The organism is Uliginosibacterium silvisoli, assembly GCF_036017035.1.
Classification (GTDB): domain Bacteria; phylum Pseudomonadota; class Gammaproteobacteria; order Burkholderiales; family Rhodocyclaceae; genus Viridibacterium; species Viridibacterium silvisoli.
The window spans coordinates 459,103-574,445 of the sequence record NZ_JAYXHS010000004.1; the positions used below are offsets into that span (position 1 = coordinate 459,103).

109 protein-coding genes (2 of these 109 only partly in view) are annotated in these 115,343 nt (G+C 61.3%); 67 read left to right on the plus strand and 42 right to left on the minus strand.

The features are described 5' to 3' along the window. The 12 genes from VVD49_RS19900 to ribD form a co-directional block, all read left to right on the plus strand. Positions 1–367 carry the end of a CheR family methyltransferase gene (locus tag VVD49_RS19900; RefSeq protein WP_327600977.1) on the plus strand. The gene continues 542 nt to the left of window position 1, outside the view, so 367 of the gene's 909 nt are visible here — the last part of the coding sequence; its start codon lies off the left edge, out of view; it ends in the stop codon at positions 365–367. 4 nt (positions 368–371) lie between these two features. Beyond that, entirely contained in the window at positions 372–1,667 is a 1,296-nt protein-coding gene (locus VVD49_RS19905) for an EAL domain-containing response regulator (RefSeq protein ID WP_327600978.1), read from the plus strand. Positions 1,668–1,736: 69 nt separating this feature from the next. Then, positions 1,737–5,348 (plus strand): hybrid sensor histidine kinase/response regulator, encoded by a 3,612-nt coding sequence (locus VVD49_RS19910; RefSeq protein WP_327600979.1) that lies wholly within the window; start codon positions 1,737–1,739, stop codon positions 5,346–5,348. 461 nt (positions 5,349–5,809) lie between these two features. After that, positions 5,810–7,444 (plus strand): methyl-accepting chemotaxis protein, encoded by a 1,635-nt coding sequence (locus tag VVD49_RS19915; protein ID WP_327600980.1) that lies wholly within the window; start codon positions 5,810–5,812, stop codon positions 7,442–7,444. 176 nt (positions 7,445–7,620) lie between these two features. Continuing rightward, positions 7,621–9,138, plus strand: a complete 1,518-nt coding sequence (locus VVD49_RS19920; protein ID WP_327600981.1) for a fumarate hydratase — start codon at positions 7,621–7,623, stop codon at positions 9,136–9,138. 218 nt (positions 9,139–9,356) lie between these two features. After that, positions 9,357–9,593 (plus strand): hypothetical protein, encoded by a 237-nt coding sequence (locus tag VVD49_RS19925; protein ID WP_327600982.1) that lies wholly within the window; start codon positions 9,357–9,359, stop codon positions 9,591–9,593. A 171-nt stretch (positions 9,594–9,764) separates the two neighbouring features. After that, the gene (locus VVD49_RS19930) at positions 9,765–10,304 is read left to right on the plus strand and encodes a TRAP transporter small permease subunit (protein ID WP_327600983.1); all 540 of its coding nucleotides are present in this window, start codon (positions 9,765–9,767) and stop codon (positions 10,302–10,304) included. Continuing rightward, entirely contained in the window at positions 10,301–11,791 is a 1,491-nt protein-coding gene (locus VVD49_RS19935; protein WP_327600984.1) for a TRAP transporter large permease, read from the plus strand. The genes VVD49_RS19930 and VVD49_RS19935 overlap by 4 nt, the downstream gene beginning before the upstream one ends. Before the next feature lie 2 nt (positions 11,792–11,793). Beyond that, positions 11,794–12,426: a histidine phosphatase family protein gene (locus tag VVD49_RS19940; protein WP_327600985.1), complete on the plus strand. Its 633-nt coding sequence runs from the start codon at positions 11,794–11,796 to the stop codon at positions 12,424–12,426. A 154-nt stretch (positions 12,427–12,580) separates the two neighbouring features. Beyond that, a complete protein-coding gene (glyA, locus tag VVD49_RS19945; protein WP_327600986.1) occupies positions 12,581–13,831 on the plus strand; it encodes a serine hydroxymethyltransferase in 1,251 nt (416 codons plus the stop codon). Positions 13,832–13,902: 71 nt separating this feature from the next. Then, complete coding sequence (nrdR, locus tag VVD49_RS19950; RefSeq protein ID WP_327600987.1) at positions 13,903–14,391, plus strand: transcriptional regulator NrdR; 489 nt, start codon at positions 13,903–13,905, stop codon at positions 14,389–14,391. Positions 14,392–14,394: 3 nt separating this feature from the next. Continuing rightward, positions 14,395–15,483 (plus strand): bifunctional diaminohydroxyphosphoribosylaminopyrimidine deaminase/5-amino-6-(5-phosphoribosylamino)uracil reductase RibD, encoded by a 1,089-nt coding sequence (ribD, locus tag VVD49_RS19955; protein WP_327600988.1) that lies wholly within the window; start codon positions 14,395–14,397, stop codon positions 15,481–15,483. Between the two features lie 94 nt (positions 15,484–15,577). On the opposite strand, the gene VVD49_RS19960 is transcribed toward ribD, so the two are convergent. Next, positions 15,578–16,324 carry a HesA/MoeB/ThiF family protein gene (locus tag VVD49_RS19960; RefSeq protein WP_327600989.1) on the minus strand — a complete coding sequence of 249 codons (747 nt, stop codon included), beginning with the start codon at positions 16,322–16,324 and terminating at the stop codon, positions 15,578–15,580. Between the two features lie 112 nt (positions 16,325–16,436). Further along, positions 16,437–16,958 (minus strand): AP2 domain-containing protein, encoded by a 522-nt coding sequence (locus VVD49_RS19965; protein ID WP_327600990.1) that lies wholly within the window; start codon positions 16,956–16,958, stop codon positions 16,437–16,439. A 250-nt stretch (positions 16,959–17,208) separates the two neighbouring features. On the opposite strand from VVD49_RS19965, the gene VVD49_RS19970 reads away from it, so the two are divergent. Beyond that, positions 17,209–18,246 (plus strand): VCBS repeat-containing protein, encoded by a 1,038-nt coding sequence (locus VVD49_RS19970; protein ID WP_327600991.1) that lies wholly within the window; start codon positions 17,209–17,211, stop codon positions 18,244–18,246. Here VVD49_RS19970 and VVD49_RS19975 read toward each other — a convergent pair. Then, positions 18,243–19,610, minus strand: coding sequence for a serine/threonine protein kinase (locus VVD49_RS19975; protein WP_327600992.1), 1,368 nt, complete (start codon positions 19,608–19,610; stop codon positions 18,243–18,245). The genes VVD49_RS19970 and VVD49_RS19975 overlap by 4 nt on opposite strands. 201 nt (positions 19,611–19,811) lie before the next feature. Between VVD49_RS19975 and grpE the strand changes: the two genes are divergently transcribed. The 4 genes from grpE to dnaJ all read left to right on the plus strand — a co-directional run bounded on the left by grpE (position 19,812) and on the right by dnaJ (position 24,855). Continuing rightward, positions 19,812–20,378: a nucleotide exchange factor GrpE gene (gene grpE, locus VVD49_RS19980; protein WP_327600993.1), complete on the plus strand. Its 567-nt coding sequence runs from the start codon at positions 19,812–19,814 to the stop codon at positions 20,376–20,378. 115 nt (positions 20,379–20,493) lie between these two features. After that, entirely contained in the window at positions 20,494–22,422 is a 1,929-nt protein-coding gene (dnaK, locus tag VVD49_RS19985) for a molecular chaperone DnaK (RefSeq protein ID WP_327600994.1), read from the plus strand. A 162-nt stretch (positions 22,423–22,584) separates the two neighbouring features. Continuing rightward, a complete protein-coding gene (locus VVD49_RS19990; protein WP_327600995.1) occupies positions 22,585–23,688 on the plus strand; it encodes a fatty acid desaturase family protein in 1,104 nt (367 codons plus the stop codon). 33 nt (positions 23,689–23,721) lie between these two features. Further along, positions 23,722–24,855, plus strand: a complete 1,134-nt coding sequence (gene dnaJ / locus VVD49_RS19995) for a molecular chaperone DnaJ (protein WP_327600996.1) — start codon at positions 23,722–23,724, stop codon at positions 24,853–24,855. Positions 24,856–24,906: 51 nt separating this feature from the next. Here dnaJ and VVD49_RS20000 read toward each other — a convergent pair whose 3' ends face one another. Further along, complete coding sequence (locus VVD49_RS20000; RefSeq protein WP_327600997.1) at positions 24,907–26,028, minus strand: HD-GYP domain-containing protein; 1,122 nt, start codon at positions 26,026–26,028, stop codon at positions 24,907–24,909. 158 nt (positions 26,029–26,186) lie between these two features. Next, positions 26,187–28,016 carry a DNA helicase RecQ gene (gene recQ, locus VVD49_RS20005; protein ID WP_327600998.1) on the minus strand — a complete coding sequence of 610 codons (1,830 nt, stop codon included), beginning with the start codon at positions 28,014–28,016 and terminating at the stop codon, positions 26,187–26,189. Positions 28,017–28,212: 196 nt separating this feature from the next. On the opposite strand from recQ, the gene VVD49_RS20010 reads away from it, so the two are divergent. The 4 genes from VVD49_RS20010 to VVD49_RS20025 are packed head-to-tail and all read left to right on the plus strand — an operon-like array spanning position 28,213 to position 33,320. Next, entirely contained in the window at positions 28,213–29,139 is a 927-nt protein-coding gene (locus VVD49_RS20010; protein WP_327600999.1) for a lysylphosphatidylglycerol synthase transmembrane domain-containing protein, read from the plus strand. Positions 29,140–29,197: 58 nt separating this feature from the next. Continuing rightward, positions 29,198–30,268, plus strand: a complete 1,071-nt coding sequence (locus VVD49_RS20015) for a glycosyltransferase family 2 protein (RefSeq protein ID WP_327601000.1) — start codon at positions 29,198–29,200, stop codon at positions 30,266–30,268. After that, positions 30,265–31,821, plus strand: coding sequence for an ArnT family glycosyltransferase (locus VVD49_RS20020; protein WP_327601001.1), 1,557 nt, complete (start codon positions 30,265–30,267; stop codon positions 31,819–31,821). The genes VVD49_RS20015 and VVD49_RS20020 overlap by 4 nt, the downstream gene beginning before the upstream one ends. Positions 31,822–31,823: 2 nt before the next feature. Continuing rightward, a complete protein-coding gene (locus VVD49_RS20025; protein ID WP_327601002.1) occupies positions 31,824–33,320 on the plus strand; it encodes a glycosyltransferase family 39 protein in 1,497 nt (498 codons plus the stop codon). Here VVD49_RS20025 and VVD49_RS20030 read toward each other — a convergent pair whose 3' ends face one another. The 4 genes from VVD49_RS20030 to VVD49_RS20045 are packed head-to-tail and all read right to left on the minus strand — an operon-like array spanning position 33,321 to position 35,660. Next, the gene (locus VVD49_RS20030; RefSeq protein ID WP_327601003.1) at positions 33,321–33,563 is read right to left on the minus strand and encodes a DUF4212 domain-containing protein; all 243 of its coding nucleotides are present in this window, start codon (positions 33,561–33,563) and stop codon (positions 33,321–33,323) included. It abuts the gene before it with no gap. Positions 33,564–33,588: 25 nt separating this feature from the next. Beyond that, on the minus strand, positions 33,589–34,473 hold the full coding sequence (locus tag VVD49_RS20035) for an alpha/beta hydrolase (RefSeq protein WP_327601004.1): 885 nt from the start codon (positions 34,471–34,473) through the stop codon (positions 33,589–33,591). 31 nt (positions 34,474–34,504) lie between these two features. Continuing rightward, positions 34,505–35,128: a 2-polyprenyl-3-methyl-6-methoxy-1,4-benzoquinone monooxygenase gene (coq7, locus tag VVD49_RS20040; RefSeq protein WP_327601005.1), complete on the minus strand. Its 624-nt coding sequence runs from the start codon at positions 35,126–35,128 to the stop codon at positions 34,505–34,507. Further along, the gene (locus VVD49_RS20045) at positions 35,118–35,660 is read right to left on the minus strand and encodes an RNA pyrophosphohydrolase (RefSeq protein ID WP_327601006.1); all 543 of its coding nucleotides are present in this window, start codon (positions 35,658–35,660) and stop codon (positions 35,118–35,120) included. The genes coq7 and VVD49_RS20045 overlap by 11 nt, the downstream gene beginning before the upstream one ends. Positions 35,661–35,871: 211 nt before the next feature. Here VVD49_RS20045 and VVD49_RS20050 point away from each other — a divergent pair, with 211 nt between their 5' ends. The 3 genes from VVD49_RS20050 (at position 35,872) to VVD49_RS20060 (ending at position 38,814) form a co-directional block, all read left to right on the plus strand. Further along, a complete protein-coding gene (locus VVD49_RS20050; RefSeq protein ID WP_327601007.1) occupies positions 35,872–37,581 on the plus strand; it encodes a proline--tRNA ligase in 1,710 nt (569 codons plus the stop codon). After that, on the plus strand, positions 37,581–38,246 hold the full coding sequence (locus tag VVD49_RS20055) for a lytic transglycosylase domain-containing protein (RefSeq protein WP_327601008.1): 666 nt from the start codon (positions 37,581–37,583) through the stop codon (positions 38,244–38,246). The genes VVD49_RS20050 and VVD49_RS20055 overlap by 1 nt, the downstream gene beginning before the upstream one ends. 163 nt (positions 38,247–38,409) lie before the next feature. Further along, entirely contained in the window at positions 38,410–38,814 is a 405-nt protein-coding gene (locus VVD49_RS20060; RefSeq protein ID WP_327601009.1) for a COG4315 family predicted lipoprotein, read from the plus strand. Positions 38,815–38,891: 77 nt separating this feature from the next. On the opposite strand, the gene dnaB is transcribed toward VVD49_RS20060, so the two are convergent. From dnaB to rpsF, 5 genes are all read right to left on the minus strand, one after another. Beyond that, positions 38,892–40,304 carry a replicative DNA helicase gene (dnaB, locus tag VVD49_RS20065; protein WP_327601010.1) on the minus strand — a complete coding sequence of 471 codons (1,413 nt, stop codon included), beginning with the start codon at positions 40,302–40,304 and terminating at the stop codon, positions 38,892–38,894. Positions 40,305–40,448: 144 nt separating this feature from the next. Continuing rightward, positions 40,449–40,898 carry a 50S ribosomal protein L9 gene (gene rplI, locus VVD49_RS20070; RefSeq protein WP_327601011.1) on the minus strand — a complete coding sequence of 150 codons (450 nt, stop codon included), beginning with the start codon at positions 40,896–40,898 and terminating at the stop codon, positions 40,449–40,451. A gap of 17 nt (positions 40,899–40,915) precedes the next feature. After that, a complete protein-coding gene (gene rpsR, locus VVD49_RS20075; protein WP_327601012.1) occupies positions 40,916–41,188 on the minus strand; it encodes a 30S ribosomal protein S18 in 273 nt (90 codons plus the stop codon). After that, entirely contained in the window at positions 41,188–41,526 is a 339-nt protein-coding gene (priB, locus tag VVD49_RS20080; protein ID WP_327601013.1) for a primosomal replication protein N, read from the minus strand. Before priB ends, rpsR begins: the two co-directional genes overlap by 1 nt. A 33-nt stretch (positions 41,527–41,559) precedes the next feature. Then, complete coding sequence (gene rpsF / locus VVD49_RS20085; RefSeq protein ID WP_327601014.1) at positions 41,560–41,952, minus strand: 30S ribosomal protein S6; 393 nt, start codon at positions 41,950–41,952, stop codon at positions 41,560–41,562. Positions 41,953–42,202: 250 nt separating this feature from the next. Here rpsF and typA point away from each other — a divergent pair, with 250 nt between their 5' ends. Then, on the plus strand, positions 42,203–44,014 hold the full coding sequence (gene typA, locus VVD49_RS20090) for a translational GTPase TypA (protein WP_327601015.1): 1,812 nt from the start codon (positions 42,203–42,205) through the stop codon (positions 44,012–44,014). A 57-nt stretch (positions 44,015–44,071) separates the two neighbouring features. Here typA and VVD49_RS20095 read toward each other — a convergent pair whose 3' ends face one another. Together VVD49_RS20095 and cysS are read right to left on the minus strand one after the other, a co-directional pair. Then, positions 44,072–44,695 (minus strand): ParA family protein, encoded by a 624-nt coding sequence (locus VVD49_RS20095; protein ID WP_327601016.1) that lies wholly within the window; start codon positions 44,693–44,695, stop codon positions 44,072–44,074. Between the two features lie 12 nt (positions 44,696–44,707). Beyond that, complete coding sequence (gene cysS, locus VVD49_RS20100; RefSeq protein ID WP_327601017.1) at positions 44,708–46,087, minus strand: cysteine--tRNA ligase; 1,380 nt, start codon at positions 46,085–46,087, stop codon at positions 44,708–44,710. 279 nt (positions 46,088–46,366) lie between these two features. Here cysS and VVD49_RS20105 point away from each other — a divergent pair, with 279 nt between their 5' ends. From VVD49_RS20105 to VVD49_RS20125, 5 genes are all read left to right on the plus strand, one after another. Further along, a complete protein-coding gene (locus VVD49_RS20105; protein WP_327601018.1) occupies positions 46,367–47,407 on the plus strand; it encodes a nuclear transport factor 2 family protein in 1,041 nt (346 codons plus the stop codon). 97 nt (positions 47,408–47,504) lie between these two features. Continuing rightward, positions 47,505–48,620 carry a L,D-transpeptidase family protein gene (locus tag VVD49_RS20110; protein ID WP_327601019.1) on the plus strand — a complete coding sequence of 372 codons (1,116 nt, stop codon included), beginning with the start codon at positions 47,505–47,507 and terminating at the stop codon, positions 48,618–48,620. Next, positions 48,617–49,237 carry a peptidylprolyl isomerase gene (locus tag VVD49_RS20115; RefSeq protein ID WP_327601020.1) on the plus strand — a complete coding sequence of 207 codons (621 nt, stop codon included), beginning with the start codon at positions 48,617–48,619 and terminating at the stop codon, positions 49,235–49,237. The genes VVD49_RS20110 and VVD49_RS20115 overlap by 4 nt, the downstream gene beginning before the upstream one ends. A gap of 45 nt (positions 49,238–49,282) precedes the next feature. After that, positions 49,283–49,777, plus strand: coding sequence for a peptidylprolyl isomerase (locus VVD49_RS20120; RefSeq protein ID WP_327601021.1), 495 nt, complete (start codon positions 49,283–49,285; stop codon positions 49,775–49,777). 100 nt (positions 49,778–49,877) lie between these two features. Further along, a complete protein-coding gene (locus tag VVD49_RS20125; RefSeq protein WP_327601022.1) occupies positions 49,878–50,597 on the plus strand; it encodes a UDP-2,3-diacylglucosamine diphosphatase in 720 nt (239 codons plus the stop codon). Here VVD49_RS20125 and VVD49_RS20130 read toward each other — a convergent pair. The 5 genes from VVD49_RS20130 to VVD49_RS20150 form a co-directional block, all read right to left on the minus strand. Then, positions 50,588–51,055, minus strand: a complete 468-nt coding sequence (locus tag VVD49_RS20130) for a GNAT family N-acetyltransferase (protein WP_327601023.1) — start codon at positions 51,053–51,055, stop codon at positions 50,588–50,590. The genes VVD49_RS20125 and VVD49_RS20130 overlap by 10 nt on opposite strands. A gap of 13 nt (positions 51,056–51,068) precedes the next feature. Then, a complete protein-coding gene (gene ftsB, locus VVD49_RS20135; protein ID WP_327601024.1) occupies positions 51,069–51,371 on the minus strand; it encodes a cell division protein FtsB in 303 nt (100 codons plus the stop codon). Positions 51,372–51,515: 144 nt separating this feature from the next. Continuing rightward, positions 51,516–52,805 carry a phosphopyruvate hydratase gene (gene eno / locus VVD49_RS20140; RefSeq protein WP_327601025.1) on the minus strand — a complete coding sequence of 430 codons (1,290 nt, stop codon included), beginning with the start codon at positions 52,803–52,805 and terminating at the stop codon, positions 51,516–51,518. Positions 52,806–52,921: 116 nt separating this feature from the next. Then, positions 52,922–53,212 (minus strand): Dabb family protein, encoded by a 291-nt coding sequence (locus VVD49_RS20145; RefSeq protein WP_327601026.1) that lies wholly within the window; start codon positions 53,210–53,212, stop codon positions 52,922–52,924. An 82-nt stretch (positions 53,213–53,294) separates the two neighbouring features. Continuing rightward, positions 53,295–54,971: a CTP synthase gene (locus VVD49_RS20150; protein ID WP_327601027.1), complete on the minus strand. Its 1,677-nt coding sequence runs from the start codon at positions 54,969–54,971 to the stop codon at positions 53,295–53,297. A gap of 222 nt (positions 54,972–55,193) precedes the next feature. On the opposite strand from VVD49_RS20150, the gene VVD49_RS20155 reads away from it, so the two are divergent. From VVD49_RS20155 to VVD49_RS20190, 8 genes are all read left to right on the plus strand, one after another. Beyond that, on the plus strand, positions 55,194–56,669 hold the full coding sequence (locus tag VVD49_RS20155) for an efflux transporter outer membrane subunit (RefSeq protein WP_327601028.1): 1,476 nt from the start codon (positions 55,194–55,196) through the stop codon (positions 56,667–56,669). 24 nt (positions 56,670–56,693) lie between these two features. Beyond that, entirely contained in the window at positions 56,694–58,031 is a 1,338-nt protein-coding gene (locus VVD49_RS20160; protein WP_327601029.1) for an efflux RND transporter periplasmic adaptor subunit, read from the plus strand. A 9-nt stretch (positions 58,032–58,040) separates the two neighbouring features. Further along, positions 58,041–58,760 carry an ABC transporter ATP-binding protein gene (locus VVD49_RS20165; protein ID WP_327601030.1) on the plus strand — a complete coding sequence of 240 codons (720 nt, stop codon included), beginning with the start codon at positions 58,041–58,043 and terminating at the stop codon, positions 58,758–58,760. Continuing rightward, complete coding sequence (locus tag VVD49_RS20170; protein ID WP_327601031.1) at positions 58,760–59,977, plus strand: ABC transporter permease; 1,218 nt, start codon at positions 58,760–58,762, stop codon at positions 59,975–59,977. Before VVD49_RS20165 ends, VVD49_RS20170 begins: the two co-directional genes overlap by 1 nt. Positions 59,978–60,047: 70 nt before the next feature. Then, positions 60,048–60,350 carry a YciI-like protein gene (locus tag VVD49_RS20175; protein WP_327601032.1) on the plus strand — a complete coding sequence of 101 codons (303 nt, stop codon included), beginning with the start codon at positions 60,048–60,050 and terminating at the stop codon, positions 60,348–60,350. A gap of 155 nt (positions 60,351–60,505) precedes the next feature. Next, positions 60,506–60,970, plus strand: a complete 465-nt coding sequence (locus tag VVD49_RS20180) for a nucleotidyltransferase family protein (RefSeq protein WP_327601103.1) — start codon at positions 60,506–60,508, stop codon at positions 60,968–60,970. A gap of 56 nt (positions 60,971–61,026) precedes the next feature. Next, a complete protein-coding gene (locus VVD49_RS20185; protein WP_327601033.1) occupies positions 61,027–61,557 on the plus strand; it encodes a DUF1697 domain-containing protein in 531 nt (176 codons plus the stop codon). 191 nt (positions 61,558–61,748) lie between these two features. Continuing rightward, positions 61,749–62,102, plus strand: coding sequence for a hypothetical protein (locus VVD49_RS20190; RefSeq protein ID WP_327601034.1), 354 nt, complete (start codon positions 61,749–61,751; stop codon positions 62,100–62,102). Between the two features lie 36 nt (positions 62,103–62,138). On the opposite strand, the gene VVD49_RS20195 is transcribed toward VVD49_RS20190, so the two are convergent. The 6 genes from VVD49_RS20195 to VVD49_RS20220 form a co-directional block, all read right to left on the minus strand. Then, the gene (locus tag VVD49_RS20195) at positions 62,139–63,044 is read right to left on the minus strand and encodes an alpha/beta hydrolase (protein ID WP_327601035.1); all 906 of its coding nucleotides are present in this window, start codon (positions 63,042–63,044) and stop codon (positions 62,139–62,141) included. After that, on the minus strand, positions 63,041–63,586 hold the full coding sequence (locus tag VVD49_RS20200) for a lipocalin family protein (protein ID WP_327601036.1): 546 nt from the start codon (positions 63,584–63,586) through the stop codon (positions 63,041–63,043). The genes VVD49_RS20195 and VVD49_RS20200 overlap by 4 nt, the downstream gene beginning before the upstream one ends. A gap of 198 nt (positions 63,587–63,784) precedes the next feature. Beyond that, positions 63,785–64,417, minus strand: coding sequence for a DUF6134 family protein (locus VVD49_RS20205; RefSeq protein WP_327601037.1), 633 nt, complete (start codon positions 64,415–64,417; stop codon positions 63,785–63,787). Next, the gene (locus tag VVD49_RS20210; RefSeq protein ID WP_327601038.1) at positions 64,414–65,217 is read right to left on the minus strand and encodes a DUF1295 domain-containing protein; all 804 of its coding nucleotides are present in this window, start codon (positions 65,215–65,217) and stop codon (positions 64,414–64,416) included. Before VVD49_RS20210 ends, VVD49_RS20205 begins: the two co-directional genes overlap by 4 nt. Then, positions 65,210–65,830 (minus strand): DUF2878 domain-containing protein, encoded by a 621-nt coding sequence (locus VVD49_RS20215; protein WP_327601039.1) that lies wholly within the window; start codon positions 65,828–65,830, stop codon positions 65,210–65,212. The genes VVD49_RS20210 and VVD49_RS20215 overlap by 8 nt, the downstream gene beginning before the upstream one ends. Next, positions 65,827–66,873 (minus strand): SAM-dependent methyltransferase, encoded by a 1,047-nt coding sequence (locus VVD49_RS20220; RefSeq protein WP_327601040.1) that lies wholly within the window; start codon positions 66,871–66,873, stop codon positions 65,827–65,829. Before VVD49_RS20220 ends, VVD49_RS20215 begins: the two co-directional genes overlap by 4 nt. Before the next feature lie 327 nt (positions 66,874–67,200). Here VVD49_RS20220 and urtA point away from each other — a divergent pair, with 327 nt between their 5' ends. From urtA to urtE, 5 genes are all read left to right on the plus strand, one after another. After that, the gene (urtA, locus tag VVD49_RS20225) at positions 67,201–68,472 is read left to right on the plus strand and encodes an urea ABC transporter substrate-binding protein (RefSeq protein WP_416384917.1); all 1,272 of its coding nucleotides are present in this window, start codon (positions 67,201–67,203) and stop codon (positions 68,470–68,472) included. A 157-nt stretch (positions 68,473–68,629) separates the two neighbouring features. Beyond that, the gene (gene urtB, locus VVD49_RS20230) at positions 68,630–70,273 is read left to right on the plus strand and encodes an urea ABC transporter permease subunit UrtB (protein ID WP_327601041.1); all 1,644 of its coding nucleotides are present in this window, start codon (positions 68,630–68,632) and stop codon (positions 70,271–70,273) included. Between the two features lie 27 nt (positions 70,274–70,300). Next, entirely contained in the window at positions 70,301–71,404 is a 1,104-nt protein-coding gene (gene urtC / locus VVD49_RS20235; RefSeq protein WP_327601042.1) for an urea ABC transporter permease subunit UrtC, read from the plus strand. Then, positions 71,401–72,282: an urea ABC transporter ATP-binding protein UrtD gene (gene urtD / locus VVD49_RS20240; RefSeq protein WP_327601043.1), complete on the plus strand. Its 882-nt coding sequence runs from the start codon at positions 71,401–71,403 to the stop codon at positions 72,280–72,282. Before urtC ends, urtD begins: the two co-directional genes overlap by 4 nt. Positions 72,283–72,351: 69 nt before the next feature. Then, positions 72,352–73,044 carry an urea ABC transporter ATP-binding subunit UrtE gene (urtE, locus tag VVD49_RS20245; protein ID WP_327601044.1) on the plus strand — a complete coding sequence of 231 codons (693 nt, stop codon included), beginning with the start codon at positions 72,352–72,354 and terminating at the stop codon, positions 73,042–73,044. A 102-nt stretch (positions 73,045–73,146) separates the two neighbouring features. Here the strand turns inward: urtE and VVD49_RS20250 are convergent, their stop codons facing one another. Beyond that, a complete protein-coding gene (locus tag VVD49_RS20250; protein ID WP_327601045.1) occupies positions 73,147–75,474 on the minus strand; it encodes a methyl-accepting chemotaxis protein in 2,328 nt (775 codons plus the stop codon). Between the two features lie 342 nt (positions 75,475–75,816). Here VVD49_RS20250 and VVD49_RS20255 point away from each other — a divergent pair, with 342 nt between their 5' ends. The 10 genes from VVD49_RS20255 to ureG all read left to right on the plus strand — a co-directional run bounded on the left by VVD49_RS20255 (position 75,817) and on the right by ureG (position 82,699). Beyond that, positions 75,817–76,668 (plus strand): urease accessory protein UreD, encoded by an 852-nt coding sequence (locus VVD49_RS20255; RefSeq protein ID WP_327601046.1) that lies wholly within the window; start codon positions 75,817–75,819, stop codon positions 76,666–76,668. 4 nt (positions 76,669–76,672) lie between these two features. Beyond that, the gene (gene ureA / locus VVD49_RS20260; RefSeq protein ID WP_327601047.1) at positions 76,673–76,975 is read left to right on the plus strand and encodes an urease subunit gamma; all 303 of its coding nucleotides are present in this window, start codon (positions 76,673–76,675) and stop codon (positions 76,973–76,975) included. A 6-nt stretch (positions 76,976–76,981) separates the two neighbouring features. Further along, positions 76,982–77,515, plus strand: a complete 534-nt coding sequence (locus VVD49_RS20265) for a GNAT family N-acetyltransferase (protein ID WP_327601048.1) — start codon at positions 76,982–76,984, stop codon at positions 77,513–77,515. Next, the gene (locus VVD49_RS20270; protein WP_327601049.1) at positions 77,512–78,111 is read left to right on the plus strand and encodes a HupE/UreJ family protein; all 600 of its coding nucleotides are present in this window, start codon (positions 77,512–77,514) and stop codon (positions 78,109–78,111) included. Before VVD49_RS20265 ends, VVD49_RS20270 begins: the two co-directional genes overlap by 4 nt. Before the next feature lie 21 nt (positions 78,112–78,132). Further along, the gene (locus VVD49_RS20275) at positions 78,133–78,438 is read left to right on the plus strand and encodes an urease subunit beta (protein WP_327601050.1); all 306 of its coding nucleotides are present in this window, start codon (positions 78,133–78,135) and stop codon (positions 78,436–78,438) included. A 118-nt stretch (positions 78,439–78,556) separates the two neighbouring features. Continuing rightward, positions 78,557–80,257 (plus strand): urease subunit alpha, encoded by a 1,701-nt coding sequence (gene ureC, locus VVD49_RS20280; protein WP_327601051.1) that lies wholly within the window; start codon positions 78,557–78,559, stop codon positions 80,255–80,257. Between the two features lie 102 nt (positions 80,258–80,359). Further along, complete coding sequence (gene ureE / locus VVD49_RS20285) at positions 80,360–80,860, plus strand: urease accessory protein UreE (RefSeq protein WP_327601052.1); 501 nt, start codon at positions 80,360–80,362, stop codon at positions 80,858–80,860. Continuing rightward, on the plus strand, positions 80,853–81,320 hold the full coding sequence (locus tag VVD49_RS20290) for an OsmC family protein (RefSeq protein WP_327601053.1): 468 nt from the start codon (positions 80,853–80,855) through the stop codon (positions 81,318–81,320). Before ureE ends, VVD49_RS20290 begins: the two co-directional genes overlap by 8 nt. 10 nt (positions 81,321–81,330) lie before the next feature. Next, the gene (locus tag VVD49_RS20295; protein WP_327601054.1) at positions 81,331–82,011 is read left to right on the plus strand and encodes an urease accessory protein UreF; all 681 of its coding nucleotides are present in this window, start codon (positions 81,331–81,333) and stop codon (positions 82,009–82,011) included. 31 nt (positions 82,012–82,042) lie between these two features. Beyond that, positions 82,043–82,699: an urease accessory protein UreG gene (gene ureG / locus VVD49_RS20300; protein WP_327601055.1), complete on the plus strand. Its 657-nt coding sequence runs from the start codon at positions 82,043–82,045 to the stop codon at positions 82,697–82,699. Between the two features lie 95 nt (positions 82,700–82,794). Here ureG and VVD49_RS20305 read toward each other — a convergent pair whose 3' ends face one another. The 5 genes from VVD49_RS20305 to hrpA all read right to left on the minus strand — a co-directional run bounded on the left by VVD49_RS20305 (position 82,795) and on the right by hrpA (position 91,983). After that, positions 82,795–83,007 (minus strand): hypothetical protein, encoded by a 213-nt coding sequence (locus VVD49_RS20305; protein WP_327601056.1) that lies wholly within the window; start codon positions 83,005–83,007, stop codon positions 82,795–82,797. A gap of 256 nt (positions 83,008–83,263) precedes the next feature. Continuing rightward, a complete protein-coding gene (locus VVD49_RS20310) occupies positions 83,264–83,830 on the minus strand; it encodes a hypothetical protein (protein WP_327601057.1) in 567 nt (188 codons plus the stop codon). Positions 83,831–83,841: 11 nt separating this feature from the next. After that, complete coding sequence (gene flgL, locus VVD49_RS20315; RefSeq protein WP_327601058.1) at positions 83,842–85,059, minus strand: flagellar hook-associated protein FlgL; 1,218 nt, start codon at positions 85,057–85,059, stop codon at positions 83,842–83,844. Positions 85,060–85,103: 44 nt separating this feature from the next. Then, entirely contained in the window at positions 85,104–87,152 is a 2,049-nt protein-coding gene (flgK, locus tag VVD49_RS20320) for a flagellar hook-associated protein FlgK (RefSeq protein ID WP_327601059.1), read from the minus strand. A 388-nt stretch (positions 87,153–87,540) separates the two neighbouring features. Further along, entirely contained in the window at positions 87,541–91,983 is a 4,443-nt protein-coding gene (hrpA, locus tag VVD49_RS20325; RefSeq protein WP_327601060.1) for an ATP-dependent RNA helicase HrpA, read from the minus strand. A gap of 220 nt (positions 91,984–92,203) precedes the next feature. Between hrpA and VVD49_RS20330 the strand changes: the two genes are divergently transcribed. Continuing rightward, a complete protein-coding gene (locus VVD49_RS20330; protein ID WP_327601061.1) occupies positions 92,204–93,763 on the plus strand; it encodes an alkaline phosphatase D family protein in 1,560 nt (519 codons plus the stop codon). Between the two features lie 563 nt (positions 93,764–94,326). Then, positions 94,327–95,052: a PEP-CTERM sorting domain-containing protein gene (locus VVD49_RS20335; protein ID WP_327601062.1), complete on the plus strand. Its 726-nt coding sequence runs from the start codon at positions 94,327–94,329 to the stop codon at positions 95,050–95,052. 84 nt (positions 95,053–95,136) lie between these two features. On the opposite strand, the gene recN is transcribed toward VVD49_RS20335, so the two are convergent. After that, a complete protein-coding gene (gene recN / locus VVD49_RS20340; protein ID WP_327601063.1) occupies positions 95,137–96,792 on the minus strand; it encodes a DNA repair protein RecN in 1,656 nt (551 codons plus the stop codon). 122 nt (positions 96,793–96,914) lie between these two features. After that, positions 96,915–97,823 carry an NAD kinase gene (locus VVD49_RS20345; protein ID WP_327601064.1) on the minus strand — a complete coding sequence of 303 codons (909 nt, stop codon included), beginning with the start codon at positions 97,821–97,823 and terminating at the stop codon, positions 96,915–96,917. 148 nt (positions 97,824–97,971) lie between these two features. Here VVD49_RS20345 and hrcA point away from each other — a divergent pair, with 148 nt between their 5' ends. The 3 genes from hrcA to VVD49_RS20360 all read left to right on the plus strand — a co-directional run bounded on the left by hrcA (position 97,972) and on the right by VVD49_RS20360 (position 100,549). Next, a complete protein-coding gene (gene hrcA, locus VVD49_RS20350) occupies positions 97,972–99,000 on the plus strand; it encodes a heat-inducible transcriptional repressor HrcA (protein WP_327601065.1) in 1,029 nt (342 codons plus the stop codon). 80 nt (positions 99,001–99,080) lie between these two features. Next, positions 99,081–100,178: a ferrochelatase gene (hemH, locus tag VVD49_RS20355; protein ID WP_327601066.1), complete on the plus strand. Its 1,098-nt coding sequence runs from the start codon at positions 99,081–99,083 to the stop codon at positions 100,176–100,178. Then, positions 100,178–100,549, plus strand: coding sequence for a phage holin family protein (locus VVD49_RS20360; RefSeq protein WP_327601067.1), 372 nt, complete (start codon positions 100,178–100,180; stop codon positions 100,547–100,549). The genes hemH and VVD49_RS20360 overlap by 1 nt, the downstream gene beginning before the upstream one ends. A gap of 46 nt (positions 100,550–100,595) precedes the next feature. On the opposite strand, the gene pseI is transcribed toward VVD49_RS20360, so the two are convergent. Beyond that, positions 100,596–101,642: a pseudaminic acid synthase gene (pseI, locus tag VVD49_RS20365; RefSeq protein WP_327601068.1), complete on the minus strand. Its 1,047-nt coding sequence runs from the start codon at positions 101,640–101,642 to the stop codon at positions 100,596–100,598. Positions 101,643–101,897: 255 nt separating this feature from the next. On the opposite strand from pseI, the gene VVD49_RS20370 reads away from it, so the two are divergent. The 5 genes from VVD49_RS20370 to VVD49_RS20390 all read left to right on the plus strand — a co-directional run bounded on the left by VVD49_RS20370 (position 101,898) and on the right by VVD49_RS20390 (position 107,204). Continuing rightward, positions 101,898–103,046, plus strand: a complete 1,149-nt coding sequence (locus VVD49_RS20370) for a class I SAM-dependent methyltransferase (RefSeq protein WP_327601069.1) — start codon at positions 101,898–101,900, stop codon at positions 103,044–103,046. Between the two features lie 40 nt (positions 103,047–103,086). Beyond that, positions 103,087–103,554, plus strand: a complete 468-nt coding sequence (locus VVD49_RS20375) for a CopD family protein (RefSeq protein WP_327601070.1) — start codon at positions 103,087–103,089, stop codon at positions 103,552–103,554. 595 nt (positions 103,555–104,149) lie between these two features. Next, on the plus strand, positions 104,150–104,557 hold the full coding sequence (locus VVD49_RS20380; protein WP_327601071.1) for a hypothetical protein: 408 nt from the start codon (positions 104,150–104,152) through the stop codon (positions 104,555–104,557). A gap of 61 nt (positions 104,558–104,618) precedes the next feature. Then, the gene (locus VVD49_RS20385; RefSeq protein WP_327601072.1) at positions 104,619–105,266 is read left to right on the plus strand and encodes a YiaD family glycine zipper/OmpA-like lipoprotein; all 648 of its coding nucleotides are present in this window, start codon (positions 104,619–104,621) and stop codon (positions 105,264–105,266) included. A gap of 177 nt (positions 105,267–105,443) precedes the next feature. Next, complete coding sequence (locus VVD49_RS20390) at positions 105,444–107,204, plus strand: ABC transporter transmembrane domain-containing protein (RefSeq protein ID WP_327601073.1); 1,761 nt, start codon at positions 105,444–105,446, stop codon at positions 107,202–107,204. Positions 107,205–107,225: 21 nt separating this feature from the next. Here VVD49_RS20390 and VVD49_RS20395 read toward each other — a convergent pair whose 3' ends face one another. Further along, complete coding sequence (locus tag VVD49_RS20395; protein WP_327601074.1) at positions 107,226–107,642, minus strand: DUF2177 family protein; 417 nt, start codon at positions 107,640–107,642, stop codon at positions 107,226–107,228. Positions 107,643–107,988: 346 nt separating this feature from the next. On the opposite strand from VVD49_RS20395, the gene VVD49_RS20400 reads away from it, so the two are divergent. Beyond that, positions 107,989–108,591, plus strand: coding sequence for a hypothetical protein (locus VVD49_RS20400; RefSeq protein ID WP_327601075.1), 603 nt, complete (start codon positions 107,989–107,991; stop codon positions 108,589–108,591). 27 nt (positions 108,592–108,618) lie between these two features. Here the strand turns inward: VVD49_RS20400 and VVD49_RS20405 are convergent, their stop codons facing one another. Further along, positions 108,619–110,484: an ABC transporter ATP-binding protein gene (locus VVD49_RS20405; RefSeq protein WP_327601076.1), complete on the minus strand. Its 1,866-nt coding sequence runs from the start codon at positions 110,482–110,484 to the stop codon at positions 108,619–108,621. Between the two features lie 328 nt (positions 110,485–110,812). On the opposite strand from VVD49_RS20405, the gene VVD49_RS20410 reads away from it, so the two are divergent. Both VVD49_RS20410 and VVD49_RS20415 read left to right on the plus strand, forming a co-directional pair. Next, a complete protein-coding gene (locus VVD49_RS20410; protein WP_327601077.1) occupies positions 110,813–111,100 on the plus strand; it encodes a hypothetical protein in 288 nt (95 codons plus the stop codon). After that, the gene (locus VVD49_RS20415; protein ID WP_327601078.1) at positions 111,097–112,077 is read left to right on the plus strand and encodes a CapA family protein; all 981 of its coding nucleotides are present in this window, start codon (positions 111,097–111,099) and stop codon (positions 112,075–112,077) included. The genes VVD49_RS20410 and VVD49_RS20415 overlap by 4 nt, the downstream gene beginning before the upstream one ends. A 36-nt stretch (positions 112,078–112,113) precedes the next feature. Here VVD49_RS20415 and VVD49_RS20420 read toward each other — a convergent pair whose 3' ends face one another. Then, positions 112,114–112,992, minus strand: coding sequence for a class I SAM-dependent methyltransferase (locus tag VVD49_RS20420; protein ID WP_327601079.1), 879 nt, complete (start codon positions 112,990–112,992; stop codon positions 112,114–112,116). 108 nt (positions 112,993–113,100) lie between these two features. Here VVD49_RS20420 and VVD49_RS20425 point away from each other — a divergent pair, with 108 nt between their 5' ends. After that, entirely contained in the window at positions 113,101–113,364 is a 264-nt protein-coding gene (locus VVD49_RS20425) for a hypothetical protein (RefSeq protein WP_327601080.1), read from the plus strand. A 113-nt stretch (positions 113,365–113,477) separates the two neighbouring features. Here VVD49_RS20425 and arfB read toward each other — a convergent pair whose 3' ends face one another. From arfB to VVD49_RS20440, 3 genes are all read right to left on the minus strand, one after another. Further along, the gene (gene arfB / locus VVD49_RS20430; RefSeq protein ID WP_327601105.1) at positions 113,478–113,885 is read right to left on the minus strand and encodes an alternative ribosome rescue aminoacyl-tRNA hydrolase ArfB; all 408 of its coding nucleotides are present in this window, start codon (positions 113,883–113,885) and stop codon (positions 113,478–113,480) included. 7 nt (positions 113,886–113,892) lie between these two features. Further along, a complete protein-coding gene (locus VVD49_RS20435) occupies positions 113,893–114,351 on the minus strand; it encodes a YaiI/YqxD family protein (protein ID WP_327601081.1) in 459 nt (152 codons plus the stop codon). Positions 114,352–114,423: 72 nt separating this feature from the next. Beyond that, positions 114,424–115,343 carry the 3' portion of an HD-GYP domain-containing protein gene (locus tag VVD49_RS20440; protein ID WP_327601082.1) on the minus strand. The gene runs 244 nt beyond the window's last position, so only the last 920 of its 1,164 coding nucleotides appear in the window; the start codon falls outside the window, past its right edge; it ends in the stop codon at positions 114,424–114,426.

The following is a 115,343-nucleotide window of genomic DNA, read 5'->3' on the forward strand; positions in this document are numbered from 1 at the left end:
TGACTTCGAAGGCTCGCTGCTGATCAACCGCAAGCTGCGCGAGCGCGTCAGCTTCTGCCAGCACAACCTGCTCGACTCGCCGCAACACCTCGGCAAGTTCGACGTCATCTTCCTGCGCAATGTGCTCATCTATTTCGATCAGGACATGCGCCAGAAGATCGTCTCGCGCGTGCTTGAGTCGCTGAACCCCGGCGGCTGGTTATACACCGGTCATGCCGACACGCTGATGGACCTGAAGCTCGACCTGGAGACGGTCGCCCCCTCCATTCATCGCAAGCCGCAGCACAAGATCACCCACGCGCCAGTGCCGGCCCGTCACACCGACAATGCCCGTCTGAACGCGGCCGCAGGTCGTCAGGCAGCCTGAGCACATGCTGACGCCGCCCCCCTCCGGCTCGCTTTCGCCACCACATCCATCACTCCTCGAACAGGGCGTGATGGTGGTGGACGACTCGGAGTTGCAGCGCAACCTGCTCATGTCCATCCTCAGGATGCTGGGGATCACCCACATCCACGAGGCCTGCGACGGTGAATCGGCCCTCGCACTGCTAGGCCAGCCTGCCGTTTCGCCAGCCATTATCGTGGTCGATCTCGAGATGCCGGGCATGGATGGCATCGAACTCCTGCAGCTGCTGGCAGAACGAGGCCTGCGGGCCAGTATCCTGGTCGTCAGTGGTGCCGAATCGGCGATTCTCGCCGCGGTAGGCACCATGGCCGAAGCCCTGGGTTTGCAGTTACTCGGCACCCTGCCGAAACCGCTGTCATACCTTGCCGTGTCGAACATGATGACGCGCTTCTACGCCCAGCACCGCCAGTCCCGGCACGCCACACCCGGCCAACGCCCGGGCGCTTCCCCTCCCCCCGATGGCGCTGCGGTCACTGCAGATAGCCTGATTGCCGCGCTGGATGACGGGCGCGTCGTGCCCTATTACCAACCGGTGGTCAGCCTGAAGACCGGCAAGGTACTCGGCTTTGAAGCGCTGGCACGCCTGGTGACGACCACGGGAAAACTGATCCTGCCCGGCAACTTCATCGAGCTGGCCGAGCAGCAAGGCCTTATCGATCGCCTCACGCTTGCCATCGTGGACCACGTCCTCGCCGACCTGGGCACCTGGCATAGTCGCGGCCTCTACCCCAGCGTGTCATTCAACGTGTCGGCGCGCTCGCTCTCGGATCGGGAGTTCGCCAATGAAATCCTGCGCCGCGTCGATGCTGCCGACATTTCGCCACGCTCGCTGGTCATTGAAGTGACGGAAAGCGCCGTGGTCAGCGACCTCGCTTCGGCCATCGGCACGCTGGGCCGTTTGCGCCTGCGCGGCTTCGGCCTGGCCATAGATGATTACGGCAGTGGCTTTTCTTCCATGCAGCAATTGTCGCGGCTGCCGTTTACAACCTTGAAGATTGATCGCACCTTCGTCAGCAACGCCCACCAGAAGTGGAATCTGCAGACGATGCTGCAATCGGCAATCGAGATGGGACACCGGCTGGGACTGGTCACCGTGGCAGAAGGCGTCGAGACCATGGAAGAAATGATGCTGCTCGAATCCCTTGGCTGCCAGTGCGTACAGGGCTTCCTGTTGTCGCCCGCCATGGCAGCTGCCGCGGTACCGGTCTGGTTGCGGCAGGAAAAGGCACGCATCCGCGCACTCTGCGGCGAGGCCATGTAGCACTTCGCAGACGACAAACAGGCAGGAACAGGGAAGCAAGACGGGAACGGGCTGGGGAAACAGGCAGAAATGAACAAACGCATCCGCTTCGGTATTGTCATCACCACCCTGGCCATCATCCTCATGATGGTCTTCTGCGCGCTGGCCCTGCAGTGGATCTCGACCGAATACCGCCGCAACGTCTCAAGCCACCTGCAGAACACGCTCGACAATGTCACCCAGCTCGTCGCCCTGATGCAGCAAGACGAGATGTCGCGTGTCCAGGCAATCGCCGCTCACCCGCACCACGCCTCCCTCGCAGAGCAGGTCATGCAGCACCCTGGCGAGGCGAAGTCCGGCGAGGAGTATGGCCGCTGGATTACGCCGATTTTTCGAAGCCGCGGCTTCGAGGGCTATAGCGTCATTGACTCGTCATTTACCGTGGTTGCCGCCAGTAGCCCGGCTTATGTGGGCAAGCCGGTCGCCACGAAAGAGGCCATCGAAGCACTGAAGATCGCCACCCGCACAGGCATCGCGGTCACACGCCCGATTGCCGCGCCGCGCCCGGTAACCCGCGACGGCATCGAATTGCCCTCCGGCACGGCCTTCCAGCTGGCCTGTGCCCGCATCGACACGGGCACCCGCGCCATCGGCTTCCTCTGTCTGCGCAGCAACCCGCAATTGCGTCTGTTCAAGGTGCTGGAGGCTGGCCGTACGGGCAATACCGGCGAGGCCTATGTCATCGACACCAAGGGCAACATCATTTCGCCCAGTCGCTTCGAAAGCGAGTTGCAGGCCCCCCCGGGAGCCACGCCCGGCTGGAGTGCCTTCGGCCGCTCGGCCAGAGTGCCGCTTTCCCGCGTTGCCCCCATCATCCCCGCCGAGTCCACAAGCCGCCCGCTGACACGCATCGCTGCGAATCTGCTCAAGTCGCGATCCGACAGCACGGGCTACCTCGAGAACTACGCCGACTATCGCGGTCGTGCCGTCATCGGCATGGGACGCTGGCTTCCCAGTACCGACATGGGGCTCATCGTCGAAGAGGATCTGTCCGAATCCTTCAGCTCCTACAACGTCTCTCGCAAGGTCCTGGTGACTTTCACCACGGTCGCAATCGGCCTGATCCTCGGCCTCATTACCCTCGAATTCCGCAGTCACCGCTCGCTCGCCATCAGTGAGCGCCGTCTGCGCGCCTTCAGCGAGAACGTACCGGTCGGGATGCATGTCAGGAACCGCAACGGCATCTACACCCTGACCAATCCGGTCTTCGAATCCACGATCAACCGCACGCGCGACGAGGTCATCGGCAAGCGTGACGAGGACCTCTATCCACCTGATGTCGCGCGTCAACGCATCGCCGAACACCAGGAGGTGATCAGCAGCGGACGCACCATCGTGCGCGTCAATACCGTCAAAATCGACGACAAGGAAACCACCTTTCGCGTCCTGCGCTTCCCGGTATACGGCCACGACGACACGACCATCATCGCCGTCGGCTCGATCGCGGTCGAGATCACGGAGCAGATCGTCGCGCAGCGTGCGCTCGAGGAGCTGGCGCGTACGCTGGAATCCAAGGTCGACGAGCGCACACATCAACTCAGTGAAGCTCGCAAGGAAGCCGAGGCTGCGGCCAGGGCCAAGTCGGAATTCCTCGCCAACATGAGTCACGAGATCCGCACGCCGCTCAATGCCATCATCGGCATCTCGCACCTGACCGCGCGCATCAACGACAACCCACGCCTCAACCATTACCTCGAGCGCATCCGCGCCTCCAGCCAGCATCTGCTGGGCATCGTCAATGACATCCTCGACTTCTCCAAGATCGAAGCCGGCAAGATGGCAACCGAGCAGGACAGCTTCTCGCTCGAGCATCTGCTCGAACATGTCGCCGGCCTGGTGTGGGAGAAGGCCGATGCCAAAGGCCTGGAGCTGATCGTAGCGATCGAACGCGGCGTGCCGCGGCAGCTGATCGGCGATTCCATGCGCATCAGCCAGGTGCTGATCAACTTCATCAACAATGCCGTGAAATTCACCGAGCGCGGCGAAGTCGTGTTGCGCGTGCAGACCGTGTCGATCGCGGGAAACAGCACCCGCTTGCGCTTTGCCGTGGAGGACAGCGGCATCGGCATCGCAACGAAAGACCTGCCCTCGCTATTCAAACCCTTCGGCCAGCTCGATGGCTCGATGGCGCGTCGCTTCGAGGGCACCGGCCTCGGGCTCATCATCAGCAAGAAGCTCGCAGAGCTCATGGGCGGTACGGTGTCCGTCACCAGCGTACTGGGTGAAGGCAGCACCTTCTCGATGGAATTGCCACTGGGCATCGCACCCGAGCCGGAGACGGCCGTGCTGCCGCGCGTCGACCTGCGTAACCGCAAGGCGCTGGTCATCGATGACAACCAGCATGCGCGCGAAATGCTGGTCAGCCTGCTGCGCTCCATGTCGTTTGAGGCCGCCGAGGCCTCGGGCGGGCTCGAGGGGATCGGCATGGTCACCGCCGCCGATCTTTCAGGAACGCCCTATGACGTGGTCTTCATCGACTGGAAGATGCCCGGTCTGAACGGCGCCGACACAGCCGTTCGACTGCGCAAGATGAGCCTGCGCGGCACCATCCCGCAGCTGGTCATGATTGCTCCGCCGGGCGAGATTGCCGGCGTTGAAGACGGCGGCCACGTGGCAGACGCCAGCCTGCCCAAACCCATCTCGCCGTCGGAGTTGATGAACACGCTGATCAGCCTCTTCTCACCTTCCGCGCGACCACGCGACAGCAGCCGCATGCGGCCACTCGGCGACTACACGAATCTGCGTGGCAAACGCGTGCTGCTGGTCGAGGACAACGAGATCAACCAGGAAGTCGCGCAGGACCTGCTGGGGATCGCAGGCATGCACATCACGACGGCCGCCGACGGGCTGGAGGCGATCCAGCGCATCCACCGCGAGCCTTTCGACATCGTGCTGATGGACATGCACATGCCCATCCTCAATGGTCTCGATGCCACGCGCAGAATCCGCTCGCACGAGGGCTTCAGCCGCCTGCCGATTCTCGCGCTGACCGCCAATGCCCTGAGCGGTGATCGCGAGCGCTGCCTTGAGGCCGGGATGAACGACTACATCACCAAGCCGATCGACCCGGAACAGATGTACGCCACCATCGCGCGTTGGCTACCCGCCAACACGACACTCAGTGTTGCACCCAGCGCACAGTTGCAGGTCGCCGCGCCAGAGCCCGCTGCAGATACCGTGCAGGACAATGAGCCCGTCGAGCCGCCGGACAAGCTGAGCGACGACGCATCCATCATCTCAGCACTCACATTGATTCCGGAGCTGGATGTCGACCTCGGACTGGCACGCATGCTCGGCCGCCACGACCTGTATTTGAAGCTCGTCAGACGCGTCACCGCGGAGCGCGCGGATGCGCCCCGACAATTGCAGTCGGCACTGGAACGCGGCAACTACGACGAAGCCGGCCGTATCGTGCATGGCTTGCGCGCGGTCGTCGGCATGCTCGGCTCCACCCAGCTGCAAGGCGTCTGCGCCGAAGTCGAACAGCAGATCGCGCAGAACGAACTGACCGCTGCGGCACTTGATAACTTCGTGAGCCGCTACACGGTGCTGCTCGACGGCCTGCGCGCCGCGCTCGGCGAGCACGACGCCGGTCAGGTCACGCAGCACGCCGGCGCAGAGAGTGCAGGCGCCGATGAATGAGCCGATCACGCCGTCGTCATTCTCCCCAACAGTACGCATGCTCGATCGGCCCATGGACCGCTTCGACATGACATCGTCTTCGGCCGGACAACACCGCACCAACTGCTCGGCGGCCCCCCGCACCCACTGTCGGCAGGTGAAATATTTGATACGCCTACCCTTCAGAAAACGGGCAAAAGTCTCGTTGTTGTCGGATATGGACATCAACGCGCCGGGCACAGGTGCTTGATCGTCTGTCAGGGAAATTCCAGGTGGCCATCGAGCCGCCCGGCAAAAGGTTCCGGGGCCTCGCAGGCATCAACGACTCGACGACGCTCGACGGCAGTAGCGTCACCTCGATCCCGGATATGTCATGACAGCGATCCAGAAAGTCTGGCCCGATACGCGCATGGCCGCAGGCATGAGCCACAACCAAGTAGAAGACACGGTCAGCTGACCAGCACCTCACAGGAGTACCCGCTATGAACTGGTTTCGTCACCTCAAACTGGCACAGAAGCTTCTCGTCGCCTTCCTCACCTGTGCCGTGCTGACCCTCGTCGTCGGCCTGTATGGCATGACGCGTATCACAGACCTTTCCGAGCGTCTGGATTCGACGTATTCGAACAACCTGATGGCCATCCAGATGCTATCGGACATGCAGATCCGTCAGGGTGCCCACAACCGCTCGTATGCACGCCTGCCTTCGATGAAGGATGTCGATTTGCAGAAACAGACAGTCGAGCGCGCCAAGGGCCACGTCGACGCCTTCAACAAGATCTATAAGGACTACCAGGGCACGGTACTCAGTGAAGCCGAAAAGGCACTGATCCAGGATCTCGACAAGGCGATGCCCGTCTATCTCGCCATGAATGACGAAGTTGCCAAACTGGCCAGTGAAAAGAAGTTCGACGATGCGGCTGAACTGAGTAACGGTAAAGCGCGCACCGCTTCAGATGCCGTTGCGAAGGCAATTGAAGATCTGCGCGACGAGAACAGCAAGCAGGCAGCGACCTCCAACGAAGCAGGCAAAGCCAGCTCAGCCACTGCACGCACCATCATGATTTCAACGATCGTCGTAGCGATGGTGCTGGCCGTGGTGCTCGGCCTTGTCGTCACACGCATCATCACCGGCCAGCTCGGTGGCGAACCCGACTATGCGGCCAATGTCGTGCGGCGCGTTGCCGAGGGCGACCTGACGGTGCAGGTGCAATTGAAGAAGAACGACGAGACCAGCCTGCTCGCAGGGATGTCGCAAATGGTCGAGCGCCTCACACAAGTCATCAGCGATGTTCGCGGCGCGGCCGACTCGCTTGCCTCGGCTTCGGACCAGCTCTCTTCGTCTTCGCAACAGCTCAGCCAGAACGCCTCGGAACAAGCCGCCAGCGTCGAAGAGACGAGTGCCTCGATGGAAGAAATGTCATCGACCGTTTCACAGAACACGGAAAACGCCCGCGTCACGGACAGCATTGCGCAGAAGTCCGACAAGGATGCGCGCGAGGGTGGTGAGGCCGTCCGTGAAACGGTAGTCGCCATGAAGCAGATCGCGCAGAAGATCGGCATCATCGACGACATCGCTTATCAAACCAACTTGCTGGCCCTGAACGCCGCGATCGAAGCTGCCCGCGCAGGCGAACACGGCAAGGGTTTCGCGGTGGTCGCTGCAGAAGTCCGCAAGCTGGCCGAACGAAGCCAGGTCGCCGCACAGGAAATCAGCTCGGTGGCATCGAGCAGCGTAGACCTGGCCGAGCGCGCCGGCACCCTGTTCTCCGATCTCGTGCCATCGATCACGCGTACCGCCGACCTGGTGCAGGAAATCGCTGCGGCGTCGAACGAACAGAGTACGGGCCTGGACCAGATCAATATGGCGATCAGTCAGATCACCCAGACGACGCAAGCCAACGCTTCCGCCTCCGAAGAGCTCTCTTCGACGGCTGAGGAGATGAACGCGCAGGCCACCCAGCTGCAGGAGATGATGATGTTCTTCAAGACGGCTTCGGTGCAGGGCATGCGTGGTCACACGAAGGCTGCGAAATCCTTCGCCGCCAGCCCAGCGAAGCCGACTCGGCTCGGCGCACAGTCCGCGCAGATCAACGAGGACGCTTTCGAGAAGTTCTGATCACCAGATGGACCAACCGCCAGAACGGGGAATGGAAGCCCCGTCCGGCGGTATAATCACGGGCTTGAATTACCCTTGAGGCGGAAGCTGCGCGGGTGATTCTGACTATATCGGGCACCCGCTGGCTCATGCGGAATAGCCCGGATTTCTTAGCCCCCGTGTCCCGAGGTAATTCCATGACTTCCATCCGGCAAGACGACCTGATTGAAAGCGTCGCTGGCGCGCTGCAGTACATCAGCTACTACCACCCCGTCGACTACATCACCAACCTGGCACGCGCCTATGAGCTCGAAGAGAGCCCGGCCGCCAAGGATGCGATGGCGCAGATCCTGATCAACTCGCGCATGAGCGCCGAGGGTCATCGCCCGCTGTGCCAGGACACCGGTATCGTCACCGTCTTCCTCAAGGTCGGCATGAATGTGCGCTGGGAAGGCTTCACCGGCTCGCTGGAAGACGCGGTGAACGAAGGCGTGCGTCGCGCCTACAACCATCCGGACAACAAACTGCGCGCCTCTGTGCTGGCCGACCCGGCCGGCAAGCGCAGCAACACCAAGGACAACACGCCCGCCGTCATCAACGTCAGCATCGTGCCTGGCGACAAGGTGGACGTGATCGTCGCGGCCAAGGGCGGTGGCTCGGAAGCCAAGTCCAAGTTCGCGATGCTCAACCCGTCGGACTCCATCGTCGACTGGGTCATCAAGACCGTGCCCACGATGGGCGCAGGCTGGTGCCCGCCGGGCATGCTCGGCATCGGCATCGGCGGCACGGCCGAGAAGGCCATGCTGCTGGCCAAGGAAGCGCTGATGGAGCCGATCGACATCCTCGATCTGATCGCACGCGGCCCGAAGACACGCGCCGAAGAGCTGCGTCTGGAAATCTACGAGAAGGTCAATGCCCTTGGCATCGGCGCGCAAGGCCTCGGCGGCCTGACCACCGTGCTGGACGTGAAGGTCAGCGACTTCCCGACGCACGCGGCCAACCTGCCTGTAGCGATGATTCCGAACTGCGCTGCCACCCGCCACGCGCACTTCGAGCTCGACGGTAGCGGTCCTGTGTTCCTGGATCCGCCTTCGCTCGACGACTGGCCGAAGCTGACCTACGACGCGTCCAAGGGACGCCGCGTCAATCTCGATACAGTGACACGCGAAGAAGTGAATACCTGGAAGCCGGGCGAAGTGCTGCTGCTCAACGGCAAGATGCTCACCGGTCGCGATGCGGCACACAAGCGCATGGTCGACATGCTCAACAAGGGAGAGCAGCTCCCCGTCGATCTGGCAGGCAAGTTCATCTATTACGTCGGCCCTGTCGATCCGGTGCGCGATGAAGTCGTCGGCCCGGCGGGTCCGACCACGGCGACGCGCATGGACAAGTTCACCGAACAGGTCCTGCGCGAAACCGGCCTGCTCGGCATGATCGGCAAGTCCGAGCGCGGCGACGCAGCCATCGACGCCATCAAGAAGCACCAGTCGGTGTACCTGATGGCTGTCGGCGGCGCGGCTTACCTCGTATCGAAAGCCATCAAGGCGGCGCGTGTCGTCGGCTTCGCCGACCTGGGCATGGAAGCCATCTACGAGTTCGAGGTGAAGGACATGCCGGTCACCGTAGCCGTCGACTCCGGCGGTACCTCGGTCCACAAGACCGGGCCAAAGGAATGGCAGGCGAAGATCGGCAAGATTCCGGTCGCCGTGCAGTAAGCACTCCTGGAAGAAAAAAGCCGACCTGCTGGTCGGCTTTTTTGTAGGCCGCGTACGTGTTTTCCGTCTGGCCGGATCACCAATGCATAAGCCCGAAAGCATGTAGCATCGACCCGCGCTTGCAGGGCGGGACCGACAAGGCCCGACATCTACCCTGTGAAGCGATGACACCGGCGCTCATTCGGCGCGTTGAACCTTAACCATGAGAAGGTAACGATATGAAACTTGGACAAAAAGCGAAGGATCAGGTTACTGGCTTTGAGGGCATCATCACCGCATTGGCAGATCACATCACAGGCGAGCGCCGGGCGCTCGTCTCCTCGCAAGCCCTGCAAGACGGCTTCATGCCCGCCTCGCGCTGGTTCGACGTGCGCCGCCTGTCCATCACCAGCACGAGCGTGCTGGTCCTGAAGCCCAGCGAAGCCGTCAAACCGGCCAAGCGCAAGAAAGCCTGATCGGCAGATCGCAAGACCTCTGGCAGCCCTTCCCTGTTCCGGGTGGGGCAGCCAAGGTTCGGGCCCGCCGGTATCATTCTGCCCGCGACAAGCTACGGTACAGATAGAGGTACAGAAGGTCGGCGCCAGCCGTTCCGACTCAGCCTCAGAATTCGAATAATTGGGGGACGTTTGAAAGCACTACTCAGGTTTGCTGGCTGGATAGATCAGCTCAACCGCATCTTCGGCTGGGTCGCCACTGCAGGCGTCCTTGTTTGTTGCCTGGTAAGTACCGGCAATGCCCTCAGCCGTTATGCGTTCTCCCTCAGTTCCAACGCCTGGCTCGAAATCCAGTGGTACATCTTTGCCGGCATCGTGATGCTGGGCGCCGCGGTCACGCTGGCGCGCAACGAGCACGTACGCGTCGACGTACTCTACGGTCGGCTGCCTGCCCGCGGAAAAGCCTGGGCTGACCTGCTTGGCCTGCTCATTTTCCTCATGCCGGCCATGCTGACCCTGTTGTACTTCTCGGCCCCCTACTTCCTGTCTTCATGGAACTCGCAGGAATATTCCAGCAATGAGGGCGGACTCATCATATGGCCCGCGCGCCTGATGCTGCCGCTCGGTTTCCTGCTCGTCTGCCTGCAGGGCGTATCGGAAATCATCAAGCGTATCGGCTACCTGCGTGGCGAATACGAGATGGACACCCATTACGAGAGGCCACTGCAATGACGCTACTCGAATGGATGCCGCCGCTGATGTTCGGCGGCCTGATCCTGTTCATGCTGCTGGGCTTCCCCGTAGCGTTCTCCCTCGCCGCGCTCGGGCTTGCTTCTGGCGTGCTGGCCATCGAGATGGGCTATTTCCCGCCCGAATTCCTGCAAGGCCTGCCGCAGCGCGTATTCGGCATCCTGTCGAACGAGTTGCTGCTGGCCATTCCGTTCTTCACCTTCATGGGCACCATCCTCGAGCGATGCGGCTTGGCGGAGGATCTGCTCGAAGGCACAGGGCAGCTATTCGGCCCCGTGCCAGGCGGTCTCGCCTATGCCGTCATCATCGTCGGCGCGATCCTCGGCGCGATCACCGGCACGGTCGCCGCATCGGTCATCGCCATGGGCATGATCTCGCTGCCCATCATGATCCGTTACGGCTACGACATGCGCGTGGCAACGGGTGTCATCGCGGCCTCCGGCACCATCACGCAATTGATCCCGCCGTCGCTGGTTCTGGTCGTTCTGGCCGACCAGCTGGGTCGCTCGGTGGGTGACATGTATGCCGGTGCGATCGGCCCTTCCATCGTGCAAACCCTGCTGTTCATTGCGTACATCTTCGTCCTGTCTATCGTCCGGCCGCAGTGGGTCCCTGCGCTACCGAAAGAGGTGCGCACGCATACAGGCTGGGCGCTGATCCGTCGCGTGCTGATGGGCATGATCCCGTCCATCGTGCTGATCTTCCTCGTGCTCGGAACCATCTTCACCGGTATGGCGACGCCAACCGAAGCCGGCGCGATGGGCGCAGTGGGCGCCATGGTCATCGCAGCGATCCATCGTCGCCTGACCTGGGACCTGATGCGCCAGGGCATGGAGTCGACGATGCGCATCACCGCGATGGTGATCTTCATCCTCATCGGCTCCACGGTCTTCAGCCTGGTCTTCCAGGGCGTCGACGGCGGACGCTGGATCGAGCATCACCTCAGCAACCTGCCAGGTGGCGTGGTCGGCTTCCTCATCGCGGTGAATGCCTTCATCTTCTTCCTGGCCTTCTTCCTCGATTTCTTCGAGATCGCCTTCATCATCATCCCGCTGCTTGCGCCGGTTGCCAGCGCTCTGGGCATCGACCTCATCTGGTTCGGCGTCCTGCTCTGCGTGAACATGCAGACCTCGTTCATGCACCCGCCTTTCGGCTTCGCGCTGTTCTACCTGCGCGGCATTGCGCCGAAGGAAGTGAAGAGCTCCGACATCTATCTCGGTGCCCTGCCCTGGGTTGGTCTGCAGCTGATCATGGTGGTCATCGTCATCTTCTGGCCGGGGCTGGTCACGAGCTTTGTCGACAAACCCGTTCAGGTCGATCTCGACAAGGTGCAGATCGAAATCCCCGGCGACGCGGAAAGCGCGCCCGAAGAAGTGCCGCCTGCCGAGTTCAGCGCGCCGCCATCCAGTGCATCCGGGCCTGCCTCCTCTGCCAGCGATGACCCACTCGAGAAGGCACTCAGGAACTGAAGATGACGACACGCATCTGCCTGGTACGCCACGGCGAAACGGACTGGAACGTCGCGCGCCGCTTGCAGGGGCACGAAGACATGCCCCTCAACGCCAACGGCCGCGCGCAAGCCGCGGCTCTGGCGGCGGCACTTGCCGGCACACGCTTCGATGCGATCTACAGCTCTGACCTGTCACGCGCCTTCGACACGGCCGAAGCGGTTGCCACACGGCTCGGCATGCCGATCACGCGACTGCCCGCCGCGCGGGAGCGCAATTTCGGCGTGTTTCAGGGCCTGACGCGGCAGGAGGCAGAGCAACGCTTCCCGGAGATGCAGGCACGTGTGGCACGCCGGGAGCCCGACTTCGTTCCACCCCAGGGGGAAAGCCTGCGTCAGTGTTTCGAGCGAGTTGCAGCCATGCTCGGCGAGCTGGCCGACAGGCACGCAGGACAGACCCTGTTGCTGGTTGCCCACGGCGGCGTTCTTGACGCGGCCCGGCGCTTCGTCACCGGCATGCCGCTCGACCAGCCTCGCGATTTCGAGCTCGGCAACGCCGCCCTGAACTGGCTGGCACGCACCGAAGGCATCTGGCATCTCGATGTCTGGGACGACCAGACTCACCTCTCCGGCAGCCTGGACGAACTTCCGATGTGATCCGGCGCGCCCGGGGCGCCCATGAAGCCTGTTCACGCGGGTTTGAGTTTATTTCATGCCTGCCAGAATGGCCTAAGCCCCTGTCGACGCGGTATTATTCGCGCCTGCCATTCTTCATAGCGGTCCCCCAGCGGACCTTCTCGCGGACGATTCCATGTTCTCCAAAGCAAATACCCTCTCCAAGGCCGATCCAGAGCTGTTCTCGGCAGTTACTTCCGAAAACAAGCGCCAGGAAGATCACATCGAGCTGATCGCCTCCGAAAACTACGTCAGCTGCGCCGTCATGGAAGCCCAGGGCTCCCAACTGACCAACAAGTACGCTGAGGGCTATCCCGGCAAGCGTTACTACGGCGGCTGTGAGTATGTGGATATTGCAGAGCAGATCGCTATCGACCGCCTGAAGAAGCTGTTTGGCGCCGAGGCTGCCAACGTCCAGCCGAATTCCGGTTCGCAAGCCAACCAGGCCGTGCTGATGGCCTTCGCCAAGCCTGGCGACACCGTTCTGGGCATGAGCCTGGCGGAAGGCGGTCACCTCACCCACGGCATGGCGCTGAACATGAGCGGCAAGTGGTTCAACGCCATCTCCTACGGTCTGACCGACAAGGAAGAGATCGACTACGAACAGATGGAAGCACTGGCGCGCGAGCACAAGCCACGCATCATCATCGCCGGCGCTTCGGCTTACGCCCTGCGTATCGATTTCGAACGTTTCGCGAAGATTGCCAAGGAAGTCGGCGCGATCTTCTGGGTCGACATGGCCCACTACGCCGGCCTCATCGCTGCGGGCATCTATCCAAACCCGGTGCCATTTGCCGACGTCGTCACCTCGACCACACACAAGACCCTGCGTGGACCACGTGGTGGCGTGATCCTGTCGAAGGCCGAACACGAGAAGGCGCTGAACTCCGCGATCTTCCCAGGCCTGCAAGGTGGTCCGCTGATGCACGTCATCGCGGCGAAGGCCGTGGCCTTCAAGGAAGCGGCAACGCCTGAGTTCCGCCAGTATCAGGAACAAGTCGTTGCCAATGCGCTCGTCATGGCACGTGTGCTGTCCGAACAACGCGGTCTGCGCATCGTTTCGGGTCGTACCGAAAGCCACCTGTTCCTCGTCGATCTGCGCTCGAAGAACATCAACGGCAAGGAAGCTGAAGCGGCCCTCGGCAAGGCCCACATCACGGTCAACAAGAACGCGATTCCGAAGGATCCGGAAAAACCATTCGTGACCTCCGGCATCCGCATCGGCAGCCCGGCCATGACCACGCGTGGCTTCACCGAGATCGAAGCCGAACGTGTCGCTCACCTCATCGCCGACGTGCTCGACGCACCGAACGATGAAGCCGTACTGGCCAAGGTGCGCGAAGAAGTCAGCGCCCTGTGCAAGAAATTCCCGGTATACGGCGCTTAAGCACTATCCTCCGGGGGCGACCTTTCGGTCGCCCCTTTTTTGTATCTGGCGATTTCTGGCGGCACTCACTCATGAAATGTCCGTTTTGCGGCGCACCTTCCACGCAAGTCACCGATACGCGTGAGAACGACGAAGGCGACATCATCCGTCGCCGACGCCGCTGCGGGGAATGCGACAAGCGCTTCACTACGTACGAGCGCATCGAGCTGAAGCTGCCGCAGATCGTCAAGAAGAACGGCAGTCGCACCGAGTTCGACCCCGAAAAGGTACTCGCCAGCATGAAGCTGGCATTGCGCAAACGACCTGTGACCGCCGAGAGCGTGGACGGCGCCATCGAACGCATCGAGAGTCGTTTGCTGGCCATGGGCGAACGAGAAATCCCCTCCGACAAGGTCGGCGAGCTTGTCATGCGCGAACTCAAGCGCCTCGACAAGATTGCCTACATCCGCTTCGCCTCGGTGTACCGCAATTTCGAGGATGCGGAAGAGTTTGCAGAAGTGATCCGCGAACTCGCCCCGCACATCAAGCCCACCAAGCCCAAACCCCGCGGCAAGGTCTGAGTCATGCTGGCGCCAGAAGACTATATGCGCCGTGCGCTCGAGCTTGCCGAGCGTGGTCTGTATACCACCACACCCAATCCGCGCGTCGGCTGCGTCATCGTGGATGAGGCTGGTGAAATCATTGGCGAGGGCTGGACGCAACCGGCTGGCCAGAATCACGCAGAAGTCCAGGCATTGATCGATGCCGTCCAGCGTGGCAAATCGGTCGTGGGCGCCACGGCCTACGTCACGCTTGAGCCCTGCTCCCATTTCGGTCGTACGCCGCCTTGCTGTGATGCGCTTTCAAGCGCCGGCATCAGCCGCGTCGTGGCCGCCATGGAAGACCCCAACCCGCTGGTTTCGGGCAAGGGCTTCGAGCGCCTGGCGGCGGCCGGCATCGCAGTCAGCTCTGGCCTGCTGGAAGAGCCGGCACGCGCACTTAATGAAGGTTTCATATCGCGCATCGTGCGTGGTCGCCCCTTTGTGCGCCTCAAGATCGCAGCCTCGCTGGATGGCAAGACCGCGCTGGCCAATGGCGTCAGCAAATGGATTACGGGCGATGCGGCGCGTGCCGATGCGCACCATTGGCGCGCCCGATCCTGCGCTGTACTGACCGGTAGCGGCACCGTGCTGGCAGACAATCCGTCGATGAATGTGCGCGCCGTCGCAACGCCACGTCAGCCTCGCCGTATCGTGCTCGACAGCCAGCTGAGAACCCCCGCCGACGCGAACATCCTGCGCGGTGGCAACACGCTGATCGTGACGGCCAGCAACAACACGAAACGCCGGCTGGAACTGGAAACTGCGGGCGCAGAAATCCTGCATCTGCCCTCGCAGGCGGGTCACGTAGACATCGAAGCCTTGCTGCCGATTCTCGGCAAGAACACGAATGAATTGCTCGTCGAAGCCGGTGCAGAACTGAACGCTGCTTTCATGCAATCGGGACTGGTCGACGAATACCTGCTCTACCTCGCGCCGACCTTCCTTGGCGATCCGGCGCGCGGCCTCGCAATGCTGCCTGCATTCGGGAAACTGGAAGAGCGCATCGCGCTGCACTTTCAGGCGTTCGAGCAGATTGGCGAAGACCTCCGCGTGCTGGCGCGGCCTGCGTAGGTCGGAAAAGCGAAGCACCTTCCGACATCACTCGCGAATACAGATCAAAACAGGTTTGACGCCTCAACGCCGGAAAGCCCTTCGCTTTTCCGACCTACGATCCGCACACGGCACATTCCGCGTCGCGGCCATACCGCACCGTGCGTAGCTCCATGCCCAAGGCATTGATGAGCAGCAATCTGCCCACCAGTGGCTCGCCGCATCCGGCAATCACTTTCAAGGCTTCGGCCGCCTGCATCGTGCCGACGATGCCCGTGATAGGCGCAAACACGCCCATCACCGCGCAGCGTGTCTCCTCCACATCCTCGCCGTCCGGAAACAGGCAGTGATAGCAAGGATTGTTTGCATCGCGCTTGTCGAACACGCTGAGCTGCCCATCGAAGCGCACGGCAGCGCCTGACACCAGCGGCTTGGCAAATTTGACGCAGGCGCGGTTGATGGCATGCCGCGTGGCGAAGTTATCGGTGCAATCCAGCACCACATCTGCCTCGGCGATATGCGCCTCCAGCAAACCGGCATCGAGCCGCTGCGGCAAGGCCACGGCTACGGTTTCGGGGTTGAGCCGGTTCAGCGTGTCTCGCCCCGATTCAGCCTTGAAGCGGCCAACGGAGTCGTTGCGATGCATGATCTGGCGCTGCAGATTGGTGAGATCGACCGTATCGCCGTCAGCGAGGATGATGGTGCCGACGCCTGCGGAAGCGAGATACATGGCGGCCGGCGAACCGAGGCCGCCTGCGCCGATGATCAGCACGCGGCTCTTGATGATGGCTTCCTGCCCCGCGATATCGAGTTCGGGCAGCAAGATGTGGCGGGAGTAACGCAGCAGCTGGTCGTCGTTCATGCGGCAAGTTTACGCGGGACACCGCTGCACGTGGTTGCAGGCAAATAAAAAAGGGCCGCCTGTCCCCGCACGGGACAAGCAGCCCTCTGGCTCAATCTGCAGTCGTGCCTGCTCAGGCAGCGAGCTTGTGCACGGCCTCGGTACGACGACGTACCGGTTTGCGACGCACAGCACCCGGATCGAAAGCACCATCCAGTCCGCGCAGGGCATCCTTGCGGGCTTTCAGCGCCATCTTGAAGGCGCCTTCTTCACCGTACTTCTTGACGGAGAACTTCACGCGCTTGCGGCGCCCGTCAGGAAGCGGCCAGGAAGCAACCCAGAACCAGCGCTGCTTGTCTTCCGGCAAGTCGCGTGTTTCCGAAGCGCAGTAACGGCACACGCCGACAACGCCCGAACGGTTGTTCTTCTTGACGATATTCGAATACTCACGCATCGAAAACGGCGGGTGATTGGTGATGACTTCGTCGCGGTAGCCCTTCGCCGCTGCGAAGGATTTCTGCTTACCACCATGCACGCCGTCCGAAAAATGCTTGCGGTGGATAACGCCGCGGCGCTGAATGGTTACAAGCCATCCATGCGTCCGACTGACCTCGTTATCTACACGACTAATTCCATAAACACTGCCTCGGCTCACGTCAGTCCTCCAGGAGCTATCAAGGTTATGGCGGCGATAAGTGGTTTTCGACCCGCTCCGTGGAAACTTTAGGGTCATCACTGATCCCTGCGGAATGCATCACGGCGCACCTGACAAGCGGTAAAGGGACCGCTGTGAAGGAGTCCAAACCCCTGTCTGGCATTCAAGACCGGTCATCGGATGCCGGTATGAATCGCATGATTCTTGTTGCTGGCCGGGGTGCGTTCCGCGTCGGCCAATGGAGGTTTACATGCGTATTTCACAGTCCAGTCTCAACCTGCAGGGCCAATCGGCCAGCTATGTCCGCCACTACGTCGAAGAGAGTCTGCAGTTCAGTTTCCAGGCTGCCCAGGCCAGTCCACCCACAGCGGAAACCAGTCAGGTCATCATCAGTGATGCTGCGCGGGACACGCTTGCCGCCGCGCAAAGCTCCAGCGAAGTCACCCCGGAAACAGACAAACAGAACGCAATGGATGCCCGGCTTCAGGTTCTTATCAGCCTCGTCGAGCAACTCACTGGCCACAAGATCAAGCTCTTCGACGTCTCAGAACTAGGCGCGTCAGCGGATGCGGGCCCGGCACAGACGGAGGACGCACCGACATCAGGTGCTGGCGCCCCTCCACAACCGGAATGGTCGCTGCACTTCGAGCGCCGCGAAGTGCGCGAAGAAGCCCAGGCCACCCGCTTCCAGGCTAGCGGCAATGTGAAAACCGCCGATGGACGCGAAATCAGTTTCGACCTCGATCTGGAAATGGCGCGCTTCGCCCGCAGCGAGAGCCTGACGACCGTGGATGCAGGCAATGTGAGGCGCAAGGACCCGCTCGTTCTCAACCTGCAAGGCGGCCCAACCAGCCTGCTCTCAGAACGTCTCGCCTTCGATCTTGACGCCAACCCCGACACGGCGCCGGACATGATTGCGAAGCTCGGCCAGGGCAGCTTCTTCCTCGCTCTGGATCGCAATGGCAACGGCAAGATCGACGACGGCAGTGAGCTGTTCGGTCCCGCAACAGGAGATGGCTTCGGCGAGTTGGCCGCGCTGGATGATGATGGGAATGGCTGGATCGACGAAGCCGATTCGGCATTCACAAAACTGGGCGTGTGGGCGCCGGGTGACAAACTGCAATCACTCGCCAGTACTGGCGTAGGAGCGATCGCGCTGCAGAACGTCGCCACACCTTTCGCCTTGCGGGCAGGTTCGGACGATCACGGTGAGATTCAATCGAGCGGAATTTTCCTGACGGAGGATGGCCGGCCCGGCACCATCCAGCACGTTGACCTGACGGTCTAGTTGTCGACGAGCTGCAGCCCGCCGAAGCCGACCGACGTGATGTCCGTCGGCCGCGTCGAAGTCGCTGCGGTACTCGCGATCACAGCATCGGCTTTTGCAAGGCGACGTGCGACGGTAGAAATGAGGCGCGCACGGAAATGCTCCAGGCACTCTTCCGACGCCAGCGACAACACTGCGGGGGAAATCTCGAGGTAGCGCGCCGCCGTCAGGCTCACAACGGTCGCGTGTTGCAGGTGCTCGACTTCATCGAGATAAGCTGTTTCGCCGAACGACTCTCCCGTCACCAGCTTCGACACGACCCGGCCGCCAATGGAGAGCTCGACATCCCCTTCCAGCAGAATGCAGAAACGCTGGTCGTTGCTACCTTCCTTGATCAATTGCGTCAAAGGCTCGACCTTGCGCCAGACCGCGAAGCGCACCACTTCCCAGATTTCGATATCGTCGAATTCGGTGAAGAACGGCAGTTTGCGCACAGCCGAGAACTTGGTGTTGTCGGGAGTGCGCTCGTTCTCATCGACGATCTTGTAACGCACCGCCGTCAGGTCCTTGGCGAACTCGGCACCATTCTTGTAGCGCGAATACAGGTCCTTCTCGAGCGATTTGCGGATCACCACGTCCATTGCTTCCGGCACGTCCGGATTGAGCTGACTGGCTGACGGTGGATCGGCGTTGATGATCTTGTAAACGAGCTGCGCCGGATTCTTCGCGCGGAACGGCAGGCGACCGGTCAGCAAGTGGAACAGCACGATGCCCAGTGAATACAGATCGGTCTTCTGGTTGAGCGGGTAGCTCTTGATCTGCTCGGGCGACATGTAGGCCGGCGAGCCAACGCCCATGATGAAGGTCGAATCCTGATGACTGTTCTTGGCAATATTCATCGCCAGACCGAAGTCGGTGATCTTCACATTGTCCTGATCGTCGATAAGGATGTTGGCAGGCTTGATGTCACGATGCACGATGCCCTGGCGATAGGCATAGTCCAGCGCCATGCAGCACTTGAACACGATACTCACCGTGCGATGCAGCGGCAGCAGCTTCTCGTAGCTGCAGTACTCCTCGAGCGACTTGCCGCCGAAGTACTCCATGACGATATAGGCCTGATCTTCTTCGATCACGGCCTCGAAAATCTTGATGATATTGGGGTGGTCAAGCTTGCCGGCGAGGCTTTCCTCTGCACGCAGCAACTTGAGCAGGCGACGATTCCACTTCGCCTCGTCCTTCGACTTCTCGCGAAAGGAGATGTGCTTCAGGGCGATGGGCTGCGGATAGAACGGATTTTCTGCCAGATAGACAACAGCCGTAGCGCCGCGTCCGAGCTCGCGGATGATGCGATACTTGCCGATTTTCTCGGGCATTGTTGCCATTGCGTTCTGAAGTGCCAGAAGGAAACGATAAATGGAAGTGCGGAACGCGCACAGCAAGGCGACGACTTGCTCACATACACACCACCGCGATATTAAACCGTACTTCGAAGCCGGAATCGGTAAAAAATTCTCATGCGTAGCCTTGAAATTACTCTGACGGCCCCAACTGTGCGTTCCTGAACACAATTTTGAGGATACTTCATGGACAACGCACAGGATTCAGCCAGCCCCGAACAGCCGACCAATGGCGTGGCACAAGGCGCGACCGATGAGGTCAATGCAGGCGTCGACAATGTCGACACCCTGCCCTCGCTGGAAGATCAGCTCCGTCAGCTCGAACTCAAGGCCACTGAACATCACGACGCCTGGTTGCGCGCCAAGGCCGAAACCGAGAACGTGCGCCGTCGCGCCGCGGACGACGTCAGCAAGGCAGCCAAATTCGCCATCGAACGGTTCGCCAACGAACTGCTGACCGTCAAGGACAGCCTCGAGCAAACTCTTGCCGCTGAAAACGTTTCGCTGGAAACGATCTGCGACGGTGTGGAACTGACCCTGCGTAACCTGGGCAAGGCTTTTGAAAAGAGCGGCCTGCTCGATATCAATCCCGTCGGCGAGAAGTTTGATCCGCACAAGCATCAGGCCATCAGCCAGATCCCTTCCGACCAACCCGCAAACACCGTGGTGCAGGTCTTCCAGAAGGGTTATTCGCTGGAAAGCCGCGTATTGCGCCCGGCACTGGTCGCAGTTTCGAGCGGTACAGCTGGCTAAACCCGGTGATCAGCAAGCAACGCGCTTGAATTCCACCTGGATGTCCCTACTTACGAGTCATGAATAAGAAAGTCCGGTGAAAACCGGGCTGTTTAAAATTTTCAGGAGTTTGAACATGGCAAAAATCATCGGCATCGACCTCGGCACCACCAATAGCTGCGTTTCCATCATGGAAGGCGGCCAACCCAAGGTCATCGAAAACTCGGAAGGCGCACGTACGACCCCGTCCATCGTCGCCTATATGGAAGACGGCGAAGTGCTGGTCGGTGCACCCGCCAAGCGCCAGGCCGTGACCAACGCCAAGAACACGCTGTACGCGGTGAAGCGCCTGATTGGCCGCCGCTTCGAAGAGAAGGAAGTACAGAAGGACATCAACATGATGCCCTACACGATTACCAAGGCCGACAACGGCGACGCCTGGGTGGAAGTGCGCGGCAAGAAAATGGCGCCCCCCCAGATCTCCGCTGACGTGCTGCGCAAGATGAAGAAGACCGCTGAAGACTACCTCGGTGAAGAAGTCACCGAAGCCGTCATCACCGTGCCTGCCTACTTCAACGACAGCCAGCGTCAAGCAACGAAGGATGCAGGTCGCATCGCCGGTCTGGACGTCAAGCGCATTATCAACGAGCCAACGGCTGCAGCCCTCGCCTACGGTCTCGACAAGGTCGGCAAGAAGGACCAGAAAATCGCCGTGTTCGACCTGGGTGGTGGCACGTTCGACATCTCCATCATCGAAATTGCTGACGTCGATGGCGACAAGCAATTCGAAGTGTTGGCTACGAACGGCGACACCTTCCTCGGTGGTGAAGACTTCGACCAGCGCCTGATCGACTACATCGTGGCTGAGTTCAAGAGCCAGCATGGTGTCGACCTCGGCAAGGATGCGATCGCCCTGCAACGTATCAAGGCTGCGGCTGAACGCGCCAAGATCGAACTGTCGAGCGGCCAGCAAACCGAAATCAACGAGCCGTACATCACCATGGTCAATGGCGCACCGTCGCACTTGACGATGAAGATCACCCGCGCAAAGTTCGAGCAACTCGTTGAGCAACTCGTCGATGCAACCATCGAGCCTTGCCGCAAGGCACTCAAGGACGCCGGCCTGAAGGTCACCGACATCGACGACGTCATTCTCGTCGGCGGTCAGACCCGCATGCCGAAGGTGCAGGAAAAGGTGAAGGAATTCTTCGGCAAGGAAGCGCGCAAGGACGTGAATCCTGACGAAGCCGTTGCAGTCGGTGCTGCTGTTCAGGGCGGTGTGCTGCAAGGTGACGTGAAGGACGTGTTGCTGCTCGACGTGTCCCCGCTGACCCTGGGTATCGAAACCCTGGGTGGTGTGATGACGCCGATGATCAAGCGCAACACGACGATCCCGACCAAGCACGCGCAAGTGTTCTCGACGGCCGATGACAACCAGCCTGCCGTGACCATCAAGGTCTACCAGGGTGAGCGTGAAATGGCCGCCGGCAACAAGCTGCTGGGTGAGTTCAACCTCGAAGGCATTCCACCTGCAGCACGTGGCACGCCGCAGATCGAAGTGAGCTTCGACGTGGACGCCAACGGCATCCTGCACGTCAAGGCCATGGACAAGGCAACCGGCAAGGAAAACAAGATCACCATCAAGGCCAGCTCGGGTCTGTCGGAAGACGAGATCCAGAACATGGTGAACGACGCTGCGGCGCATGCCGAAGATGACAAGCGCCAGCGCGAACTCATCGATGCGCGCAACCAGGCCGAAGCGCTGATCCACACGACGCGCAAGGCGCTGACCGACCATGGCGACAAGGTCACTGCGGACGAGAAGGAAAAGATCGAAGCTGCGCTGAAGGAAGCGGAAGAAGCGATCAAGGGCTCGGACAAGGAAGCCATCGAAGCCAAGGCGCAAGCATTGGCCGCGGCCAGCCAGAAGCTGGGTGAAGCCGTGTATGCACAGCAACAGGCCGCAGCCGGCGGCGGCGAGCAAGCAGCAGCCCAAGGTGCTCAGACCGCAGCTGACGACAATGTCGTCGATGCTGAATTCACGGAAGTGAAGGACGCAAAGTAAGGTAGTGCCGTTCCGTACTTACGTACGGAAACGTGTGGCAGTACGTGTCGGTGGGCATCGGGCGGCAACGTCCGGATGCCCACTGCCGTATGATGGCTGGAGGTGAAGACAGGCTCCGATCGGTGCCCATGTCTTTTCGCCCGGCGTTCTGTGGGAGGTTGCATGACCAGCAAGTCCGTTTCAGGTTCAGTGGTGTTTCCACCGCGCGGGGACTTCTTCAACACGCTCAAGGCGCGTGTCGATGCGTACTTCCACGAACATCGCGTCGAGCCGACAGGCAACTGGAAGCTCTATGCCAAGACCCTGCTCGGCTACGGTCTGATCTTCGCTGGCTACATCAGCCTCGTGTGGTTTGTCGATTCACTGTGGGCGGCGCTGCTGGCCGGCTTCGCGCTGGCGCAGGGCTACATCATCGTGGCCTTCAACGTCATGCACGACGGCGCACACGGCAGCTATTCGAAGCGTCGCTGGGTGAACTGGCTGGCCGGCGCGACGATGGACTTCATCGGCAGCAGCCAGATGCTGTGGAAGCAGAAACACAACCAGCTACACCACACCTACCCGAACATCGATGGCAAGGACGACGACATCACCATCGGGCCGCTGATGCGCCTGTCTCCCAACCAGAAGTGGTACCCATGGCACCGCCTGCAGGCGCTGTATGCGCCCGTGCTTTACGCCATGCTGACGATGTACCTCGGCCTGTTCAGCGACTTCCACAAGATCGTGACGAACAAGATCGGCAATACCTCGCTGCAACCGAAAGCAGGATGGGAGCTGCCCTGGTTCTTCACCCACAAGCTGGCCTATTTTGGCTACACGCTGGTGCTGCCGTCATTCTTCCATCCGTTCTGGCAAGTGCTGCTGGCCTTCGTCTGCGTGCATGCCGTGTTCGGCCTGGTGCTGTCGCTGGTCTTCCAGCTGGCGCACACGGTCGAAGGCACGGACTTTCCGCTGCCCGCAGAAGGCAGCAATCGCATGCCGGATGAGTGGGCCGTGCATCAGATGAACACCACGGCAGACTTCGCACCGCGCAACAAGCTGGCGACGTTCTACATGGGTGGTCTCAACTTCCAGGTCGAGCACCACCTGTTCCATCGCATCAGCCACGTTCATTACCCAGCCCTGAGCAGCATCGTGCGCAAGACCTGCGAAGAGTTTGCCGTGCGCTACCTGTGCTTCCCCAGCGTGCGCGCTGCCGTGGCGGCCCACTTCCGCTTGCTGCACTCGCTGGGTCGGCGACCCGCATACGCATCACCTGTTTAAAGAAAAAATCCGGAAAAATTCGAGAAGCTGAGCATGGCAAAACGCGATTACTACGAAGCCCTGGGCATCGCCCGGGACGCGTCCGAAGACGACATCAAGAAGGCCTATCGCAAGATGGCCATGAAGTACCACCCCGACCGCAATCCGGACAGCAAGGATGCGGAGGAGAAGTTCAAGGAAATCAAGGAAGCCTACGAGGTCCTCTCCGACGATCAGAAGCGTGGCGCGTATGACCGCTACGGTCACGCCGGCGTCGACCAGTCGCATGGCCCGGGCGGTGGCGGCCAGGGCTTCGGTGATTTCGGCGACGCCTTCGGCGGCATCTTCGACGAAATTTTTGGCGGTCGTGGTGGTGGCGGCGGAGGTGGCGGGCAACGCGTTTATCGCGGCGCCGACCTGCGCTACAACATGGAGATCTCGCTGGAAGAGGCAGCACGCGGCGTCGAGAAGACGATCCGCATTCCCGTCACGGAATCCTGCGAAACCTGCCATGGCTCGGGCGCCAAACCCGGCACCCAGCCCAAGACCTGCGGGACCTGCGGCGGTGCAGGTCAGGTGCGCATCCAGCAAGGATTCTTCTCGGTGCAGCAGACCTGCCCGAAGTGCCACGGTTCAGGCCGTGTCGTCACCGATCCTTGCGTGAGCTGCCATGGCGCGGGCCGCGTCAAGAAGCAGAAGACCCTGGAAGTGAAGGTGCCGGCAGGTATCGACGAAGGCATGCGCCTGCGTCACGGCGGCTTTGGTGAGGCAGGCGTCAACGGTGGACCGGCGGGCGATCTGTACGTCGAGATCCACATCAAGCGCCACGCCGTGTTCGAGCGCGAAGGCGACGATCTGCATTGCGAAATGCCGATCAGCTTCACGACGGCGGCCTTGGGTGGCGAGATCGACATCCCGACGCTCGACGGCGCAGCCAGCATCAAGATTCCGGCCGAGACACAAACCGGCAAGGTGTTCCGCTTGCGCGGCAAGGGCATCAAGAATCTGCGCAGCCATATGACTGGCGATCTGCATTGCCACGTCGTGGTGGAAACGCCGGTCAAGCTGACCGAGCGCCAGCGCGAACTGCTGCGCGAATTCGACGTGATCAACCGCAGCGAGGGCGATCGCCAGAATCCACGCGCCAAGGGCTGGATGGACAAGGTGCGCGACTTCTTCGCGGGCTGAGTTGTTCCAGGATCGATAGAAAAGGGCCGCAGTCTGCGGCCCTTTTTTCATCTAGTCCTTACGCGGTCGCCATATCTGCTCGAAGTTCACCTGCAACATCATGGGCGGCATCACGCTCACGATCTTGAAGCTGTCTATGGTCGTGTCGCGCTTCACCGGATCCATCTGCTGCAAACCCTTGGCGTTGATCAGCGTCGCCACGACTGGCGTGTTGGCCTGTGGCCCACGTTTGTAGACCACGCCCACTTCTCCGTTCGCAAGCTTGACCAGGCTACCCGGCGGATACATGCCGACCTCCTTGATCAACAAGCCCGGGAAGGGATTCTCCTTGCCCTGCCCCATGCCGACATACATCTGCTTGGCGGCCTCGGCGCTGAGCAGAGGCTTGCGATAGGCACGCTGGCTTAGCATGGCCGCATAGACATCACAGGTATGGATCAGGCTCGCCAGCAGGCTGGGAGACTTGATCTTGCGTGGATAACCCGTGCCCTCCTCGTTCTCGTGATGCTCGAGAATGCTGCGCAACCACTCCTGATCGGTGACGCCTGCCGCCATCAGGATGCGGCAGCCCTCCTCGGGATGCGCATCGATACGGGCGCGTTGCTCGGCCGTGAGCGGCGTTTTCTGATGCGCCAGCAGCTGCTGCAATTCAACGATGGCAATGTTCTGCGTCAAGGCTGCGCAGCACAGCGACATCCGGGAAGCCTCGTCGAAGTCACCACGCCGTGCGACGAGCTCGCCCAGCACCGCGACATGCAGACCATGGGCGATCGGGTAGCGCTTGTACTCCTTGAGCAGGATGGCGGCAATCGCCAGGTCGGGGCTGCGCTCGCACAACTCCATGACCTGCCGCGCGAAGACCTGCAGGCCTGTCGTGAAACTGCCGTCTCTGGGCGGCTCTTTCATGAGCGCGCCAACGCCCACCTGCACGGCCTGCCAGATCGACAGAGGATCGTAGGTCTGGCGCAAGGAATTCGGATCGAAGCCCAGATAGGCCTTGTAGATCTCAGCCGGCACGAACATGCCGCGCTCGAGCAGGCGCTCGATCTGTTCCGTACGCTGGATGACATAGCCTTTGCGCAACAGCAATTGCCCTGACACGTCATAGACGTCCCAAGGCAAAGCCTCATTGAGATGCAGTTGTGCGCTACTCAGGCGATGAAAATCGGCCACCCAGCCTCCTCGCGGGATAAATCCCCACAAGGCTGGTTACGACTGACAGATCGCGTTGGTTAAGGGCCTAAGTCACGAAAGCCGACCCGACAAGCATCAGCACTTACCCTTACAAGACAACGACTTAGCGTTTCATCAGCCATAACCGGATCTCTTGATCAAGCGTGTCTGTGCTGATGCGCTTGCAGGACTTCGAGGAACGCCGTGCCGTAAGCCGCCAACTTGCGATCGCCCACCCCGGAGAGTTCGTACATCGCCTCAAGACTGATTGGCCGCTTGTCGAGCATCTGCTTGAGCGTCGCGTCGCCGAAGATCATGTAGGCCGGTACGTTCTGCTCATCGGCCAGATCGCGTCGGCATTGGCGCAAGGCTGCCCACAAGGTGCGCGCTTCGTCCGACTCGAATTCGATTTCACGCCTTACGCTGGAAGCACCCGTCGGCGCCGTTGCACGTACCTGGCGTGCCATGAAGCTGGTCTCGCCACGCAGCACAGGCCGGCAGCTCTCCTGCAGGATCAGACCACCGTGTTCGTTCACGCCGATCATGCCCAGCGCCACCATCTGGCGCAACAGCGAGTTCCATTGCGCATCCGAAACGGATTTTCCGATGCCGAAGGTCGACAAGTGCTGATGACCGCGCTCGGAAACCTTGGTTGTCTCACGCCCCTGCAATATGTCGATCAGGTGTCCTGCACCATAACGCTGGCCGCTGCGGTAAATCGTCGACAGCATCTGTTGCGCGGGCAGCGCCGCATCGAACATCTGCGGTGGCGTGAGGCACATATCGCAGTTGCCACACGGCGTCGAGGCTTCGCCGAAGTAGCGCAGCAAGACTTCACGGCGACAGGCAGGCGCCTCGCAGTAACCTAGCAGAGCATCCAGCTTGCGGCGCTCGACGCGTTTCACCTCATCCGGCGCGGTAGATTGCTCGATCATCTCGCGGTGCAGGACCATGTCCTGCAGGCCATAGGCCATCCACGCATTTGACGGCAGACCGTCGCGCCCTGCCCGGCCCGTCTCCTGGTAGTACGCCTCAAGACTCTTCGGCAGATCCAGATGCGCGACGAAGCGCACATCAGGCTTGTCGATGCCCATGCCGAAGGCCACGGTTGCCACCATGACGATGCCTTCGCCGCGCACGAACTGTGTCTGGTGGGTCTCGCGCACGCTGGAGTCGAGGCCCGCGTGATACGGCATGGCGCGAATGCCTTCAGTCTTCAGCCAGGTCGCGGTCTCTTCGACCTTCTTGCGCGACAGGCAATACACGATGCCGGAATCGCCATCGTGATTGGTGCGGATGAAACGCAGCAGCTGCTTGCGCGGATTATCCTTCTCAAGCACCGCGTAACGGATGTTCGGCCGGTCGAAGCTGGACAGGAACAGGCGCGCATCATGCAGCGCAAGACGCTCGACGATCTCCTGCCGCGTCGCCGCGTCGGCGGTCGCCGTCAGCGCGATACGTGGCACCTCCGGAAAACGCTCGTGCAGGATGGAGAGCTGGATGTATTCCGGCCGGAAATCGTGCCCCCACTGCGACACGCAATGCGCCTCATCGATCGCGAACAAGGCCAGTCGGGCGCGCGTCATGAGGTTCTGGAAGCGCGGCGTCAGCAGGCGCTCCGGCGCCACGTAAAGCATGTCCAGCTGGCCATTGACGAAGGCTTGTTCGACGTTCGCAGTCTCATCTGCATCCAGCGTCGAATTCAGCAAAGCGGCCCGCACGCCAGCTTGCCGCAGGGCCTGCACCTGATCCTGCATCAAGGCAATCAGGGGAGAAACAACGATGCCGCAACCATCGCGCAGCAAGGCGGGAATCTGGTAGCACAGCGACTTGCCGCCCCCCGTCGGCATCAGGACCAGCGCATCACCGCCGCCGACAAGGTGATCCACCACTGCAGCCTGCTCGCCGCGAAAGGCGGCATAGCCGAAAACGTGACGCAAGGTGTGCTGCGCGGGGGACAGCTCTTCGGAAATTGTTTCGGAAATCATATGGTCGCCATTTTGACAGCTGCGGCAGGCGATTGGGCGACGAAGCCAGGAAGGCTGCGTCAATTGTGAGGGTATCTGGCGCAACGCAACAAAGCGTCGGCCGCACGAGTCGCAAATGTTAAACTCCCGGCCTTTCGCCGCAGCGCCATTGCTGCTTCAACAGGCCTTTCCCACCCTGGCTCGCCACACATTGCCCATGAACGTTTCGCTAAAGAGTTTCCTGCAGCGGACCGTCGCCCTGCTCTGCAGCGCGGCGCTGGTCATCTGGTTCGTGCACAGCGGGAAGGCCGACAATCTCTCGCAGCTCATTGCGCGCGTACAACCCTGGCAACTGGCCGGACTCGTCAGCGCATTCGTGCTCACCTATCTGCTACGCGCGGGCCGCGTCTTCGACGAATTCCGGGTCGATACGCCAGTGACGTTCGCCGGCATCCTCCGTTTGACGCTGATCCACAACGCGATGGTGAACGTCGTACCGTTCCGCGGCGGCGAGGCTGCTTTCCCGATTCTCCTGTCGCGCTGGTTCGGCGTACCCACTACCCGCGCTGTTGCAGCGCTGTTGTGGTTACGCCTGCAGGATGCATTTGTCGTGCTCGCGCTGGCCGCACTGGTCTGGCCGGATCTTCCTCTCTGGTTGCGCATCGTTTGGATGGCCGTGGTCTTGCTGGCGGCTTGGGCAGTGCCGGCTTGGGCGCGCAATCATCCCGAACTGCTACCGGAACATGGCCGCCTGGCCACCCTGTTCATCAAGCTGCGTGCGGCGCTCGCCCAGTCCACGCACAGCTCCGGCCGCGCCTGGTTGTGGACGTTTGCCAACTGGTCGGTCAAGCTCGCGGCACAAGCCTGGATGCTGGCCCTGCTGCTCGGCGTGCCCTTGCAAGCAGGCCTCGCCGGGGCCATGGGCCTTGAACTTGCCGCCGTGCAACCGATCCAGGGCGTAGCCGGATTCGGCACGGCCGAGTTCGGTGGTGCGGCACTTCTACGCGCTCACGGCATAATGCTGGCAGATGGCGTACAAGCCGCGCTGGTGCTACACCTCTTCGTGATTGCCTGTGCCTTGTGCGCAGGTGCTGCAGCCTTCATGTTCCTGCCAGACGCCAACAAGAAACTGGCGAAAGAATAGTCTCCCGGGCTGGCGCAAACGCCGGCCCATGCCAGTCAATACCTGATCGAAAAATGCCATGACCGACTCGTCCGTAGCTTCGCAAACGCTTGTCCTGCCCCCTGTGCCGTCGAACGCCGAGCTGGCCCTGGAGACCCTGCCGGTCCATCGCCTGTCGGTCGTCGTGCCGATGTACAACGAGGCCGAGAGCGTCGCGCCCATGGTCGAGCGCGTGCATGAAGGCCTCTCCAACTACCCATGGCCCTGGGAGCTGGTCATCGTGGACGATGGCAGCTCCGACAGCACGGTCGACGCCCTGCGCGCCGCTGCTGCCGAATATGGCCCGCATGTGCGCGTCGTCGAGCTGATGCGCAACTTCAAACAGACCGCGGCCATGCAGGCCGGTATCGACGCCGCCCGCGGCGACGTGATCGTGACCCTCGATGGCGATCTGCAGAACGACCCTATCGACATCCCGCGCATGGTGGCGCGCCTGCTGCGCGAGAACCTCGACCTCGTTGCCGGCTGGCGCAAGAACCGTCAGGACGGTCTGTGGCTGCGCAAGATCCCGTCGCGCATCGCCAACCGCCTGATCGCCCGCATCACCGGTGTGAAGCTCAACGACTACGGCTGCAGTCTCAAGGCCTTCCGCGGCAGCGTCATCAAGAGCGTGCGCCTCTATGGCGAAATGCACCGCTTCATTCCGGCCTGGCTGGCAACAGTAACCACGCCGCGGCGCATCTCGGAGGAAGTCGTCGAACACCATGCACGCCAGTTCGGCGAATCGAAGTACGGCATCTCGCGTACGTTCCGCGTGATTCTCGACCTGATCTCGGTCTACTTCTTCATGCGCTTCCGCACGCGCCCCGGCCATTTCTTTGGCGGCGCAGGCCTCACCATCGGCAGCATCGGTTCGGCGATCCTGCTCTACATGGCCTTCCTCAAACTCGTGCAGGGACAAACCATCGGCACCCGCCCCTTGCTGATGCTGGGTTTCTTCGCGCTGGTCATGGGCGTGCAGTTCGTGCTCACCGGCGTGCTGGCTGAAACCCTGGCGCGGATCTACTTCGAATCCGGTTCGGCAAAGCAATACGAAGTGCGTGACCCGGATCACTTCGGCAAGGACGAGGCCTGGAAAAAATCCGCATGAAGCGTCTCGACGTCGACCGTCAGCTCGGCTGGCTGCTGTTCCTGATCCCGCTGGCGGCTTTCCTCTTCAACCTCGGCAGCATTCCGTTGTTCGATGTTGACGAAGGTGCGTTCTCGGAAGCCACGCGCGAGATGTTCGTGCGTCACGACTTCCTGTCGACTTGGCTCAATGGCGCGCCACGCTTCGACAAACCCATCCTGATCTACTGGTGCCAGGCGATCTTCGTCTGGCTCTTCGGCCCGAACGAATGGGCGTTCCGCCTGCCCTCTGCGCTCGCCGCTTCAGCCTGGTGCTGGGCTGTCGGCATCTTCGCCGGCGAGCAAGGGGCAAAAACGGGCAATGCCCACCATGCCGCCATCTTCGGCACGACAGTCGCCGCAACCAGCCTGGGCGTAATTTTCATCGGCCGCGCCGCTACCGCCGACGCCTTGCTGAACATGCTGATCGCATTGAGCCTGTTCGACAGCTGGCGCCACCTCGAGTCCGGCAAGCGGGCGCCACTTCTGCGCAGCTACTTGTGGATCGGCCTCGGAGTGCTCACCAAGGGGCCGGTCGCGCTGATGATTCCAGCGGCGACGACGCTGATCTATTGCCTGAGCTTTCGCCGCATGCGCGACTGGACACGCAGCGTGTTCGACCCGACAGGCTGGGTGATCCTGTTGGCCGTGACCGTTCCCTGGTATGCGGCGGCGCTGAGCATTCACGGCCAGGCCTTCATCGACGGCTTCATACTCAAGCACAATGTCGAGCGCTTTTCGGGTTCGCTCGAAGGCCACTCCGGCAGCATCTTCTACTACTTGGCCATCGTGCCTGTGCTGCTGCTACCGTGGCTCACCTGGCTGGTCGCCTCGCTTCTGAAGATCAAGAGCGACATGGGCGACCCGTTGCGTCGTTTCCTGTGGATCTGGGCGATCTTCGTCATCGGCTTCTTCTCGCTGTCCGGCACCAAGCTGCCGCACTACGCGTTGTATGGCTGCACGCCCCTGTTTGTGCTGATCGCGCTCAATCGCGAACTCGTGCGCAATGCCCGTCTTGCGGCCCTGCCCGCGCTGATCGTGCTGTGCGTAGCGCTCACCCTGCCGTCCATCCTTGGCGATGCTTTGCGCAAGGGCTGGATCGAGGACCCGTTCTATGTTCTGCAGATCGGTCGCATTGCGGAAGTGAAGCTGTTCGGCTACCACGGCGTCACCGGCTTGACCCTCGCTGCAGCGGCGATGGCCGTCTTCATCCTTCACAACGATGCCTGGAAGCGCACGAGCTTCGTCGCAGGCCTGACCCTGCTCTCCGTCACGGCAGCCGTCGCACCGTTGATGGGGGAGCTGTTGCAAGGGCCGACCAAACGCGCGGGCATCGCAGCGCGCGCCTACAAGGAGCCGATGGTGCTGTGGAATTTCCATGCCCCCAGCTTCAGCGTCTACCGACAAGGCGTGACCCCTACCGAGCAGGCCCAGCCGGGGCAGATCGCGCTGACCCGCGCCGATCGCCTGCCCGCCGATGCCAAGGTGGACGTACTGCAGCGTGAAGGCGGCGTCATGCTGGTCCGGGTCAAATAAGCATGCAGACCTTCGCGACGCTACGCACACCGCAAACGACCGGCCTTCCCGCGCGCTCCGGTGCCGGCATGCTCCTGATGTGGCTGGGCATCGTCACCTTCTATCGCATCTGGGTACTGCCGCGTCTGGGCATCACGCTATACGTGGACGAGGCGCAATACTGGACCTGGGCGCAGCAACTCGACTGGGGCTATTTTTCGAAACCCCCCGTCGTCGCCTGGCTGATCGCGGCATCGACAGCACTGTTCGGTGACGATCTGGTCGCCGTCAAACTGAGTGCCATCCTGCTCTACCCGGCAACCGCATGGCTGCTGTTCGTACTCGGTCGCCAGCTCTTCGACACGCGTGTCGGCCTGCGCAGCGCAGTCGCATTTTCGCTGCTGCCTTTCGTCTCCGGGCTTGGCTTGTTCGTCTCCACCGATGCGCCCTTGCTGTTCTTCTGGGCGCTCGCCATCCTCGCGCTGGTACGGGCAACGTCGATGGATCGCTGGCGTGACTGGCTGCTGCTGGGCGTCGCACTCGGCTTGGGCGTCATGTCGAAGTACACGATGCTGGCTTTCGGCGCATCGGCCTTGCTCTACCTGCTGCTCTCACCACAACGTCGCGCGCAGCTGGGCAACCCGCGTCTGTGGGCCGCCATCGCCCTGGCCGCCGTCCTGGTCATGCCTAACGTCTTGTGGAATTGGTCGCATGATTTCCCGACCCTGCGCCATACCGCCGACATCACCCACGTCGAGGGCATCAACGACAAGGGCGGCAACGTCGGCGAATTCCTGCTCGCGCAACTGGCCTCGCTGGGCCCCGGCTTTGCGCTGGCCTTTCTGGCGGGACTGGTGGTCGCATGGCAGCAACGTCGTGATGGGCGCATGCAATTGCTGGTGTGCTTCTCGCTGCCCTTGCTGGCCATCGTCTTCCTGCAGGCGCTGCGCTCCGAAGCCAATGGCAACTGGGCCGCACCGGCCTTCGTCACGGCAACCGTGCTGGCCGTTGTCTTTCTGAGCCGCCTCAAGACGCGCTGGTGGATCGTGGTAATCGCACTCAACGCAGGTCTGATGCTGACGGTGTATCACGTGCGCGACATCTACCGCATCGCCGGCAAACCGGTGCCCGCCAGCCTCGACATCCTCAAGCGCGCGCGCGCCTGGGACGTACTGGCTCGCCAGCTGCGCCCTATCTTCGCCGCCCACCCCGACGCCATGCTGCTGACGGAAAATCGCACGCTGATGGCGCACCTGCTCTACGAGCTACGTGACATGCATCTGCAGCACGCCGCCTGGAAGCCACAAGCAATTCCGCAGGATCATTACCAGTTGACCACCCCGCTCGGCCCCGAAGACCTGGGGCGCTCCGCCATCCTGGTAACGCAGAGTGGCTCCGCAGGCGTGATCGAGCGCTTCAGCTCGCACCAGACGCTCGCTCACGTCTCTGTCATTGCAGGGCCGAAGCTGCGTCGTGAAGTGGATGTGATCCTGCTCGAAGGATTCAGGGGCTATCGTTGATCAACGATCTGCCTGGCGATCAAGCCGATTCATGTACCAGGCATAGAATCCGACGATCAGCAGAAAGATGATCAGCGAGCCCTGCGCAGCGAAATAGAAGCCGAGCGGAAAGCCGAGCACATGGAAGGTATTCAGTTCCGGCGCATACAGGCAGGTCGCGAGCGTCACCCCCAGCCATAGCAACAACAGCCCCAGCGTTAAACGCCGCGTCTTGCGCCAGTAGGGGCCGGGATCCTTGGTCACTGCATGCTCGCTATGGCCATCGCTACTACGGCAACCAACGGTTCTGCCGCAACCAGTTCTCGCACAGACGCGTCCAGGCACTCACCGGCCCGGTTGCGAGGCGTATGCCAAAGCCATGCCCTCCATCACGGAAGACATGCAGCTCCGCTTTCACACCTGCCTTGCGCAAGGCAAGGTAATAGCGGATCGAGTTTTCCGGCGGCACGGCCGCATCGTCGTCCGGCAGCAAGATGAAGGTTTCCGGCGTAGCCGCATCGACGCATTCATCGCTCGAGTGGGCCTTGAGCAAGGCAGCATCCGGTTCGGCTCCCAGCAGGTTCTGGCGCGAACCAGCATGCGCAATGACCGCGTCCATCGAGATCACCGGATAGCCCAGGACTACAAAGTCCGGGCGCGCAGACAGCCCGTCAGCGGCATCGACCGGCGCATAGACTGCGCGATCGAATCCCGTCGCAAGCGAGGAGACGACGTGACCTCCGGCCGAGAAGCCCATTGCACCGACACGGGCGACATCGACATCCCACTCCGCAGTATGTTGGCGTACGAGACGCATGGCGCGCTGCGCATCCTGCAGGGGCACGTTACGACCCTCTTCGTGCCCCTCAGCGGGCAAGCGATAGACCAGCACGCAGACCGTCACGCCCAGTCCGGTCAGCCAGCGCGCGACATCCACACCTTCCTTGTCCCACACCACGCGTTGGTAGCCACCGCCCGGCACCAGCAATATCGCCGCACCATTTGGCCGCTCGGGACGAAACACGGCGAGGCGTGGCCGTGAAATACGCGTGATGGCACGGTCAAAAAACGCAGAGGTATCAGGGCTGCGCTCTTCGATCAGCTCGTCGAAAGTCAGCGCAGCCGAGCCCGGCGCTGCGGCCGGCCACAGGGGAATCTCGAAAGCTGGGTTCATGAGGAAAGGCTTTGGGGGAAAAACGGGAAGGTCAGACGCGATGGGCCAGAGTCGTCATGACACGCGAGGCGAAAGTCATGGCCGTACGCACAGCTGCTGGCAGCTCGGCAGCCCCCAGACTGACCGCCGTCGTGGCATGGGCCATTTCATCGGCTTTCATCTGCTCGAGAATCGCTCGTGAGCGTGCATCCTCAGCGGGAATGCGATCAAGGTGGCTGGCGAGATGTGCTTCGACCTGGCGTTCGGTCTCGGCCAGAAAGCCGAGATTCCATTTGTCACCCGCCAATCCAGCCGCGACGCCCATGCCTAGCGCACCGAAATACCATAGCGGATTTAGCAGGCTGGTACGACCGCCAAGCTCCTTGATGCGCTGCGCCGTCCAGGCCAGGTGCTCGGTTTCTTCTTCCGCCGCATGCTCCAGCGAGCGGCGCAGGCCGGCATCACGCGAGGTGATCGCCTGCCCCTGATAGAGCGCCTGCGCACAGATTTCACCGACATGATTTACGCGCATCAGCGCCGCCACTTCACTGCGCTGCGCTTCGCTCAGCTCAGCCTCTGGCAGCTGATCGCCCGGCACCGGCCGCGTCGATTGCGCCGGCGCAGCGAGCGTGCGCAGGATCTTGTCGAACTCGACGATGGCACGATCAAGCGGCATTGCTGCCCGCCGCTGCGTTGTCGAGCTCCGTGTAACTTACGGGGCGCTTGGCAAAGTCGCCATGAAAAAGGATATGCCCGAGCTCGTTCAGCGCATGACGATAGACGCCTCGCTTGAACTCGATGACATTTTCGAGCGGCACCCAGTATTGCGCCCAGCGCCAGGCATCGAATTCGGGATGCCCGCTGGCGCGCAAGTTCAAATCGCAATCGCGGCCGCGCATGCGCAGCAGGAACCAGATCTGTTTCTGGCCACGATAAGTGGTGCGCCACTCGCGCTTGATCCAGTTTTTCGGCACGTCATAACGCAGCCAGTCACGCGTTCTGCCGAGCACCTGTACATGCTCGGGGGATAGGCCGGTCTCTTCGAACAACTCGCGGAACATGGCCTGCTCGGGCGACTCGCCCTGCTTGATGCCACCTTGCGGAAACTGCCAGGAATGTTCGCGAATCCGTTTGCCCCAGAAGACCTCGTTGCGTGCGTTGGCGATGACGATGCCGACATTGGGACGATAACCGTCTCTGTCGAGCATGATGGACACCTTAATACATTGACTGCTGCCGATTGTTCCACAGTTCCGCTGTCGAGGAAACACGGAACTGTGACGGGAATACGGGCGAAATGCCCAGTCGAAATCATCGACTGGCGGAATGGGCGCCCGCCCCGTCGGCGGCGTCAATTTCGCCTACGGCCGATGCGTTACAATCGCCGGTCTACAACACATTGAATCGACTGATCCTCCAATGCGCGCCACCCAGTTTTTCGTCTCCACACTCAAGGATGCCCCCTCCGACGCAGAGATCGTCAGTCACAAGCTGATGATGCGTGCCGGCCTGATCAAGAAGCTCTCCGCCGGTATCTATAACTACATGCCGATGGGCCTGCGCGTGATCCGCAAGATCGAAGGCATCATCCGCGACGAGATGAACCGCGCTGGCGCAGTCGAACTGGCGATGCCGGTCGTGCAACCTGCAGAGCTGTGGCAGGAGACGGGCCGCTTCGACAAGATGGGCGACGAACTGTTGCGCCTGAAAGACCGCCACGGCCGCGACTTCGTGCTGCAGCCCACGGCTGAAGAAGTCGTCACCGACATCGTGCGCCAGGAAATCCGCAGCTATCGCCAGCTGCCGAAGAATCTGTACCAGATCCAGACCAAGTTCCGCGATGAGCGCCGTCCACGTTTCGGCGTGATGCGTGGCCGCGAGTTCACGATGAAGGACGCCTACTCCTTCCACACCAGCTTCGACGACCTGAAGCGCGAATACCAGAACATGTTCGACACCTACTCGCGCATCTTCACGCGACTGGGCTTGGAATTCCGCGCTGTGGCGGCGGACACCGGCGCGATTGGCGGCACAGGCTCGCATGAATTCCACGTGATCGCCGAGACCGGCGAAGACGCGCTCGCCTACTGCCCAGACTCCGATTTCGCAGCCAACGTCGAGCTGGCCGAAGCTTTGGCGCCGACCACGACACGCCTTGCTCCACAAGCCGCGCTGACCAAGGTGCATACGCCGGGCGCCAAAACCATCGACGAGCTAGCTGCCTTCCTCAAGATTCCAGCAGCGCAAACACTCAAGTCTGTGATCGTTGATGGCGATGAAGGCATTCCGGTTTTGCTGCTGCTGCGTGGCGATCATGAGCTGAACGAAGTGAAGGCCGGCAAGCTGGCTGGCGTGCTGTCGCCCTTGCGCTTCTCTACACCCGCAACCATCGAACAAGCCTTCGGCGCAGCGCCCGGCTCGCTCGGCCCTGTCGGCTATAAGGGGCGTGTGTACATCGATCGTTCGGCGGCCGTGTTGTCGGACGTCGTCATCGGCGCCAACGAGAACGACTATCACTTCACCGGTGCGAACATCGGCCGCGACTTCCCCGAGCCTGCTGTTGCCGACATCCGCAACGCCGTCGCTGGCGACCCGTCGCCTGACGGCAAGGGCAAACTCGAAATCTGCCGCGGCATCGAAGTCGGCCACATCTTCCAGCTGCGCACCAGGTACTCCGAAGCCATGGGCTGCAAGTTCATTGGCGAAGACGGCAAGGAGCAGGTCATGGAAATGGGCTGCTATGGCGTCGGTGTTACCCGCATCATGGGCGCCGCCATCGAGCAGAATTTCGACGAGCGCGGCATCATCTGGCCAGACAGCATCGCACCGTTCACAGTCGTGCTGTGCCCGATGGGCTGGAGCCGTTCAGAAGCCGTGCGCGATACCGCTAATAAACTCTATAGCGAGCTGCAGGCGCTGGGCATCGACGTTCTGCTGGATGATCGCGACGAACGCCCCGGCGCCATGTTCGCCGACTGGGAACTGATCGGCGTACCGCACCGGGTGGTGATCGGTGACCGAGGCTTGAAGGAAAATGTGCTTGAATATCAAGGCCGTCGCGATGCCGAAGCGACCAAGGTTCCCGTCAACGAGATTGCCTCGTTCGTAAAATCAAAACTCAGCAATTAATGACGTCTCCGCAAACACTCGCTCGCTTCTCTGCCAAGGCCCTGCTGATCTGCGTCAGCCTGGGCCTTTCGGGCCTCGCTCTGGCTGGTGGCCAACGAGAAGAAGCCTTGGCTGCCAGCGTACAGGCGTCGATGCAGAAGGCGATCAGCGATACCGCTTCACCAGAGCCGATCTTCGCCTCTGAAGATGAAAAGCTCCGCTGGCTGACGGAAATGTCGCCGCGCCTCGTGAAGCGCTTGCCAGACACGCGTGATCGCGTCGAATTCCTCAAGACGGTTTATTACGAAGCCCAGCGTGCGGGTCTCGACCCCCAGCTGGTCTTGGGCCTGATCGAAGTCGAAAGCGCCTTCCGCAAATACGCAGTGTCATCGGTTGGTGCGCGCGGTTTCATGCAAGTCATGCCATTCTGGGTCAAGCAGATTGGCACCAGTGAGCAAAACCTGTTTCATCTGCGTACCAATCTGCGCTATGGCTGCACGATCCTGCGTCACTATCTCGACATCGAGAAAGGCGACCTGTATCGCGCGCTAGGCCGCTACAACGGCAGCCTCGGTCGGCCTGAATACCCGAACATGGTCCGCGCAGCATGGGAAAAGAAATGGGCTTACGAAAAGCCCAAGACTCAGGCTGCTGCGCCGCTGACAACCACCGTCGCCCAGCGCTGAGGCCAGCCTCGGCCGCAGACCTTGCTCTGCTTATGCTTTATCCGCTGCATCACGAGCTGACCAGCTTCGTTTCCAGTACAACGTGATTCCATTCAACGCAATGGAATAAATGCGTGCAGCCCGTGTTCATATCATGTCACTCACAACCGCAGGAGACATGACCATGCAACACCTCGCATTCCGTCGCATTCTCGGCAGCACCCTTCTCGTTGCATCGTTCGCCGTTCTGGCCGCCTGTAGCAGCATGTCATCAGCACCTGCGGCCCCAGCCAAAATTGCAGATGGCGTATTCACCGATAGCAAGGGCATGACGCTGTACACCTTCGACAAGGACACCGTACCAGGCAAGAGTGCCTGCAATGGCCCCTGCGCAACCAACTGGCCACCACTGGCAGTCGCTGACGGCGCCACCGCTTCGGGCGACTGGAGTGTCGTGACTCGTGACGACGGCAAGAAGCAATGGGCTTACAAGGGCAAGCCGGTCTACACCTGGGCCAAGGACATGAAGCCGGGAGACAAGACTGGCGAAGGCATGGCTGGCAACACCTGGCACGTAGCCAAGCCCTAAGCGATCACCAGTAAAAACACAAAGGGCGCCGTGGCGCCCTTTGTCATTTCAAAACCAGCTCTTGTTGCTCGTCGAAATTACTCGCCTCGCTCCATGAAGGAAGAACCTGCGTAATTTTCAAAACGCGTGTACTCCCCCACAAAAGTCATCGGCACCGTACCCGTCGGCCCGTTACGATGTTTGGCGATGATCAATTCCGCCAGGCCTTTATCTTGCGTGTCGGGGTTGTAGATTTCATCGCGGTAAATAAACATGATGATGTCAGCATCCTGCTCCAGCGCACCGGACTCTCGCAAGTCGGAGGCCATTGGCCGTTTATTGGGGCGATTCTCCAGACTCCGATTGAGCTGCGACAAGGCCATGATCGGCACTTTCAACTCCTTCGCCAGCCCCTTTACTGAGCGCGAGATTTCCGACAGCTCGGCTGCACGATTGTCGCTTTGATTGAGCGTCGTCATCAGCTGCAGGTAGTCGATGACAACGAGCCCAAGCTTGCCACCGCACTGGCGGTGCAGACGACGTGTACGGGCGCGCAGATCAGTTGGATTCAGACCTGGCGTTTCGTCAATGTAGATCGGCGCTTCATGCAGGCGCCCGAGCGCGTACGTCAGCTTTTGCCACTCATCGTCATTGAGTTTGCCCGTGCGCAGCTTGTGCTGGTCGAGACGCCCCACGGAAGAGATGAAACGCATCGCCAATTGGGTCGCCGGCATTTCCATCGAAAAAATCGCGACAGGCAAGCCCGCTTCGAGCGCGACGCTTTCAGCGACGTTGAGGGCAAACGAAGTCTTGCCCATACCCGGACGTGCCGCGAGGATGATCATATCCGTCGCGTGCAATCCGGAAGTCTTCGCATCGAGATCTACCAGCCCCGTCGGCACACCCGTCACTGCCGCCTGATCCTCGCGCGAATACAACTCCTGAATGCGTTCGACGACAGTCCCCAGCACCGGCTGGATCGGCGTGAAGCCCTGTGAACTCTTGCTGCCTTCGTCGCGGATATTGAGAATCTTCGATTCAGCCTCATCGAGAATGATGCTGGCATTACGACCACCAGGCGTCAGCGCGCTGCCTGCAATCTCGTCACCGACCGTCACCAGCTTGCGCAGGATTGCGCGCTCACGGACGATTTCCGCATAGCGCCGCGCATTGGCCGCCGACGGCGTGTTGTTGGCAATCTCGCTCAGGTAGGCCAGACCACCGATATGCTGTGATTCGTTGTTCTTGTCGAGCGCTTCGAAGACAGTGACGATATCGGCAGGCTTGCCCTGTTCGATCAGGATCGCAATCTGGCGGAAGATGCGGCGATGTTCGTCACGGTAGAAATCGACCTCGGATGCCAGGTCAGCAACGCGATCCCAGCAGGAGTTATCCAGCAGCAAGCCACCGATGAGCGACTGTTCCGCTTCGATCGAATGTGGCGGCAGCTTCAACGCTGCGAGCTGCGGATCTTGTGGTGCGGATTGCTGTCCGCCACGCGGCTGGGCCATCGCTTTTGCTCCTCGAGGTGAGCCCGAATTTTACAGGCAGCCGCCGGTGTGAACTCGGCACCGAAGGTTTGTTTTTCTGATGCTGCGTTAACAAAAAAGGGGCTGCCGAGGCAGCCCCTTTTTTCAGTCTTCAAGAGACGATGATCAGGCTTCGCTGACGATCGAAACCTTGACCTTGACCGACACGTCGGTATGCAACGAAATTTCCACTTCGTAGTCACCAATGGTCTTCAGCGCGCCGTCCGGCAGACGTACATCAGCCTTGGCAACGGTAAAGCCCTTCTCAACCAACGCCGTAGCAATGTCAGCGGTGCTGACCGAGCCAAACAGGCGGCCATCAACGCGAGCCTTGCTGACGATCTGCACTTCGGTGCCATCGAGCTTGGCAGCCACGTCTTGCGCAGCAGCCAGACGTTGCGCAGCGATCTTTTCCAGCTCGGCACGCTTGGCAGCGAACGCTTCGACATTGTTTGCCGTTGCGCGCTTGGCCTTGCCTTGCGGGATCAGGAAATTACGTGCGTAGCCGTCCTTGACCTTCACGACTTCGCCCAGATTGCCGAGGTTTACAACCTTCTCAAGCAGAATGATTTGCATGGTCTAGTTCCCCCGGATTACTGGTGCAGGTCGGTGTAAGGCATCAGCGCCAGGAAGCGTGCGCGCTTGATGGCGGTAGACAGCTGACGCTGGTAGCCGGTCTTGGTACCGGTGATACGCGCCGGCATGATCTTGCCGTTTTCGGTGATGAAGTCCTTGAGGATTTCAACATCCTTGTAGTCGATCTCTTCAATCTTTTCTGCCGAGAAGCGGCAGAACTTGCGACGCTTGAACAGGCTGCGATTGCCACCACGTTCGTCTTTTTTCTTGGCACCAGGTCTGAAAGCCATTATTTCGTTCCTTCAACATTATTTCGGGCTTCAAGAAGCTCGAATTTCGTTACATGCAATACGGGAGTCTGGTGGCGGGCACTGCGTGCTGCGAGAAAACCCTCCAGCAGCATTTCGACTCCCATCGGCAGCGCAGTGATCTGCGAAGCCAAAGGGCCGATTGCCAGTACACTCATTTCGCAACTCACGTTCCGCTCGACTTCCAGTTCAATCTGGACCGAGGTGTGGCGGATCTTGAAACCCACCACCGGAATTCTTGCCGGCGTCATGCGAAGCGCATCGCGCTCCATCAGGCTTCCGGCAATCGCTACTATGTTGCGAACTCCAGCTTCTCCCAATTCTTTTTCGATTCAGCGATCTCGAACCCGAGATCAGGCTGCAGGCTGCGCGTCAGACGTGCTTTCCTCTGCAGCGGCTGGAGCCGGCGAGGTCAGCGAACGCGACTTCTCTTCCTTCATCATTGGCGAAGGGGTCACAACGGCCTTCTTCGTCTTGATGGTCAGGTGACGCAGCACTGCATCGTTGAACTTGAAGGCGTGCTCCAGCTCATTGAGCGTGTCGCCATCGACTTCGATGTTCATCAGAACGTAGTGGGCTTTGTGTACCTTCTCGATCGGGTATGCCAGTTGGCGGCGGCCCCAGTCTTCCAGACGATGGATCTGACCACCCTTGGCGGTCACGAGACCCTTGTAGCGCTCGATCATGGCGGGCACTTGCTCGCTCTGATCGGGGTGCACGATGAATACGATTTCGTAATGTCGCATGCGAACTCCTTTACGGTTAATTAAAGCCCCCCGGCATGCGACCGGTGGAGCAAGGAAAGCCCGCTACTATAGGACAAAACAGGTGTTTCGGCAAGTCATTCAAGGGCTTGCCATAGCCGTGCAATGCTGTTCAAGCAGATCAGGCCGAACATCTACACTGAAATGACGCGCAAACGCTGCGTCGCAACACCCATGTATGTTAAAGTCGACGGTTGCCCAAACTCCAATTTGCCCCTGAAGATCGATCTCTATGAGCCGCTCCATCCGTAACATCGCCATCATCGCCCACGTCGATCATGGCAAGACCACCCTGGTCGACCAGCTTCTCCGCCAATCCGGCACCTTTGCCGCGCATCAGGCGGTGACCGAACGCGTGATGGACAGCAACGATCTCGAAAAAGAGCGCGGCATCACGATTCTGGCAAAGAACTGCGCCATTCAATATGGCGACACCCACATCAATATCGTAGACACCCCCGGTCACGCTGACTTCGGCGGCGAAGTCGAGCGCGTGCTGTCCATGGTCGACGGCGTGCTGCTGCTGGTCGATGCCGTCGAAGGCCCGATGCCACAGACGCGTTTCGTGACGCGCAAGGCGCTGGCACTGGGCCTCAAGCCCATCGTCATCGTCAACAAGATCGACCGCCCGGGCGCTCGTCCAGACTGGGTCATCAACCAGACTTTCGATCTGTTCGACAAGCTCGGCGCAACTGAAGAGCAACTCGACTTTCCAGTTGTCTACGCTTCGGCACTCAATGGCTTTGCCATGCTGGAAGCCGACAAACCGGGCACGGACATGGTGCCGATCTACGAAGCCATCTTGAAGCACGTCCCACAGCCCGAAGTGAATGCCGACGGTCCGCTGCAAGTGCAGATCTGCTCGCTGGATTATTCGACCTACATCGGTCAGCTCGGCATCGGCCGTATCAAGAGCGGCAGCATCAAGCCTAACCAGGAAGTCATCGTCATGTACGGCGACAAGCAGTTGGGCAAGTCCAAGGTTGGCCAGGTGCTGACCTTCAAGGGCCTCGAGCGCAGCCAGACCGAACAAGCCGTCGCCGGCGACATCATTCTGGTCAGCGGCATCGAACAAGTCGCGATTGGCGTCACGATCTGTTCGCCTGAAGCACCGAACGGCATGACGCCAATCGCCGTCGACGAGCCAACCCTGACTATGAATTTCATGGTGAACAGCTCGCCTCTCGCCGGTCGCGAAGGCAAGTTCGTCACCAGCCGCCAGATCCGTGAGCGCCTCGAAAAGGAATTGCTCAAGAACGTCGCGCTGCGCGTGAACTACACCAACGACGCCGATGTGTTCGAAGTCTCGGGCCGCGGCGAACTGCACCTGACCATCCTGCTGGAAACGATGCGCCGCGAAGGCTTCGAACTGGCGGTCGGCCGCCCACGCGTCGTCTTCAAGGAAATCGATGGCGTGAAGTGCGAACCGTACGAAATGCTGTCGGTAGACGTTGAAGAAGAACACCAGGGCGGTGTGATGGAAGAGCTCGGTCGCCGTCGCGGCGAGCTGCAAGACATGTCTCCGGACGGCAAGGGGCGCGTGCGCCTCGAGTACCGCATCCCCGCTCGCGGCCTGATCGGCTTCCAGGGCGAATTCCTGACGCTGACGCGCGGCACCGGCCTCGCCAGCCACGTGTTCGACGACTACGGCCCAATGGCAGCTGCCATGTCTGAGCGTCGCAACGGCGTGCTGATCAGCCAGGACGACGGCGTTGCTGTCGCCTACGCGATCTGGAAGCTGCAGGATCGCGGCAAGATGTTCGTCTCGCACAACGACCCGGTGTACGAAGGCATCATCATCGGCATCCACTCGCGCGACAACGACCTGGTCGTGAATCCGATCAAGGGCAAGCAGCTCACCAACGTTCGCGCCTCGGGCACCGACGAAGCCGTGCGCCTCGTGCCGCCGATCCAGCTCACGCTGGAGAGTGCGATCGAGTTCATTGCTGACGACGAACTTGTCGAAATCACGCCAAAGTCGATCCGCCTCCGCAAGCGCTACCTCAAGGAACACGAGCGCAAGCGCGCAGCCAAGGCCGAGTAAGCCATGTCACAAAAAAGGCCACCGCAAGGTGGCCTTTTTATTTTCTATGAGTTGCGATCAGACCCACGCCCGGATCGGATCCCACTGCAACAGATCCTTCTCCACGCGATGAGGGGCAACGTCGAACAAGGTCAGACCATGCGCTGCCAGCTGCACATAGTTCTGTGTACTGCGCAGACTGGTGAGGAGCGGCAATCCGGTCGATTCGATGAAGCGATGGAACTGCTCGGCGGAACGGGTGCGCTCGTCGATACGCATCCCGACCACGCCAATTGGCAGGCCACGCGCAGCCTTGGCTTCGGCAAGTTCTTCAAAAAAAGCCTGGCTGGCCATCAGATCGAACATGGAAGCCTGCACTGGCACCAGCACCTGGTCGGCCAGCTTCAGCACTGATTTCAATCGATCGCCATGCATGCCCGCTGGCGTATCCAGCACCGCATGCGTCGTACCTTTTGGTGGCTTGGCGGGCTTTCCCTCCTCGATCTCCCAGGTCACGATCGGCAACGCAGAAGCGGGACGGCACTTGAGCCAGTAGCCCGAAGATTGCTGCCTGTCGACATCGCCGAGCATGACGAGCGAATCCATTCGCGTGTGCGTCAGCAAGCCCGCCAGATTCGTCGCCAGCGTGCTCTTGCCTGAGCCGCCCTTCGGATTTGCTACGAGAAAGACCTTCAAGATCACCCTCCCACAGTATCAAGCCCTACGCCAGGTCGTGCCCCCTGCACCGTCTTCCAGCACTATGCCACGCGCTTTGAGTTCGTCGCGAATACGATCTGACTCCGCAAAATTGCGCGCTTTCTTTGCCTCTTGCCGTTGCAGGATCAAGGCATCGATTTCGGCCGCATCATCGCCACTTGCCTCACCCCCCTGCACGAAACGGGCGGGGTCTTGCGTCAGCAAGCCAATCGTATTCCCAAGCGCCTTCAGCAAACCGGAAAGCTCTGCCGATTTCGTCCGATTCACTTCAGCACGCAACTCATGCAGCACCGCAAATGCCATGGGCGTATTGAAATCGTCGTTCATGACTTCACGGAAGCGTGCCGCATGCGGCTCGTTCCAGTCAATCTGCATCGCCGCAGGTGGCACGTCACGCAGGGCCGTATAGAGCGACAACAGCGATGCGCGCGAATCCAGCAGCAGGTCCCACGTGTAGTTGATTTCCGAGCGGTAGTGTCCGCGCAGCAAGAAGAAACGAACCGTCTCGCCGCCTTGCACCGGGTCCAGCTTGGCGAGGATTTCACGCGTCGTGAAGACATTCCCCAAGGACTTGGACATCTTCTCGTTGTCCATATTGAGGAATGCCGCGTGCATCCAGTAGTTCACGAAAGGCTTGCCGGAAGCACCTTCGCTCTGCGCGATCTCGTTCTCATGGTGCGGGAACTGCAAGTCCCAACCGCCGCCATGGATGTCTATCGTTTCGCCGAGTTCGGCCTTGCTCATCGCCGAGCATTCGATATGCCAACCGGGGCGGCCTTCGCCGTAATGCGAATGCCAGTGCGGCTCATGCGGTTTGGCTGCTTTCCACAGTACGAAATCAAGCGGATCACGCTTGCTACCATCAACCGCAACACGCTCCCCTGCGCGCAAATCATCGATCGACTTGCCAGAAAGCTTGCCGTAGCCCCCGAACTCGCGCACTGCGTAGTACACATCGCCATTGCTGGCGGGATAGGCCTTACCCTTATCAACCAGCCCGCCAATCAACCCCAACATGTTGCCGATGTGCTCGGTAGCGCGGGGTTCGGCCGTAGGGCGCAGCATCATGAGGCGATCGGTATCCTCATGCATTGCCTGCACCATACGTCCGGTCAAAGAGTCAATCGACTCCCCGTTTTTGTTGGCTCGATCAATGATTTTGTCGTCCACATCGGTGATGTTGCGGACGTATTTCACCTGGTAGCCGGTAGTCGACAGCCAGCGATAGACCATGTCGAAGACAGTCAACGTACGGGCATTACCGATATGGAAGAAGTCGTAGACGGTCAGACCACAGACATACATGCGGACCTTGCCAGCTTCGATCGGGGTGAAGTCCTGCTTCTGGCGGGCCAGCGTGTTGTAGATTTTGAGCATATCTATTTTGTTATGGGGCGCGGCAGACGCGGGGCTGCGTCCGGCGCCGGAATGCGACGCGTCCGGCGGAAATTCTCAACGGGAGCCGTGTGAACGATGGAATGTAAAGTAAAATCCGGCGATTCCGAAGTACACACAACACCCCGGAAAACCTCCCGGACAACCTGAACTGACTCTAACACAATGCGCAGACAGATCGCCCGACCAGGCCTTGCCCACGCTGTTACCGCTACCGCCCTTCCCCGTCTGTCAAAACTCATCGCCGTCATGACTTCCGTCATGATGCTGGGCACAACGTCCATAGCGTTTGGCGCCAGCCTGCAGGAAGCACAAAACCTCTTGCGTCAGGGGCAACAAGCGAAGGCGCTGGACGAAGTCAACGAGCTTGTGTCCGCATCACCAAAGGATCGCCAGGCGCGCTTTCTCAAGGGTGTCATCCTTGCGGAAATGAATCGTCTGGATGAGGCCGCAACGGTTTTCACCAAGCTGACCGAAGAGGCGCCCGAACTACCCGAGCCATACAACAATCTTGCCGTGATCTATGCTCAGCAGAAGCAATACGACAAGGCACGTACAGCGCTCGAAATGTCGATCCGCACGCATCCCACCTACGCGACGGCCCATGAAAATCTTGGTGACCTGTACACCCAGATGGCGCGTCAGGCCTACGACCGGGCACTGCAGATCGACTCGTCGAATTCCAATGCGCAGACCAAGCTCAAGATGCTGCGTGAAATCATGAGCGTGGGTGGCCGCACGACCGCACCGACAGCGCGGCCTACGACGGTTGCGAGCGCGGCCTCGTCATCCATAACTGCGCCTGCCCCGACGCCGGCACCGGTCGCGGCTCCTGCGCCAGCACCGACCCCCGCCCCGGCCAAACCGCTGCCAGCGCCAGCACCTGCCCCAACACCTGCGCCTGTAGCAAAACCAACGCCTGCACCTGAAAAGCCGGTTGAAAAACCTGCGGCGAAGGAGGCTCAGCAGGCCGATGTGCAGAAAACGATAGAGGGCTGGGCAGCAGCATGGTCCCGCAAGGACGTCAAAGGCTATCTGGCGGTCTATGCGAAAGACTTCGACGTACCAGGCAATGCTTCACGCAAGAGCTGGGAAGATGAACGCGAATCACGCATCGCCAAACCCGGCAACATCAAGGTTGGTGTGACGGACCTCAAAGTGCAGATCGACGGCGATCAGGCCACTGCACGCTTCCGTCAGCATTACTCCTCCGCGACACTCAACACGACGACCAGCAAGACCCTGGTCCTGGTGCAGCGCGGCAACCGTTGGCTGATTCAGCAAGAACGTGTCGGCCGCTAATGGGACGTTGATGCGGTTTTCAGTCAGTCGTTTTCTGCGTTGCGTCCTTTTCGTCGGCGTATTCGCAAGCAGTTCTGCAGCGGGCCCTGGCAGCATCATGGCCGGGGTCTCTGACGCCGGCGCAGATGCAACCATTTCACTGGTCATGCGCGACATCAATGACAACAAGCTTGATGCCGCGCTCGCCCGCACAGAGAACCTGCTCAAGCTCTACCCCAACTTTCGCCTGGCTCACCTGATTCGCGGCGATCTGCTGACCGCTCGCACAGCGCCTCTGCGCAGTTTCGGCGGCGCCTCCGACGCGCCCGCGGGCCGCATCTCGGATCTGCGTGACGAAGCTATTGCACGCATCCGGGGCTACACCAATCGCCCGCAGCAGGCTGTCGTGCCTCGCTACCTGCTGCAGATGCCCGAAGACCAGAAGTACGCCGTTGTTGTCGATACACAGCGCTCGCGCCTGTACCTGTACCGCAACGACAAAGGGCGCCCGAGCTTCGTGGCCGACTACTACATCACGCAAGGCAAGGAAGGTGCGGAGAAGACACGCGAAGGCGACAACCGCACCCCGGTCGGCGTTTATCACGTCACCTCTCACCTTCCACGCGCGAAACTCGGCGATTTCTATGGTGCGGGCGCTTTCCCCATCAACTATCCCAACGAATGGGATCGCATCAACGGCCGCAACGGTCACGGCATCTGGTTGCATGGCGTTCCGTCGAACACCTACTCGCGCCCGCCCAAAGCATCCGAAGGTTGCGTGGTGCTGACCAACGAAGATCTGACGACGATCTCCAGCTTCTTGCAGATCGGCGTCACGCCCGTGATCATCAGCTCCAGCATGGAGTGGTCATCAATCGATGACTGGCAGGCCGAGCGCAAAGCCCTTAATGCGGAAATGGAAGCTTGGCGCCGTGACTGGGAAAGCCGCGACGTCGAGAAATACCTGCAGCACTATTCGAGCAAATTCCGCTCGAACGATGGTGGTTTCGCTGCATGGGCTGCGCAAAAACGTCGCGTCGCCGACGGCAAGACCTGGGTCAAGGTACAGATGCAGGATCTGAGCATGCTGCGCAACCCCGGCACGCAGGACATGGTCGTCGTCACCTTCGATCAGGATTATCGCAGCAACAATCTCAGTAACGTCTCACGCAAACGCCAGTACTGGATCAAGGAGTCTGGCCAGTGGAAAATCATTTACGAGGGAACAGCATGAGTTTTTTCAAAGCACTTGTCCGTACGATCGGTCTTACCGCATTCGCTTTCAGCCTGGGTATTGCCCAGGCAGCGGACGCGCCCCGTGTGAAGTTCGAAACCACCGTCGGCAACTTCACGCTGGAGCTTTACCCGGAGAAGGCCCCCAAGACCGTGGCCAACTTCCTGAAGTATGTTGAAGACAAGCACTATGACGGCACCATTTTCCACCGCGTGATTCCGGGCTTCATGGCCCAGGGCGGCGGCTTCACCAAGGACATGCAGCAGAAGCCGACACGTGTGGCGGTCGAGAACGAAGCCCGGAATGGACTGCGGAATGTGCCGGGTAGCGTGGCCATGGCGCGCACGCCGGATCCGCACTCCGCGACATCCCAGTTCTTCATCAACTTCAGCGACAACCGCTTCCTCAATTTCACAGCAGAAACAACACAGGGCTGGGGCTATACAGTCTTCGGCAAGGTCGTGGAAGGCATGGATGTCGTGAACAAGATGGCAAGCATCCCGACCGGAGTAGCTGGCGGCATGAGCGACGTCCCTACCACGCCTATCGTCATCACGAGCGCACGCCTCGTTGCGCCGGCAGCGGCACCCGCGGCACCCACCCCGGCCGCCAAGTAATTCTCGTCACCTTTCCGTATTTTCAATCCCTACTGGAGCATCACCATGGTCAAGCTGCAAACCCGCTTCGGCGATATCACTCTCGAACTGTTTCCTGAACAGGCACCCGAGACCGTCAAGAACTTCCTGTCCTACGTCGAATCCGGCCACTATGACGGCACCATTTTCCACCGCGTGATCAGCAACTTCATGATCCAGGGCGGCGGCATGAATGCCGACATGAGCCAGAAGCCTACGCAAGGTCAGATCAAGAACGAAGCCAACAACGGCTTGAAGAACGAGATCGGCACCATCGCCATGGCACGCACTTCCGATCCGCATTCGGCAACGGCGCAGTTCTTCATCAACGTTTCGAACAATGACTTCCTCAACTTCAGCAGCGAGTCCGCGCAAGGCTGGGGTTACTGCGTGTTCGGCAAGGTCGTTGAAGGCATGGATGTGGTGAACCAGATCAAGGCCGTCAAGACGGGCCGTAGCGGTTTCCATCAGGACGTGCCAGCCGAAGCCATCGTCATCGACAAAGCTGAAGTCGTCGGCTGATCGTCGTAACTGTCTCAAGGCATGCCAACGCCGACCTCGTGTCGGCGTTGTTCATCCAGACCCCCGGAAAACTCTGCTGCGTAACTCGACTTCGGCCACTGTGATTCATTTCATCTCCGATCTGCACCTGAACGAAGACGAGCCCGCGACCGCGCAAGCTTTCCTCGACTTTCTCGCCGGGCCGGCGCGCGCCAGCGACGCGCTATGGATCCTTGGTGACCTCTTCAACTACTGGGCTGGCGACGACGAACTCGAGACTCCCTTCAACGCACGGATAGCACAAGCTCTGGCCGCGCTGCGTGCCAATGGGACGAAGATCTATCTGCTGGTCGGCAATCGCGACTTCCTGCTCGGGAAGAGATTTGCCGAGCGTGCCGGCCTGGAGATTGTGGCCGAACCTGCGCGGCTAGACCTCGGCGGACATACCACGTTGTTAGTTCATGGCGACGCGCAATGCACGGACGACATCGCTTACCAGAAATTCCGCAAGAGGGTACGTAGCGCGCTCTGGCAGAAGATATTCCTGACACTGCCGCTCAGCGTACGTCACAAGATTGCACGAGGCCTGCGATCAAAAAGCAAATCCTCCAAACAGGTCAAGGACATGCGCATCATGGACGTCAATGCCGACGCCATTGCCGAGAGCTTTCGTGCGAATGCTGCGGAATGGATGATCCATGGGCACACACACAGGCCAGCCACCCACACGATGCTGGTGGAAGGCGTCGAATGCGTACGTTACGTGCTGCCCGACTGGCACGGCAAGGCCTGCGGACTACTCTGGGATGGAAGCGCCCTGACCCGCTTCGGTCAGGACTGAGAGCGGGCCTGGCCGCTCAAGCACTTCTGATAGTGCAGCACGCCCTGCTCCTCGCGTACCAACACCAGACCGGCCGCCTCGGCCATTTTCATCGATGCCACATTGCCGATTTTTACCTCGGCGCGCACGCTGCCGGTCACTTCACTGAGTGCCGCAATCAACATGCGCGTGCCCACACCCTGACCACGCGCCGAAGGCGCCACGGTCCAGGACAGCTCCGCGACATCGTCCGACGCCGTATCGACACGTATCGAGCCGACAGGCACATCGTCCAGCTCCGCGATCAACAAACGACGAGCTGGATCAGCTAACACCAGATCCAACCAGGCCCAGTGCTCGGCGAGCGGAATTTCATGCGTGCCATGGCTCGCAAGCCGGGTTTGCAGATCATTTCGCCAAGCCAGGAGCAGCTCGGCGTCTTGTAGCGTGGCAGGTCGCAACCGGATGGGGACTTGCATGCGAGGATGATGCTTACTTCTGTGCCGGAGTCGTAGACGATGCAGGCATGTCCGGCGTCTGTACGAAAACTTCGCCAGGTTTGACCAGGCCCAGCTCGAAGCGCGCGCGCTCTTCGATGGCTTCGTAACCGGACTTCAGGTCTTTCACTTCCGCGGCAGCGTTGGCATTGCGCTGCTCAAGCTTCTGATTGGCCTCACGCAGCGACTCGAGCTGCCCGCGCGAATCCTGTACGCGCCACCACCCGCCTTTGCCCATCCACAGCGGATACTGCAGCGCAGCCAGTAAAGCGAGAACGATCAGGATTGGCCAGCGCATAGAGACAGGAAGCGATTAGTGGGTCCGCGGCGATGATACCCGAAAGAAAAACGCGCGAAACCCGACAAGGTGGCGTTACAAGTAAAACGGGCCTGCCCACTGTCGCAGGCAGACCCGTTTCTCACTTTGCAGAATCCGCGCGGATTACTTCAGGCGCAGATTGTAGAAAGCGTCACGACCCGGGTAGATCGCGGTATCGCCGAGGTCTTCTTCGATACGCAGGATCTGGTTGTACTTGGCAACGCGATCCGAACGCGACAGCGAACCGGTCTTGATCTGACCAGCCGACAGACCGACAGCGATGTCAGCGATGGTGCTGTCTTCTGTTTCGCCGGAACGATGCGAAATGACGGAGGTATAGCCTGCGCGCTTGGCCATTTCGACAGCTGCGAAAGTCTCGGTCAGCGTGCCGATCTGGTTCACCTTGATCAGGATAGAGTTGCAGATGCCGCGGTCGATGCCTTCCTTGAGGATCTTGGTGTTGGTAACGAACAGGTCGTCGCCCACCAGCTGGATCTTCTTGCCGAGGCGGTCGGTCAGCAGCTTCCAGCCGTCCCAGTCCTGTTCGGCCATGCCGTCTTCGATGGAGATGATCGGGTACTGGTCAGCCAGCGTGGCCAGGAAGTCGACCTTCTGTGCCGGCGTCAGCGACAGCTTCTCGCCGTGCATTTCGTACTTGCCGTCCTTGAAGTATTCCGAGGCAGCGCAGTCCAGACCCAGCACCACGTCCTTGCCGGCGTCGTAGCCAGCCTTGGTGATGGCTTCCATGATCATGTCGAGCGCTTCCTTGGCGCCGGAGACGTTCGGTGCAAAACCACCTTCGTCGCCCACGGTCGTCGGGTAGCCCTTCTTGTCGACGATCTTCTTCAGCGCGTGGAAAATTTCAGCGCCGCAACGCAGGGCTTCGCGGAAGCTGGTCACGCCGACGGGCAGAATCATGCATTCTTGGAAGTCGAGGCTGTTGTTGGCGTGCGCGCCGCCGTTGATGACGTTCATCATCGGCACAGGCAGTTGCATCTGGCCCGAGCCACCGAAGTAGCGATACAGCGGCAGGCCGGCTTCTTCAGCAGCAGCGCGTGCGGTGGCCATCGACACAGCCAGCAGCGCATTGGCGCCCAGGCGGCCCTTGTTGTCGGTGCCGTCCAGCTCGATCATGGTCTTGTCGATGAAGGCTTGCTCTTCGGCATCCAGGCCGATCAGCGATTCGACGATTTCGGTATTGACGTTTTCGACTGCCTTGAGCACGCCCTTGCCGAGGTAGCGCTTGGCATCGCCGTCACGCAATTCGATGGCTTCGCGGGTACCGGTGGAAGCACCGGACGGCACGGCGGCGCGGCCCATGACACCGGATTCGAGCAGGACATCGGCCTCAACCGTGGGGTTGCCACGGGAGTCGAGTATTTCACGGGCAATAACGTCAACAATCGCACTCATTCTGGTTTCCTTTTTTTCAGTGATCTGACCGATAGCGCCGGGAAAGGGGGCTTCCTGACGCACAACGGGAGAATTTTAACGGTTTTGTATTGCCCCTGCTTGACGCTTGTCGAGTCTTACTCCAGATCACCGAAACCTAACTCGGTAATCCGGTCGGCCATCTCGACAACCCGGGCATGGGCTGGGTGTTCGAAATAGGTGTGCAGGTCTTCGCGGCTCTGAAAAGTCGAGACCAGGAGGTAGTCCCACGCCTTGTCGTCCGCAGTAGTGTTGAAGCCACATTGCCAGTCGCAGATCTCTTCGATCTGACCGGGCAACAGCTGGAAAGCCGCATGAAGAGCCTGCGCCGCTTCACTCTGCGCTGTGACGCCATCCCGCCATTTGAAGAGCACGACGTGCGTAATCATGTCTGCGCCTTATTCATCAATCGGGAAAACGGAGTTATCGGCGTCCTGCGGCAAGGCTCAGCGAGCCCTGCCGCATACGGCCTCAGGCGTTGACCTTGCTCGCGCTCGCTGCGTCTGAAAGACCTGGTTGGCGTTGTGCCAGCGCGGCCTTTACGTAAGCGATGAACAAGGGATGACCCTGGCGCGGATTCGACGTGAACTCCGGGTGGAACTGCACGCCGACAAACCATGGGTGCGCATGTTCGCCGGTCTGCGGCAGCTCCATCATTTCCGGCAGATCTTCGGTCGGCGTACGCGCCGAGATGATCAGGCCAGCAGCTTCCAGCTTCGGTACGTAAGTGTTGTTCACTTCGTAACGATGACGATGGCGTTCGTTGACCTGCTTGCCATAGATGCTCGCGGCCAGCGTGCCTGTCTTGATCGGGCACTTCTGTGCGCCAAGACGCATCGTGCCGCCGAGGTTCGACGACTCGGAACGCTTCTCGACCTTGCCTTCGCGATCCAGCCATTCGGTGATCAGCGCAACGACAGGATGCGGCGTTTCAGGATCGAACTCGGTGCTGTTGGCGCCTTCCAGGCCGGCCACATTGCGCGCGAATTCAATGGTCGCGAGCTGCATGCCGAGACAGATGCCGAGGTAAGGCACCTTGTTCTCACGCGCGTAGCGGATCGCAGCGATCTTGCCTTCGGTACCGCGTACGCCGAAGCCACCCGGTACGAGGATGGCATCCATGTCCTTGAGCGCATCGGTGCCATGGGTCGCGATGTTCTCCGAATCGAGGAAATGGATATTCACGCTGCACTGGGTGTGCAAACCCGCATGCTTGATGGCTTCGATGAGCGACTTGTAGGACTCGGTCAGGTCGACATATTTGCCAACGAAAGCGACCTTGATTTCGTGCTGCGGGTTCTGCAGCGCATGCACGATCTTGTTCCACACCTTCAGATCGGCTGCCTTGGCGAGAATCGCCAGCTTGTGACAGACGATCTCGTCGAGCATCTGTTCGTGCAACATGGCCGGAATCTTGTAGATGGAGTCAGAGTCCATCACTTCGATCACGGCCTCAGGCATGACGTTACAGAACAACGCGATCTTGCCGCGCTCTTCGAGTGGCATCGGACGATCGCAACGGCACAGCAGCACGTCGGGCTGGATACCGATTTCGCGCAGATCCTTCACCGAGTGTTGCGTCGGCTTGGTCTTCAGCTCGCCTGCGGTCGCGATGTAGGGCAACAGCGTAAGGTGGATGAAGCAGGTGTTGTTGCGGCCTTCCTGGATGCCCATCTGGCGGATGGCTTCAAGGAATGGCAGCGACTCGATGTCGCCGACCGTGCCGCCGACTTCGACGATAGCCACGTCTGCGCCTTCACCACCGCGCTTGATCGAGGCCTTGATTTCGTCGGTAATGTGCGGAATGACCTGCACCGTCTTGCCGAGATATTCGCCACGACGTTCCTTGCGGATCACGGTGTCGTAGATCTGGCCGGTGGTGAAGTTGTTGCGCTTGGTCATCTTGGCGCTGGTGAAGCGCTCGTAATGGCCAAGGTCAAGATCGGTCTCGGCGCCGTCTTCGGTCACGAAAACTTCGCCGTGCTGGAACGGACTCATCGTGCCGGGGTCGACATTGATGTAGGGGTCCAGCTTGAGATGGGTAACGCGGATGCCTCGGGATTCGAGAATGGCACCCAGAGACGCGGCCGCAATGCCCTTGCCTAGCGAGGACACGACGCCGCCTGTGACGAATACGTACTTGGTCATGGGAAGTCGACTGGGGGAAATGCGGATGATACCGCAGAGGCAGGGTCTGGCTCAATTGCTGCGTTGCATTGAATCGGCCGGTGGAGGGCTTGCGCGGCGCACGGAAATCGGCGTAACAGCCAGTCGTGGCGCGGATCTTGACGATCGCAACAAACACTTACGAGTAATTACAGAAGCCGGTGTGCAGCGTTTCGCGAAGCTCGGCATACTGCGCTCCATCTCATGAAAACACGCACTCCAAAACCCCGCACCGGGCGTCGCTGGCTGGCTGCATCGCCGCGCTTTGCCTTGTTCCTGCCGACACTGGCCTGCCTCTCGATGGCGGCCTGCACGGTCGGACCGGACTACAAACGCCCCGACGAACCCACGCAGACGGACTGGTACAACAATGCCGGCGCAAAGAACGGCACCGGCAAGGCCGACGCCGCGCATCTGGCGCAATGGTGGAAACAGCTGGGCGATCCGACACTGGACAAGCTCATCGAAACCGCGCTGAGCAATAGCCCGACCATACAGACGGCGCAGGCCCGCTTGCGCGAATCCCGCGCACGGCGAAACCTGCAATCCGTTCAGGACGCGCCGAACGTTTCCGGCGGGCTTTCCGCATCACGGAACGGCACGCGCACCGACACGACGAACACCAGCTCTCACAACTTTTCCGCTTCGCTGGATGCCAGCTGGGAGATCGACATCTTCGGCGGCCAGCGCCGCGCACTCGAAGCCGCAGACGCGTCGCTCGCAGCAACCGCAGCGGATCTGAACGCCACGCGCGTGTCGCTGGCGGCCGAGGTCGCCACCGACTACATCGCCTTGCGCACCGACCAGGTCCGCCTCGCCGTCGCACGCGCCAACCTGATCAGCCGCGACCAGACGACGCAGCTGACGGAGTGGCGCAATCAGGCGCAACTCGTTTCAGGCCTCGAAGTCAATCAGGCGCGCAGCAATGCCGAGCAGACGCGCTCCACTGTGCCGGCCCTCGTGCGTGCCATCGAAGACGACAAGCTGACCCTGGCCTTGCTGCTCGGCCTGTCGCGCACCGAGGTGGAAGCACTGTTGCCCGAGGGCAGCCTGCCCATGCCACCCGCGACGATTGCCGTCGGCATTCCCGCCGACACCTTACGGCAGCGCCCGGACGTCATGGCGGCCGAGCGCCGACTCGCGGCGCAGACCGCGCAGATCGGCGTTGCCGAAGCCGCGCGTTACCCCAGCCTCAAGCTGAGCGGCAGCATCGGTGCCGAAGCCCTGTCTCTCGGCGGCCTGCTGAGTGGCGACATTCTCACCAATAGTCTCGTCGCCGGTCTGGCTGCACCGATCTTCGATGCGGGGCGCATAACGCAGAACATCGAGATCCAGTCCGCCGTTCAGGAGCAGACTCTCATCGCCTACCGCCAGACCGTCAATCAGGCCTTGAACGACGTGGAGAAAGCGCTCAACGCCTGGGTGCGCAGCAGCGAGCGCCTGCAAGTACTGCAGGGCGCCGTGGATGCTGCGCGCGAAGCGGCAAGGCTGGCAACGATCCGCTTCCAGGCCGGCCAGACCGATTTGCTGACCCAGCTCGATACGCAACGCACGCAGCTGACGCAGGAGGAACTGCTGGCGGGTGCGCAGGGTGATCGCGCCAATACGCTCATCCAGCTCTACAAGGCCCTCGGCGGCGGCTGGCAGGCAAACGCCGCGAACACGAATAGCGCTCAATAAGCTGCAAGCCATCCATACACACAAATGACGAACAAGAATCCCGACATCCACACCATCCTCAACCCCGGCACGGGCAAGTCGCGGCGGCGCTGGTTGCGTTGGGCGGTCATTGCCCTCGTCCTGCTGGCCGTCCTCGCAGGCGCTGTGCTGATCTGGGCAAGCCGCTCCAGCGAAGCGCCGAAGTTCAGGACAGCCGCCGTCACACGTGGCGATCTCGCCTCCACGGTCACCGCCACGGGCACGCTGCAGCCAAGAACCAAGGTCGACATCAGCTCGGAGCTCTCCGGCACCATCGCCGAGGTCCTTGCGGACTACAACAGCAAGGTCAAGAAGGGAGAGCCTCTGGCCATCCTCAACACCAGCAAGCTGCAGGACCAGATGGCGCAGACCCGCGCCAATATCCAGAACCTGCGGGCCAAGGTGCTGCAGGCACGCGCAGACGTTGAGCAGGCCCGGGCTGCGCTCGAGCGCCTCGAAAAAGTCGCGCAGCTCTCCAATGGCCAGCTCCCGGCCGGCAGCGAGCTGGATGACGCACGCATCAAGCTGAAGAATACGCAGGCCGCCCTCGCAGCGGGCGAAGCCTCCGTCACGCAGTTCAGCGCCGCGCTGCACATCAACGAAACCGACCTCACCAAGGCCACCATCCGCTCGCCGATTGACGGCACCGTGCTCGTGCGCAGCGTCGACCCCGGCCAGACCGTCGCCGCGTCCCTGTCGGCACCCGTGCTGTTCACCATCGCGCAGGACCTCAAGCAGATGGACCTGAACGTCGCCGTCGCCGAGGCCGATGTCGGCCAGGTGCATGACGGCATGCCCGCAACTTTCACCGTCGACGCCTGGCCGGGCAAGAAATTCAAGGCCAAGGTGCGCCAGGTGCGTTACGGCTCGAAGACGGTCGACAACGTCGTGAGTTACGAGACCATCCTGCAGGTCAATAACGAAGAGCTGACCCTGCGCCCCGGCATGACCGCTTCCGCTGACCTCGAAGTCGCCGAGCGCAACGGCGTGCTCTACGTACCGAACGCTGCGCTGCGTTTCACACCGCCGCAAGACGCATCAGGCGCAGCAGGCAACAAGAGCATCCTCTCCAGTCTGTTCCCTGCTCCACCCAATCTGCGCAACGCGCGCGGCAAGGAAGTCACGCAAGTCGGCCGCAAGGCTAGCGGCGCACCTGGCCGCATCTGGGTGCTGGAGGAAGGCAAGCCGGTCGCGAAGATCGTCACCGTCGGCCTCTCCGATGGCCGTAACACCGAGATCAGCGGCACGGGTGTGACCGAGGGGCTGCAAGTCATCATTCGTGCCGAGAATGGCGCGGGCAAAGGTGGCGCAAGAGCAGGTCAGAGCAGCAGCGCGCCACGCTGAGCCCCGCACATGAGCTACCTAGAATTCCGCGACATCACCAAGACCTACGGCACGGGCACGGCCGCCGTGCAGGCTTTGCGTGGCGTGAACCTCGGCATCGACAAGGGTGAGTTCGTCGCCGTCATGGGCCCCAGCGGCTCGGGCAAGTCGACGGCCATGAACATCCTTGGCTGCCTCGACACGCCCAGCACCGGCGCCTACATTTTTGAAGGCGCGCACGTCGAAACCCTGAGCCGTGACCAGCGCGCGCTATTGCGACGTCACTACCTCGGCTTCGTCTTCCAGGGCTTCAACCTGCTCAATCGCACCTCGGCGCAGGAGAATGTCGAACTGCCCCTGCTCTACCGCGGTGTGTCGCCGAGCGAGCGGCGTCGCATGGCGCTAGAAGCACTGGCCTCGGTCGGCCTCACTGGCTGGGAACACCACACACCAGCCGAGCTTTCCGGTGGCCAGCAGCAACGCGTCGCCATCGCACGCGCCATCGCCACTAACCCGAGCGTGCTGCTCGCTGATGAGCCGACCGGCAATCTCGACTCGGCACGTAGCGTGGAAATCATGCAGCTGCTCACCCAGCTGAACGTAGAGCGCGGCATCACGATATTGATGGTCACGCACGAACCCGACATGGCGGAATATGCGCGACGCGTCGTGCACTTCGTCGACGGACTCGTCGCGCACGACAAGCAGAACGGCAAGGCACACGCTGCCGCTGACGAGGGAGGCCACTGATGCTGTGGAACGCCTTCCTCCTCGCCATCCGCGAGATCCGCCGCAACATCATGCGTGCCTTCCTCACCACGCTCGGCATCGTCATCGGCGTCGCCGCCGTCGTGACCATGGTGACGCTCGGCAATGGCGCCACGCGTTCGATCCAGGAGCAGGTCTCCAGCCTCGGCGTCAATCTGCTCATCATGCGACCCAACCGCAGCTTCGGCGCGGGTACGGGCGGTTCCTCGCCACCTGATTTCAAACTGGCCGACGCCGAAGCCATCGAACGCGAGATAGCCGGTGTGCGCGCCGTCGCACCCAGCGCCCTGCGTGGCGGCAGCGCCGTCTACCTGCAGCAGAACTGGACCACGCAGGCCACCGGTGTCACCAACGACTACTTCACCGTCGCCAACTGGGAGATCGCCGACGGCCGCATCTTCTCCGAGGCCGAACAAGCCGGTGCGCGCGCCGTGTGCATCATCGGCGACACATTGCGCACCAAGCTCTTCGCCGGGCACGACCCCATCGGCCAGAAGATGCGCTTCCGCGCCCTCACCTGCGAAGTCATCGGCACGCTCAAATCCAAAGGTCAGGGTGGCTTCGGCAACGACCAGGACGACGTCATCCTCATGCCGCTCAAGACGCTTCTGCGTCGCGTATGGGGCGCCAGCAGCTCGCAGGAAATCCCGACCATCTACATCTCGGCCAAGGATGGCTACGACACGGATGAAGTGACGCAGGACATCACCGCCCTCATGCGCCAGCGCCGCAACCTGCAGAGCACGCAGAGCGACAACTTCCAGCTCATCGACACCAAGCAGATCGCGCAGACCCTCTCCAGCACCACGCAGATCCTCACCGCCCTGCTCGGCGCAGTTGCCGCAGTGAGCCTGCTCGTCGGCGGCATCGGCATCATGAACATCATGCTGGTGTCGGTGACCGAGAGAACGCGCGAGATCGGTACGCGCCTAGCCATCGGCGCGCTCGAGCGTGAAGTGCTGTGGCAATTCCTCGTCGAAGCCGTCGTGCTCTCATCACTCGGCGGCGCCATCGGCATCGCACTATCGCTGGTCGCCTCCATCGGCCTCTCCAACGTCATGCAACTGCCCTACCAGTTCGACCCGTTCATCAACTTGCTGGCGTTTGGTTTCTCGGCGGGGATTGGGGTCTTGTTCGGCTTCATGCCGGCGAAACGTGCGGCGCGGCTGGATCCGATTGAGGCGTTGAGGCACGAGTAAGTTCTCTGCCCGACTTTTCTGGCAGATAAAGTCCTGCTTGTCGGGACGACCCACCACTGAGAAGCCCTGAATGCATTTCCTTTTGATCTACGAGACAGTTCCCGAGTATGTAGCGCGCAGGGTTGCATTTCGTGCAGAGCATCTCGCTCACGCCCAAGCCGCCGTCAAGCGAGGTGAGTTGCTTCTTGGCGGTGCTGCCGGCGAACCCGTTGATAGTGCCGTTCTCTTGTTCAGCGCGGCTTCGCCGGATATTCCTCAAGCATTTGCCGAAAGTGACCCCTACGTTGTCAATGGCCTGGTCACAAGCTGGCATGTGAAGCCCTGGCATACGGTCGTCGGGCCGACAGCATCGAACCCGGCAAGCGTCGACTGACATCATCCCGACGCCGTCAGCGCTTCCATACCCTGCTCATCCATCACGTGCACCTGTCCGCAACCGAACAACGCCTCATCGACATCGCCCGCCAATCCACATGGTTCATGTCGGCCCTGCATGCCGTACGTGAGTTAGGTCTGAGCTCGTAGTGCATCGGGGCCGGCGCAGTGCGCAATCTCGTCTGGGACGCCCTGCATGGCACACATCGCTCGGCCTTGCCGGATGTCGATGTTGCTTACTTCGACGCATCGGCAATAGCCGACGAGGATGTCCGCTTGCAAACAAGACTGGCGGCGATACAGCCGGACCTGCCATGGGAAGTGACCAACCAGGCACGCGTCCACGAATGGTTCGAGGAATATTTCGGCTATCCGGCCGCGCCCTTGCTGTCGCTCGAAGAGGCGGTCGCGTCTTGGCCCGAGTACGTGACCTGCGTGGGGCTCACGCTGAAAGCGAACGACAACATTGAAGTGATCGCGCCGCATGGGCTGGGCGACCTGTTCGGCATCATCATCCGCCACAACCCGGTGCGGGCCACCGTGGACACCTATCGCCAACGCATTGAAAAGAAGCGTTATTCCGAACGTTGGCCTATGGTGACTGTAGTGCCAGCCTGAGCGGGTTCGTTTCGATCCGGTGCCATGCGGCGTGGCGGCAACAGGAGATCGAACCCATGCAGAAATACATCGCCCTTCTCCGCGCGATCAATGTCGGCGGCCGCATCGTGAAGATGGAGGCCCTGCGCGCGCATTTTGAATCGATCGGCTGCGCCAATGTCGAGACCTATATCGCCAGCGGCAATGTGATTTTCGATGCGGGTACGAGCGCCGAGGAGGCGTTGCGGCGCAAGATCGAGGTGCATCTCGAATCCGCACTCGGCCACGAAGTCTCAACCTTCCTGCGCACGCCTGCCGAGCTAGCTGCGATTGCGGCGTTCAACGACAAGGCGGCAGCTTCTGCCGAGGCGCTGAATGTGGCCTTCCTGCACGCACCTCTGGATGAAAATGAGCTGGAGACGCTCATGAGTCTGCGCACGGACATCGACGATTTCCGCTCGCATGGTCGCGAGGTGTATTGGCTGTGCAAGACGAAGCAGAGCGATTCGAAATTCTCGAACGCGCTGTTCGAACGCAAGCTGCGTATACCGGCGACCTTTCGCGGCATGAATACGGTGCGCAAGCTGGCGGCGCTCTGTCCTGCCTGAGTTTCTTCACCGCTCACGGGAGCCAGGCTTGGCAGCCGGGCCATCGCCAGGATGACGCGCAAGTTTTTCCGGGATCGCACGCAGACAAATGGAAGATGTCGCGCCGCTGCCGTGGCGGACTCGCCAGCGAGAATGCATACTCTGCCCTCGTTCCAATACGCATCCACGCCCGGCCCTTCAAGGACATGATCATGAAAAAGAAGCTTTTTGTATTGATTCTCGGTAGCGCGCTTACCTCGTCGGCGTTTGCCGCCGGTTACGGCTTTCTCAAGGGCAGCCCGATGAGCCGCTACACCAAGGCCGACATGAATCTCTTCACGACGACGCTCTTCAAGGCGCTCGACGAATCGCCGGATGGCGCGGTCAGCAACTGGGGAGATGCCAGCAAGGGCGCCGGCGGCAGCATCGAGATCGTTGCGCGCGAGATCAATAAAAAGGGCTGCCGCACGACTCTCATTACCAACAAGTACAAAACCCAGAAAATGGAGGGCGAGTACCTGTTCTGCAAACAGCAGGGCAAGTGGGTGGGCTCGCCAGCCGAGTGAGCGCAGCCTGACACACCTCACTGGCACGACCGGGCCTTACCGGCTTGCACCAGACTCCAGTTGTACTGCCCGCGCCGTGCTCGCGGGCAGCTTCACAAAGTTACTGACGTCCTGCAACACGGGCGCCAGCCAGCGCAGCGGCCAGGCGAATGCGCCGGCCGTGGTGTAGTGATTGAGGCTGTCGTAGCGCTTCACCTCGACCCCGATATTGTTCTTGCGTAACGCGTCGGCCATGCGCTCGGTGTTGATCTCGGGATCGACGATCTTGTCCTTGCCCGGACCGGGCGCAATCAGCAAGGCGTGCGGCGCTGTCGGTGCGACGTGCGTGATCGGCTGCGAGGACGCAGGCGTGTTCGGCCAGTCGAAGACGGGCTTGGTGTCGGGCGACTGGATCGGCAGGAAGTTGTAGGGGCCGGCGAGACCGACGAAACCGGCCAGCACGCCCGGCGATATCTTCTCCGCCCCCAGCCAGCGCGGGTCATACGCCATCATGGCCGCGTTGTAGGCCCCCGCGCTGTGGCCCATGACGAACACATTCGACGGATCGCCGCCGTACTTCGACACCTCGCGCAGCGTCCAGGCGACTGCCTTGGCCGAGTCCTTGAGGAACTCCGGGTATTCGACTTCGGGATACAGGCGATAGTCCGGCACCACGACCACGATGCCTCGCGCGGCCAGCGGCGCGGCGAGGAAGCGATAGTCGGCCCGATCACCTTCACGCCAGTTGCCTCCGTAGAAGAAGACCACCACCGGCGCAGGTTTGCCGGATGGGTCGGCCTTGTCCGGCGCATAGACATCCAGCTTCATGCGTGGACCGTCACCGTAGGCCACATCCGGGGTGAGCGTGTAGCCGCTGCGGGGGGTCACGCCATTGACGATGGAGATGGATGAGCACGCAGAAGTCATGAGCAACGTGCCGGCCAGAAGTATCCAGCGACTCATTTCTGCGGCGCTCGCTGTAGCGCCTTCTGCAGCAGGCTGACATCGTAGCCCTGCTCACCCACCATCTTCACGAGAAGCTGGTAATCGGCGTCAGGAATGCTCGGCGTGCGCGCCATGATCCACACATAGTCGCGCTTCTCGCGCGCGACGATGGTCTGCGAATAGTCCGGGGAGACATACGAGATACGATAGTCAGCCTTGAAGGGCCAGACATACTGCTGGCCCCAAATGGCATTGCTGGGGTCGAGTACATAGCCGCGTGATTGATACGACTTGGCCTTGCCGTCGAAGCTGTCGGCGTTGAAGGTATAGGTCGTGGTGATGCTGCCGTCCGGTTCGAGCACGTAGTGATCCATCGGATTGTGCGCCCCCTTCTCGAACATTGTCGGGATGGCAGCGATGACGTACCAGCCGCCCATGAAGCGCGGCAGGTCAACCTGCTTTGCGAGCGGCAGCGGCCTGGAGGGCGTCGTCTGGCAGGCGCTGAGAATGCACAGGCAGGTCGTCGCGGCGAGGGAATGTTTCCAGTTTCTCTTGAGCATGGTCTGCTTTCTCAAGCGATGTTTGTCAGCAGCGCTTTCGCACTATTCATTCCTGATGCTGGTCAGCTGGGGCGCCGGAAGACTCTTCATCAGGGCCCACAAGGCAGCCCGTCATCCCGGCGAAGGCCGGGATCCAGATCGGTCGTCTAGTACTGGATCCCGGCCTTCGCCGGGATGACGAACCTGTTGTGTACGTCGCTATTCGAGCTTGTATGTGAGGCGTCTTCCACCGGCCACCGTTGATTGCAGCGCAAGCCAGTCACCATCCGCCCCATACCAAAGGTCTATCGGGCGCTCCGGACCGCTGAGGCGGTAGCGTTTCGCTTTCGTAGCTTGCCCGCGCACCTCGATGCTCTCTTCACCGACAAGTGCAAACGAAACCTTTTCGTACTCACCGGTCTGCGGGTTGAGCAGTTTCGTCTGGCGCAGGATGGCCGGATTCCAGTAGGCAAAAGTCATCACGCAGCCTTCCAGCGTTTCGCTCGCTTTCGTCGCTGTGACTTGCAGCTTGTCGCCCTCGCGCTGCGATTTGACGCTGATCAGCTTTCCGTCGTCGTCAGTGCGCGACGCGATACTCCGCAGGCAATCGCCCTGCCAGCGTTCGGTCGCTTCGTGGCGGTAGCGATAGGCGTTGATGAAGAGCACTTTCACGTCAAAGCTGGCTTCGCTGCGCAGCTCGCGTTGATCGCCTTGCGGCGTCAGCGTGAAGCGCTGCGTGCCGATGGGCTCGTCATTCAGCGCCACGCGGAAATTCCAGCTGCGCGAGGACTGCGCCGCTGCCGACAAAGGCAGCAGCGAGAGCGCTGCAAGGGTGAGCAGGAGCTTGATCACTTGCTTGCCTCACGCGGCGGGCCCGGCACGAAGGCGTTTGTACGCTGGATGTATTCGCGATAGCCGGGGCGGCGCTCGCCGATGTCTTTCTCCAGCAGGCTGACGCCGGAGACCTTCAGCAGGAGCAAGGTGAGGACAACGGGTGAAACGAGTGTCCATGCGCCACCGAAGCCACCCGCCGAGAGTGCGATGAGGAAGAAGCCCCACCAGGTGCAGCTCTCTCCGAAGTAATTCGGGTGCCGTGTGTAACGCCACAGGCCGCGATCCATGACCTGCCCCTTGTTCTCCTGGCGTGCCTTGAACAGCGCCATCTGCGTATCGGCGATGCCTTCGAAGAGGATGCCGAAGGCGGCAAGCGCAATGCCGATTGCATCCAGCCAGCCAAGCGGGTTCTGACTCGCAACGGCAACGAGAAGTGGTGAAGAGATGATCCAGGCCAGCACGGCTTGCAGGGCGAAGACCAGGTAGAGGCTCTTGAAAGCAAAGTCCGGCTGGTTGCGCGCGCGGATCTCCTGATAGCGCCGGTCTTCCTCGCCGCCCCAGCTACGCCAGGTGATGTAGCCCGACAGACGCAACGCCCAGGTTGCGACAAGAGCGAGCACGATGACTGCGCGTGCGCCATCGACGCCGAGGCTGCAGGCATAGGTGAGGCCGGCAGCCAGCATGAAGATGGGCCAGACGCGGTCGACGATGCTCACGTCCTTGCACGCGACGCTGATCGCCCAGGTGACGAGGGCAATCGCGACGATCACGCCAAGGCCACTCAAGGCCGCATCCAGAAGCACGGAGAACTCAGGCATGCGGTCCATCCTGATTCTGCTGCGTCGGCATCACGCCATCGTAACGATCGGACAGCCACATCATGAGCGGCATCAGGCAAGCCCAGCCGATGGCGAGTGCCACCGTGGTGTCGACGCCGCCGGTGAAGGTGGCTGCGCCGAGACGCGCGCCGGCGAGGAACGACAGCGGCCCGGCCACGGCGCCCATCACCGCAGCGAGCAGCCAGCGCCGCTTGAGCCAGCGCATCGTGACGTTGAGGGTGATCGCCAGCAGCGCCCACATGGCGACGATCCATGGCGGCGCGATGCCCGCGACAAGTGTGCCGTGGGTGTAGTCAATGAGGCCCGCAGTGACGAGTGCGCTTTCCCACACGGCGCCGATCAACATCGCAGAGAGAACCAGGCGCATTTCGGGCATGGGTCGCACCGAAATGACGAGATGCCATGCACATGCAACGGAGATCGCAAGAATGCCAAGCCAGGCGAAGTCGTGTGCCGCACCGATCACGCACGCGAACCAGGCGCACTGGAACAGCACGAAGTTGCCAAGCACACGACTCGACGTCGGACCGCGCGCGGACCTCGGCGAGGGCCTCAAGTCGAAGAGCACGGGTGCGAGGACCGGCTCACTCATGGGCGACGTTCAAACAGGTAGTGGCTCACCCACCACTCCTGCCCCTTGTTGTAGCCGAAGAGCTCGGCGACCGACATGAAGAACAGACGCCAGCGTGCCCACCACACAGCGGCCTGCTCCTTGCCGTAGGCCTGTTCCAGCACCGGATACACCGTCTTGCGGCGCTCATCCATGTTGCGCAGCCAGGCATTCGACGTGCGCTCGTAGTGGCGACCATCCCAGCGCCAGCGCTGCACGATGGACAGATCCTCCTGGAAGTTCAAGGCGAGGTCATCGCTCGGCATCATGCCGCCCGAGAAGAAGTGCCGGCTCATCCAGTCACTCGCATCGCGCTCGACAAAGAGGTAAGGCGTCGAACGGTGCACGAAGACATGCATGAAGAACTTGCCGGTCGGCTGCAACCAGCTGCTCACGCGGCGGAACAGATCTGGCCAGTTGCGCATGTGCTCGAACATCTCGACCGAGACGATGCGATCAAAGCGCTCCTCGGTGGCAAATTCATTCATGTCACAGGTAATGACGGTGACGTTGTGAAGACCGCGCAGGCGCGCTTGCGATTCGATGTAGGTCCGTTGCGAATGCGAGTTGGAAACGGCTGTGATGCGGCTGGCAGGATAGTGGTGCGCCATCCACAAGGTCAGCGAGCCCCAGCCACAGCCCAGTTCCAGCACGTCGTGCCCATTAGCAATGCCGGCGCGCTCGCAGGTCATGGCAAGGGCATGCTCCTCGGCGGAGTCGAGGGCATACACGCCCTCAGGGAAATAGCAGCCGCTGTACTTGCGATGCTTGCCGAGCACCTGTGCAAAGAACTCGGCCGGTACTTCGTAATGTTGCTCGTTGGCCTTCTCAGGCAGCAGGGCGGCGGGGGCATCGCGCATTCCCGCGATGAAACTGGCCGCGAGATCAGCCCCCGCATGCACATCCTGAGCCTGTATTTCGGCAAGGCGCTCGCGCAACAACTGACGGATGCCGGCGCGCACCACCGCGTCAGGCAAGACGCCCTGCTCCACCCACTTCATGCCAAGCCTGGTTGCGAGTTCCATGTGCGTGCCCCTGTAGATGTTGATGCGATGTCTATGGGGCACTACGCGGAGCGGGGAATTCTGGATGCGCGCAAGCAAGCTTTGACGACACCAGCGACCCCAGGAGCGGGCCATGCCCGCGACAAAGCCGGTCACGCTCCGGGGCTGGCCGGGACTGAACGCGAGGTGTCGCGGGCATGGCCTGCTCCTGCAACTGGCCGACTACGCATCCCCTACGCAATCCTGCGTATTCCTCGCTCCCGGCTCGCCCCCTACATTTCGGTTCATCCGGCATCGCAGCAAACATTCTGGCCGGAGCCAGCCAACTTTCTATCAGGGGGTCTACACATGCAACGTCGTTCCTTCATCAAAGCCACGGCAATGACCATTGCTCTGGCTACCGCAGGGTTTGCAACCATGACGGCATCTGCTGCCGACACCATCAAGGTGGGCGTGCTGCACTCGCTGTCGGGCACGATGGCCATTTCTGAAACTGTGCTGAAAGACACCGTGTTGATGGCGATCGACGAGATCAATGCCAAGGGCGGTCTGCTCGGCAAGAAGCTCGAGCCAGTCGTGGTCGACCCGGCTTCCAACTGGCCACTGTTCGCTGAAAAGGCGCGCCAGCTGATCTCCAAGGACAAGGTTGCCGTGACCTTCGGCTGCTGGACCTCGGTCTCGCGCAAGTCGGTGCTGCCAGTGTTCGAAGAACTCAACAGCCTGCTGTTCTACCCCGTCCAGTACGAAGGTGAAGAGCTGTCGAAGAACGTGTTCTATACGGGTGCTGCGCCTAACCAGCAAGCCATCCCGGCCGTCGAATACCTGATGAGCAAGGACGGCGGCTCGGCCAAGCGCTTCGTCCTGCTGGGTACCGACTATGTGTATCCACGTACCACCAACAAGATTCTTCGCGCCTTCCTGCACAGCAAGGGCGTCAAGGACGAAGACATCATGGAAGAGTACACACCGTTCGGTCACAGCGATTACCAGACGATCATCGCCAACATCAAGAAGTTCGCTGCAGCCGGCAAGAAGACCGCCGTCGTGTCGACGATCAATGGCGACTCCAACGTGCCTTTCTACAAGGAACTGGGTAACCAGGGCCTGAAGGCGACCGACGTGCCGGTCGTGGCGTTCTCGGTGGGTGAAGAAGAGCTGCGCGGCGTCGATGCCAAGCCTCTCGTCGGTCACCTTGCTGCATGGAACTACTTCATGAGCATCAAGAACCCGACCAATGACGCCTTCATCAAGAAGTGGTCTGCCTACGCCAAGGAACACAAGATCCCTGGCCACGCTGAGAAGCCTCTGACCAACGATCCGATGGAAGCCACCTACATCGGCGTGAACATGTGGGCACAAGCCGTGACCAAGGCCAAGTCGACCGACACCGACAAGGTGATCGCAGCGATGGCCGGCCAGACCTTCAAGGCACCAGGTGGCTTCACCTCCACGATGGACAAGGAAAACCATCACCTGCACAAGCCGGTGTTCATCGGCGAAGTGAAGGCTGACGGTCAGTTCAAGGTCGTGTGGAAGACACCGGGCCCGGTCGTTGCCGATCCGTGGAGCGATTACATCCCGGAAAACAAGGGCAAGAAGAACGTGCCTGAAAAGAAGTAAGCAATCCGTAGCAAGAAGCAAAACTGCCTGTAACACCCCTCTGCTGTGCGGCAGAGGGGGTCAGGAGAGAGATCGAGGGGCTCTCTCCTGATCGGGCGACTGCCCTTGGTCATCCCATTGCGCACAACAGCGCATCACGCTGTCAGCAGACAAAGCCATGACTATCTCAGTACTCAAGTTCCGTACTCGCGCCACACATGCAGCGGTCGGTTTGCTGGTGCTGCTGTTCAGCAGCTTCCTCGCGCCACTCGCCTTCGCCAAGCCCTCGCCAGAACTGATCCTCAAGCTCGCAGCCGGCGACAACGATGCCAAGGTCGACGCACTCAACGCCATCGCTGGCCAAGCTGATCCAGAATACCTGCCCGTTCTCAAGGCACTCGGCGACGAATCACTCAAGGTGGTCGACGGCAAACAGGTACTGATCGTCGACGGCGAGAAAATCACCGACGCCATCACTGGCGCGGAGATCAAGGAGCTACCTGAAACCGCTGAGGACGTGGTCACGAACAACCGCGTGACACTGGCCCTGCAGAACGCCTTCGCGGCGCTCGACCTGACATCCACGGACCGTAACACCCGCTTCGCTGCCGTCAAGAAACTGCAGGACGCGCCCGACGAGGCCATCGTGCCTTTGCTCGACAAGGCGCTGCAGGTCGAGAAAGACCCGAAGATCATCGTCATGCTGCGCCTCACCCAGGCCGCAGCCCAACTGCATAACGCCGACAAGGGCGTGCGCATGGCCGCCATCACCACGCTCGGCGAAAGTGATGACCCGGCCATGAAGCAGCTGTTGGCCGGCTTGCTGGAGAAAGAAGGCGATGCCTTCAAGGAGCCCGACGAGACGGTGCGCGTCGCGGCGCAGAAAGGAATCGAGTCGATCGACCAGCGCCTGAAATACGGCGAGTGGCTGGGCGGCGCATTCACCGGCATCTCGCTCGGCAGCATCCTGCTGCTGGCGGCACTCGGCCTGGCGATTACCTACGGCCTGATGGGCGTCATCAACATGGCGCACGGCGAGCTGATCATGATCGGCGCCTACGCTACCTACATCACGCAGAACATCATCCGCGCGCACTTCCCCGGCCTCATCGAGTTCTACCCGCTGATCGCGTTGCCGATTGCCTTCCTGGCATCGGGCCTGGTTGGCGTGTTGATGGAACGCCTCGTCATCAAGCATCTCTACGGTCGTCCGCTGGAAACGCTGCTCGCCACCTGGGGCATCAGCCTGATCCTGATACAGAGCGTGCGCAGCTTCTTCGGCGCGCAGAACGTGCTCGTCGAAAACCCGCAGTGGCTGTCGGGCGGCGTGCAGGTCATGAGCAACCTGATCCTGCCGTACAACCGTCTCGCCATCATCGCTTTCGCGGCGCTCGTGGTGATGGGCATGACGCTGATCCTGACCCGCACACGTCTCGGCCTGTTCGTGCGCGCCGTGACACAGAACCGCCAGATGGCGAGCTGCGTCGGCGTGGCCACGCCGCGTGTCGACACGGTCGCGTTCGGGCTCGGCGCGGGTATCGCCGGCCTCGCAGGATGCGCGCTGTCGCAAGTCACGAATGTAGGCCCCGATCTGGGTCAGGGCTACATCATCGACTCGTTCATGGTGGTGGTGACAGGTGGCGTCGGTCAGCTCTCCGGCACGATCTACGCCGCGCTGGGGCTTGGCCTCATCAACAAGTTCATCGAAGGCTGGGCCGGTGCCGTGCTCGCCAAGATTGCCGTGCTGGTGTTCATCATCATCTTCATCCAGAAACGTCCGCAGGGTCTGTTCGCAATCAAGGGTCGCTTTGTCGACGCATAACAACCAACGCCAGGCTGACGACAAATCATGAACAAGACACTTACAGAACGCATCTTCGGGCCAAAGGCCTGGATGGGGCTCGCGATCTTCGCAGCCATCACGCTGATCCTCGTGCCCGTCCTCAATCTGGTCGTACCGGAAAGCAGCGCCCTGCACCTCTCGACCTACTGGGTCACGTTGATCGGCAAGATCATGTGCTACGCCATCGTCGCGCTGGCAATGGACCTGGTGTGGGGTTACACCGGCATCCTGTCGCTGGGGCACGGCATCTTCTTCGCCCTCGGCGGTTACGCCATGGGCATGTACCTGATGCGCGCCATCGGCCGCGAAGGCAACTACCAGAGCGACCTGCCCGACTTCATGGTGTTCCTGAACTGGAAGGAGCTGCCCTGGTACTGGGTGGGCACCGAGCACTTCCTGTGGGCGATGCTGCTGGTCGTACTCATCCCCGGCTTGTTGGCGCTGGTGTTCGGTTTCTTCGCCTTCCGCTCGCGCATCAAGGGTGTGTATTTCTCGATCATCACACAGGCGCTGACCTTCGCCACGATGCTGTTGTTCTTCCGCAATGAAACGGGCTTCGGCGGCAACAACGGCTTCACCGACTTCAAGCGCATCCTCGGTTATCACATCACTGCACCATCGACACGCATCGTGCTGTTCGGCCTGACCGCAATCCTCCTCATCGGCTTCCTGCTACTGGCGCGCTACATCGTCACCAGCAAGCTCGGTCGCGTGCTCGCCGCGATCCGCGATGCCGAAACGCGTGTCATGTTCTCCGGCTACAACCCGCTGCCCTACAAGCTGTTCATCTGGGTCGTCTCGGCGGTGATCTGCGCGATTGCCGGCGCGTTGTTCGTACCGCAAGTGGGCATCATCAACCCGAGCGAGATGTCGCCAGCCAACTCCATCGAGATCGCCATCTGGGTCGCGGTGGGTGGTCGCGGCACGCTGATCGGGCCGCTCATCGGAGCCGGTCTCATCAACGGCGTGAAGAGCTGGTTCACCGTTGCCTTCCCCGAATACTGGCTGTACTTCCTCGGCCTGATCTTCGTCCTCGTGACGCTATACATGCCACGCGGCGTGCTGGGTGAAGCACGTGCGCTGTTGCAGAAACGCGGAGAGTGCGCATGAACGCCGCAGTGAAAGACGTAGAGAAAGAAGATGTCACGAACAGCGGCCAGATCAGCGGCAGTGGTTCCGGTGGCACGCAGTCGAGCTCGATCGGGGCGGGTCGCCCGGTCGATACCAGCCAGCTCGACACCACGCACGGCGTCATCCTTTACCTGGATAACATCTGCGTCAGCTTCGATGGCTTCAAGGCCATCAACAACCTGAACCTGAACATCGACAAGGGCGAGTTGCGTTGCGTGATCGGCCCGAACGGCGCCGGCAAGACGACCATGATGGACGTCATCACCGGCAAGACGCGACCGACTTCCGGCACGGCCTTCTTTGGCCAGACCATCGACCTGACCAAACTCAGCGAACCGCAGATCGCCCACGCCGGCATCGGCCGCAAATTCCAGAAACCCACAGTCTTCGAGCAGTTGAGCGTTTACGAAAACCTCGAACTGGCGATGAAGACGGACAAGGGCATCTGGGCCAGCCTGCGCGCCAAGCTGACGGGCGAGCAACGCGACCGCATCAACGAAAACCTCGAGCTGATCCAGCTCAAGGACTCGGCACAGCGCCCATCCGGCCTGCTCTCGCATGGCCAGAAGCAATGGCTCGAGATCGGCATGCTGCTGATGCAGGAGCCGCTGCTTCTGCTGCTCGACGAACCCGCCGCTGGCATGACCGACGCCGAGACCGAACGCAGCGGCGAGCTGTTCCTGTCGCTCGCCGGGCAATACACGCTGGTCGTCGTCGAGCACGACATGGACTTCATCAAGCAGATCTCCGAAGGCCGCAAGGTCACCTGCCTGCACGAAGGCAGCGTGCTGTCGGAAGGCCCGCTGGATCAGGTGCAGAACGATGAGCGTGTGATTGAGGTGTACCTCGGTCGATGAATCGCAATAGGTAGGGTGCGCACTGCGCACCGCATTGATGGTGCGCAGTGCGCACCCTACGGGACGGATATGCTCACAGTCGAAAACCTCAACCAGTACTACGGCGGCAGCCACACACTGCGTGGCGTCTCGCTCTCGCTCAAGCAAGGCGAAGTCACCACCCTGCTCGGCCGCAACGGCGTCGGCAAGACGACCCTGCTCAAGTGCCTGATGGGTCTGCTGCCCGTCGCCAAGGGCTCGGTCTCGTTCGACGGCAAGGACATCACCAAGGCTGCCGCCTACCAGCGCGCTGCGCTCGGCATGGCTTACGTGCCGCAAGGGCGCGAGATTTTCCCGCGCCTGACGGTGGAAGAAAACCTCTTGATGGGCCTCGCCAACGGCAAGGCATCGCGCGGCATCCCCGGCTACATCTACGAGATGTTCCCGGTGCTGAAGGACATGCTCAAGCGTCGTGGCGGCGACCTTTCCGGCGGCCAGCAACAGCAGCTCGCCATTGGCCGCGCGCTGACGATGCGACCGAAGGTGCTGATCCTCGACGAGCCCACCGAGGGCATCCAGCCATCGATCATCAAGGACATCGGCGCGGCGATCCGCAAGCTCGCCGAAGGTGGCGAGATGGCGATCCTGCTGGTCGAGCAGTACTACGATTTCGCGCAGTCACTCGCCGACCAGTACGCCGTCATGGCGCGCGGCGAGATCATCAAGGCAGGTCCCGGCAGCGAGATGGCTGCGGAGAATGTGCAGAGCCTGGTCGCTATCTAGAAAAAAACATCCCGGCGAAAACCAGGATCCAGCACCACGTTCGGAAACTGGATCCCGGCCTTCGCCGGGATGACGGATTCAATTGGTTTCGACCCCTGTCGCCTATACCCGCACGGCCTGTTTGCCTATCTCATGCAATTCAGCGAGTGCCTGAGCAATTTCACTGGTTCCCGCTGCGGCCTGGGAGAGCACGCCGGTGATTTCGTCGGTCGCCGTCGTCTGCTCGCCGATGGCATGCGAGATGCCACCACCCAGCTCGGACACCTTCTGCATGATCTCGCTCATGTCGCTGATCGATTTGAATACCTGCGAGGAGTTCTTCTGAACCTTGTCGATCATGCCGCGGATGTTCGCGGACGACACAGCCGTCGTCTGCGCCAGCGACTTCACTTCGTCCGCCACCACAGCAAAGCCACGACCTTGCTCACCCGCACGTGCCGCCTCGATGGAAGCATTGAGCGCCAGCAGATTCGTGCGATTGGCAATCTCCGAGATGATCCCGAGTATGGTGTTGATTTCCATGGCCTGCTTGTTCAGCACGGTCATCTCGCCGCTGGCAGCGCGGGTCAGATCAACAGCATTGCCGATGACCTTGAGCACCTCTTCGATGCTCTCCGAGATGCCGTGAATGCTGTTGGAGACTTCCTCCATCGCAGCCGAGCCGGTATGCACGCCGTCACTGATCTGCGAGGAACTGTGCGTGACGGCAGCCACTTTCTCTTCCATGGTGGCCATGGTCTCCTTCAGCGTCTGGCGCACGATGGTGCCGTAGAGCGCGCTGGAGAGCTGGATCTTGAGCGTCTCGTAGATGCTGCCATCTTCGTTACCCAGTCCGAATACAGCCACGCCGATCTGGATCTCGTTGAAGTGCAGCGGCACGACGACAAGCGGCACGCCGCCACCTGCACTGGCAAGCACCGTACCGAGATAACCCTTGCAAGCCTGGCGCGGAGCGTTGTCAGCAACTTTTCCGGATGGCCCGAAACCGGCCACGACGCGCAAATGACTGGGCAAACCCTTGCGATTCCAGCCCGCATCGACCTCATACAGCGCGAGCTGGAAGGCAACGATACCGAGCTTGGGCAGTTCGTCCTGCACGATCTTCAGGATGGCCTTCACGTCCTGCACGACCGACAGCTTGGCGCCGATCTGCCCCAACGCACGTTCTTGCGAAATGAGTCGCAGCGATTCCGCGTCGCGCTGGCGACCGGCAATTTCGCTGACCACGACGCGACCTTCTGCCCACAGGGCCTCAGCCCGCGAGCGCAGAACCGGTGTGTTGCGCAGCAACCAGGCGCGCTTGCGCATCATCGAAATGACGATCTGCACATTCTCCGGGCTCATGCGCAAGCGATGCAGAACCACCACGGCTTCGGTCAGCGCCGCCAGCCACGCGCTGCGTTGCCCCGGATGCAGCAAGGCGTTGCCGAAGGTTTCGGGAATCCTTGCCGCCAGCACACGCAAACGCGAGGCAGCCGCTTCGTCGACCGGCAGACCGCCACACAAAGCCTGATACAGGTCCGCAATGCCGGGCACGGCATGTGCGCCGTGTCTCACCGATGCGACAAACGGCGAGGGACAACCGCAGGACTGCGCTACAGCCAGCCGTGCAGGCAGACAGGCTTCAAGCCCTTGCGTACGGCCAGCGCCAATCGCCTCCAGGAACTGGAAAGCGGTGTCGCTCTGTTCGAGGAAGGGCATGGACACGGTCGTGATGGGGGGAATCGCAAAGCGCGCTTCCGCACTGTCGTTGCAACCCGTCACCGCCACGACGTCCGGCACCATGACGCCACGGCGCTGGAACTCTTCGAGCGCACCAATCGCAATGTTGTCATTGACGCAGACAAAGGCATCGAAATCGCGGCCGGGCACGAGCCCTTTTTCGTCGAGGAAGTACTTCACCATGAGCGGCCCCTGGTCCTTGCCCCAGGTGCAATGAGGCGAGATCAGGCGCTCATCTTCCGGCAAGCCGTGGTTGCGCAAGGCCTCCTGGTAAGCCTGGAAGCGCTTGATCGCGCCCTCGTGCGTGGCGGGCCCGCGCACGAAGATGATCCGCTTCTTGTGATGGTGCTGGATCATGTGTTCCATGACATAGCGCAGCGCCGACAGGCTGTCGGTCATCACGGCCGGCAAACCCGGCAACTGGACGGCCAGCGTGACCACCGGTACCTGTCCATAGCCCCGATAGAACTTCGCTGCTGCCTCGTTGGCATCGGGCGAAGCCCAGGTGACGATGCCACCAAAACTGTTGTCCGCCAGCTCATAGATCACGGCGCCCGGATCCTTGCCCGCCGTTCCCCCACGGAAGGTCACCAGATCCAGCCCACGTTTCCGCGCCGCCAGCAAAGCCCCCTGGAAAAGGGACTCGGGCGCTGCGCCCCCCGAAATTTCGCGCGTGAAATACGCGATAGGTTTTCCTCGTGAAGCCAAATCGTCCCCCGTCACATTCTTGTCTTGCACTTGGTGCGTTGAACATCGCCAGCACCGGATGCAGATCGTGGATTCAGAAAATCGCAAGGCTGGATCATGCTGCTCAGCTCGTTTCCTGTAGCAGAATGACCCTGTCAGCTCGTTCAACGGCAGGTCAGGGCTTACCTTTAGGGCGGTACGCAGATCAATTTGATATGCGGTGGCTGATAGTCAATTTCGTTGCACACCAGCACATCTGGTCAGACCGGCATGAGAAAGTCCGGCTGACCGGCTCAACTCGCGCCATAGCCGCACCAACTCGCCATCGCCACGCGGCATAATCGACACACCATGAACGCCCCCTTGCCCCCCCTCCTCACCGAGCACCAACAGAGCTCAGGCTGGCAAGCCTCACTCGAACTGCGTGTCGAGCGCCGAGGCAAGCGCAGCGCCCTCACCCATAACCTGCACAAGGGCCCCTTGCGCGTGCAGAAGGCGCTGCACCCCGAGGGCGACGACGTCTGCCAGATACTCATCCTGCATCCACCCGCCGGGATTGCCGGTGGTGATCAGCTGCGCCTCAGTCTGGATCTTGCACAAGGTGCGCATGCGCAACTGACCACGCCCGGCGCTGGCAAGTGGTACGGCAGCCTCGGCGCAACAGCGACACAGCGCATCCATCTTGATATCGCCGAGAACGCCGTGCTCGAATGGCTGCCGCAGGAAGTCATCGTTTTCGACCGCGCCATCGCCGATACGGAAACAACGGTCACGCTGGCGCCCGGTGCAAAGGCTATCGGCTGGGATCTCGTCTGCCTCGGCCGCACCGCAAGCGGCGAGAGCTTCAAGCAAGGCAGCTACCGCCAGCGCTTCCGCCTGCAACGCCCCGATGGCTCGCCGATCTGGCGCGAGAGCATGCATCTGCAGGGTAGCGATGCGGCCATGTCGTCACAGCTGGGCCTCGCCGATCACACGGTTTTCGGTACGCTCTGGCTGGCAGGCATCAAGCCCGACGCGGCGTTGCTCGAAGCCTTGCGCGGCCTGTCTATCTCGCAGGGCACATGCGGTGTATCCGCCCTGCCCGATGTCACTGCCGTGCGCCTCGTGTCAAACTCGTCCGAAGCCGCGCGCCAATATTTCGAAGCAGTCTGGGCTTTGGCCCGACCCTACATCCTGCAACGCGATGCGGTCCCGCCGCGCATCTGGAGAACATGAAGACATGGAACTGACGCCCCGCGAAAAAGACAAGCTGCTGATCTTCACGGCAGGTCTCGTCGCCGAACGCCGCAAGGCGCGCGGCCTCAAACTCAATTACCCGGAGGCCATTGCCTTCATCAGCGCCGCCATCCTCGAAGGCGCGCGTGACGGTCGCACCGTCGCCGAGCTGATGAACTACGGCACCACGCTGCTCTCGCGTGACGACGTCATGGACGGCATCGCCGAACTGATTCCCGAAATCCAGGTGGAAGCGACCTTCCCCGACGGCACCAAACTCGTAACCGTTCACCATCCCATCATCTGAGCCCTGATGACCCAGATCGTCGAGATTCGTGCTGAAGACTTTGATCGCCGCAGGAGCGATCTGGTCAGCCTGCTCGTCGATTCCGTCGCCCATGGTGCGTCGGTCGGTTTCGTCTTGCCACTTACCAACGATGAAGCGGAAAGATGGGTCGAATCCCTTCGCGCTTCCATTGTGTCCAGACAACGCCTCCTGTGGTTTGCCGAACACGACGGAGGTGTCTGCGGCAGCGTGCAACTCGAACTCTGCACGAAGGCCAATGGCATTAACCGTGCTGAAGTGCAGAAGTTGCTGGTTGCCTCGACATCGCGCCGTCTCGGCATCGGCAGGATGCTGATGCAGGCCGTCGAAACCCGCGCGGCCGGACTCGAGCGTGGCCTAGTCTATCTCGATACGGAAGCAGGCTCTTCCGCTGAGCCTTTCTACCAGTCTCTCGGCTACACCCGCGCCGGCGGCATTCCTGAATACGCCTGCGGCCCTGACGGCACGTGGCGCGCCAATGCCATCTATTACAAGTCACTTTTCCTGAGGAGCCCTACATGAAACTCACACGCCTCACCGCTCTCGCCATCGCTCTGTTCCTGCCCGCGCTTGCCTTCGCCCACACCGGCGCCGACGGTGGCTCGCATCACGGCTCCGCTTTCATCGAAGGCCTCGTCCACCCCTTCACCGGTCTCGACCACCTTGCCGCGATGATTGCCGTCGGTGTGTGGAGCGCGCTGGCCTTCCGCGATTCCGCAAAACGCATGTGGGCCATGCCTGTCGCCTTCGCTTCGCTTCTGCTGGTCGGCGGCCTGCTGGCTTTCGATGGTCTGCAGCTCGCTGGCGTTGAGCCGATGATCGTCGCCTCGCTGCTCGTGCTCGGTGTGATGGTTGCGACGCAGATCAAATTGCCTGCAGCCATCGGCGCAACACTGGTCGGTGCATTCGCGATCTTCCACGGCGTCGCCCACGGCAGCGAGCTGCCGGCACAACAAGCCCTCGCAGCGCTTTCCGGCATGGTGCTTGGCACGATGAGCTTGCACATCACCGGCGTGCTGCTCGGCCGCTTCGTGCTGGCGCGCAATGTGTGGTTGCCGCGCATCGCGGGTGCCTCCGTTGCCGTGCTGGGCGTGAGCCTGCTGAGCGGCGCAATCTGATTCCAGAGACAGGAGCCACACATGACACCCGGCGAGCTTCTCGTAGATGACGGCAACATCGAACTCAATGTCGGTCGACGCACGGCGACCATTGCCGTCGAGAACACCGGCGACCGCCCGATCCAGGTCGGCTCGCACTATCACTTTGCAGAAACCAACGCCGCGCTGAAATTCGATCGCGAAGCCGCGCACGGCATGCGCCTCAATATCGCCAGCGGTACGGCCGTGCGTTTCGAACCCGGTCAGAGCCGCACGGTCGAGCTGGTCGACTATGCGGGCGATCGCAAGGTGTATGGCTTCAGAGGGTTAGTACAGGGCGCGCTTTAGCAATTCGTCATTCCCGCGAGGCTTGATCAAATCGCGGGAATCCACGAGCCCGGAAATTCGTCCCAAACAAGTGGACTCCCGCTTTCGCGGGAATGACGGATAGATTGAGGATTCACTCATGAGCAATATCTCCCGCCGCGCCTACGCGGAAATGTTCGGCCCCACCACCGGCGACCGCGTGCGCCTCGCCGACACCGACCTCATCGTCGAAGTTGAAAAGGACTTCACGCTCTACGGTGAAGAAGTGAAATTCGGCGGCGGCAAGGTCATCCGTGACGGCATGGGCCAGAGCCAGCGCGTCGCCGCGGAAGTCGCCGACACGGTCATCACCAACGCGCTGATCATTGATCACTGGGGCATCGTCAAGGCCGACATCGGCATCAAGGGCGGCTTCATCTCCGGCATCGGCAAAGCCGGTAATCCGGACGTGCAGCCTAACGTCACCATCGCCATCGGCGCTGCGACGGAAGTCATCGCCGGCGAAGGCATGATCATCACCGCTGGCGGCATCGACACGCACATCCACTTCATCTGCCCGCAGCAGATCGAAGAAGCATTAATGAGCGGCGTGACCACCATGATCGGTGGCGGCACCGGCCCCGCCACGGGCACTTACGCCACGACCTGCACGCCGGGTCCATGGCACATCAAGAGCATGCTCAGCGCGGCAGACGCCTTCCCGATGAACCTCGGCTTCCTCGGCAAGGGCAACGTCAGCCTGCCCGACCCACTGCGCGAACAGGTCGATGCCGGCGTGATTGGTTTGAAACTGCATGAGGACTGGGGCACCACGCCCGCCGCCATCGACAACTGCCTGAGCGTCGCCGAAGAGATGGACATCCAGGTCGCCATCCACTCCGACACGCTCAACGAATCCGGCTTCGTCGAAGATACGGCCGCAGCCTTCAAGGGCCGCACCATCCACACCTTCCACACCGAAGGCGCGGGCGGCGGGCACGCGCCGGACATCGTCAAGCTGGCCGGCATGAAGAACGTGCTGCCCTCCTCCACCAATCCGACACGGCCCTACACGGTCAATACCATCGACGAGCATCTGGACATGCTGATGGTCTGCCACCACCTCGACCCGAGCATCGCCGAGGACGTGGCCTTTGCTGAATCGCGCATTCGTCGCGAGACGATTGCCGCCGAAGACATCCTGCACGACATCGGCGCGCTGTCGATGTTCTCATCCGACTCGCAGGCCATGGGCCGCGTCGGCGAAGTCATCATTCGCACCTGGCAGACCGCGCACAAGATGCATCAGCAACGGGGTTCGTTGAAGGAAGACAACGCGCGCAACAACAATTTCCGCGCCAAGCGCTACATCGCGAAATACACCATCAACCCGGCGATTGCCCACGGCATCGGCCACATCGTCGGCTCGGTCGAAGTCGGCAAGCTCGCCGACCTCGTTCTATGGCGCCCGGCTTTCTTCGGCGTGAAGCCCACCACCATCCTCAAGGGCGGCATGATCGCCGCCGCAGCGATGGGTGACGCCAACGCCTCCATCCCGACGCCACAGCCGGTGCACTACCGTCCGATGTTCGGCGCCTTCGCCGGCGGCCTCAAGACTTCACTGACCTTCGTCTCGCAAGCTTCGCTCGACAAGGGCACGCTTACAGGACTTGGCCTGCAGAAACCGCTCGAAGCCGTGAAGAACATTCGCGGCGTGCAGAAGACCGACATGGTGCACAACGGCTGGCACGGAAATATCGAAGTCGATCCGGAGAACTACCAGGTTCGGGCGGATGGTGAATTGCTGACGTGTGAGCCTGCGACAAGTCTTCCGATGGCACAGCGCTACTTCCTGTTCTAACCCCTTGTCGTCATCCCGGCGAAGGCCGGGATCCAGATCGTACCCACGCACTGGATTCCGGCCTTCGCCGGAATGACGATCTGAAAATAGGCTTTGCACTAGATGCTCCTGATCGAAACCCTCTACACCGGCGATGCCAGCGCCACCGAACAACTCATCCTCGACTTCGACGCCCGCACCAAGAGCCGCCTGCGCACCACGCTCGCATCCGGCGAAGAAGTCGGCCTGTTCCTGCCGCGCGGCACGATCCTGCGTGGCGGCGACAAATTGCGGGGCGCCGATGGCCGAATCATCGCCGTCGTCTCGGCCCCCGAAGAGCTGCTCGAAGCACGCAGCAACAACGCCCGCGAACTGACACGTGCGGCGTATCACCTTGGCAATCGCCACGTGGCGGTTGAGGTCGGCAGCGATGCACAATCGGACTGGATCCGCATCCAGGCTGACCACGTGCTGGAGACGATGCTGGTCGGCCTCGGCGCACAGGTGCGCAAGCTCTCGGCTCCGTTCGAACCGGAGGCTGGCGCGTACGCACCGGGCCATCACCACTCCGAGCGTGGTGCTACGGAAGCGAAGATTCATGTGATGGGTGGGGCGCATGGGTGACTATCGCGCACGCATCCTTTGGGAGCGCGCTGCAGACGAGGCCTTCACGGACAAGCGATATAACCGTGCACATAGTTGGCTATTTGACGGAGGCATTGAAGTACCAGCGTCGTCGTCACCTCACGTTGTGCCACTTCCCTTTTCTGACGAGCATGCAGTCGATCCCGAAGAAGCTTTCGTGGCATCGCTATCGAGCTGCCACATGTTGTTCTTTCTCTCGTTGGCTGCCGCACAAGGACATGTTGTCGATACCTACGAGGACAATGCCATCGGTTCGATGTCAAAAAACGAGAATGGGAAGATGTTCATAAGCATCGTGACGCTTCGGCCCCGTGTCCGCTTTGCTGGCGAACGCCCCGACAGTGACGCTGTTGCCACCCTTCATCACGCTGCGCACGAATCATGTTTCATCGCCAACTCCGTGCGTAGCCAGATTCAGTGCCTGCCCGAATTCGATTGAAAATCCTCACGTGAATCCCTCACTCATCCGCCTCCTCCATCTCGCCAGTCCAGCCTTACCCGTCGGCGCCTTCTCCTATTCGCAAGGCTTGGAATGGGCGGTCGAGAGCGGTGCCATTACGACGGAGGCCGCTGCAAAGCAATGGATCAGCGACGCGCTGCATTTCGCACTGGCGCGCTGTGAAGCGCCTGCGCTGATTGCCCTGATGCGAGCGTGGTCGAGCGAGGACAAGGCTGAGATCAAACGCCTCAACGCCGAGTTCATCGCCACGCGCGAGACTTCCGAGATTCGTGCAGAGTCCTTGCAGATGGGCTACTCGCTGGCCCGCCTGCTGCGCGATCTGGATGACATGCCAGCCAGCTATCGCGAAGCACTCAGCGAGATGAACGAAATCGCTTTTCCGACGGCCTGGGCCGCCGCGGCAGCAACATGGCAACTCGATGAACATGACGCCGCCACCAGCTACCTGTGGGCCTGGCTGGAGAATCAGGTGATGGCAGCGGTGAAGCTGGTACCGCTGGGCCAGACTGCGGGCCAGCGCATGCTGGCTGCGCTGGCAGTCGATTTACCGGAACTCGCCAACCACGCCATCAGACGCGCCGAAAACAACGACTGGGAAAACTTCACGCCCGGCATGACGCTGGCGAGCAGCCTGCACGAAACCCAATACACGCGACTGTTCCGGTCTTGAACCGGAACGGCAAATTGAATCAGAGGACACCATGAGCACCACAGAAGCCATCGCAACACCCAAAGCCTCCGTAGCAAGCACCAAAGGCCCGCTGCGCGTCGGCATCGGCGGTCCGGTCGGCTCGGGCAAGACGGCCCTCACGCTGGCGTTGTGCCTCGCGCTGCGCGACAAGTACAACATCGCCGTCGTGACCAACGACATCTACACGGCGGAGGACGCACAGTTCCTCGTGCGCAATGAAGCGCTGGCTCCGGACCGCATTCTCGGCGTGGAAACAGGCGGCTGCCCGCACACGGCGATCCGCGAGGATGCGTCGATCAATCTGGAAGCGGTCGATCGCCTTAATCGCGCGTTTCCGGGGCTGGAGATCATTTTCGTGGAGTCCGGTGGCGACAATCTGGCGGCGACATTCTCACCGGAGTTGTCGGACCTGACGCTGTATGTGATCGACGTATCCGCCGGCGACAAGATTCCGCGGAAGGGCGGGCCTGGCATTACGAAGAGCGATCTGCTGGTGATCAACAAGATCGACCTGGCGCCGCTGGTGGGCGCGTCGCTGGAAGTGATGGATCGTGATGCGAAGAAGATGCGCGGCGCGAAGCCCTTCGTCTTCAGCAACCTGAAAACCGGTCAGGGTCTGGCGGACATCATCGGCTTCATCGAGAAGCAAGGCTTGATGCAGGGCTGATCTGCATCTATCACGACCTGCCTGCAGGGGCCGCCGTGATTTCTGTCGGAAGGCGCTTTGCTTTCCGACCTGCCAATCTACGGGTGCGGCCCGACTCAGTCGTCCAGGTCGTCGTCCGCGTCGACCCAGATGTTCATCTCGTCAGTCGGTTCGATGTTCTCGACGCGCTGACGTTTCATTTCCGTATTGCAAGCCATCAACTGCGCAGCCAGGCCCGGCAACTGCGGCAGCGCTTCGTCGGCCTTGAGGCGGCGCTGAAGCTGGGTGAAGTTGAGTGATTCAGTAGCACGCTGACGACGTTCAAACATGAAAACCTCCCGCTAGTCTCGACAAGAATTCCGGGCCTTGACCTCGACCAATCCGAACGGTCGCGTGCTCACCCTGCTTGACTACACTTCAGCGGATCACGTCCCCCCATGCAAGGCGTGATTTTGGCACTTGGTGATGAATTTCACATTTGTCACTGCAGTACGGCGGGAACGACGTACTTGCAAGCAAAAAACCCATCCCAGGCCCGTAGATACGGGGCCGGATGGCTTCAGGCTCCATCTGGAGAGCAGTCCCTTAGCGGATCGGCTGCAATGAAACGCCGAGCGCCGCCAGCGGTGGCCGCATGTCGACCGGCTTGATTTCGGGGGGCGCTGGCGGGATCAGCACCAGCTCCGCCTCGGCCGTGCGCCGCGGAAAGATCATGCGCGAGTCGATCGACTCGCGGAAGCGCCTGATCTCGTACTTCGCCACGCCCTGCTCTTGCGCATAGGCTGTCGCGCGACGCTCAAGCACCTGGTAGGCCTCACCATCACCACCAAGGTGGAAGTACTGCATGCGCATCGAGTACAACACGCGGTTGTCCGGCATGCGCGTTTCCTTGATCTCCCAGGAGGGAGACAGCGGGTCGACCACGAAATAGACAAGGACCAGCGCGCCTGCAATCAGCATCGCATCGGCGTAGGTGATGCTGTAAGTAGGCGAAAGGTGGAACGAGCCTTCAGGCAGGAAGCTGCCGTTGTATTCGGGATGATCGAACCCGCGCTTCGCCAGCGAGGTCGAGAGTTTCCCATTGGAATCGAGCGCGGCGCAGCCCGACAAGAGACTGACGATGACGAGCGCTGAAGTGCATGCTTTGAACATCGCGGCAATCCTCATGACAGGAAGCTGAACAGGCTCAGGTTGGTCGTCTTGACGAAGGTGTTGCGCGAGGCTTCCAGGAAGGTGTTCTGCAGCTGGAAGTCGGAGATGGCACTCGCGTAATCCACGCCGATCAGGCGCTGCGTGCGGTCTGCATATTGCAGGGAGAGGTCGTCGGCTACGCTGCCGAGAGAGTCCAGCTCGAGTTGATGCGAGCCGGTTTGCGCACGCAGCCGCAGTACGTTCTCCTGTGCGCTGTCTGCGAGGGACATGGTGTCCTGGATGGCCGCGTAATACGCTGGGCCGCTGCCCCCCGTGCGCAGGTTCGTGATGAAGTCCGAAATCATGGTGAAGGCGTCGGTCGTGCCGGCGCTTGGATTCACCGCGAAGCTGTCATTGGTCGCTGGTGCGCCATTCAGCGTGACCTGGATTTCGGCAGTGGCTGGGGCTGGCGGCAGATTGATCGGCGCGCCTGCAGTGTAGGTTCCGCTGGCCATGGCCGCGCCGGTCATAGCCGGGTCCGCTGCGCGATCGAAAACATCGTAAGTCGTCGCCGACGTGAAACGGATGCCGTACTGGCCACCAGCGTAGGTACCCACCACCGTCGAAGACGATACGGTGCCCGTACCGGTATTGCCGATAGAGGGTTGGGCGTTGAAGCTTTGACCCGAGGTGCGGATGCGCATCAGCAACTCGTCGCCACTCAGACTCACCGGAATATTGCGCGAGCTGGAGACATGCACCGTGCGTTGCCCCTGGTCGCCTGCGTAGCTGACGCCCGTGAGCGATCCTGTGAATGGCTGCACGTCTCCCTTGTAGCCCGAGAACATGTACTCGCCGTTTTCATCGGTCGCGTTGGCCATCGACATCAAGCTGTCGAACTGGGCCTGCATGTCAGCCGCAATGGAGTCGCGGTCGGACTGGTTGAGCGTGGCGCTGCCGGCCTGGATGGCCCGTTCATGCACATAAGCGAACAGATCGCTGATGGAACCCAGCCTGCTGTCCAGCGAGCTCAGCTTGTCATTGGCAGTGCCTTGCGCTTCCTTTTGCAATTGCACCTGCTGCGCAGACTGCGAGACTTCCAGCGCGCGCGCGGCAGCGATCGGATCATCACTTGGCGTGACGACCCGCTTACCCGTCGACAACTGGTTCTGCAGCTTGAGCAGATCGGACTGTTGGCGCGTGATGTTGCCAACGTTGGTGTCGTAGATTTGCGCGGTGCTGATTCTCATGACGTGCCTTTCTTGCCTTGCTGCTAACGACTACTGGCTGAAACTTATCGAGCGATCGACAACACTTCGTCGAACAGGCTCTTTGCGATGTTCATGGCGCGGGCCGCCGCCTGGTACGCCTGCTGGTACCGGATCAGGTTCGCCGCCTCTTCGTCGAGGTTCACACCCGAGATGCTTTGCTGACTCGCGATGGCCTGGTCATACAGGCCTTCCTGTGCGGTCACGCCTACCTCTGCATCGCGCGATTTGGTACCCACGTCGCTGACCAGTTGTGAGTACGCGTAACCGTAGCTCGCGCCACCATTGAGCATGGTCTTGGCGTTCTGCAAAGCGCCAAGCGCCAGTGCATTGCGATTGTCCGACGTGCCCAGAGGATTCGTCGTGATGCGGAATACGTCGCCATTCGCCGGGTCGCCACTGATCGTGAAAGACATGGCCGGCGAACCGATTTCGAAGGTCTTGCCCGCACCGTCGATGGCCGGGTCATAGGAGTTGTTGGCCGTCAGCGTGCCTTGCGGGGTGCCAGGGTCGGCAGGGTCCAGCGTATTGACGCCGCTGCGCACATTCAGCGTCACGGCCGCGCCAGCCGCATTGACTGCGGAAAAGGTCTTGGTCGTCGCGTTGTAAGTCACGGTGACCGTGCCGAAGTCCGGCTTGCCATCCACGACGGCAGTGTCGAAGCCGGTCAGCGACACGACCTGACCGCCACCGATCTTTGCCGTACCCGTGTTGCTCGTTTCGGCCGCCAGCGCGAACGGTGCAGCTGCGGCAACCTTGCGCGTGTCCTGGATGGCCATCTGCATGCTCTCCGCCGCCTTGCGCGTCGGCTGGATCAGGAAGGTGTCGCCATCGGTCGGCGTGCTGCCCATGGTCAGTGAAAAACCATAGCGCAGGGTCTTGTCGGCATTAGTCGGGTCGGTCGTCGTGCCATCCGGTGGCGTCGCCCCGGTATAGACCGTCATGCCATCGGAGTTGCGACGCAGCGTGTAGCCGGTGGCCGTGAAGTAGCTCAAGGTGTAGTCCTCGCTCTTCAGGTCTTCGGCCTGTGTGTATGACGCCGTCACCGATACTGCAGCCGTGGACGACAATTGTTTGACGTCCGGCGTCAGATTCTTGAAGTACAGCCCGCCGAGGCTGCCGTCGAGATCCTGCCCCAGCGCGTGCTGGTCGTTCATGTTCTTCGTGATCGTCACGGCCAGCTTGCCCAGCTCGTTCTGCGCCACGTTCAGGGCTTCATCACGGAAGCGGATCAAGCCGCCCATCACGCCGCCGCTGATGAGGTTGTCCGAGATCAGGATGCTGGACGAGCCGACAGTCGAGAAGATCGCCTGCTCTTCGGGATTGGTTGGGGACTGCCCCACCGTCAGGCCATAGGCAGTCTGCCCGACAACCAGGGGCTGGCCGGAGCCGAAGAACAGATTGATCTGGCCGTCGGACTGCGCCGACGCCGTCACGCGCACCTGCTCGTTGATCTTGCTGATCAACTGGTCGCGCAGATCGTGCAGGTCATTCGCCGGCAAGCCAGCACCGCCGCTTTCGGTGATGCCGATGCGGTAGTTCAACTCGGCCACCTGCTTGGCCAGCGAAGTCACCGTCTGGGCGGACTCCGACAGCTGGGCTTTCACGCCACTGCGAATCTCCGTCAGGCGCTGGCTCAACGCATGAAAACGTTCGACCAGCGACTGGCTCGACGACAGCAAGGACTGGCGCGAGGGAATGCTGGACGGATTGGTCGACAGCTCCTGCAGGCCCTTGAAGAAGTTGTCGATGGCTGGCGAGAGACCAACCGTATCGTCGGCCAGCAGATTGTCGATCTGCTTGATCTCGGTGTTGTAGGTCGAGAACTCGGCCTTCGCCGTGCTCGCAGACATCACCTGCGCCGCCTGGAACTGACTGTAGATGCGCTGGACCGCATCCACCTTTGCGCCTTGGCCGAAAAAGCCCGCGCCCGTGAACAGACCTGTCTGTGCTGACTGGATGACGCGCTGGCGGTTGTAGCCATCGGTCGACGAGTTCGCGATGTTATGGCCAGTCGTCGTCAGCCCTGCCTGTGCGGCATTCAGGGCTGTCAGGCTGATACTCATCAGGCTCATGGGGCGAACTCCTCAACTGTCTGGTCAGGAGATAGCAAGACCTTTGCCAGTTGGGCGAGATGCAACAGGGGCGCGGCTTTGGCCGGAGAGGCCCGTGTTTACTGGGCTTGCCGTAAATGGTGAAGCGGCAAGATTTGCCGCCAGAACCGGCAATCGGTGGCCGGTCAAGCCAGGTGGAGATTGAATACGCGGATCGCAGCTCCTGACTATCTGCGTGGGGGGCGAAAGGCTGCCCGGACCTGATTCGCTTCAAAAATATCTGCCTCGGAAGGCCTGAAAAAACGCGGCGAGGGTGCGACTGGCAGGGCGGCTCGCACAAAGCAGCTTGAGCACGGCGAGCGAGCCAACGACGCCCAGCCATGGCCGCAGCCCGTTTTGTCGGGCCACCCTACCGCGGCCGCCCCGCCCAGACTTTCTGCAAGCGCTTCGCGCTGACCGGCACCGGCGTCTTCAGCTCCTGCGCGAACAGACTCACGCGCAACTCCTCGAGTTGCCAGCGGAATTCCTCCAGCTGCGGATCGACGACATTCGCTTTCAGCTTGGCCAGATGCTCACGCTCGAACGGCGTCGCGACCGAGCGCCACTCGCCGATCAACTGCGCATCACGCGCCGGGTCATTGCGCCACTTGTCGACGCGCGTCGCCGCCGCCTTCAGGTAACGCGGGAAATGCGCAATGCGCTCATACGGATTCGCCATCAGGAAATCCTTCGGCATCAAGCGCTCGAGCTGGGCCTGGATATCTGCCGTCAGGTCAGCCGCGTTCTTCAGGCCCACAAGCTTCTTCGTCACGGCCGCATGCTCGGTAAGCAAGCTGCCGACCAGACGCATCAACTCCTGCGCTACCAGCGAGATACGCGGCTTGGCCTCCAGCGTGCGCTTTGCGAACGACTCCGCATCGGTTGGCCACGGCGGCAGCAGACATGTACGCGTCAGCGTGGCTTCGACCAGTTGAGCCTTCAGATCCGCCTCGTTGCCGAAGGGCAGGAACTTCAGCGCGAGATCGCGCAAGCCCGGCAGGCGCTCGATGTTCTTCACCTGATCCTTGAGCGTCAGCGCAAACAGCCGCGCCAGCCCCTTGCGATGCATGCGCGTCGCCTCCTCTTCCGTGTCGAAGGGTCGCAGGCTCACTGAGTTGCCATCGTCATGCAGCGCCGGGAAGCCGATCAGCGTGCGACTGCCGACCTTCACTTCGAGCAGTTCGGGGAGTTCGCCGAAGGACCAGGTGGTGAGCTTTTCAAGCACCGCTGTTTGCGACGATCCCCCCCTCTCCCGGCCCAACGGGCCACCCTCTCCCTCAGGGAGAGGGGACTGCTGAGCGAGCGCCTTGCTTTCAACGCTGGCCCGCACATTGCCGTTCCCTCCCCCCAGGGGGAGGGTGGCGCTTTGCGCCGGGAGAGGGGAAAAGCCGCGTTCAGTCTCAGACTTCGCGGCAGCAGGCTTGATGCTCAACCCCGCCAACTGCGCCCCCAGCGAACCCTCCACCTGCCCTGCCCTGAACGCCGCCAGCACCTGATCCTTGAAGCGCAGGCGCAGATCCATCAGGTTGCGCGACTGCCCCAGCACGCGGCCATGCTCATCGATCACGCGGAAGTTCATGAAGCAATGCGGGTTCAGGTTCTCCGCGCGGAAGCTCTCCAGCGGCAACTTGAGTTGCACACGCTCCTCAACAAATGTCTGCAAGCCACGCAGCAAGGGTTCATCGGTAACGAATTTCTTCTCGTTGAACGCCACCATGAATTCGCGCCCGCTCTCGCTGATCGGCTGCAGACGGTGGCGATGCTTCGGCGGCACCGTCTTCATCAAGCCGACCACCTTCTCTTCCAGCAAGCCGGGCACCAGCCACTCGCAGCGGTTGATTGGCACCTGGTTGAGCATCGCCAGCGGCACGGTCAGCGTGACGCCATCTTCGGGGTCGCGCGGCTCGTGCACGTAAGTCAGCTTGAGCTTCTGCCCAAGCACCGTCAGCGACGCCGGGAAGTTGTCGCTGGTCACGCCGGCCGCCTCGTGGCGCATCAACTGTTCGCGCTCGAGATGCAGCAAGCGCGGCTGCTCACGCTCGGCCTTCTTGCGCCAGACCTCAAAGCTGCGCACATCGGTCACCTCGGCCGGAATCTGCGCGTCGTAGAAAGCCTCGATCAGCGACTTGTCGACCAGCAAGTCCGGGCGACGCATCTTGTGCTCCAGCCGCTCGATCTCCGTCATCAGGCGTTCGTTGTGCTGGAAGAAGGGCATCGCCTTCGCATGTGCATCTTCCAGATCTCCCTCCACCAGCGCCTCGCGGATGAAGATCTCGCGGCACATTGCCGGATCGATATCCGAGTACGCCACCGGACGCCGCGCATACAGCGTGAGCCCGTACAGCACGCCGCGCTCGTAGGCGCGCACCGCGCCATGCTTCTTCTCCCAGTGCGGCTCGTATACCTGCTTCTTCACGAGATGCCCGCCGACTTCCTCGATCCACTCCGGTTCGATACGCGCGATGCAGCGTGCATACAGGCGCGAGGTGTCGATCAACTCGGCCGCCATCAGCCACTTGCCAGCCTTCTTCGCCAGATAAGAACTCGGGTGCGGCCAGAAGCGGATGGCACGCGCGCCGAGATAAGCGCCTGCGTTCTGCCCTACCGTTTCTTCCTGCTTCACGCCGATGTGGCCCAGCAAACCCGTCAACAGCGCCTTGTGGATGGCCTCGTACTGACGCTCGGCTTCATTGGTCTTCGCCTTGCTCGCTGCAGCGGCAAGCGCATGATGTGGGACGTTCTTCGCTCCACCGCCGTCGTTCCCGCGAGTTGTGGATACTGAGCGGGAATCCAGTGTCTTTGCCTCTTGCCCCGAACGACGCTGGGTGCCCGCTCGCTTATCAGAGCTCGCTGAAATGACGGATTTGTCACTCACTTCGGCACGTAACCAGCCATGCTCGGCGCACAGTGAATGCAGCTGCCCATGCACATCGCGCCACTCGCGCATGCGCAACCAGGACAGGAAGTTCTGCTTGCACCAGGCCTTCTGCTTCGACGAGCCCTCGTGCTTCCAGACTTCGTCCGCGACGTTCCACAGATTCACATACCAGAGGAATTCCGAGCGCGCCTCGTTCTTGTCTTCGCCGAACTGCTCCGGCTTGTCGCTGCGCGGCATGCGGAACTTCGCATGCGCCTGATCCGCCGTGCCCGTCTGCTCCGGCGGCCGATCACGCGGGTCTTGCGTCGATAGCGCGGCGGCGATGACCAGCACTTCATCGAGGCAACCGCGATCACGCGCCGCCAGTAGCATGCGGCCGATTTTCGGGTCGAGCGGCAGCTTGGCCAGCTCCTTGCCGATCGGCGTCAGTTCATTGTCGTCATCGACCGCGCCTAGTTCGTTGAGCAACTGGTAGCCGTCGCCAATCGCACGCGGTGTCGGCGCATCGATGAACGGAAACGCTTCCACTGCGCCGAGATGCAGCGACTTCATGCGCAGGATGACGCCAGCCAGCGATGAACGCAGGATCTCCGGCTCGGTGTGCGCGAGGCGCTTGTTGAAATCCTCTTCATCGTAAAGGCGTATGCAGATGCCATCCTGCACGCGGCCGCAACGCCCCGCTCGCTGCTTGGCCGCGCTCTGCGCGATCTTCTCGACCTGCAGCAGCTCGACCTTGTTACGCACGGAATAGCGGTTCATGCGCGCGAGACCGGCATCCACCACGTAGCGGATGCCCGGCACGGTCAACGAAGTCTCGGCAACGTTGGTCGACAGCACGACACGTCGGCCATTCGAGCGGCCAAACACACGCTGCTGCTCCTGCGCGGACTGGCGCGCGAAGAGGGTCAGTATTTCGGTGCCGGGCGCATGGTGCTTGCGCAGTGCTTCCGCCGCTTCACGAATCTCACGCTCGCCCGGCAGGAAGACCAGCACATCGCCCGGGCCTTCACGCTGCAACTCGTCGACAGCATCGACGATGGCCTCGTACAGGTCCTTGTCCTGCCGCCGCGCCGCACGTTGCGCGGCCAGCTCGCGCTCACGCTGAGTCTGTTGCGCCACGAAGCCTGGCCGCACTTCGTCTTCGATGGGCCGATAGCGCACCTCGATCGGATACAAACGCCCCGACACCTCGATCACTGGCGCCGGCTTGCCATTGATGGCGAAGTGATTCGCAAAGCGCTCCGCATCCAGCGTCGCCGACGTCACGATCAGCTTCATGTCACGCCGCTTCTGCAGCAAGGTGCTCAGATAGCCCAACAGGAAATCGATATTGAGGCTGCGCTCATGCGCCTCGTCGATGATCAGCGTGTCATACGCCGACAGCAACGGATCGCCCTGCGTCTCCGCGAGCAGGATGCCGTCGGTCATGAGCTTGATGTAACTCTCAGGCTTCGTCTGGTCGGTGAAGCGGATCTTGTAGCCAACCGTGCTGCCAAGCTCGCTCCCCAGTTCCTCGGCGATACGCGCAGCTGTGGCGCGCGCGGCAATACGGCGCGGCTGCGTGTGGCCGATCAGCCCCGCTTCGCCACGGCCCAGCTCAAGGCATATCTTGGGAATCTGTGTCGTCTTGCCAGAGCCGGTCTCGCCACAGATGATGACTACCTGATGATCACGAATCGCCAGAGCAATCTCGTCGCGCCGCTGATTGACCGGCAAGTCATCCGGAAACGTTGGCTTAGGCAAACCTTCGCGACGCTTGGCGCGCGTCGCAATGCTGCGCTCGAACTTCTCACGCAAACCATCGGGCAAGGCATCGAGGCGTTCGATGGGCGCGGGCAAGGCCCGCAATGCACGACGCAAGGCGGGTCGGTCTTTGGAGAGAAGAAGGTCGAGCAAGGAAGCCACTGAAGATGAACGCAAAGCAAAGCGCGCCATTTTACGTGACAAGTCACGCCAGCCCTTCGCAATGTGCAATAGGACCAATCGACCAAAGCCACGTTGCCGTCCCCTCGCCCTGAGGGAGAGGGTGGCCCGTCAGGGCCGGGAGAGGGGGAAATCGCGGATAAGGACAACCGCAGCCCTTGAGGTCAGCCCTCATCTCGGCGCATCCGCCCACATGCCACAATCCACCACCTGACGCAGCCGCCACAAGACCATGAACCGCCGCGAACTCCTCAAACTCGCCTCCGCTGCAGCCCTCGCACAAAGCCTGCCACGCAGCCTGCTCGGTGCCACATCACTTGCAGACAACCCCTTCGCGCTCGGCATCGCCAGCGGCTCGCCGCGCCACGACGGCGTCGTACTCTGGACCCGCCTGCTCTCGTCCGGAAATGGCTTCGACAACAAACCCATCGCCGTGTATTGGGAAATTGCCGACGACGAGCATTTCAAGCGCATCGTGCAGAAAGGCAGCGCACCCGCCCTGCCCCTGCTCGGCTACTCGGTCCACGTAGAAGTCGAAAACCTGCAGCCAGACCGCTGGTATTTCTACCGCTTCAACGCGCTGGGTAACACCAGTCCGGTCGGCCGCACGCGCACCTTCGCGGCGCCGGGAATCGTCGCCGACAAGATGCGCCTCGCCTACGCCTCCTGCCAGCGCTGGGAGCATGGCTACTACGCAGCCTGGCGCCACATGCAGGCCGAGCAGCTCGACGCAGTCTTCTTCGTCGGCGACTACATCTACGAATATGCAAAGGGTAAGAACGACATACGCTCGCACGACCTCGCCAAGCCGAAGGACATTGCGGGCTATCGCGATCGCTACGCGCTCTACAAGAGCGACCCGAACCTGCAAGGCATGCACGCGCAATGCCCCTGGCTGTTCACCTGGGACGATCACGAGGTCATCAACGACTACGCCGGCCTGAACGGTCCCGGCGTCAGCGGCGACTTCGCAGCCCAGCGCGCGGCGGCGTACCAGGCTTTCTACGAAAACCAGCCGCTACGCGCCAGCGTGCTCACGCGAGCGCTTGACGGTCTCGTCGGCGGACGCAATCAAGGCGCGGAGACACGCATCTATGGCCGCGCAAGCTTCGGCAAGCTCGTCGACTTCCACATCCTCGACACACGCCAGTACCGCACTCCCCAAGCCTGTTCTGACAGCAAGGGCGGCGCCAGCGTGCGCCTCGACACCTGTGCCGAACTCAATGCGCCAGAGCGCAGCATGCTTGGCTTCGAGCAAGAACGCTGGCTCGCGGATGGCCTCAAGAACAGTGCCGAGCGCGCGCCGCGCTGGACAGTCATCGTGCAGGAAACACGCTTCGGCCAGACCATCAACCGCGGCAAGAATCCCACTGTCAGCAACGACGCCTGGGACGGCTACCCCGGCACGCGCCAGCGCATCATCGACACGCTGCAGAGCACGCGCACACCCAACCCTGTTGTCCTCGGTGGCGACGTGCACTCCAACTGGGTCGGACACATCAAGGCCGACTACAACAAGTCCGACAGCGCCAACATCGGCGTCGAATTCACCGGCACCAGCATCAGCTCCAATAGCAGCAACGCCGAGCACATACCCAAGCGCGTCGAACAGAACCCGCACTTCATCTTCGGTGACGGCTACAAACGCGGCTACGGCGTCGTCGAACTCTCACCCAGGCAGCTCACCACCACCTTGCGCGCGGTCAGCGACGTCACGCAGCCCGACTCAGGCATCGAAACCCTCGCGCAATTCGTCGTCGAACACGGCAAACCCGAGCTCCACAGAGCCTAGATCCACACGGGCCGCTCGGATAAGCACAGCGCCTTCCGAGATTGCTCCTGCAAACATGGGCAGGGCTGGTGGTCAAGGTCGCAGCCGGGGGCGCTTTGCTTTCCAAAGCACCACCCCGGACACGTTTGCCAACTCAAGCAGATTCATCTCTCCTGCGCCCCCTCAGCTTTACGACCCGGCTGTCTTTTCCTTACCTGACCGCCTACGCAATGCCTCAATGACGAGAATTTGTATCTATCTGTTACACAACAAATTTCATCAGATAGAACAAAATTGAGACCAGTCACATAAACAATGTCGATGAATTTGACAACATCAACAATCGGTAAAACTTACTCACTATAAAAATCAGTGATATAGCAATATGGCTTGCTAATTGCTTCCAACTCCAGCGGAGTCGACATCAGATTCTTGAGGGAGGGCCACTCGGTGGAGGCACAAGCCGGAGGTCATGAAAGATTCACTATCCGGTCACGGGATTTGACGTTTTCGGATAACCTCATGCGCGGGAACGTGATTTAGTTCCCCGGGTGAAAAAAAATAAACCTATGTGGAGAGTTGACATGATTCATATGAAGAAAATGGTAGCAGCCGTTGCAATCGCTGCTGCTTCGGTTGGCGCGGCACAAGCCGACACGTACGTGTCGAACTTTGAGTTTGGCCTTTTGGCGGATGGAGGCCTGTTGAAGTCGAACGACAACAATCCTTTGTTTATGGAAACCTTGGCGACCGACCCATTTATCTGGACAGGCCCTAGTTCGAACGGCATTCAAGTTTGGGATGACGTTGCAATGGAAGCGAAAGTCCCTGGCAACGCCATTGTGGCTAATCTGCTGAACGGCGGCACTGTCACCAACTCCGTTTACGGCTCGTTCATGGGTCTGGTAAAGAACGCCGGTGTTACAGCAAGTTTCAGTCTGGATACCGCAGTGACGGGTGGCAGCAAGTACTTCTCGCTTGACTCCATTACAACTATTGCTGGCAAGACCAATGGCAATGCGACCGCAGGCCAGAATGCAGTCATTACCCTGTGGAAAGACGGCGTTCAAGTTGGCTCATGGAGTAACACGGTGATTGGCACTGCAACGACCATTGCTGTCGGCGATGCGTGGACCGTCACATCTCTGGCTGGTATTGAAGCGGACACAGTCAAGATCTACTCGATCAAGGGTCAGCAATTCTTTGACAATATTCAGGTAACCGCTGTGCCGGAAGCCAGCACCTACGCCATGCTGCTGGCAGGCCTGGGCATGATCGGTGTAATCGCACGTCGTCGTACCAAGGCCTAAGCAATACACCTTACCGCAAAGCAAAGCGCCCATCCTGCAAAGGATGGGCGCTTTTCATTGGGCTCTACTGAATTGCTTTGACGGCTAGACGCCCAACAACTCCGCTGCATGACTTCGCGTGGTCTCGGTGATGTTCACGCCGCCCAGCATGCGGGCGATTTCCTCGATACGACCGTCCTGGTCGAGATCCACCAAGCGCGAGTAGGTTTGTCCGTCGCGGTTTTCCTTGGCGACTTTCCATTGCCAGTTCGCCTGTGCGGCAACTTGCGGCAAGTGGGTCACGCATAGCACCTGGCGAATGCTGCCGAGCTCGCGCAGGCGACGGCCGACGATTTCTGCGACGCTGCCGCCGATGCCGACATCCACCTCGTCGAAGATAAGGGTGGGCACGGCTTGTGAGGCGCTGGCGATGACCTGGATCGACAGGCCGATACGCGACAGTTCGCCGCCGGATGCAACCTTGGCGAGTGGCCGCAGGGGCTGGCTGGGATTGGCAGCGACCTGGAACTCGATCTTTTCCAGCCCGTGTGCGCTGCCCTCCTCTTCCGCTTGCAGCGCGATCTCGAAGCGGCCGCCTGCCATGGCGAGTTCCTGCATGGCCTCGGTGACGCCTACACTGAGTTTCTTCGCAGCGGCAGCGCGTTTGCTGGAAAGCTGGTCGGCGGATTTGCGGAATGCTGCCTCAGCAACCCGCTCGCGCTCAGCCAGGAGGGCTGGATCACCCATGGCCGTAAGGCTGTCGAGACGGGCTAGGCTCTCGGCGAGGAGGCCTGGCAAGTCTTCCGGCTGGACACGGTACTTGCGCGTCACCTGCATGACGTCGGCAATGCGCTGATCCAGCTGGGCGAGACGTTCGGGGTCGAGGTCGACACGATCCTGATAGCGTTTGAGCGCGTGGCCGGCCTCGTCCATGCGGATGGAGGCTTCGCTCAATAGTTCGGCGATGTCCTTGAGCGCGGGATCAAACTCTGCAAGTTCGAATAGTCGGACGACCAGGCGTTCGGTCTGCGCTGCGAGCGGTTGATCACCCTCGCTGACAGCTTCAAGTGCCGTGCCCACCCCTTCGAGCAGACTGGCCGCATGAGTCAGGCGGGCATGCTCCTGATTGAGGGGCTCCCATTCGCCGGCGCCGAAGTTGAGGCCTTCGAGTTCCTGCACCTGGAAGCTGAGCATCTCCTGCTCGCGCGCCAGCCCGGCTTGCTGTTGCTGTGCCTCTTCGCGTGCCTTGCGCGCAGCAACCAGCTCGCGCCAGAGTCTGCCGACCTCTTTCGCCAGCACACCGAGACCGGCATGATCGTCCAGCAGCGTGCGTTGTGCATCCGGCCGCAGCAAGGCTTGATGCGCATGTTGCCCGTGGATGTCGGCGAGGAACTCGCCCAGCTCGCGCAACTGTGTCGCGGTCGCGGGCATGCCATTGATGTAGGCGCGCGAACGGCCACCGCTGTCGACAACACGACGCACGAGCAGGCCATCGTCTCCTGCCTCGAGATCCTGGCTCGTCAGCCAGGGGCCGACAGGTGAATCGGTGGCGAGCTCGAATTCGGCAGCAAGATCAGCCTTGTCACAACCCGTGCGCACGACGCCGGCATCGGCGCGCTCGCCCAGCAGAAGCGACAAGGCGTCGAGCAGGATGGATTTGCCCGCGCCCGTCTCGCCAGTCAGCGCACCGAAGCCTGTGCGGAAATCAAGTTCGAGACGATCGACGAGGACGAAATCGGAGATGAGTAGGCGACGCAGCATGGAGTGATCGTGAGTTCGAGCAGGCGCTCATTCTAACGTAGCGGGCTGACCCGCAAGACGACACCGGAGCGTTCGCCTCGCTCGGAGGAACTCCAGCATTCAGGAGAAGCCCTTCGGCAGGCTCAGGACAGGCGCGGCGTGGAACTCCAATGCAGCTTTTCACGCAATACGGCGAAGTAGCTGTAGCCCGGTGGATGCAACAGGGTCACGGACTGATCGGAGCGACGCACGCGCACACAATCGCCGCCGTGCGCATCGAACAAGGTCTGGCCGTCGTAGTGGATGCGTGCGTCATGCGGCGCGACAATACGGATGTCCACAACACTATCGTGCGACAGGGCGATGGGGCGGTAGGTCAGGCCGTGTGGCGACAGTGGCACCAGCACCATGCCAGCCAGACGCGGATGCAGGATGGGGCCGTTGGCCGACAGCGCGTAGGCAGTCGAGCCGGTAGGTGTGGCCACGATGACACCGTCCGAGCGCTGCGAGTAGATGTATTCGCCGTCGACGGTGAGTTCGAACTCGATCATGCGGCCGATTTCACCGCGGCTGGCCACAACGTCGTTCAGGGCCAGGGAAGTGAACACCGGTACGCCATCGCGCAAGACTTCGGCCTCGAGCAATGCACGGCGTTCACGCAGATACTGCCCGTCGAGAATTTCGCCCACGCGCTCCAGCATTTCGTCGCGGCCGATATCCGTCAGGAAACCCAGGCGCCCCTGGTTGATTCCCAGCAAAGGCACGGTATTGACGGCCAGCCGACGCGCCGCTGCCAGCAAGGTGCCGTCGCCCCCGAGCACGATCGCGAGATCCGCCTTTTCGGCGATCTGCTCGAACGTCACGGCTCGTGCACCGCCGACGCCGCCGACGACGCGCGAGGTGTCTTCATCAACCAGAACGCTGACGCCACGAGTCTGCAGGAAGGCAGACAGACGCCCGAGCGCTTCGGCCACGCTGGCACTCTGGTACTTGCCGACGAGCGCAACGGTGCGGAAATCGCACGCAGACTCGCTTAATGACTCTTTTTCCATTCCCGGATTTAACCACATGCTTCAGCGCTGTCCACCGCCAAAAGACTGATAATGAAAAGCCCAGCGCATCGACAACCGTCAATCGACCGCGCTGTGCGGCCCCTGCAAACTCACATAAAATCGGCCTACGCTCACCCGGACCCCTCAGATGAACCAGCTTGACCAGCGCGCCCGCATCCTGATGAAGACTCTCGTTGAGCGCTATATCAGCGAGGGCCAGCCCGTCGGGTCGCGTGCGCTGTCGCGCCAGTCCGGGCTGGAGTTGTCGCCCGCGACGATCCGCAACGTCATGGCCGACCTGGAAGAGCTCGGGCTCATCACCAGCCCTCACACCTCGGCGGGGCGCATCCCGACGCCATTGGGCTACAGACTCTTCGTCGACACATTGCTGACGGTCAAACCACTGGAACAGGACGAGGTGCGCGAGCTCAAGAGCCATTTCGTACCGCACGAGCCCAAGCGCGTCATCTCTGCTGCGTCGCAGCTCCTGTCGGAGCTGACGCAGTTCGCCGGCGTCGTCGTCGCGCCGCGCAAAGAGGCCGACAAGGTTCGCCAGATCGAGTTCGTCAGCCTCTCTGAGACGCGCGTACTGCTGATCATCGTGACACTGTCGGGCGATGTGCAGAACCGCATCGTGCATACGCAACGAGCCTATTCGCCTGCCGAACTGGTGACGGCAGCCAACTACCTCAACCACCATTGCGCCGGCCTTGGCTTCAGCGACATGCTCGGGCACCTGCGCGACGACCTCGTTCAACTGCGCGCAGACATGGCCGAATTGATGACCGCGACCATCAACGCCGGCAGCGAAGCCCTCGAAGAGAACACCGGCGCGTACGTGCTGTCTGGCGAGCGCAAGCTGCTCGAGGTGAACGACCTCTCTTCCAATATGGGCCGCATGCGCGAGCTGTTCAGGCTGTTCGAGCAGAAGTCCGGCCTGCTGCAACTGCTTGATCAGTCACACCGCGCCGAGGGCGTGCAGATCTTCATCGGTGGCGAGTCCGGTATCAATTCGCTCGACGAATGCAGTGTCGTGACCGCGCCTTACGAAGTCGATGGCCAGATCGTCGGCACGCTCGGCGTTATCGGCCCGACCCGCATGGCCTATGAGCGCGTCATTCCCATCGTGGACATCACGGCCAAGTTGCTGAGCGGCGCGCTGTCAAATAACGCCTGAACCGAACGCCAGGACGGCTGCCGCCCCGGCATGCCACTGCCGCAAGCCAGCCCCCAAAGATCACAGACTCCCGAACCTCGATGCCCCGCTTCCTCCCCGAACCCAAGCACGACCACAGCACGCCACCCGCCATCGGCATCCTGCTGATCAACCTGGGCACGCCTGCAGCGGCGACCGCCAAGGCGGTGAAGCCCTACCTCAAGCAGTTTCTCTCCGACCCGCGCGTGGTCGAAATTCCACGTGCCGCCTGGTGGCTGATTCTCAACGGCATCATCCTCAATACGCGCCCGAAAGCTTCCGCAGAAAAGTACGCCAAGGTCTGGAACACGGAAGGCTCACCCCTGCGGGTGCATACCGAGAAACAGGCCAAGCTGGTACAGGGATTCTTCTCGCATGCAGGACAAACGCAGGTGTTGGTGGATTACGCCATGCGCTACGGCAAGCCAGGCATCGATGAGGGCTTGCGTCGCCTGAAGGAGCGAGGTTGCACGCGCATCCTGACGCTGCCGCTCTATCCACAATATGCGGCGAGCACCACGGCCAGTACCTTCGATGCCATCGCGGACAGCTTCAGGCGGATGCGCAACCTGCCGGAGCTGCGCATGGTTCGCAGCTTTCACGACGATGCGGGCTACATCCGTGCGCTCGCGGCAAGCGTGCAGAAGCATTGGGAAGTGAACGGCCGCGCCGAGAAACTCGTGATGAGTTTTCACGGCGTCCCGCGCTTCACACGCGACAAGGGCGACCCATATTTCTTTGAATGCCAGGAAACGGCGCGCCTGCTCGTAGAGCAACTGGGACTCAAGCCGGAGCAGTATGTCGTCACCTTCCAGTCACGCTTCGGCAAAGCCGAATGGCTCAAGCCCTACACGCAAGCTACGCTGGAGAAAATGGCCAAGGACGGCGTGAAGACGGTCGACGTCATCTGCCCGGGTTTCGTTGCGGACTGCCTCGAAACGCTCGAGGAAATTGCCATCGAGGTACGCTCGGCCTTCATTGCAAATGGCGGCAAAGCCCTCAACTACATCCCGTGCCTCAATGAACGGCACGATTTCATCAACGCGCTGGTCAACCTGTGCTCTCGTCACATGCAGGACTGGCTCGCCCAACCCGTACCCGATGCGGCGGCACTGAAAGCCATCGCTGCGCGTGCAAACTCCTTAGGAGCCAAGAACTGATGCTGAAACTTCTCGCCCGCTGGGCCCTGAATGCGCTCGCACTGATGGTCCTGCCCGCCCTGATCAGTTCGATCACGGTCGCCGGCTTCGTACCGGCTCTCGTTGCCGCACTGGTGATCGGCCTGCTCAATGCGTTGTTGCGACCGATCCTGCTGATCCTCACCCTGCCGGTGACCATCGTGAGTCTTGGCATCTTCGCGCTGGTGATAAACGGCCTGTTGTTCTGGGCCGCGTCCGGTCTCGTGCCGGGTGTGCACATTGCCGGCTTCTGGGGCGCTTTCTGGGGCGCTATCGTCTACAGCGTGTTGAGCTGGCTGGTCGACATGGCGCTTGGCGATGCGCGCCCGCAAATGCGTATCGGCAGGAACTAAGGCCCCGCACGGCAGTAGCGCCAGCACTTCGCCCGGCCGGGTTGAATCAGGCCAATAACTCCCAGCTCATCGGTGTGCCGCGCTTGATGTCGTGCGCGGCACGGCGCCCGGTGATGTGCTCCTGATGCTTCGGTGGCAAGCCCAGACCCGGGCGGATCGCACGCACATTGTCGGAAGTGAATACCTCCCCCGCCGCGATATCGCGCACGACGTACAGCGAACGGCGGAATACCAGCGATTCGCGCTCGCGTTCGGTTGCACCGAAGCGCACGATGCCCATGGCCTGGCGCGCCCGCTCCGTCTCGTCGACCAGCAGGCGCACCTCGTGTGGCTCCAGCGAAAACGCGCTGTCCACACCACCGTCTTCACGTCGCAAGGTCACGTGCTTCTCGATGACGGTCGCGCCCATCGCCACGGCCGCAACGGCGCAACCGATGCCAAGGGTGTGATCCGACAGGCCGACTTCCACACCGAGCACCTCGCGCATGTAAGGGATGGTGCGCAGATTGCTGTCGGCCGGTGATGCCGGATAGGTACTCGTGCACTTGAGGATGATGAGGTCCTTGCAGCCCGCGCCGCGCGCAGCGTCGACCGCCTCGGCAATTTCCACGAGCGAAGCGAGGCCGGTGGAGATGATCATCGGCTTGCCCATCGATGCCACCTTGCGGATCAAGGGCAGATCGATGTTTTCGAAGCTCGCCACCTTGTAGCAGGGCACATCGAAGCTGGCGAGGAAGTCCACGGCGGTCTTGTCGAAAGGCGTGGAGAAGGCCAGCATGCCACGTTGCTTTGCGCGCTCGAAGATGGGGCCGTGCCAGGCCCAGGGTGTATGGGCTTCCTCGTAGAGGTCGTACAGGGTGCGACCGTTCCACAGGCTCTTCTCGTCCTGGATCAGGAATTCACCGTGCGGGATATTCAGCGTCATCGTGTCCGCGGTATAGGTCTGGATCTTCAGCGCATGCGCACCAGCGTCGGCGATGGCATCGACGATTTCCAGCGCACGATCGAGCGAACCGTTGTGGTTGCCGCTCATCTCGGCGATGAAGAACGGCGCAGCATGCAAGCCGACCGGGCGGCCTCCGATTTCGAACATTACGGACCTCTCAGGGGAACTGATGACACGTCTGGGATGCTTGCATCTTATGCCCGCCCCACGCGCAGGATCGACGGATTTGCCGTCACTTTGCGCGGCTTATTGCGCCACGCGGGCAGGGCCACCATGCAAATCCGGCCTCAAGACCGAACGTGGCGTACACTCGTGCTCTATCCCGCTTCCAGGTTGCCATCTTGATATTCCCCCCTCTTCCCCCTCGCCGCGCCACCACGACCTTCCGCGAAAGGGCATGCCATGAATGAGCAGATCAACGCGAAGGTCAGCTGGACGGAAGCCAACGAGGCGCGCAGCGCCGACTGGCACTCGGAAGGCGGTACGCCGCCGCCCAAGCGCATCGTCGTAGCCGATGACACGATCAGCGCTGACGCGGCCTATCGCCTGGCTTGCGAAGGTACGGCCCTCCTCTGGCGTGGCGACTTCCAGAACGCCCGCCAGCTGCTGCAGGCCATGGCGCGTCGCATCGACCGCAAACCGCCGGCAAAGAAGAAGGAAGGCGAAGTCACTCCGCTGAGTGAAGTATTCAACAAGCATCGTCTGGCGCAGTCGCAACGTGCGCGCACGCTCGGCATGTTGCTACTCCCCTTCGAAGCGGACTTCACGGTGCCGCTGCGCCGCGCGCCGGATGTGCGCCAGGCCTGTCTCGAAGCCTACGGCAAAGTCGAAGCACCTTTCCTTGCATCGTTGCGTGAGTTACTCGGCCTGATCGGGGCGCACGAGTGGCATCGCAAGGGCGTCGAAATTGCAGCGCTGGGTGAGCGCATCCATCCGCACTACGGCGTGTTCGCCCCCACCCGCGCGGAATACATCAAGCTCGTGGCCGAGGCGCCCCTGCCCTCGAAAGAGCTGGCCTTCGACATCGGTACGGGTACGGGTGTACTTGCCGCCGTGCTTGCCAAGCGTGGCGTTGCGCAAGTCGTTGCAACCGACATGGACCCGCGCGCACTGACTTGCGCCAACGAGAATTTCAAACGCCTGCGCGTCAATCGTCAGGCCAATGCGATCCACGCCGATCTCTTCCCGGACGGTCGTGCGCCGCTGATCGTGTGCAACCCGCCCTGGGTACCTGCGCGTCCGAGCTCTCCGCTCGAACACGCGGTCTACGATCCGGATAGCCGCATGCTGCGCGGCTTCCTGAATGGCCTGGCTGCGCACCTGACGCCGCGTGGTGAGGGCTGGCTGATTCTCTCCGATCTGGCAGAGCATCTTGGCCTGCGCTCTCGCGAAGAACTGATGTCCATGGTGGAAGGTGCCGGCCTGCGTGTCATCGATCGCATCGACACGAAACCAACGCACGCCAAGGCGGCGGACAGCAGCGACCCGCTGCACACCGCACGCGCTGCCGAGGTGACATCCCTGTGGCGGCTAGGCGCAATCGCGTCCTGATGCGCACTACCGAGTAGCTGAACCGTATGAGACGAGCGCCATGACCACTTTCGCCATTCTGCTGTGCCTGCACCTGTGTGCCGTGATCTTCTGGGTCGGTGGCATGGCCATCATGCATATCGCTGTGCGTCCATCCGCCGTCGAGATGCTGGAGCCACCGCAGCGCCTGCCGTTCATGGCCGTCACCCTGGGGCGCTTCTTCCTCGGCGTGACGATTTCAATCGTCGTGCTTCTGGTCACGGGCGCGTGGATGATGCATTTCATGGCCAGCGTCGGGCGCTTGCCACATTCAGTCGAAGCCATGGCTGGTCTGGGCATCCTGATGATGGCTATTTTCGGCCATGTACGTTTTGCCGCTTTTCCAAAGCTGCGTCGTGCAATTGCTGCCAAGGCCTGGCCCGAGGCGGGCAAGCAACTCGGCATCATCCGCCAACTGGTGGCGCTCAACCTCACGCTTGGCGTCGTGACGGTGGTCATTGCAATCATTGGACGTACTGCGCTGGTCTGATCTCAGGACTGAAAAATGCTGAGACCCGGGTGTGATCATCCGCCGCGAAATGCCTCGGGCATTTCGTTGCACTGACACACCGTACAAAACTGCTCCGGCACACGCTAGACCCGTGTTCCGGCACGACAGTGCGGGCTCTCAAACAGTTTTCCGGAGATACATCATGAACAGCATTATCTATATCGTCGGTCTCGTCGTCGTCGTGGGCGCCATCCTGTCCTACTTCGGCTTTCGTTGATCCGCCGTCGATTACCTCACGCAAGCCTGCCGCACGCCGAAGCACGCACCTGCTGCTTCGGCCCTCTTCTGATTTCCCGCAGCTGCATTTCCCACACTTGCAAAGTCTTCCAGGGCAATTCCGCTTGCGGTAATTGCACAGCGCGGCGCGCGCCAGGCAACTCCCGCGAGCATGCCTTTTCGTCAGCGCCAACGGCGCTTCCAGACGGATTTCGTGCAGCGCCGGACGGCCATGGGCATGCGCCTTGCGGGTCACAGCATCACGGCAAAGCAGTGCTTTGCGACCTGACTTCCTGCTGCGGCGAAGGGCCTCGTGCCTGAGCGCTGGCAGCAAGCGATTCCTGGAGGAGACATCATCATGAAATGCAAAAGGCATTTTCTGATTCTGACGCTTGCCGCGGCCCCGATGCTCGGCAACGCGGAGGAATGGGTTACGACACAAGGTATTTCGTATCTGTGTGGCGGCGTGGGCGATGAAAGTCTGGCGCAGATGAAGAGCGCCGAAAGCTCAGCCGACGCACAGCTAGTGCTTACCGCGGGTAACGAACGCAGCTATCTCAACGACGTGAAGCTGACCGTGGCCAGCGCCGACAAGCAACATGCCGTGACCTGGCAGGCAGCAGGGCCGGTGTGTCTGCTGAAGCTCCCCCAAGGAAGCTCCACGGTCGACGCCAGCTATGGCGATGAACGTCGCAGCCTGAAGCTGAACAAACCCGCGAAGAGCGGTGTGCGTCAGCCAACTGTCATCAACTTCAACACCAACTGACCTCAGTGTCAGACACATCCTTGCAACAAGAACAGAGGAACAGACCATGAAGAATTCATCCATGAAGAGACAATCCGTTCTCATCGCACTTTCCGGCCTCATCGCATTGTCAGGCTGCGCTGAACTGAGCCCCACAGCCAAGGGCACCGGCATCGGCGCGGGCGTCGGCGCCGCCTCGGGGGCCATCATTGGCAAGACCACCGGCAGCGACAAGGTCGGTCGTGACGCGGCGATCGGCGCAGCGGTCGGGGCTCTCGGCGGCTATGTCTGGTCGTCACGCATGGAGGCGCAGAAGCGTTCGATGGAACAGGCTGCTGCCGGCACGGGCGTGAGCGTCAGCCAGACGGCTGACAACCAGCTCAAGCTCGATATTCCGAGCGACGTATCGTTCGATGTGGGCCGCGCTGATATCCGCAGCAACTTCCGCCCCGTGCTCGACAAATTTGCGGGCACGCTCAAGAGCAATCCCGACACGCAGATCCGGGTGATCGGCCATACCGACAGCACGGGCTCGGATGCGGTGAACAATCCGCTCTCCGTGAATCGCGCAGAAAGCGTGCGTGAGTATCTCGGCGATCACGGTGTCGCGACGTCGCGCATCGGCATTGATGGTCGCGGTGAGCGCGAACCCATCGCCACCAACGACACGGAAGCCGGCCGCGCGAAGAATCGTCGCGTCGAGATTCTGGTTGGCGAGCCGGGCAACTGAGGCCGGTAGCCGCGCCGGGCAGACCTGTCTGTAGCGGACCATCGGGTGCAAGCAGAAATGCTTGCACCCGATTTTTCTGGCGCCTGCGCCACCCCATCCACTTTGGGAGCTGACGGCATTACCCGCATCCGGGTCAGTGGCGTAGCATGCGGCCTTGCTCGCCAATCGGTCCGCACCATGCCTCGATCAACGCCCGCTCCTCACTCTCTGACCTCCAGGTCCATCCTGCTTTCGCTGCTACGGCCTTACCGCATGCGCATGGTCTTGGCGGGTATCGCTCTGGTGGTCGCGGCGGGCGCCATGCTTGGCGTGGGGCAAGGCTTGCGCGCAGTCATCGACCGCGGCTTCGCAGCAGGCGATCCGGCCTGGCTCGACCGCGCCCTGCTCGCCATGTTCGGCGTCATCGCCTTGCTGGCGGCGGCCACATGGATGCGTTTCTACAACGTGTCATGGCTCGGCGAGCGCGTCACGGCAGACTTGCGACGCCGCGTGTTCGATCATCTGCTGAGCCTGCCGCCATCGTGGTTCGAATCGGGCCGCACAGGTGACGTCATTTCGCGCCTCACGTCCGACACCACGCAAATCGAAAGCGTCATCGGGTCTTCCGTGTCGATCGCATTGCGCAACCTGTTGCTGCTCATCGGCGGTCTTGCCATGTTGCTGGCGACGAGCTGGAAACTCACGCTGATGGTGCTGGCAGGCGTGCCGCTGGTGGTGACACCCATCGTGTTCTTCGGCCGCCGCGTGAAGAAGCTCGCGCGCGAGAGCCAGGACCGCGTGGCCGACCTGGGTGCGCATATCGACGAGAGCATCCACGAGATACGCATCGTCCAGGCCTACGGACACGAAGCCGATGACAGGCGCCAGTTCGGCGCTCGCGTCGAACAGGGCTTCGCCACCTCGGTACGCCGCATCCAGGTGCGCTCGGCACTCATCGTTGCGGTGCTGGTGCTGGTGTTCGGCGCGATCTCGTTCATCCTGTGGGTCGGCGGTCATGATGTGCTGGCCGGGCGTCTGTCTGCCGGCAATCTGTCAGCCTTCGTGTTCTATGCCGTCATCGTGGCAGGCTCTGTCGGCGCCTTGTCCGAAGTGTGGGGAGAGCTGCAGCGGGCGGCGGGTGCGACGGAACGGCTGGCGGAAATTCTCGCCACGAAACCGGAGATCAACGTTCCTGCGAATCCCCTGCCCTTGCCCTTACCTCCTCGCGGTGAGGTCAGCTTCGAGGCCGTCAATTTCCATTACCCGACGCGACCCGATACACCGGCACTCGCCGACCTGAGCCTGACAGTGCGACCAGGCGAGACCGTGGCGCTCGTCGGCCCCTCTGGCGCTGGCAAGACCACGGTCTTCCAGCTGCTGCTGCGCTTCTACGACCCGGCAGGCGGCAGCGTGAAAATCGATGGTGTCGAGCTGCGCGATGCCCACCCCGATGCCGTGCGCCAGCGCCTCGCACTCGTGCCGCAGGAGCCGGTCATCTTCGCCATGAGCGTGCTGGAGAACGTGCGCTACGGCAGGCCGGACGCCAGCAGCGAGGCCGTGCACGCTGCCTGCGTTGCTGCGTTCGCAGATGAGTTCATCCGGGCGCTGCCGCAAGGTTATGAAACGGATCTCGGGGAGCGCGGCGTGCGCCTCTCAGGCGGGCAACGACAACGCATTGCGATTGCCCGCGCCATCCTCGCCGATCGGCCCATCCTGCTGCTGGATGAAGCCACCTCCTCGCTCGACGCCGAGAGCGAGCGTGTCGTGCAGGCTGCGCTCGAGCATCTCATGCAAGGCCGTACGACGCTGGTCATCGCCCACCGTCTCGCCACGGTGCAACGCGCCGACCGCATCGTTGTGCTCGAGCATGGCCGCATCATCGAGACGGGCACACATACCGAGCTGGTCGCGGCCGATGGTCTGTACGCGCATCTGGCGCGACTGCAGCTGACGGCCTGAGCGGACAGATCAAAGCGCTGCCTACGAGAACTTGTTCGCGGCCTTCATCGCCAGGAAGCCAGCGAACCCCGAAGCACAAGTGCCATACACCATATCGACAATGCATACCTTGACGCTCCAGTCGCGCAAGGTTGCCAGGTTGGACAGGTCATACACACCGTAGGCAACCAGCCCGACGACGGCACTACGCAACACCGCTTCGCCCAGCGTCGATGGCCTGATATGCAAGGCAAGGAACACCAGCCCGAGCGGATAGCACAGGTAGAACAACGCGGCAGGCAGCCACTTCGGCGTGTCGAGCAACAAGGGGCCGATCTCCTGTTTGTACATGTCGAGCCCCAGCCAGCCCAGCCACACGGCATCGAGGGCAGCCATCACCAGCAACACGACGCCGTAGGCCACGAAGAACGCTTTAGGGGTGAGACGGCTGGATGACATCGCATGACCTCGGAAAATCGGCGGCACAAGCGCCGCGAGCATTGATGACTACGCAGCGAAACGTCGGCGCGGATGCAGGCGCCCCTGCCGCTACGACCAGAGTCACTTGTGCCACACCCTCTTCGCCCCGTCTGCCCTGAAGAAACAAGCCTTTTCAATCAATCACTAAATCACAGTTAAACGTTTACCCCAATTTTCCTTGCAAGCCGCTTTTCCCACAATCCGTCGCGACGCTTCTGGCCGGTGCTACTAAACCCGCCAGGGATCTGGACTCACCCACCAGGCAAAGGAGAGCGTCGCTTTCGCGGGGCAGTCGCCCGCTTTCGCACCTACAAGGAAATCAAGAATGAACAAGACACTCACCCACACCGCTTGCGCACTCCTGCTGGCAAGCTTCGGCCTCGCTGCACAGGCATCTACCAACGCCCAGAACACCGACATCCGCAATGGTGGTTCGATCAACACCGGCCCCGACGCCACGGCTGATTCGCCGATCTTCACGGTCGTGAACCAGGAATCCAGCCGTGCCGAACTCCGCTTTGCCACTTTCACAAGCGGCTCGCATTCGCTGGAAGGCACGGTCAAGCTCATCAAGCTTTCCGGTGGCAAGACCAGCCTCGCGCAGACTTTCTCGGAAACCGGCGGCAACCCGATCAGCCAACTGGCGATTGACGAGAGCGGCTACTTCTACGAGGTTCAACGCAGCACGGGCGACTCCAGCAGCGAGCGTAGCTGCGGCCTGCCTAAGCTCGCGGTCGGCAGCACGGCAAAGATCAAGCTGGTCTATGACGTCAGCAAGGGCACCAGCACCTCGTACGTGAATGGCAGCAAGTGCAAGACCATCACCAAGTCTGGCTGGACCAAGCTCTACACCAAGATCGGCGCCTACCAGACGGCCAGCGGCTCCGGCACGGTGAGCGTGCAGTGGACCAACTTCACCGTCAAATAACGCGCACCCGCCACACGACGGCCAGCCTCACAACGCAGGGGCTGGTTCCGTCGCACTGTCGTCTTCCGCTTCCTCACCGAGGAAACCACCGCTCTGATGCGCCCACAGGCGCGCATAGATGCCGCCCTTGTCAAGCAGTTCGCGGTGACTGCCCTCTTCCACGATGCGCCCCTTGTCGAGCACGACGAGCCGATCCATCGCCGCGATGGTCGACAGCCGATGCGCAATTGCCACCACCGTCTTGCCCTCCATCAGCCGGTACAGGCTGCTCTGGATCGCCGCTTCGACTTCGGAGTCCAGTGCACTGGTGGCTTCGTCCAGTAGCAGGATGGGGGCATCCTTCAGCATCACGCGCGCAATCGCGATGCGCTGGCGCTGGCCGCCGGAGAGCTTCACACCACGCTCACCGACATGCGCGTCGTAAGCCGTACGGCCCTTCACGTCTGCCAGCCCGAGAATGAACTCGTGCGCCTCCGCGCGACCTGCTGCCGCCAGCATGTCGTCATGCGTAGCGTCGGGCCGACCGTAAAGGATGTTGTCGCGCACCGAGCGGTGCAGCAGCGAAGTGTCCTGCGTCACCATTCCTACCTGCGCGCGCAGGCTGTCCTGCGTGACGTGCGAGACGTCCTGCCCGTCGATCAGCACGCGCCCCTGCTCCACGTCGTAGAAGCGCAGCAACAGATTGACGATAGTGGACTTGCCCGCGCCCGAACGACCGACGAGGCCGATCTTTTCGCCCGGCTTGATCGTCAGCGTCAGCGCCTCAATGACCTTGTGCTCGCCACCGTAGGCAAAGCTCACGTCCTCGAAACGCACCTCGCCGTGACTGACCCGCAGCGGCTTGGCATCGGCACGATCGGTGATGGTGTGGATGCGTGACAAGGTATTCATGCCGTCCTGCACCGTACCGATGTGCTCGAACAGCGCCGTCATCTCCCACATGATCCATTGCGAGATGCCGTTGAGGCGCAACGCCATCGCCGTCGCAGCGGCAACGGCGCCGACCCCGACTTCACCCTTGGTCCACAGCCACAGCGTCATGCCCGCCGTCGCAACGATCAGCAACATGCTCAATGCGTGATTGACGGTCTGCACGCCCGTGACGAGTCGCATCTGGCCGTGCGCAGTCTTCATGAACTCCTGCATCGCCGAACGTACGTAGCTCGCCTCGCGACGCGCGTGAGAGAACAGCTTCACGGTCGCGATATTAGTGTAGGCATCGGTAATACGTCCCGTCATCAGCGAGCGCGCATCTGCCTGCTTTTGCGACACCGCGCCCAGGCGCGGCACGAAGTAGAACAAGGAGCCGACATACAGGGCCAGCCAGGCAAAAAACGGCAGCAGCAGCCAGAGATCAAAACCGCCCACCACGGCCACCATGGTGATGAAATAGATGATCACGAAGACCAGGATGTCGGTGACGATCAACACCGTGTCGCGTACCGCCAGCGCGGTCTGCATCACCTTGGTCGCAATGCGGCCGGCGAACTCGTCCTGATAGAAACTCATGCTCTGGCCGAGCATCAGGCGGTGGAAATTCCAGCGCAGGCGCATCGGAAAATTCGCAGCCAGCGTCTGGTGCTTGAGCAGGGATTGCAGCGCCACCAGCAACGGGCTGGCAATCAGCACAAGCGCCAGCAGTGTCAGCGTGCCGAGATGGTCGGCCCACAGATGCGCTTTATCGACCTGGCCAAGCCAGTCGACGACACGCCCGAGAATGCTGAACAGCAAGGCTTCGAACGCGCCGATCACGGCCGTGCAGATCGTCATGGCCAGCACGAAGCCACGCAGGCCGGCAGTACAGGCCCATACGAAGGGGAAGAAACCCTTGGGCGGCGTTTGCGGCTCACCTTCAGGGTACGGGTGCAACAGACTTTCGAAAAAACTCAGCACAAATGTGCCTCACGACGGTTCGGGAACCTCATATTGTCGCCCAGTCTGGCCGCCCGGCGTAGCCGCTTCATGACACAATCCGGCGCCAGCGAAAACCTCGCCACGCTTCTTGCGTGCAATTTCCACGCTCAATCGGCCCGATATCGTGTCCAAGTCCAACTCCCGTGCCTTGCTCCTTTTTGCGCGCAGGGCTCGCCAGCGCAGCAGCCTTGCCTGCCTGATATCCGTATCAGCGCTCCTCGCGCCAACCCTGAGTCACGCACAGGCCCCGGTGGTCGCCTGCCATTACACGTACGGCGGCCAGACCAAGGTGCTGGAAGCGCGGCCGATGAAATCGCCGTACGCCGTGCCGCGAATACAGATCGGCTCGTACTTCCAGTTACGCGCGGTTTGGCATGCAGAGCCTGCCGCGAGCGCGTCCGTGAATATCTACACCTATGCCGATGCCAACGATGGCCCGGTCATCATTCATCAGGCCAGCTACCCGCTGCCATTGCCCAGGAATGGCCCCTTCGGCTTCACCGGCCTGCAGCGCGTGTATGAACCGATGCGCGATGGCGAGTTGATCTACTGGTGCGAACTGCGCACTGCAGACAGCAGGAAACCACGAAAATGAACATCAGACTCTCGGCGCTGGCGGGCTGCATGCTTTGCCTGCTGCTTTCGGCAACAGGTTCTGCGCAGGCTGAAACCGTGAAGCTTTCTTTCGTCGGCGACCTCATGCTCGACGACGGCCCGGGCAAGGTCATTGCCAGCGGGCGTGACCCCCTGGTCAACTTCGCCGATCTGCTGAAGCAGGCCGACTATTCCATTGGCAATCTCGAATGTCCCGTGGCGACCACCGGTACGGCGATGGCGAGCAAGATCTTCACCTTCCGTGCCAAGCCACAGACGCTGCAAGTGCTCAAGGGGCGCTTCCAGGGCCTTTCCGTCGCCAACAACCATTCCGGCGACTATGGCAAGAAGGCCTTCCTCGAAACGCTGCAGCATCTCAAGGCCAACGGCTTCGAGTATTTCGGCGGCGGCCGCAATCTTGCCGAAGCCCATGCGCCGCTGTGGATCGAGCGCAAGGGCCTGAAAATTGCCGTGCTGGGCTATGACGAGTACAAGCCGCGCAGCTTCGAAGCGGGCCCGGACTGGCCCGGCATCGCATGGAGCGAAGACGGCCAGGTCATCGCCGACATTCGCGCCGCACGCGCCGCAGGCGCTGACCTCGTCATCCCGATGATGCATTGGGGCTGGGAACGCGAACCCAACCCGAGCGAGCGCCAACGCCAGCTCGCACGTACCATGATCGATGCAGGCGCCGACATGGTGGTCGGCGGTCACCCGCACATCACCCAGGGCGCCGAGTATTACAACGGCAAGCTGATCGTCTACAGCCTCGGCAACTTCGTGTTCGACAGCTTCACGACGCCCGCCACACGCACCGGCTGGCTGCTGCGCCTGACCCTGGACAAGCGCGGCGTGGTGGCCTGGGACACCGTCGGCGCCTTCATGGATGAAGAAGGCGTGCCGCAGCGCATGCCGGGTACGTCAACCCCCTGCGGCAGCCTCGGCGAAACCACGGTGCGCTACTGCGTCAACGAATAGCAGCGCGCGCAGCGCCTGGAATAACACCGGCAAGGCTCACTGGGGTTTGAAAGCCAGCGGGAAGCCGCCGTGCTTGAACGCCATCGTCAAATCGAAAAAATCGCGCCGCTGACGTGCGGAAAACGTAGCGTAGATGCGCTTGGCCGCCTCCCTGCATGCAGCCGGAATGGGCTGGTCGTGTGCGCTGCGGATGACAAGCAGGAAGGGCACGAGGAAAGTGCGTTTGATACTGACTGTCGGCCCCAGAACGCTGGACGCCTTCGTCATCTCTTCCAGGCTGAAGGCCGCGCGTACCGAGTTGTAGAAATCCTGCGTGAAGATCTCCGGCTGTATCGCCTTGCGATCGTTGGCCAGCGCCGCCTGCCCTGCCTGGCGCTTCATGCGGCCGAAGTCGGCGATATAGAGACCGCCACCGGGCTTGAGCACGCGTGCGGTTTCGCGCATCACGGCGTCCAGCGTCGCAATGTCCGGCAGATGGTGCAAGGTAATCGTCGAAACGACTGCGTCCACCGAGCCATCGCCCCATTCGCGCAGATCGTCGATGCTTGCCTTGCGCAATTCGACATTGCTCACTTTGCAGCGGATCAGGGTCTCGCGTGCCAGCGCCAGCATGCTGTCCGACGCGTCGACGCCGATGAAGTGCGCATCGGGATTCAGCTGCGCGATCAACGCCAGCTGGTTCGCCGGACCACAACCCAGATCCAGCACGCGCGCACCGGGCGCGATCACCGCGCTCGCCTGAATGGCATGGTAGAGATAAGTGTGAGCGAGGATGCCGTCTTCGCGGCCAGCCTTCATGAACGCTTCGGTATTGGCATCGTCGTCCATGACCATCTCGGGCTCTGGAACGCGCACCTGCTGCTGGCGCGATACGAAGTCCAGCAAGAGATTCATGAACAAAGCGGGACTGGGCATGGCATTTCACACGTAAGTTGGCAGGCCGCCAATTATGAACGAAACACCGCAAGCGTCAGTCAGCGAGCGATAATGCGCGCTTTCTCTGAACACGCAGGAAACATCAGTATGAGCACCCTGAACAGCTTCGGCCTGCAAAAGGCGATGCAGAAGAAGATCAAAGGCCAGATCGAGGCCGCTCCCATGCGCGGCAAGTCAGAAACCGTCGACAAGCGCGAGCAACGCAAACGCGATCAGGAACAGGGGCTGATTCCCTTTGCGTGCAAGTTGCCTTCGGCGCTTGTCGAACAAGTGCGCGAGCAGGCCGCGGCGCATGAGGGTGGCATCAACGGGCTGGTTGCGGAGTTGTTGGCGAAGGCTTTGACAAAGTAACTGCAGAAATTTTTCGCTGTCGAGGCATTGGCCCTGACTATTGCAGTCCCCTCCGCCCCGGGAGGGAACTGCCAGGTTCGAGCCGTAGCGCGTTACATCTGCAGCACACCCCGCTACGAGTCCGAAACCTTCCCCCGCAACGCCTTCACCTGCCCGCGCAGATTCTTGCCTTCCAGCCGCTTGCGCTGCGAGCTGCGTGTCGGCTTCGTCGGCGTGCGCACCCGCGGCGGCCTGGCGACGCTCTCTACGAGTTCATGCAAGCGCGCGATCGCATCAAGACGATTCGCTTCCTGACTACGCGATTGCTGCGCCTTTATGACGACGACGCCATCCTCGGTGATGCGCTGATCGCGCAGCGCGAGCAGCCGTTCCTTGTGCGCGTCGGATAGAGAAGAGGCGCGGATGTCGAAGCGCAAGTGAATCGCGCTCGATACCTTGTTGACGTTCTGCCCGCCCGCCCCCTGCGCACGTATCGCCGTAAATTCGATTTCGCTGGCGGGTATCTCGACAGGTTTTGGCAGCACGGGATCAATCCTGCGGCGATTTGACCGCAACCAGCAATCGATCGAGCTGGTTGGCGAAGGCCTGCTTGTCGGCCTGGCTGAAAGCGGCCGGCCCACCGGTCTGCACGCCGCTGCTGCGCAGACCCTCCATGAAGTCACGCATCGACAGGCTCTCGCGGATATTGGCGGCCGAATACAGCTCGCCACGCGGATTGATGGCTTTGGCGCCCTTGTCGATCACCGCCGCAGCGAGCGGTATGTCGGCTGTGATCACGAGATCGCCTGCGACCACCTGCTCGACGATGTAGCCATCGGCCACATCGAAGCCCGACGGCACCTGTACGGCACGGATGAAGCGCGAAGCCGGCACACGCAGCATCTGGTTGGCTACCAGCGTGGTCTGCAACTGCTTGCGCTCGGCCGCGCGGAAGATGATTTCCTTGATGGCGACGGGGCTGGCGTCAGCATCTACCCAGATACGCATAAAACTCCCTGAATCAGCGCGCACACGCTGCGCGCGTCACCGCATGATGCCGCAAGAGCGTGCCGCGTGCGATCAGGCGTGAGGGTGTGCGCTCCATATCTTGAGCAGATCGACCTTCGTGGTCACCGCCTCGCGCGGCAAGGCGCTGGCAATGGCGAACTCGGGGCGCGTGGCGTCGCGCCACATGGGTTCCAGCATGGGCAGACCCTTGCCATTGATGAAGCTATGCACCATCGGCGGCGTCGTTGCCGAAGCGCGTTTGAAGACAACGGCAATGTCGCCGTTCTTGAGCTTGACGTAGGAGCCCGGTGGATGGAGCCCGATTTCCTTGATCAGCAATCCCACCAGCGTGTTGCCGTACTTGTTCTCCTGCACAAAGAGATTGCGCGCCGCCTGCGCGGTATCGGACGCAGCCTTGGTATGGCGCGGCGTGACCAGCGCGGTGTAGATATCCATCGTGCGCACCAGCAGGGTGGCGTCATCGAGCGTTGTCTTGCCTGCCGGATAGCCCGTGCCGTCGGGCACCTCGTGGTGGTCGGCAACGATACGCAACCATAGTTCGTCACTCACGCCTGCCGCGCGCAACATGTCTGCGCCCTGCGCCGGATGAGTCGTGATCGCCTCCTTCTGCACGGCACTCAGGGGCAGGCGCTGCAGCGCAAGGATGGTCTGCGCATCGATCATGGCGATGTTCATGGTGAGCGCCGCACACACAGCCGTGCGCCGCCGTGCATCGTTCCAGTCCATCTTGCGCGCCAGCAGATCCACCAGTACCGCTGTATCGATGCTGTGCAGGATGGGGTATTTCGCGTGATCGGTCAGGTAAATCGCGGCCAGCGTCGCATCGAGATGCAGATCGCATAGCTTGTGCAGGACGCGCGCGATCTCGCCGATCTTCGCGGCAAAGTCCGGTACGAGTGAGGGATCGTGTGCAGCGTCGCGCAACAGCAGCGCCAGCTTGCTGGCAATCAACTCGCGCATGCGGAAAGGGT

Coding starts and splice junctions, on each gene's coding strand:
- VVD49_RS19905 (WP_327600978.1), top strand. CDS start 372: ATGCTGACGCCGCCCCCCTCCGGCTCGCTTTCGCCACCACATCCATCA.
- VVD49_RS19910 (WP_327600979.1), top strand. CDS start 1,737: ATGAACAAACGCATCCGCTTCGGTATTGTCATCACCACCCTGGCCATC.
- VVD49_RS19915 (WP_327600980.1), top strand. CDS start 5,810: ATGAACTGGTTTCGTCACCTCAAACTGGCACAGAAGCTTCTCGTCGCC.
- VVD49_RS19920 (WP_327600981.1), top strand. CDS start 7,621: ATGACTTCCATCCGGCAAGACGACCTGATTGAAAGCGTCGCTGGCGCG.
- VVD49_RS19925 (WP_327600982.1), top strand. CDS start 9,357: ATGAAACTTGGACAAAAAGCGAAGGATCAGGTTACTGGCTTTGAGGGC.
- VVD49_RS19935 (WP_327600984.1), top strand. CDS start 10,301: ATGACGCTACTCGAATGGATGCCGCCGCTGATGTTCGGCGGCCTGATC.
- VVD49_RS19940 (WP_327600985.1), top strand. CDS start 11,794: ATGACGACACGCATCTGCCTGGTACGCCACGGCGAAACGGACTGGAAC.
- glyA (WP_327600986.1), top strand. CDS start 12,581: ATGTTCTCCAAAGCAAATACCCTCTCCAAGGCCGATCCAGAGCTGTTC.
- nrdR (WP_327600987.1), top strand. CDS start 13,903: ATGAAATGTCCGTTTTGCGGCGCACCTTCCACGCAAGTCACCGATACG.
- ribD (WP_327600988.1), top strand. CDS start 14,395: ATGCTGGCGCCAGAAGACTATATGCGCCGTGCGCTCGAGCTTGCCGAG.
- VVD49_RS19960 (WP_327600989.1), bottom strand. CDS start 16,324: ATGAACGACGACCAGCTGCTGCGTTACTCCCGCCACATCTTGCTGCCC.
- VVD49_RS19970 (WP_327600991.1), top strand. CDS start 17,209: ATGCGTATTTCACAGTCCAGTCTCAACCTGCAGGGCCAATCGGCCAGC.
- VVD49_RS19975 (WP_327600992.1), bottom strand. CDS start 19,610: ATGGCAACAATGCCCGAGAAAATCGGCAAGTATCGCATCATCCGCGAG.
- grpE (WP_327600993.1), top strand. CDS start 19,812: ATGGACAACGCACAGGATTCAGCCAGCCCCGAACAGCCGACCAATGGC.
- dnaK (WP_327600994.1), top strand. CDS start 20,494: ATGGCAAAAATCATCGGCATCGACCTCGGCACCACCAATAGCTGCGTT.
- VVD49_RS19990 (WP_327600995.1), top strand. CDS start 22,585: ATGACCAGCAAGTCCGTTTCAGGTTCAGTGGTGTTTCCACCGCGCGGG.
- dnaJ (WP_327600996.1), top strand. CDS start 23,722: ATGGCAAAACGCGATTACTACGAAGCCCTGGGCATCGCCCGGGACGCG.
- recQ (WP_327600998.1), bottom strand. CDS start 28,016: ATGATTTCCGAAACAATTTCCGAAGAGCTGTCCCCCGCGCAGCACACC.
- VVD49_RS20010 (WP_327600999.1), top strand. CDS start 28,213: ATGAACGTTTCGCTAAAGAGTTTCCTGCAGCGGACCGTCGCCCTGCTC.
- VVD49_RS20015 (WP_327601000.1), top strand. CDS start 29,198: ATGACCGACTCGTCCGTAGCTTCGCAAACGCTTGTCCTGCCCCCTGTG.
- VVD49_RS20020 (WP_327601001.1), top strand. CDS start 30,265: ATGAAGCGTCTCGACGTCGACCGTCAGCTCGGCTGGCTGCTGTTCCTG.
- VVD49_RS20025 (WP_327601002.1), top strand. CDS start 31,824: ATGCAGACCTTCGCGACGCTACGCACACCGCAAACGACCGGCCTTCCC.
- VVD49_RS20035 (WP_327601004.1), bottom strand. CDS start 34,473: ATGAACCCAGCTTTCGAGATTCCCCTGTGGCCGGCCGCAGCGCCGGGC.
- coq7 (WP_327601005.1), bottom strand. CDS start 35,128: ATGCCGCTTGATCGTGCCATCGTCGAGTTCGACAAGATCCTGCGCACG.
- VVD49_RS20045 (WP_327601006.1), bottom strand. CDS start 35,660: ATGCTCGACAGAGACGGTTATCGTCCCAATGTCGGCATCGTCATCGCC.
- VVD49_RS20050 (WP_327601007.1), top strand. CDS start 35,872: ATGCGCGCCACCCAGTTTTTCGTCTCCACACTCAAGGATGCCCCCTCC.
- VVD49_RS20055 (WP_327601008.1), top strand. CDS start 37,581: ATGACGTCTCCGCAAACACTCGCTCGCTTCTCTGCCAAGGCCCTGCTG.
- VVD49_RS20060 (WP_327601009.1), top strand. CDS start 38,410: ATGCAACACCTCGCATTCCGTCGCATTCTCGGCAGCACCCTTCTCGTT.
- dnaB (WP_327601010.1), bottom strand. CDS start 40,304: ATGGCCCAGCCGCGTGGCGGACAGCAATCCGCACCACAAGATCCGCAG.
- rplI (WP_327601011.1), bottom strand. CDS start 40,898: ATGCAAATCATTCTGCTTGAGAAGGTTGTAAACCTCGGCAATCTGGGC.
- rpsR (WP_327601012.1), bottom strand. CDS start 41,188: ATGGCTTTCAGACCTGGTGCCAAGAAAAAAGACGAACGTGGTGGCAAT.
- rpsF (WP_327601014.1), bottom strand. CDS start 41,952: ATGCGACATTACGAAATCGTATTCATCGTGCACCCCGATCAGAGCGAG.
- typA (WP_327601015.1), top strand. CDS start 42,203: ATGAGCCGCTCCATCCGTAACATCGCCATCATCGCCCACGTCGATCAT.
- cysS (WP_327601017.1), bottom strand. CDS start 46,087: ATGCTCAAAATCTACAACACGCTGGCCCGCCAGAAGCAGGACTTCACC.
- VVD49_RS20105 (WP_327601018.1), top strand. CDS start 46,367: ATGATGCTGGGCACAACGTCCATAGCGTTTGGCGCCAGCCTGCAGGAA.
- VVD49_RS20110 (WP_327601019.1), top strand. CDS start 47,505: ATGGCCGGGGTCTCTGACGCCGGCGCAGATGCAACCATTTCACTGGTC.
- VVD49_RS20115 (WP_327601020.1), top strand. CDS start 48,617: ATGAGTTTTTTCAAAGCACTTGTCCGTACGATCGGTCTTACCGCATTC.
- VVD49_RS20120 (WP_327601021.1), top strand. CDS start 49,283: ATGGTCAAGCTGCAAACCCGCTTCGGCGATATCACTCTCGAACTGTTT.
- VVD49_RS20130 (WP_327601023.1), bottom strand. CDS start 51,055: ATGCAAGTCCCCATCCGGTTGCGACCTGCCACGCTACAAGACGCCGAG.
- ftsB (WP_327601024.1), bottom strand. CDS start 51,371: ATGCGCTGGCCAATCCTGATCGTTCTCGCTTTACTGGCTGCGCTGCAG.
- eno (WP_327601025.1), bottom strand. CDS start 52,805: ATGAGTGCGATTGTTGACGTTATTGCCCGTGAAATACTCGACTCCCGT.
- VVD49_RS20145 (WP_327601026.1), bottom strand. CDS start 53,212: ATGATTACGCACGTCGTGCTCTTCAAATGGCGGGATGGCGTCACAGCG.
- VVD49_RS20150 (WP_327601027.1), bottom strand. CDS start 54,971: ATGACCAAGTACGTATTCGTCACAGGCGGCGTCGTGTCCTCGCTAGGC.
- VVD49_RS20155 (WP_327601028.1), top strand. CDS start 55,194: ATGAAAACACGCACTCCAAAACCCCGCACCGGGCGTCGCTGGCTGGCT.
- VVD49_RS20160 (WP_327601029.1), top strand. CDS start 56,694: ATGACGAACAAGAATCCCGACATCCACACCATCCTCAACCCCGGCACG.
- VVD49_RS20165 (WP_327601030.1), top strand. CDS start 58,041: ATGAGCTACCTAGAATTCCGCGACATCACCAAGACCTACGGCACGGGC.
- VVD49_RS20170 (WP_327601031.1), top strand. CDS start 58,760: ATGCTGTGGAACGCCTTCCTCCTCGCCATCCGCGAGATCCGCCGCAAC.
- VVD49_RS20175 (WP_327601032.1), top strand. CDS start 60,048: ATGCATTTCCTTTTGATCTACGAGACAGTTCCCGAGTATGTAGCGCGC.
- VVD49_RS20185 (WP_327601033.1), top strand. CDS start 61,027: ATGCAGAAATACATCGCCCTTCTCCGCGCGATCAATGTCGGCGGCCGC.
- VVD49_RS20190 (WP_327601034.1), top strand. CDS start 61,749: ATGAAAAAGAAGCTTTTTGTATTGATTCTCGGTAGCGCGCTTACCTCG.
- VVD49_RS20195 (WP_327601035.1), bottom strand. CDS start 63,044: ATGAGTCGCTGGATACTTCTGGCCGGCACGTTGCTCATGACTTCTGCG.
- VVD49_RS20200 (WP_327601036.1), bottom strand. CDS start 63,586: ATGCTCAAGAGAAACTGGAAACATTCCCTCGCCGCGACGACCTGCCTG.
- VVD49_RS20210 (WP_327601038.1), bottom strand. CDS start 65,217: ATGCCTGAGTTCTCCGTGCTTCTGGATGCGGCCTTGAGTGGCCTTGGC.
- VVD49_RS20215 (WP_327601039.1), bottom strand. CDS start 65,830: ATGAGTGAGCCGGTCCTCGCACCCGTGCTCTTCGACTTGAGGCCCTCG.
- VVD49_RS20220 (WP_327601040.1), bottom strand. CDS start 66,873: ATGGAACTCGCAACCAGGCTTGGCATGAAGTGGGTGGAGCAGGGCGTC.
- urtA (WP_416384917.1), top strand. CDS start 67,201: ATGCAACGTCGTTCCTTCATCAAAGCCACGGCAATGACCATTGCTCTG.
- urtB (WP_327601041.1), top strand. CDS start 68,630: ATGACTATCTCAGTACTCAAGTTCCGTACTCGCGCCACACATGCAGCG.
- urtC (WP_327601042.1), top strand. CDS start 70,301: ATGAACAAGACACTTACAGAACGCATCTTCGGGCCAAAGGCCTGGATG.
- urtD (WP_327601043.1), top strand. CDS start 71,401: ATGAACGCCGCAGTGAAAGACGTAGAGAAAGAAGATGTCACGAACAGC.
- urtE (WP_327601044.1), top strand. CDS start 72,352: ATGCTCACAGTCGAAAACCTCAACCAGTACTACGGCGGCAGCCACACA.
- ureA (WP_327601047.1), top strand. CDS start 76,673: ATGGAACTGACGCCCCGCGAAAAAGACAAGCTGCTGATCTTCACGGCA.
- VVD49_RS20265 (WP_327601048.1), top strand. CDS start 76,982: ATGACCCAGATCGTCGAGATTCGTGCTGAAGACTTTGATCGCCGCAGG.
- VVD49_RS20270 (WP_327601049.1), top strand. CDS start 77,512: ATGAAACTCACACGCCTCACCGCTCTCGCCATCGCTCTGTTCCTGCCC.
- VVD49_RS20275 (WP_327601050.1), top strand. CDS start 78,133: ATGACACCCGGCGAGCTTCTCGTAGATGACGGCAACATCGAACTCAAT.
- ureC (WP_327601051.1), top strand. CDS start 78,557: ATGAGCAATATCTCCCGCCGCGCCTACGCGGAAATGTTCGGCCCCACC.
- ureE (WP_327601052.1), top strand. CDS start 80,360: ATGCTCCTGATCGAAACCCTCTACACCGGCGATGCCAGCGCCACCGAA.
- VVD49_RS20290 (WP_327601053.1), top strand. CDS start 80,853: ATGGGTGACTATCGCGCACGCATCCTTTGGGAGCGCGCTGCAGACGAG.
- ureG (WP_327601055.1), top strand. CDS start 82,043: ATGAGCACCACAGAAGCCATCGCAACACCCAAAGCCTCCGTAGCAAGC.
- VVD49_RS20305 (WP_327601056.1), bottom strand. CDS start 83,007: ATGTTTGAACGTCGTCAGCGTGCTACTGAATCACTCAACTTCACCCAG.
- VVD49_RS20310 (WP_327601057.1), bottom strand. CDS start 83,830: ATGTTCAAAGCATGCACTTCAGCGCTCGTCATCGTCAGTCTCTTGTCG.
- flgL (WP_327601058.1), bottom strand. CDS start 85,059: ATGAGAATCAGCACCGCGCAAATCTACGACACCAACGTTGGCAACATC.
- flgK (WP_327601059.1), bottom strand. CDS start 87,152: ATGAGCCTGATGAGTATCAGCCTGACAGCCCTGAATGCCGCACAGGCA.
- hrpA (WP_327601060.1), bottom strand. CDS start 91,983: ATGGCGCGCTTTGCTTTGCGTTCATCTTCAGTGGCTTCCTTGCTCGAC.
- VVD49_RS20330 (WP_327601061.1), top strand. CDS start 92,204: ATGAACCGCCGCGAACTCCTCAAACTCGCCTCCGCTGCAGCCCTCGCA.
- VVD49_RS20335 (WP_327601062.1), top strand. CDS start 94,327: ATGATTCATATGAAGAAAATGGTAGCAGCCGTTGCAATCGCTGCTGCT.
- recN (WP_327601063.1), bottom strand. CDS start 96,792: ATGCTGCGTCGCCTACTCATCTCCGATTTCGTCCTCGTCGATCGTCTC.
- VVD49_RS20345 (WP_327601064.1), bottom strand. CDS start 97,823: ATGGAAAAAGAGTCATTAAGCGAGTCTGCGTGCGATTTCCGCACCGTT.
- hrcA (WP_327601065.1), top strand. CDS start 97,972: ATGAACCAGCTTGACCAGCGCGCCCGCATCCTGATGAAGACTCTCGTT.
- hemH (WP_327601066.1), top strand. CDS start 99,081: ATGCCCCGCTTCCTCCCCGAACCCAAGCACGACCACAGCACGCCACCC.
- VVD49_RS20360 (WP_327601067.1), top strand. CDS start 100,178: ATGCTGAAACTTCTCGCCCGCTGGGCCCTGAATGCGCTCGCACTGATG.
- pseI (WP_327601068.1), bottom strand. CDS start 101,642: ATGTTCGAAATCGGAGGCCGCCCGGTCGGCTTGCATGCTGCGCCGTTC.
- VVD49_RS20370 (WP_327601069.1), top strand. CDS start 101,898: ATGAATGAGCAGATCAACGCGAAGGTCAGCTGGACGGAAGCCAACGAG.
- VVD49_RS20375 (WP_327601070.1), top strand. CDS start 103,087: ATGACCACTTTCGCCATTCTGCTGTGCCTGCACCTGTGTGCCGTGATC.
- VVD49_RS20380 (WP_327601071.1), top strand. CDS start 104,150: ATGAAATGCAAAAGGCATTTTCTGATTCTGACGCTTGCCGCGGCCCCG.
- VVD49_RS20385 (WP_327601072.1), top strand. CDS start 104,619: ATGAAGAGACAATCCGTTCTCATCGCACTTTCCGGCCTCATCGCATTG.
- VVD49_RS20390 (WP_327601073.1), top strand. CDS start 105,444: ATGCCTCGATCAACGCCCGCTCCTCACTCTCTGACCTCCAGGTCCATC.
- VVD49_RS20395 (WP_327601074.1), bottom strand. CDS start 107,642: ATGTCATCCAGCCGTCTCACCCCTAAAGCGTTCTTCGTGGCCTACGGC.
- VVD49_RS20400 (WP_327601075.1), top strand. CDS start 107,989: ATGAACAAGACACTCACCCACACCGCTTGCGCACTCCTGCTGGCAAGC.
- VVD49_RS20410 (WP_327601077.1), top strand. CDS start 110,813: ATGAAATCGCCGTACGCCGTGCCGCGAATACAGATCGGCTCGTACTTC.
- VVD49_RS20415 (WP_327601078.1), top strand. CDS start 111,097: ATGAACATCAGACTCTCGGCGCTGGCGGGCTGCATGCTTTGCCTGCTG.
- VVD49_RS20420 (WP_327601079.1), bottom strand. CDS start 112,992: ATGCCCAGTCCCGCTTTGTTCATGAATCTCTTGCTGGACTTCGTATCG.
- VVD49_RS20425 (WP_327601080.1), top strand. CDS start 113,101: ATGAGCACCCTGAACAGCTTCGGCCTGCAAAAGGCGATGCAGAAGAAG.
- VVD49_RS20435 (WP_327601081.1), bottom strand. CDS start 114,351: ATGCGTATCTGGGTAGATGCTGACGCCAGCCCCGTCGCCATCAAGGAA.